98 protein-coding genes, 4 tRNA genes and 1 pseudogene (1 of these 103 running past the window's edge) are annotated in these 115,343 nt (G+C 61.3%); 40 read left to right on the top strand and 63 right to left on the bottom strand.

Annotation, left to right across the window (positions count from 1 at the left end):
* On the bottom strand, positions 1 to 420 hold the 5' portion of the coding sequence (locus CAG47_RS16490; protein ID WP_085725918.1) for an AMP-binding protein. 1,278 nt of this gene lie to the left of the window's left edge; only the first 420 of its 1,698 coding nucleotides appear in the window; its start codon is at positions 418 to 420; its stop codon lies beyond the left edge, outside the window.
* A 311-nt stretch (positions 421 to 731) separates the two neighbouring features.
* On the opposite strand from CAG47_RS16490, the gene CAG47_RS16485 reads away from it, so the two are divergent.
* The 4 genes from CAG47_RS16485 to CAG47_RS16470 all read left to right on the top strand — a co-directional run bounded on the left by CAG47_RS16485 (position 732) and on the right by CAG47_RS16470 (position 6,505).
* Positions 732 to 1,895 carry an isovaleryl-CoA dehydrogenase gene (locus tag CAG47_RS16485; protein WP_085725917.1) on the top strand — a complete coding sequence of 388 codons (1,164 nt, stop codon included), beginning with the start codon at positions 732 to 734 and terminating at the stop codon, positions 1,893 to 1,895.
* 97 nt (positions 1,896 to 1,992) lie between these two features.
* Positions 1,993 to 3,597 (top strand): carboxyl transferase domain-containing protein, encoded by a 1,605-nt coding sequence (locus tag CAG47_RS16480; protein ID WP_085725916.1) that lies wholly within the window; start codon positions 1,993 to 1,995, stop codon positions 3,595 to 3,597.
* A gap of 140 nt (positions 3,598 to 3,737) precedes the next feature.
* A complete protein-coding gene (locus CAG47_RS16475) occupies positions 3,738 to 4,550 on the top strand; it encodes a gamma-carboxygeranoyl-CoA hydratase (RefSeq protein ID WP_085725915.1) in 813 nt (270 codons plus the stop codon).
* The gene (locus tag CAG47_RS16470; RefSeq protein ID WP_085725914.1) at positions 4,550 to 6,505 is read left to right on the top strand and encodes an acetyl/propionyl/methylcrotonyl-CoA carboxylase subunit alpha; all 1,956 of its coding nucleotides are present in this window, start codon (positions 4,550 to 4,552) and stop codon (positions 6,503 to 6,505) included. The genes CAG47_RS16475 and CAG47_RS16470 overlap by 1 nt, the downstream gene beginning before the upstream one ends.
* Before the next feature lie 39 nt (positions 6,506 to 6,544).
* Here CAG47_RS16470 and CAG47_RS16465 read toward each other — a convergent pair whose 3' ends face one another.
* On the bottom strand, positions 6,545 to 7,192 hold the full coding sequence (locus tag CAG47_RS16465) for a LexA family transcriptional regulator (RefSeq protein WP_085725913.1): 648 nt from the start codon (positions 7,190 to 7,192) through the stop codon (positions 6,545 to 6,547).
* 129 nt (positions 7,193 to 7,321) lie between these two features.
* Here CAG47_RS16465 and CAG47_RS16460 point away from each other — a divergent pair, with 129 nt between their 5' ends.
* Positions 7,322 to 7,663, top strand: coding sequence for a DUF6124 family protein (locus CAG47_RS16460; protein ID WP_085725912.1), 342 nt, complete (start codon positions 7,322 to 7,324; stop codon positions 7,661 to 7,663).
* Between the two features lie 147 nt (positions 7,664 to 7,810).
* Here the strand turns inward: CAG47_RS16460 and CAG47_RS28750 are convergent, their stop codons facing one another.
* Entirely contained in the window at positions 7,811 to 8,050 is a 240-nt protein-coding gene (locus CAG47_RS28750; RefSeq protein WP_177409008.1) for a hypothetical protein, read from the bottom strand.
* Between the two features lie 98 nt (positions 8,051 to 8,148).
* Between CAG47_RS28750 and CAG47_RS16455 the strand changes: the two genes are divergently transcribed.
* Positions 8,149 to 9,300 (top strand): M14-type cytosolic carboxypeptidase, encoded by a 1,152-nt coding sequence (locus CAG47_RS16455; protein ID WP_085725911.1) that lies wholly within the window; start codon positions 8,149 to 8,151, stop codon positions 9,298 to 9,300.
* Positions 9,301 to 9,359: 59 nt separating this feature from the next.
* Here the strand turns inward: CAG47_RS16455 and CAG47_RS16450 are convergent, their stop codons facing one another.
* Complete coding sequence (locus tag CAG47_RS16450; protein ID WP_085725910.1) at positions 9,360 to 9,905, bottom strand: cytochrome b; 546 nt, start codon at positions 9,903 to 9,905, stop codon at positions 9,360 to 9,362.
* Positions 9,902 to 10,987 (bottom strand): catalase family peroxidase, encoded by a 1,086-nt coding sequence (locus tag CAG47_RS16445; RefSeq protein ID WP_085725909.1) that lies wholly within the window; start codon positions 10,985 to 10,987, stop codon positions 9,902 to 9,904. Before CAG47_RS16445 ends, CAG47_RS16450 begins: the two co-directional genes overlap by 4 nt.
* A gap of 158 nt (positions 10,988 to 11,145) precedes the next feature.
* On the opposite strand from CAG47_RS16445, the gene CAG47_RS16440 reads away from it, so the two are divergent.
* The 4 genes from CAG47_RS16440 (at position 11,146) to CAG47_RS16425 (ending at position 15,159) form a co-directional block, all read left to right on the top strand.
* Entirely contained in the window at positions 11,146 to 11,652 is a 507-nt protein-coding gene (locus CAG47_RS16440; protein WP_085726010.1) for a sigma-70 family RNA polymerase sigma factor, read from the top strand.
* On the top strand, positions 11,649 to 12,401 hold the full coding sequence (locus tag CAG47_RS16435) for an anti-sigma factor (protein ID WP_085725908.1): 753 nt from the start codon (positions 11,649 to 11,651) through the stop codon (positions 12,399 to 12,401). Before CAG47_RS16440 ends, CAG47_RS16435 begins: the two co-directional genes overlap by 4 nt.
* A 232-nt stretch (positions 12,402 to 12,633) precedes the next feature.
* Positions 12,634 to 13,758: a cell division protein ZapE gene (gene zapE / locus CAG47_RS16430; protein WP_085725907.1), complete on the top strand. Its 1,125-nt coding sequence runs from the start codon at positions 12,634 to 12,636 to the stop codon at positions 13,756 to 13,758.
* Between the two features lie 81 nt (positions 13,759 to 13,839).
* Positions 13,840 to 15,159: a leucine-rich repeat-containing protein kinase family protein gene (locus CAG47_RS16425; protein WP_085725906.1), complete on the top strand. Its 1,320-nt coding sequence runs from the start codon at positions 13,840 to 13,842 to the stop codon at positions 15,157 to 15,159.
* 126 nt (positions 15,160 to 15,285) lie between these two features.
* Here the strand turns inward: CAG47_RS16425 and CAG47_RS16420 are convergent, their stop codons facing one another.
* The gene (locus CAG47_RS16420) at positions 15,286 to 15,990 is read right to left on the bottom strand and encodes a YebC/PmpR family DNA-binding transcriptional regulator (protein WP_085725905.1); all 705 of its coding nucleotides are present in this window, start codon (positions 15,988 to 15,990) and stop codon (positions 15,286 to 15,288) included.
* Positions 15,991 to 16,215: 225 nt separating this feature from the next.
* Between CAG47_RS16420 and CAG47_RS16415 the strand changes: the two genes are divergently transcribed.
* Positions 16,216 to 17,643, top strand: a complete 1,428-nt coding sequence (locus CAG47_RS16415; RefSeq protein WP_085725904.1) for a type VI secretion system Vgr family protein — start codon at positions 16,216 to 16,218, stop codon at positions 17,641 to 17,643.
* A gap of 68 nt (positions 17,644 to 17,711) precedes the next feature.
* Here the strand turns inward: CAG47_RS16415 and CAG47_RS16410 are convergent, their stop codons facing one another.
* The gene (locus CAG47_RS16410) at positions 17,712 to 19,037 is read right to left on the bottom strand and encodes an MFS transporter (RefSeq protein WP_085725903.1); all 1,326 of its coding nucleotides are present in this window, start codon (positions 19,035 to 19,037) and stop codon (positions 17,712 to 17,714) included.
* Between the two features lie 267 nt (positions 19,038 to 19,304).
* Between CAG47_RS16410 and CAG47_RS16405 the strand changes: the two genes are divergently transcribed.
* Entirely contained in the window at positions 19,305 to 20,177 is an 873-nt protein-coding gene (locus tag CAG47_RS16405; RefSeq protein ID WP_085725902.1) for a LysR family transcriptional regulator, read from the top strand.
* A gap of 210 nt (positions 20,178 to 20,387) precedes the next feature.
* On the opposite strand, the gene CAG47_RS16400 is transcribed toward CAG47_RS16405, so the two are convergent.
* A complete protein-coding gene (locus CAG47_RS16400) occupies positions 20,388 to 21,251 on the bottom strand; it encodes a LysR substrate-binding domain-containing protein (protein ID WP_085725901.1) in 864 nt (287 codons plus the stop codon).
* Positions 21,252 to 21,360: 109 nt separating this feature from the next.
* Between CAG47_RS16400 and CAG47_RS16395 the strand changes: the two genes are divergently transcribed.
* The 3 genes from CAG47_RS16395 (at position 21,361) to CAG47_RS16385 (ending at position 24,261) form a co-directional block, all read left to right on the top strand.
* The gene (locus tag CAG47_RS16395) at positions 21,361 to 22,470 is read left to right on the top strand and encodes a 2-aminoethylphosphonate--pyruvate transaminase (RefSeq protein WP_085725900.1); all 1,110 of its coding nucleotides are present in this window, start codon (positions 21,361 to 21,363) and stop codon (positions 22,468 to 22,470) included.
* Between the two features lie 156 nt (positions 22,471 to 22,626).
* On the top strand, positions 22,627 to 23,454 hold the full coding sequence (gene phnX, locus CAG47_RS16390) for a phosphonoacetaldehyde hydrolase (protein ID WP_085725899.1): 828 nt from the start codon (positions 22,627 to 22,629) through the stop codon (positions 23,452 to 23,454).
* A 246-nt stretch (positions 23,455 to 23,700) separates the two neighbouring features.
* Positions 23,701 to 24,261 (top strand): cytochrome b, encoded by a 561-nt coding sequence (locus tag CAG47_RS16385; protein WP_085725898.1) that lies wholly within the window; start codon positions 23,701 to 23,703, stop codon positions 24,259 to 24,261.
* A gap of 122 nt (positions 24,262 to 24,383) precedes the next feature.
* Here CAG47_RS16385 and CAG47_RS16380 read toward each other — a convergent pair whose 3' ends face one another.
* From CAG47_RS16380 to CAG47_RS16365, 4 genes are all read right to left on the bottom strand, one after another.
* A complete protein-coding gene (locus CAG47_RS16380) occupies positions 24,384 to 25,310 on the bottom strand; it encodes a 1-aminocyclopropane-1-carboxylate deaminase/D-cysteine desulfhydrase (RefSeq protein ID WP_085725897.1) in 927 nt (308 codons plus the stop codon).
* Between the two features lie 54 nt (positions 25,311 to 25,364).
* Positions 25,365 to 27,404 (bottom strand): NADPH-dependent 2,4-dienoyl-CoA reductase, encoded by a 2,040-nt coding sequence (locus CAG47_RS16375; RefSeq protein ID WP_085725896.1) that lies wholly within the window; start codon positions 27,402 to 27,404, stop codon positions 25,365 to 25,367.
* 203 nt (positions 27,405 to 27,607) lie between these two features.
* On the bottom strand, positions 27,608 to 28,183 hold the full coding sequence (locus tag CAG47_RS16370) for a hypothetical protein (RefSeq protein WP_085726009.1): 576 nt from the start codon (positions 28,181 to 28,183) through the stop codon (positions 27,608 to 27,610).
* A gap of 200 nt (positions 28,184 to 28,383) precedes the next feature.
* Positions 28,384 to 39,633 (bottom strand): peroxidase family protein, encoded by an 11,250-nt coding sequence (locus tag CAG47_RS16365; protein ID WP_085725895.1) that lies wholly within the window; start codon positions 39,631 to 39,633, stop codon positions 28,384 to 28,386.
* A gap of 672 nt (positions 39,634 to 40,305) precedes the next feature.
* On the opposite strand from CAG47_RS16365, the gene CAG47_RS16355 reads away from it, so the two are divergent.
* The 5 genes from CAG47_RS16355 to CAG47_RS16335 all read left to right on the top strand — a co-directional run bounded on the left by CAG47_RS16355 (position 40,306) and on the right by CAG47_RS16335 (position 47,021).
* Positions 40,306 to 42,042 (top strand): type I secretion system permease/ATPase, encoded by a 1,737-nt coding sequence (locus CAG47_RS16355; RefSeq protein ID WP_085725893.1) that lies wholly within the window; start codon positions 40,306 to 40,308, stop codon positions 42,040 to 42,042.
* Between the two features lie 6 nt (positions 42,043 to 42,048).
* Entirely contained in the window at positions 42,049 to 43,389 is a 1,341-nt protein-coding gene (locus CAG47_RS16350; protein ID WP_085725892.1) for an HlyD family type I secretion periplasmic adaptor subunit, read from the top strand.
* A 1-nt stretch (position 43,390) separates the two neighbouring features.
* A complete protein-coding gene (locus CAG47_RS16345; RefSeq protein ID WP_085725891.1) occupies positions 43,391 to 44,719 on the top strand; it encodes a TolC family outer membrane protein in 1,329 nt (442 codons plus the stop codon).
* A gap of 118 nt (positions 44,720 to 44,837) precedes the next feature.
* Complete coding sequence (locus CAG47_RS16340) at positions 44,838 to 45,968, top strand: nitrilase-related carbon-nitrogen hydrolase (protein WP_085725890.1); 1,131 nt, start codon at positions 44,838 to 44,840, stop codon at positions 45,966 to 45,968.
* Positions 45,969 to 45,971: 3 nt separating this feature from the next.
* Positions 45,972 to 47,021: an AraC family transcriptional regulator gene (locus CAG47_RS16335; RefSeq protein WP_085725889.1), complete on the top strand. Its 1,050-nt coding sequence runs from the start codon at positions 45,972 to 45,974 to the stop codon at positions 47,019 to 47,021.
* 22 nt (positions 47,022 to 47,043) lie between these two features.
* Here the strand turns inward: CAG47_RS16335 and CAG47_RS28120 are convergent, their stop codons facing one another.
* From CAG47_RS28120 to CAG47_RS16280, 12 genes are all read right to left on the bottom strand, one after another.
* On the bottom strand, positions 47,044 to 47,331 hold the full coding sequence (locus tag CAG47_RS28120; RefSeq protein ID WP_143515868.1) for a hypothetical protein: 288 nt from the start codon (positions 47,329 to 47,331) through the stop codon (positions 47,044 to 47,046).
* Between the two features lie 54 nt (positions 47,332 to 47,385).
* Positions 47,386 to 48,231: a DUF2242 domain-containing protein gene (locus CAG47_RS16330; RefSeq protein ID WP_085725888.1), complete on the bottom strand. Its 846-nt coding sequence runs from the start codon at positions 48,229 to 48,231 to the stop codon at positions 47,386 to 47,388.
* A gap of 205 nt (positions 48,232 to 48,436) precedes the next feature.
* On the bottom strand, positions 48,437 to 50,308 hold the full coding sequence (locus CAG47_RS16325) for a SurA N-terminal domain-containing protein (RefSeq protein WP_085725887.1): 1,872 nt from the start codon (positions 50,306 to 50,308) through the stop codon (positions 48,437 to 48,439).
* Positions 50,309 to 50,541: 233 nt separating this feature from the next.
* Positions 50,542 to 50,814, bottom strand: a complete 273-nt coding sequence (locus tag CAG47_RS16320; RefSeq protein ID WP_002552737.1) for an HU family DNA-binding protein — start codon at positions 50,812 to 50,814, stop codon at positions 50,542 to 50,544.
* A gap of 148 nt (positions 50,815 to 50,962) precedes the next feature.
* Positions 50,963 to 53,359 carry an endopeptidase La gene (gene lon, locus CAG47_RS16315; protein WP_085725886.1) on the bottom strand — a complete coding sequence of 799 codons (2,397 nt, stop codon included), beginning with the start codon at positions 53,357 to 53,359 and terminating at the stop codon, positions 50,963 to 50,965.
* A gap of 161 nt (positions 53,360 to 53,520) precedes the next feature.
* Positions 53,521 to 54,804, bottom strand: a complete 1,284-nt coding sequence (clpX, locus tag CAG47_RS16310) for an ATP-dependent Clp protease ATP-binding subunit ClpX (protein WP_085725885.1) — start codon at positions 54,802 to 54,804, stop codon at positions 53,521 to 53,523.
* Positions 54,805 to 54,916: 112 nt separating this feature from the next.
* On the bottom strand, positions 54,917 to 55,552 hold the full coding sequence (clpP, locus tag CAG47_RS16305; protein WP_085725884.1) for an ATP-dependent Clp endopeptidase proteolytic subunit ClpP: 636 nt from the start codon (positions 55,550 to 55,552) through the stop codon (positions 54,917 to 54,919).
* 93 nt (positions 55,553 to 55,645) lie between these two features.
* Positions 55,646 to 56,956, bottom strand: a complete 1,311-nt coding sequence (gene tig, locus CAG47_RS16300) for a trigger factor (RefSeq protein WP_085725883.1) — start codon at positions 56,954 to 56,956, stop codon at positions 55,646 to 55,648.
* Positions 56,957 to 57,341: 385 nt separating this feature from the next.
* Positions 57,342 to 57,417: transfer RNA gene (locus CAG47_RS16295), tRNA-His, on the bottom strand.
* Between the two features lie 77 nt (positions 57,418 to 57,494).
* A tRNA-Leu gene (locus tag CAG47_RS16290) sits at positions 57,495 to 57,579 on the bottom strand.
* A gap of 57 nt (positions 57,580 to 57,636) precedes the next feature.
* Positions 57,637 to 57,712 (bottom strand) — tRNA-His (locus CAG47_RS16285).
* 32 nt (positions 57,713 to 57,744) lie between these two features.
* Positions 57,745 to 57,821 (bottom strand) — tRNA-Arg (locus CAG47_RS16280).
* Positions 57,822 to 58,095: 274 nt separating this feature from the next.
* On the opposite strand from CAG47_RS16280, the gene folD reads away from it, so the two are divergent.
* Positions 58,096 to 58,950: a bifunctional methylenetetrahydrofolate dehydrogenase/methenyltetrahydrofolate cyclohydrolase FolD gene (gene folD, locus CAG47_RS16275; protein WP_085725882.1), complete on the top strand. Its 855-nt coding sequence runs from the start codon at positions 58,096 to 58,098 to the stop codon at positions 58,948 to 58,950.
* A 237-nt stretch (positions 58,951 to 59,187) separates the two neighbouring features.
* Positions 59,188 to 60,126 carry a D-alanyl-D-alanine endopeptidase gene (gene pbpG, locus CAG47_RS16270; protein WP_085725881.1) on the top strand — a complete coding sequence of 313 codons (939 nt, stop codon included), beginning with the start codon at positions 59,188 to 59,190 and terminating at the stop codon, positions 60,124 to 60,126.
* Positions 60,127 to 60,178: 52 nt separating this feature from the next.
* Here pbpG and CAG47_RS16265 read toward each other — a convergent pair whose 3' ends face one another.
* The 3 genes from CAG47_RS16265 to CAG47_RS16255 all read right to left on the bottom strand — a co-directional run bounded on the left by CAG47_RS16265 (position 60,179) and on the right by CAG47_RS16255 (position 61,448).
* On the bottom strand, positions 60,179 to 60,394 hold the full coding sequence (locus tag CAG47_RS16265; protein ID WP_085725880.1) for a hypothetical protein: 216 nt from the start codon (positions 60,392 to 60,394) through the stop codon (positions 60,179 to 60,181).
* A gap of 17 nt (positions 60,395 to 60,411) precedes the next feature.
* Positions 60,412 to 60,618, bottom strand: coding sequence for a DUF6021 family protein (locus tag CAG47_RS16260; protein WP_085725879.1), 207 nt, complete (start codon positions 60,616 to 60,618; stop codon positions 60,412 to 60,414).
* Positions 60,619 to 60,713: 95 nt separating this feature from the next.
* The gene (locus tag CAG47_RS16255; RefSeq protein ID WP_085725878.1) at positions 60,714 to 61,448 is read right to left on the bottom strand and encodes a peptidase C39 family protein; all 735 of its coding nucleotides are present in this window, start codon (positions 61,446 to 61,448) and stop codon (positions 60,714 to 60,716) included.
* 179 nt (positions 61,449 to 61,627) lie between these two features.
* Here CAG47_RS16255 and CAG47_RS28745 point away from each other — a divergent pair, with 179 nt between their 5' ends.
* Positions 61,628 to 61,795 (top strand): hypothetical protein, encoded by a 168-nt coding sequence (locus tag CAG47_RS28745; RefSeq protein WP_177409011.1) that lies wholly within the window; start codon positions 61,628 to 61,630, stop codon positions 61,793 to 61,795.
* An 81-nt stretch (positions 61,796 to 61,876) separates the two neighbouring features.
* Here the strand turns inward: CAG47_RS28745 and CAG47_RS16250 are convergent, their stop codons facing one another.
* Both CAG47_RS16250 and CAG47_RS16245 read right to left on the bottom strand, forming a co-directional pair.
* Complete coding sequence (locus tag CAG47_RS16250) at positions 61,877 to 62,626, bottom strand: TerC family protein (RefSeq protein ID WP_085725877.1); 750 nt, start codon at positions 62,624 to 62,626, stop codon at positions 61,877 to 61,879.
* Positions 62,627 to 62,655: 29 nt separating this feature from the next.
* Positions 62,656 to 62,898 (bottom strand): hypothetical protein, encoded by a 243-nt coding sequence (locus CAG47_RS16245; protein ID WP_085725876.1) that lies wholly within the window; start codon positions 62,896 to 62,898, stop codon positions 62,656 to 62,658.
* 135 nt (positions 62,899 to 63,033) lie between these two features.
* Here CAG47_RS16245 and nhaR point away from each other — a divergent pair, with 135 nt between their 5' ends.
* Positions 63,034 to 63,933 carry a transcriptional activator NhaR gene (gene nhaR / locus CAG47_RS16240; RefSeq protein WP_085725875.1) on the top strand — a complete coding sequence of 300 codons (900 nt, stop codon included), beginning with the start codon at positions 63,034 to 63,036 and terminating at the stop codon, positions 63,931 to 63,933.
* A 4-nt stretch (positions 63,934 to 63,937) separates the two neighbouring features.
* Here the strand turns inward: nhaR and CAG47_RS16235 are convergent, their stop codons facing one another.
* On the bottom strand, positions 63,938 to 65,092 hold the full coding sequence (locus CAG47_RS16235) for an MFS transporter (protein WP_085725874.1): 1,155 nt from the start codon (positions 65,090 to 65,092) through the stop codon (positions 63,938 to 63,940).
* Positions 65,093 to 65,438: 346 nt separating this feature from the next.
* Here CAG47_RS16235 and sstT point away from each other — a divergent pair, with 346 nt between their 5' ends.
* On the top strand, positions 65,439 to 66,671 hold the full coding sequence (sstT, locus tag CAG47_RS16230) for a serine/threonine transporter SstT (protein WP_085725873.1): 1,233 nt from the start codon (positions 65,439 to 65,441) through the stop codon (positions 66,669 to 66,671).
* A 206-nt stretch (positions 66,672 to 66,877) separates the two neighbouring features.
* Here the strand turns inward: sstT and CAG47_RS16225 are convergent, their stop codons facing one another.
* From CAG47_RS16225 to CAG47_RS16160, 14 genes are all read right to left on the bottom strand, one after another.
* Positions 66,878 to 67,387, bottom strand: coding sequence for a DUF1993 family protein (locus CAG47_RS16225; RefSeq protein ID WP_085725872.1), 510 nt, complete (start codon positions 67,385 to 67,387; stop codon positions 66,878 to 66,880).
* A gap of 192 nt (positions 67,388 to 67,579) precedes the next feature.
* Positions 67,580 to 68,455, bottom strand: coding sequence for an SDR family oxidoreductase (locus CAG47_RS16220; protein WP_085725871.1), 876 nt, complete (start codon positions 68,453 to 68,455; stop codon positions 67,580 to 67,582).
* A 160-nt stretch (positions 68,456 to 68,615) separates the two neighbouring features.
* Positions 68,616 to 69,764, bottom strand: coding sequence for an acetyl-CoA C-acetyltransferase (locus tag CAG47_RS16215; protein WP_085725870.1), 1,149 nt, complete (start codon positions 69,762 to 69,764; stop codon positions 68,616 to 68,618).
* Between the two features lie 158 nt (positions 69,765 to 69,922).
* On the bottom strand, positions 69,923 to 70,978 hold the full coding sequence (locus CAG47_RS16210) for an acyl-CoA dehydrogenase family protein (RefSeq protein WP_085725869.1): 1,056 nt from the start codon (positions 70,976 to 70,978) through the stop codon (positions 69,923 to 69,925).
* A gap of 10 nt (positions 70,979 to 70,988) precedes the next feature.
* On the bottom strand, positions 70,989 to 72,155 hold the full coding sequence (locus CAG47_RS16205; RefSeq protein ID WP_085725868.1) for an acyl-CoA dehydrogenase family protein: 1,167 nt from the start codon (positions 72,153 to 72,155) through the stop codon (positions 70,989 to 70,991).
* A gap of 10 nt (positions 72,156 to 72,165) precedes the next feature.
* A complete protein-coding gene (locus CAG47_RS16200; RefSeq protein WP_085725867.1) occupies positions 72,166 to 72,921 on the bottom strand; it encodes an enoyl-CoA hydratase family protein in 756 nt (251 codons plus the stop codon).
* A gap of 12 nt (positions 72,922 to 72,933) precedes the next feature.
* The gene (locus CAG47_RS16195; protein WP_085725866.1) at positions 72,934 to 74,001 is read right to left on the bottom strand and encodes a nitronate monooxygenase family protein; all 1,068 of its coding nucleotides are present in this window, start codon (positions 73,999 to 74,001) and stop codon (positions 72,934 to 72,936) included.
* A 2-nt stretch (positions 74,002 to 74,003) separates the two neighbouring features.
* Positions 74,004 to 74,876, bottom strand: coding sequence for an enoyl-CoA hydratase (locus CAG47_RS16190; RefSeq protein WP_085725865.1), 873 nt, complete (start codon positions 74,874 to 74,876; stop codon positions 74,004 to 74,006).
* A 23-nt stretch (positions 74,877 to 74,899) separates the two neighbouring features.
* A complete protein-coding gene (locus CAG47_RS16185; protein ID WP_085725864.1) occupies positions 74,900 to 75,688 on the bottom strand; it encodes a CoA-transferase subunit beta in 789 nt (262 codons plus the stop codon).
* Positions 75,689 to 75,699: 11 nt separating this feature from the next.
* The gene (locus tag CAG47_RS16180; RefSeq protein ID WP_085725863.1) at positions 75,700 to 76,581 is read right to left on the bottom strand and encodes a CoA transferase subunit A; all 882 of its coding nucleotides are present in this window, start codon (positions 76,579 to 76,581) and stop codon (positions 75,700 to 75,702) included.
* An 11-nt stretch (positions 76,582 to 76,592) separates the two neighbouring features.
* Positions 76,593 to 77,489: a VOC family protein gene (locus CAG47_RS16175; protein WP_085725862.1), complete on the bottom strand. Its 897-nt coding sequence runs from the start codon at positions 77,487 to 77,489 to the stop codon at positions 76,593 to 76,595.
* A 284-nt stretch (positions 77,490 to 77,773) separates the two neighbouring features.
* Positions 77,774 to 78,133 (bottom strand): DUF6124 family protein, encoded by a 360-nt coding sequence (locus CAG47_RS16170; protein WP_085725861.1) that lies wholly within the window; start codon positions 78,131 to 78,133, stop codon positions 77,774 to 77,776.
* A 696-nt stretch (positions 78,134 to 78,829) separates the two neighbouring features.
* Entirely contained in the window at positions 78,830 to 79,951 is a 1,122-nt protein-coding gene (locus CAG47_RS16165) for an LLM class flavin-dependent oxidoreductase (protein WP_085725860.1), read from the bottom strand.
* A gap of 124 nt (positions 79,952 to 80,075) precedes the next feature.
* Positions 80,076 to 81,260: a flavin-dependent monooxygenase gene (locus CAG47_RS16160; RefSeq protein ID WP_085725859.1), complete on the bottom strand. Its 1,185-nt coding sequence runs from the start codon at positions 81,258 to 81,260 to the stop codon at positions 80,076 to 80,078.
* Positions 81,261 to 81,630: 370 nt separating this feature from the next.
* On the opposite strand from CAG47_RS16160, the gene CAG47_RS16155 reads away from it, so the two are divergent.
* The 6 genes from CAG47_RS16155 (at position 81,631) to CAG47_RS16130 (ending at position 88,275) form a co-directional block, all read left to right on the top strand.
* Positions 81,631 to 82,146, top strand: coding sequence for a flavin reductase family protein (locus CAG47_RS16155; RefSeq protein ID WP_085725858.1), 516 nt, complete (start codon positions 81,631 to 81,633; stop codon positions 82,144 to 82,146).
* Between the two features lie 7 nt (positions 82,147 to 82,153).
* A complete protein-coding gene (locus CAG47_RS16150) occupies positions 82,154 to 83,833 on the top strand; it encodes an FAD-binding protein (protein ID WP_085725857.1) in 1,680 nt (559 codons plus the stop codon).
* Entirely contained in the window at positions 83,821 to 84,576 is a 756-nt protein-coding gene (locus CAG47_RS16145; protein WP_085725856.1) for a glucose 1-dehydrogenase, read from the top strand. Before CAG47_RS16150 ends, CAG47_RS16145 begins: the two co-directional genes overlap by 13 nt.
* A 13-nt stretch (positions 84,577 to 84,589) precedes the next feature.
* Positions 84,590 to 85,672 carry a ferredoxin--NADP reductase gene (locus CAG47_RS16140; protein WP_085725855.1) on the top strand — a complete coding sequence of 361 codons (1,083 nt, stop codon included), beginning with the start codon at positions 84,590 to 84,592 and terminating at the stop codon, positions 85,670 to 85,672.
* Positions 85,673 to 85,875: 203 nt separating this feature from the next.
* Entirely contained in the window at positions 85,876 to 86,622 is a 747-nt protein-coding gene (locus tag CAG47_RS16135; protein WP_085725854.1) for an SDR family NAD(P)-dependent oxidoreductase, read from the top strand.
* 72 nt (positions 86,623 to 86,694) lie between these two features.
* The gene (locus CAG47_RS16130) at positions 86,695 to 88,275 is read left to right on the top strand and encodes a FadD3 family acyl-CoA ligase (protein ID WP_085725853.1); all 1,581 of its coding nucleotides are present in this window, start codon (positions 86,695 to 86,697) and stop codon (positions 88,273 to 88,275) included.
* Between the two features lie 161 nt (positions 88,276 to 88,436).
* On the opposite strand, the gene CAG47_RS16125 is transcribed toward CAG47_RS16130, so the two are convergent.
* Both CAG47_RS16125 and CAG47_RS16120 read right to left on the bottom strand, forming a co-directional pair.
* Entirely contained in the window at positions 88,437 to 89,315 is an 879-nt protein-coding gene (locus CAG47_RS16125) for an SDR family NAD(P)-dependent oxidoreductase (RefSeq protein WP_085725852.1), read from the bottom strand.
* Entirely contained in the window at positions 89,312 to 91,054 is a 1,743-nt protein-coding gene (locus CAG47_RS16120) for an FAD-binding protein (protein WP_085725851.1), read from the bottom strand. Before CAG47_RS16120 ends, CAG47_RS16125 begins: the two co-directional genes overlap by 4 nt.
* A gap of 264 nt (positions 91,055 to 91,318) precedes the next feature.
* On the opposite strand from CAG47_RS16120, the gene CAG47_RS16115 reads away from it, so the two are divergent.
* The 3 genes from CAG47_RS16115 (at position 91,319) to surE (ending at position 95,354) form a co-directional block, all read left to right on the top strand.
* Positions 91,319 to 92,896 (top strand): DUF1302 domain-containing protein, encoded by a 1,578-nt coding sequence (locus CAG47_RS16115; protein ID WP_085725850.1) that lies wholly within the window; start codon positions 91,319 to 91,321, stop codon positions 92,894 to 92,896.
* Positions 92,897 to 92,919: 23 nt separating this feature from the next.
* Positions 92,920 to 94,299, top strand: a complete 1,380-nt coding sequence (locus CAG47_RS16110) for a DUF1329 domain-containing protein (protein ID WP_085725849.1) — start codon at positions 92,920 to 92,922, stop codon at positions 94,297 to 94,299.
* A 77-nt stretch (positions 94,300 to 94,376) separates the two neighbouring features.
* On the top strand, positions 94,377 to 95,354 hold the full coding sequence (gene surE, locus CAG47_RS16105; protein ID WP_085725848.1) for a 5'/3'-nucleotidase SurE: 978 nt from the start codon (positions 94,377 to 94,379) through the stop codon (positions 95,352 to 95,354).
* A gap of 411 nt (positions 95,355 to 95,765) precedes the next feature.
* Here the strand turns inward: surE and CAG47_RS16100 are convergent, their stop codons facing one another.
* Genes CAG47_RS16100 through CAG47_RS16090 form a run of 3 tightly spaced genes read right to left on the bottom strand, consistent with a single transcriptional unit; the run spans position 95,766 to position 98,618 of the window.
* A complete protein-coding gene (locus tag CAG47_RS16100) occupies positions 95,766 to 96,869 on the bottom strand; it encodes a 3,4-dihydroxy-2-butanone-4-phosphate synthase (RefSeq protein ID WP_085725847.1) in 1,104 nt (367 codons plus the stop codon).
* Positions 96,866 to 97,792: an alpha/beta hydrolase gene (locus CAG47_RS16095; protein WP_085725846.1), complete on the bottom strand. Its 927-nt coding sequence runs from the start codon at positions 97,790 to 97,792 to the stop codon at positions 96,866 to 96,868. Before CAG47_RS16095 ends, CAG47_RS16100 begins: the two co-directional genes overlap by 4 nt.
* On the bottom strand, positions 97,779 to 98,618 hold the full coding sequence (locus tag CAG47_RS16090) for an SDR family NAD(P)-dependent oxidoreductase (RefSeq protein WP_085725845.1): 840 nt from the start codon (positions 98,616 to 98,618) through the stop codon (positions 97,779 to 97,781). The genes CAG47_RS16095 and CAG47_RS16090 overlap by 14 nt, the downstream gene beginning before the upstream one ends.
* A gap of 146 nt (positions 98,619 to 98,764) precedes the next feature.
* Between CAG47_RS16090 and CAG47_RS16085 the strand changes: the two genes are divergently transcribed.
* The 4 genes from CAG47_RS16085 to CAG47_RS28740 all read left to right on the top strand — a co-directional run bounded on the left by CAG47_RS16085 (position 98,765) and on the right by CAG47_RS28740 (position 102,180).
* On the top strand, positions 98,765 to 99,808 hold the full coding sequence (locus CAG47_RS16085; protein ID WP_085725844.1) for a Rieske 2Fe-2S domain-containing protein: 1,044 nt from the start codon (positions 98,765 to 98,767) through the stop codon (positions 99,806 to 99,808).
* Positions 99,809 to 99,944: 136 nt separating this feature from the next.
* Positions 99,945 to 101,075 (top strand): helix-turn-helix transcriptional regulator, encoded by a 1,131-nt coding sequence (locus CAG47_RS16080; RefSeq protein ID WP_085725843.1) that lies wholly within the window; start codon positions 99,945 to 99,947, stop codon positions 101,073 to 101,075.
* A gap of 87 nt (positions 101,076 to 101,162) precedes the next feature.
* On the top strand, positions 101,163 to 101,711 hold the full coding sequence (gene nudE / locus CAG47_RS16075; RefSeq protein ID WP_085725842.1) for an ADP compounds hydrolase NudE: 549 nt from the start codon (positions 101,163 to 101,165) through the stop codon (positions 101,709 to 101,711).
* A gap of 301 nt (positions 101,712 to 102,012) precedes the next feature.
* Entirely contained in the window at positions 102,013 to 102,180 is a 168-nt protein-coding gene (locus CAG47_RS28740) for a hypothetical protein (protein ID WP_177409010.1), read from the top strand.
* Positions 102,181 to 102,242: 62 nt separating this feature from the next.
* Here the strand turns inward: CAG47_RS28740 and dmpG are convergent, their stop codons facing one another.
* The 4 genes from dmpG to CAG47_RS16050 are packed head-to-tail and all read right to left on the bottom strand — an operon-like array spanning position 102,243 to position 105,833.
* Complete coding sequence (dmpG, locus tag CAG47_RS16065) at positions 102,243 to 103,277, bottom strand: 4-hydroxy-2-oxovalerate aldolase (RefSeq protein WP_085725840.1); 1,035 nt, start codon at positions 103,275 to 103,277, stop codon at positions 102,243 to 102,245.
* A gap of 13 nt (positions 103,278 to 103,290) precedes the next feature.
* The gene (locus tag CAG47_RS16060; RefSeq protein ID WP_085725839.1) at positions 103,291 to 104,199 is read right to left on the bottom strand and encodes an acetaldehyde dehydrogenase (acetylating); all 909 of its coding nucleotides are present in this window, start codon (positions 104,197 to 104,199) and stop codon (positions 103,291 to 103,293) included.
* 18 nt (positions 104,200 to 104,217) lie between these two features.
* Positions 104,218 to 105,009, bottom strand: coding sequence for a fumarylacetoacetate hydrolase family protein (locus CAG47_RS16055; protein ID WP_085725838.1), 792 nt, complete (start codon positions 105,007 to 105,009; stop codon positions 104,218 to 104,220).
* Positions 105,006 to 105,833, bottom strand: coding sequence for an alpha/beta fold hydrolase (locus CAG47_RS16050; protein ID WP_085725837.1), 828 nt, complete (start codon positions 105,831 to 105,833; stop codon positions 105,006 to 105,008). Before CAG47_RS16050 ends, CAG47_RS16055 begins: the two co-directional genes overlap by 4 nt.
* A gap of 289 nt (positions 105,834 to 106,122) precedes the next feature.
* Between CAG47_RS16050 and CAG47_RS16045 the strand changes: the two genes are divergently transcribed.
* Both CAG47_RS16045 and CAG47_RS16040 read left to right on the top strand, forming a co-directional pair.
* Positions 106,123 to 106,899, top strand: coding sequence for an SDR family oxidoreductase (locus CAG47_RS16045; RefSeq protein WP_085725836.1), 777 nt, complete (start codon positions 106,123 to 106,125; stop codon positions 106,897 to 106,899).
* A 13-nt stretch (positions 106,900 to 106,912) separates the two neighbouring features.
* Positions 106,913 to 107,407 carry an SRPBCC family protein gene (locus tag CAG47_RS16040; RefSeq protein ID WP_085725835.1) on the top strand — a complete coding sequence of 165 codons (495 nt, stop codon included), beginning with the start codon at positions 106,913 to 106,915 and terminating at the stop codon, positions 107,405 to 107,407.
* Positions 107,408 to 107,732: 325 nt separating this feature from the next.
* Here the strand turns inward: CAG47_RS16040 and CAG47_RS16035 are convergent, their stop codons facing one another.
* The 10 genes and pseudogenes from CAG47_RS16035 to CAG47_RS28095 all read right to left on the bottom strand — a co-directional run.
* Entirely contained in the window at positions 107,733 to 108,167 is a 435-nt protein-coding gene (locus tag CAG47_RS16035; RefSeq protein WP_085725834.1) for a nuclear transport factor 2 family protein, read from the bottom strand.
* Entirely contained in the window at positions 108,164 to 108,553 is a 390-nt protein-coding gene (locus CAG47_RS16030) for a steroid Delta-isomerase (protein ID WP_085725833.1), read from the bottom strand. Before CAG47_RS16030 ends, CAG47_RS16035 begins: the two co-directional genes overlap by 4 nt.
* Entirely contained in the window at positions 108,554 to 109,756 is a 1,203-nt protein-coding gene (locus tag CAG47_RS16025) for an acetyl-CoA C-acyltransferase (RefSeq protein WP_085725832.1), read from the bottom strand.
* A 31-nt stretch (positions 109,757 to 109,787) separates the two neighbouring features.
* Entirely contained in the window at positions 109,788 to 110,246 is a 459-nt protein-coding gene (locus CAG47_RS16020; RefSeq protein ID WP_085725831.1) for a MaoC family dehydratase, read from the bottom strand.
* A gap of 2 nt (positions 110,247 to 110,248) precedes the next feature.
* Complete coding sequence (locus CAG47_RS16015; RefSeq protein ID WP_085725830.1) at positions 110,249 to 111,031, bottom strand: SDR family oxidoreductase; 783 nt, start codon at positions 111,029 to 111,031, stop codon at positions 110,249 to 110,251.
* A 13-nt stretch (positions 111,032 to 111,044) separates the two neighbouring features.
* The gene (locus CAG47_RS16010) at positions 111,045 to 112,238 is read right to left on the bottom strand and encodes an acyl-CoA dehydrogenase family protein (RefSeq protein WP_085725829.1); all 1,194 of its coding nucleotides are present in this window, start codon (positions 112,236 to 112,238) and stop codon (positions 111,045 to 111,047) included.
* Positions 112,235 to 113,407 (bottom strand): acyl-CoA dehydrogenase family protein, encoded by a 1,173-nt coding sequence (locus CAG47_RS16005; protein ID WP_085726008.1) that lies wholly within the window; start codon positions 113,405 to 113,407, stop codon positions 112,235 to 112,237. Before CAG47_RS16005 ends, CAG47_RS16010 begins: the two co-directional genes overlap by 4 nt.
* Positions 113,408 to 113,544: 137 nt before the next feature.
* Complete coding sequence (locus CAG47_RS16000; protein WP_085725828.1) at positions 113,545 to 114,954, bottom strand: glycosyltransferase family 39 protein; 1,410 nt, start codon at positions 114,952 to 114,954, stop codon at positions 113,545 to 113,547.
* A 3-nt stretch (positions 114,955 to 114,957) separates the two neighbouring features.
* Positions 114,958 to 115,236 (bottom strand): lipid-A-disaccharide synthase N-terminal domain-containing protein, encoded by a 279-nt coding sequence (locus tag CAG47_RS15995; protein WP_085725827.1) that lies wholly within the window; start codon positions 115,234 to 115,236, stop codon positions 114,958 to 114,960.
* Positions 115,233 to 115,343: pseudogene (locus CAG47_RS28095) on the bottom strand (dolichol-phosphate mannosyltransferase); the annotation flags it as partial. The pseudogene CAG47_RS28095 and the gene CAG47_RS15995, both read right to left, overlap by 4 nt.

Genomic DNA, 115,343 nt, shown 5'->3' with positions numbered 1-115,343 from the left:
GGCGTGATAGTTGGAGGTCTTGAAGGCCCCGGCGCAGACCAGCCACTGGCAACCGGATTGCTTCAGGACGTACTCGAGCTCGGAACTGCGATAGGCCGGATTGATGTTGACCAGGATCACACCGATTTTCGCCGTGGCGATCTGAGTGATGCACCACTGCGCGCAGTTCGGTGCCCAGATGCCAAGGCGGTCTCCTGCTTGCAGCCCCAGCGCCAGCAGTGCCCTGGCGTGCAGGTCCGCAGCCTGCGCCAATTGCCGCCATGTGTAGCGCAGCTGCTGATGGCGTACTACCAGAGCCTCCCCGTCCGGGTACTGCGCGGCGGTGTTATCGAACGCCTGGCCGATGGTCATCGCCAGCAAGGCTTTGTCCTGGGAACCACGGGTGTAACTGCGTTGCGGGCTTGCACTGGGTTGATCCATGACGACCCCTATTGTCTTTATTGAATGGGCTACCGGCGGTTACCTGGACCTGTAGGAGCGAGCATGCTCGCGATGTAGGTCAACGATGACGCATACATGCCAGAAAAAATGCGTCGTTTTGAAGTTCATCGCGAGCATGCTCGCTCCTACAGGGTGGGTCCGCTGTTCTATCTTGAACTGGCTCTACTCTCGCTCAAGTTGACGTTAACGTAAAGGGCGATTGACAGCCATTCGTCACAGGCTTACGTTAACGTAAAGGTGAGAACCCATCGACAGTCTCGCCAACCGACAAAAAAGCCAAAAGGTGACCCATGAGCTACCCATCCCTGAATTTTGCCCTCGGTGAAACCATCGACATGCTGCGCGATCAGGTTCAGTCCTTCGTCGCCAGGGAGATCGCCCCGCGCGCCGCACAGATCGACACCGACAACCTGTTCCCCGCCGACCTGTGGCGCAAATTCGGCGACATGGGCCTGCTGGGCATCACCGTACCGGAAGAGTACGGCGGCGCTGGCCTGGGTTACCTGGCTCACGTCGTCGCAATGGAAGAAATCAGCCGTGGCTCGGCCTCGGTGGCCCTGTCCTACGGTGCGCACTCCAACCTGTGCGTCAACCAGATAAACCGCAACGGCAACCACGAGCAAAAATCCAGATACCTGCCGAAACTGATCAGCGGCGAGCACATCGGCGCCCTGGCCATGAGCGAACCGAACGCCGGTTCCGACGTGGTCTCGATGAAACTGCGCGCCGACAAACGCGGCGACAAGTACGTGCTCAACGGCAGCAAGACCTGGATCACCAACGGTCCGGACGCCAACACCTACGTGATCTACGCCAAGACCGATCTGGAAAAGGGTCCCCACGGCATCACCGCCTTCATCGTCGAGCGCGACTGGAAAGGCTTCAGCCGCAGCAACAAGTTCGACAAGCTCGGCATGCGCGGCTCGAACACCTGCGAGCTGTTTTTCGATGACGTCGAAGTGCCGGAAGAAAACATCCTCGGCGTACTCAATGGCGGCGTGAAAGTGCTGATGAGCGGCCTCGACTACGAGCGCGTCGTGCTCTCCGGTGGCCCGACCGGGATCATGCAGGCGTGCATGGACCTGATCGTGCCGTATATCCACGACCGCAAGCAGTTCGGCCAGAGCATCGGCGAATTCCAGCTGATCCAGGGCAAGGTCGCCGACATGTACACCCAGCTCAATGCCAGCCGTGCCTACCTGTATGCAGTGGCCCAGGCCTGCGAGCGTGGCGAAACCACGCGCAAGGACGCCGCTGGCGTGATCCTCTACAGCGCCGAACGCGCCACGCAAATGGCCCTCGACGCCATCCAGATTCTGGGTGGCAACGGCTACATCAACGAATTCCCTGCCGGTCGTCTGCTGCGTGACGCCAAGCTGTACGAAATCGGTGCCGGCACCAGTGAGATCCGTCGCATGCTGATTGGTCGCGAACTGTTTAACGAGACGAAATGAATTTCGTCAGCTGCAAGCGGCAAGCTTCAAGCGACAAGCAGAAGCGATCCCCTTGCAGCTTGAAGCTTGCCGCTTAAAGCTGCTTACGGAGTAAGCCATGATTCTGCACACCCAGCTCAACCCCCGCTCAGCGGAGTTCGCCGCCAACAGCGCGGCGATGCTCAAACAGGTCGACGCCCTGCATACCCTGCTCGCCCAAGTGGCGCAGGGTGGCGGCCCGAAGGCCCAGGAACGCCACACTTCGCGGGGCAAGCTGCTGCCTCGCGAGCGTATCAACCGCTTGCTCGATCCGGGTTCGCCGTTTCTGGAGATCAGCCAACTGGCGGCTTACGAGGTGTACGGTGAAGACGTCCCCGCCGCAGGCGTGATTGCCGGGATCGGCCGGGTCGAAGGCGTCGAATGCATGATCGTCGCCAACGACGCCACGGTCAAAGGTGGCTCGTATTACCCACTGACCGTGAAAAAACACCTGCGCGCCCAGACCATCGCCCAGCAGAACCGCCTGCCGTGCATCTATCTGGTGGACTCTGGCGGTGCCAACCTGCCACGTCAGGATGAAGTGTTTCCGGACCGTGAGCACTTCGGGCGGATCTTCTTCAACCAGGCCAACATGAGCGCCATGGGCATCCCGCAGATTGCCGTGGTCATGGGTTCCTGCACCGCTGGCGGCGCGTATGTACCGGCGATGGCCGACGAAGCGATCATGGTCCGCGAACAAGCGACCATCTTTCTCGCCGGCCCGCCGCTGGTGAAAGCCGCGACCGGTGAAGTGGTCAGTGCCGAAGACCTTGGCGGGGCCGATGTGCACTGCAAGATTTCCGGGGTGGCCGACCATTATGCCGAAAGCGATGAGCACGCACTGGCGCTGGCGCGGCGTAGCGTCGCCAACCTCAACTGGCACAAGCAGGGTGAGGTCCGGCAACGCACGCCGATCGCCCCGCTCTACAGCAGCGAAGAGTTGTACGGCGTGGTGCCGGCCGACGCCAAGCAGCCGTTCGACGTGCGCGAAGTGATTGCGCGCCTGGTGGACGGTTCGGTGTTCGACGAGTTCAAGGCGTTGTTCGGGACCACACTGGTCTGCGGTTTCGCCTACCTGCACGGTTACCCGATCGCAATCCTCGCCAACAACGGCATCCTCTTCGCCGAAGCGGCACAGAAAGGCGCGCACTTTATCGAGCTGGCGTGCCAGCGCGGCATCCCGCTGTTGTTCCTGCAAAACATCACCGGCTTCATGGTTGGCCAGAAGTACGAAGCCGGCGGCATCGCCAAGCACGGCGCAAAACTGGTGACCGCTGTAGCTTGCGCCAAGGTGCCGAAGTTCACCGTGATCATCGGTGGCAGTTTCGGTGCCGGTAACTACGGCATGTGTGGCCGCGCCTACGATCCGCGCTTTTTGTGGATGTGGCCGAACGCGCGCATCGGCGTGATGGGTGCCGAACAGGCGGCCGGTGTGCTGGTGCAGGTCAAGCGCGAACAGGCCGAGCGCAGTGGCCATGGTTTCAGCGCCGAACAGGAAGCCGAAATCAAGCAACCGATCCTCGACCAGTACGAAGAACAGGGTCACCCCTACTATTCCAGCGCGCGCCTGTGGGACGACGGTGTCATCGACCCGGCCCAGACCCGCGATGTACTGGCCCTGGCCTTGTCCGCGTCGCTGAACGCGCCAATCGAACCGAGCCGCTTCGGCGTGTTCCGGATGTGATCCTGCCCCTGTAGGAGCGGGTGCCCGCTTGCGGCACGCTCGCGATGGACTCAAGAACACCTCGGGGCCTCAGGTTTACAGCGTAATCGTTAACGACCATCGCGAGCATGCTCGCTCCTACAGTAAAAAGAGTGGAACTCATGAGCGACTTCAACACCCTCGAACTGCTGAGCGATCCAAGGGGTTTTGCGACTCTCTGGCTCAGCCGTGAAGAAAAGAACAACGCCTTCAATGCCGAAATGATCCGCGAGCTGATCCTTGCCCTCGACAAAGTCGCGAGCGATGCCAGCCTGCGGTTTCTGATCGTGCGTGGTCGCGGCAAACATTTCAGCGCCGGTGCCGATCTGGCATGGATGCAGCAATCGGCCGAACTCGATTACGCCACCAACCTCGATGACGCCCGGGAACTGGCGGAGTTGATGTACAACCTGGCCAAGCTGAAAGTCCCGACCCTGGCCGTGGTGCAAGGTGCAGCCTTTGGCGGTGCGCTGGGCCTGATCAGTTGCTGCGACATGGCCATTGGTGCCGATGACGCGCAATTCTGCCTTTCGGAAGTCCGCATCGGCCTGGCACCGGCGGTGATCAGCCCGTTCGTGGTGCAAGCCATTGGCGAGCGCGCCACCCGGCGTTATGCCTTGACCGCCGAGCGCTTCGGCGGCCAACGGGCACGGGAAATCGGTTTGTTGTCGGAGAGCTATCCGCTGGCGGAACTGGAACAGAAAGTCGAGCAGTGGATCGACAACCTGTTGCTCAACAGTCCAGCCGCGATGCGCGCCAGCAAGGATCTGCTGCGCGAAGTCGGCGATGGATCGCTGACCCCGGCACTGCGTCGCTACACCGAAAACGCCATCGCCCGCATCCGCGTCAGCCCGGAAGGCCAGGAAGGCTTGCGCGCATTCCTGCAAAAACGCCCGCCAAGCTGGCACGCACAAACCACCAAGGAGCCCCGTTGATGAGCGCACCTGTCCTCACCACCCTGCTGGTGGCCAACCGTGGCGAAATCGCTTGCCGGGTCATGCGTACCGCCAAGGCGCTGGGCCTGACTACCGTGGCCGTGCACAGCGCCACCGACCGTGACGCCCGGCACAGCCGCGAAGCCGATGTTCGCGTTGACCTGGGCGGCAGCAAAGCCGCCGACAGCTACCTGCAGATCGACAAACTGATCGCCGCCGCCAAGGCCAGCGGCGCCCAGGCGATTCATCCCGGCTATGGCTTCCTGTCGGAGAACGCCGGGTTCGCCCGCGCCATCGAAGCCGCTGGCCTGATTTTCCTTGGCCCGCCCGCCTCGGCCATCGACGCCATGGGCAGCAAGTCCGCCGCCAAAGCCTTGATGGAAACCGCCGGCGTGCCGTTGGTACCGGGTTATCACGGCGAAGCCCAGGACCTGGAAACCTTCCGCGCCGCCTGCGAACGCATCGGCTATCCGGTGCTGCTCAAGGCCACCGCCGGTGGTGGCGGCAAAGGCATGAAGGTGGTCGAAGACGTCAGCCAACTGGCCGAAGCCCTGGCCTCGGCACAGCGTGAGGCGCAGTCGTCGTTCGGCGACTCGCGGATGCTGGTGGAGAAATACCTGCTCAAGCCACGTCACGTGGAAATCCAGGTGTTCGCCGACCAACACGGCAACTGCCTGTACCTCAATGAGCGTGACTGCTCGATTCAGCGGCGACACCAGAAAGTCGTCGAAGAAGCCCCGGCGCCAGGCCTGAGCCCGGAACTGCGACGCGCCATGGGTGAAGCCGCCGTGCGTTCGGCACAAGCCATCGGCTATGTCGGTGCCGGCACCGTGGAGTTTTTGCTGGATGCGCGGGGCGAGTTCTTCTTCATGGAGATGAACACCCGCCTGCAAGTGGAGCACCCAGTCACCGAAGCCATCACCGGACTCGACCTGGTGGCCTGGCAGATTCGCGTGGCACGCGGCGAAGCATTGCCAATGACCCAGGATCAGGTACCGCTGGCAGGGCACGCGATCGAAGTGCGGTTGTATGCCGAAGACCCGGGCAATGATTTCCTGCCGGCGACCGGTCGCCTGGAGCTGTATCGCGAATCCGCCCAGGGACCGGGGCGTCGAGTGGACAGCGGCGTTGAAGAAGGCGATGAGATTTCGCCCTTCTACGACCCGATGCTCGGCAAGCTGATTGCCTGGGGCGAAGATCGTGAACAGGCACGCTTGCGCCTGCTGAGCATGCTGGACGAGTTCGCCATCAGCGGGCTGAAGACCAACATCAATTTCCTGCGGCGCATTATCGGTCATCCGGCGTTCGCCGCCGCCGAACTCGATACCGGCTTCATTCCACGCTATCAGGAACAGTTGCTGCCAGCGCCAGCGGAACTCAGCGAGGATTTCTGGCAAGCCGCCGCCCAGGCCTTTGCCCAGAGCCAGCCCCATGCAACCCGCACCGATGACCCGAGTTCGCCGTGGGCCGCACCCAACGGGCTGCGTGCCGGCTTGCCGAGAGAAATTACCCTTCACCTGAGCTGTGAAGGTCAGGACCGTGCGCTGACGCTGGGCGACATCGATGCCCACAGCGCACGCCTCAGGGGCGAGCAACTGCTGACCGAGCACGAAGGCGTGCGCCGTCAGCACCGGGCCATACGCCGTGGCGAATATCTGTACCTGCAGTGGAATGGCGAATTGCATCGCATCGAGTCTTACGACCCGATCAGCGCCGTCGAGGCCAGCCACAGCCATCAGGGCGGGCTCACCGCACCGATGAACGGCAGTATCGTCCGCGTCTTGGTGGAGGCCGGGCAATCGGTCGAAGCCGGGACGCAACTGGTGGTACTGGAAGCGATGAAGATGGAGCACAGCATTCGCGCACCCCATGCCGGCGTGATCAAGGCGCTGTACTGCCAGGAAGGCGAGATGGTCAGCGAAGGCAGTGCGCTGGTCGAACTGGAAGAAGCGTGAAATGAAGATCGGTCCTGCGCACTGCGTGGACCGATCCGATCAGAACCTGGCTGTTGCCTGAACCACTACGCCGATGATTCGACATTCGTCGGTGTACAAGGCTTTCGGATACGTCGGATTGAGCGGGACCAGGTAACGCTGCCCGCCCTCTTCGATCAACTTGCGAAAAGTCGCTTCGGCGCTGTCCGGCCACTGGGCAATGACCAGTTTGCCGGGCACCGCCTCCACCTCAGGGTCCACCAGGATCAGCATGCCTTGCGCAATGCTGATGCCGCTGGGTGCGGTCATCGCATCGCCCGTCACTCTCAACCAGAATGCCTGCCCCCGGGCGTGGTAATCGGATACCTCATAGAGCGCTTCTGCGTACATCGCGACCTCACCGTCGCGCAGCTCGGCAGGTTGGCGCCAGTCACTGATCGGGTAGCGAAAGTACGGGTTGTACTTCTGTGCCAGGGGCATTTCATCGTCCGTTGACGCCTGCGGTTCCCGGATCACCAGCGCCACTTCGAGAAACTCGAGACCCAGCGCCCGCAACACACGGTTCATGTCTTCGACGCCGGGTTCACGACGTTTGTTGAGCCAATGGCCAATGCCGCCCTGGGACATCCCGAGGCGCTCGGCGAGTATCTCTTGAGTGATTTTGAGTTCACTCATCTTGGCCTTGACCAATTCAATCCATTTATCCATGTGCGGCACGATACGTGGGCGACTCCTACCATCAAAACACAAATTGTAGTATTTAAACTATCGTCATAAATACATAACGTATTAATATCAATTCAAGGATCTGAATCCAACACGGAGCTTGCCATCGCCATGAACACACCCGCCAATGACCTGCCGGACCCGCAAATCGATACTACCCTCACCTCTTCCCTGGACTCTGCGGCGGCACAACGCGCGCTGGACTACTACTTGAAACCTGCTGTTTCGGAAGAGGTGGCCGAGTCGCGTTTTTTTGATGTGAACCGAAATATCAGCGGCGAAGAGGCGCTGGTCCATGCCCTGGACCTGTTGCGCTGTGCTGCTGCCACCGCGCACGAGTCAGCCAATCACCTGCACGGCGCAGACCGAGACCTGGCGTTTTCGACGGTGCACATGATCGACATGGCGAAGGCGATGGTCGATCGATCGCTGGAAAAGTATGAAAACCGTTAAGGAGAGAAGGTGAATCAAGAGGACAGGAAAGAATTTTCCTATCGCACAGGTGAAAACGTTTGACTTGCAAACGAGAATGATTATTATTGCACCAACTGATCGCGAGATCAGTCGATGGACCAGGCGACCTTAGGTCGGTCTCCTGGACTATCTCCTCATCAGGCTAATCACGGTTTTTGACCCGGCTTTTTGCCGGGTCTTTTTTTTGCCAGTTTTTCTGGCTTTTGGCTTCAGGCTAATGAAGTCTTCAGGTGTCGCAAATTCGATGGCGCGGATGATATCAAAAGAATATCGAATGGCAAGAAAAGCCCGGCACCATTGGTTCAAACCAGCGACAAATAGCACTTGAGAATCAATCGCACAGCCTCTAAGCTGCGACGGCGTCAAGGAAGACGCCCCCACCTCTGCACCCCGCAATTTCCCTCGGTTTCACCCTTCCCTGCGTGTAAAGTAGCGGCCATAAAAATCATGTTCAGGAACCGATTATGACCGTGACCAAATCCTCTTTCGATATCAGTGCCAATTTCGACAGCGGCAACATCCAAGTCATCGACATCAGCGATCCGCTCAAACCGCTTCTGGCCATCCGCCCGGATACCAAAAGCAACCATTTCCAGTGGTTCCACTTCAAGGCCAGCGGCCTGCATGTCGGCCAGGAACACTGGTTTCGCCTGAACAATGCCAGCCAATCTTCCTATAACAAAGCATGGACCGGTTATCAGGCGGTGGCGTCCTACGATCACGTCAACTGGTTCCGCGTTCCGACCATTTTCGAAGGCGACTGCCTGCGCTTCAGTCTCGAGGCCGAGCAGACCCACGCCTGGTTCGCCTACTTCGAACCCTACAGCCGCGGCCGCCACGACTGGCTGATCGAGCAGGCACTGAACAAGGCCGGCACCGAACTGCTGGCCACCGGCAAGAGCGTCGAAGGCCGCGACATCCAGTTGTTGCGCAAAGGCACCGGGGCCGAAGGCCGGCGCAAGGTGTGGATGATTGCCCAGCAACATCCGGGCGAGCACATGGCCGAGTGGTTCATGGAAGGCGTGATCGAGCGTCTGGAAAAACACGACGACCCGGTGTTGAACAAATTGCTGGCCAGCGCCGACCTGTACCTGGTGCCGAACATGAACCCGGACGGTGCCTTCCACGGCCACCTGCGCACCAACGCCATGGGCCAAGACCTCAATCGCGCCTGGCAGAGCGCCAGCCAGGAAATCAGCCCGGAAGTCCTGTTCGTTCAGCAGCAGATGGAAAAGTACGGCGTCGATATGTTCCTCGACGCCCATGGTGACGAGGAAATCCCCCACGTATTCACCGCCGGGTGCGAGGGCAACCCTGGTTACACACCGCGAATTGCCAAGCTCGAGGAGCACTTCCGTACTCATCTGAAGCACACCACCAAGGACTTTCAGACCAAGCACGGCTACACCCGCGACGAACCGGGCAAGGCCAACATGACACTGGCCTGCAACAGCGTCGGGCAGAAGTACGACTGCCTGTCACTGACCCTGGAAATGCCATTCAAGGATCACGACGACCACCCGAACGCGGAAACCGGATGGTCGGGCAAGCGCTCCAAACAGTTGGGCAAGGATGTGTTGACCACGCTTGCCGATATGGTCGATACCTTGCGTTGATTCGCTCACCAACTGCCTGTCAGTGGTGAGGGAGCTTGCTCTCTCACCAATGACAGTCTTCACCCTCGATCCTTACCCCGCAACATGCTATCGAGCACCCCATCACGCCGCACCCAACCGTGAAACAACGCTGCCGCAAAGTGCAGCAATACGGTCAGAAACAACAGATACGCCAGATACCCATGAGCCTTGCGCAAAAACGCAAAGACCTGCGCGTTCGCCGGCACAATCGACGGCAGCTGCAGCGAAGTGCCGAGCATTACCGGTTCGCCCGACGCCGAAATCATTGCCCAGCCCAAGAGCGGCAAGACCAGCATCAAGGCGTACAGCAACACATGCGAGGCCTTGGCTGCCAGAGCCTGCCAACCGGGCACGTCCGCTGGCAGCGGTGGCTGCGTGGTGGAAAAGCGCACCACCAGACGCACGATCACCAGCAACAAAATCGCGATACCCAGGGGTTTATGCAGGTGAATCAGCCATTCATGACGCTCGGACACAGAGGCAACCATGCCAGCCCCGATAAACAGCATGGCAATGATCATCAACGCCATCAGCCAGTGCAGCAGGCGCGCCAGTGGGGCGAAGTGGTTCGGTTGGGTGCTCATTGCTGTGCCTCCTGTTTGGCGGCGGGCAACTGACTGACTTCGCTGGTGCGACGCAGGTAGGAATTGGCGTAACCGGCTGAACGAGCGGCGAGCAACGGGTCGTCGGAACCTTCGATTCCAGCAGGCAACACCAGCGGATCGTAATTGATGTCACGGCATTCGCCGTTGAGCTGCGGCTGAGTCTTTTCAAGCACCAGCGTGCCAGCGTTCAACACCTTGCGCCCTTCGGGCCAGGCCTTGCTGGCGTCGTTGACCGGATCACCGGGGTCGGCCAGGGTGATGTTCAACTGCCAACGCAAGGGGCCTGCAGCGATTCGCTGAACCAGATCTTTCTCCAGAAAATCACTGCCTTGCGGTGTCGTGGCCCCCGGTGCGTCCTGGGCCAATGGCACCATGTTCCAGCGCACGGCCTGGCGTTGGCCTGTCGCGTTGACCAGGTAGAACGCATTGACGCTGTTGTAGTTTTCAGTCACGTAACTGGCCGACGGCTTGGCGGTTTTGATCCAGGCCAGGAAGGGTGCGGATTCGGGATGTGAACCAAAGAACGCCGGCACGGCCTTGGGGTCCGGTTTGCCGGTGGCCGGGTCTGGCGACTGGGCTTTTTGCAATTGATAGAACGCCTCGGGCGTGCCCACCGGGAACACCGGCATGCTGTTCATCCCGGTGCGCCATTGCTGTCCGTTAGCCTGGGTGAAGCGCAACGCCATGCTACGAATCGGCACGGCACCGTCCAGCGCGTAAGGATTGCCGGCCGCCAGGGCAAAACGGCCAACCACCGGCGTCCGCGCGTCGTTGAACACCTGAGCGATGGAATAGCTGCGCGCCTCGCCGCTGCTCTCGAAATGCCCGATCACGCACACACCTTTGGAGTGATTGCGACGGAACCCCGGGTGCACGCCATTGTTGGTTTCCAGCACATTGATCAGTTTCTTCGGGGTCAGGCGCTGTGGGTCGAGAGTGCCGTTGACGTAGGCAAACGCCCCGGCCACTGCGCCAACGACCACGGCAATGCCAGCCAGACGCAACGTCAGGCTGGCTGCGCTCAGGGGCGGCCGGGTTGGCGGTGATGATCGATCTACCATGAAAGACTCCAGGGCCATCGGCCACAAGTGAGAAGAATCAAGCAGACGAACCGCACGCAGGTTTATTCCCACACGCAGTTTTTATTTTTTCTGACGTGGAATAACCTCGAGTGCCGGGCGTCTTCCTAGTCCAAAGCGTAGTGAACAGTCAGAATCTGATGAACGATATCGACGAACAACTGAGAGAAATCATTCCTCGATTGCGGCGCTTTGCCGTGTCGTTGACGCGCAACACCAGCAGCGCTGACGACCTGGTACAAGCCTGCCTGGAGCGCGCGCTGTCGAATTGGGGCAGCAAACGCGCCGAGGGCGACTTGCGCGCCTGGCTGTTCTCGATTCTGTATCGACAGTTTCTCGATGCGCACCGCAGTTCCCGGCGCTATGCGCGCATGCTCGACTTTTTCACCGGCCGTGACGATGCCCAGCCCTCGGTGGAGCGCACGGTCATCGCCCAATCGACCCTCAACGCCTTCGACCGTTTGCCCACCGAACAACGCGCGCTGCTGCTCTGGGTGTCTGTCGAAGGCTTGAGCTACAAAGAGGTCGCCGAGATTCTCGAGGTTCCCACCGGCACCGTAATGTCCCGCCTGTCCCGGGCTCGCCAGGCCCTGCGCCAACTCAGCGATGGCGAAATCAACCGCCCTTCCCTGCGGAGACTCAAATGATCAGCATGCCCCCCAGCGAGCGTGACCTGCACGCCTACGTCGACCACCAATTGAGCGACGCCGACCGACGGCTGGTCGAGACTTTTCTGGCCAACAATCCCGAAATTTCCGCACAAGTGCGTGCCTGGCAATTGGACGCCCAGCAACTGCGCGCCGCCCTCGGTGGCGCCTTGCAGCAGCCAGCCAACCCGGACCTTGATCCGGCCGTGATACGCCAGCGCCTCAAACACCAGTCCCGTCGACACCTGGCCAGTGCCGCGGTGTTGCTGATTGCCGTCAGCGTCGGCGGCTTCAGCGGTTGGCAAGCGCGGGAGATGACACTCGCACCTCCCCAGCTTCCGATGACCGACGCACTGCAGGCCTATCGCCTGATTGCCCAGCAAGGCATCCTGCCGGCCGATTTCAAAGTCGGTGAGGACGGTGATATGCAAGGCTGGCTCGACCGTTATTTCACTCAGGCCAATCGCCTGCCCGACCTTTCGGATGCCGGCTTCAAACCGGTCAGCGGGCGTCTGCTGAGCACCGAGCAAGGTCCTGCGGCGATGGTGGTTTACCAGAATCAGGGTGGGCAGAAAGTCAGTTTCTACGTGCGCCCGCCAGGGCCGAAAAACTTCCTGCTACCCCGTGGCAGCCGTAGCGATGGCGGGTTGCAGGCCGAATACTGGTCGGGTGGCGGTTACAACTACGCGATGGTCAGCCCGACGGATACGCCGGCGGCGCGGATGCTCGGCAAAACCGTAAAGTTTTGATCCCCCTTGCTCGCGATTGCGGCCTGTCAGGCAACATCTCAGTGACTGTCAGGCCGTCATCGTCGGATCGCCGCCCGGAACAAGCTCGCTCCCACAGGATTTGCGATGTTCCTTTGGAACCCGGTGACGGTGACCCGGAATATGCCGACACCGCTGGAAGCAAAATACCTGCTCTGGTTACACTATCGCGCCGCGGGTTGGGGAGCCTGCCCGTACCAGAGGTGATATTTCAGTGGCCGTTCGACCGCCCAACCGTTCGCGAATCCAATCGCGCTGGCAAACGTTGCGTCGTCTTCTCGGCAAGGCACCGGCTGCTGTGAGCTGCATGGCAGGCCAAGTCATCCACGATTACTTTCGCCACCAGGCCCAATCCCGGGGTTATACCCTGAGTCACAGCCAACAGCGCGTGATCGACTGCATGGCACGGCAAGCCTGCAAGCTCATGGGTAATCCGCCGAATCCGCTGCCCGGCCTTTATTTGCATGGTGCCGTAGGGCGCGGCAAAAGCTGGCTGCTCGACGGGTTTTTCCGGGCCATTCCCCTCGCGGAAAAACACCGCCTGCACTTCCATGAGTTTTTCGCCCAACTGCATCAGGGCATGTTCAATCACCGCGAAGAGGCCGATGCCCTGGCGGTCACCCTCGATGAATTGCTCAGCGATTGCCGGGTGCTGTGTTTCGATGAGTTCCATGTGCACGACATCGGCGATGCGATGCTCATCACCCGGCTGTTCAAGGCGTTGTTCCAGCGCGGCATCCTGGTATTGGTGACCTCCAATTACCCGCCCGAAGGCCTGCTGCCCAACCCGCTGTACCACGCCCGCTTCAAACCGGTGATCGATTTGATCAATTCGCGCATGCAGGTCATGGAAGTCGGCGGGCCGCACGACTATCGAAGCCAGATCCGCAGCCACGCGCAACAGTTGTTCACCCAGGGCCATTACGTATGGCCGGCCAGTGTGGCGCAGCGTCAGTCTTTGAACCTACCGGGGCGCGATGCCCCAGCCGTTTCATTGCCCGTCGGCACCCGGCATTTCCGGGCGCGCCTGTGCGAAGAGCGCCGCATTGGTTTTACCTTCGCCGACCTGTGCGACCAACCCACGGCCGTGATGGACTATCTGGAGCTGTGCCGCCGCTTTGATCGCTGGATCATCGATGACCTGCCGCGGCTTGGCGAGTGCTCGATCGCCGCCCAACAGCGCTTCATCAACCTCATCGACGTGCTGTACGACCAGGACAAACACCTGACGCTGCTCGGCCAGCACGCTCTGCGCGAAAGCCTGGACGGCAATGCCATCGATCTGGCACGCACCCGCAGTCGATTGGGGCAACTGGTCGAAGTCAGCGAACCGGCCTGACAGTCGCCACATTTTTCCCGCTATCATGTCGCGCATTTGCGGGGCCACGCGCCTGTTCCTTGATCAATAGCGGATCTGTTCATGCATACCCTTGCTCAATTGCGTGCCGGCGAGTTGTCAGGCATCACACGGCTGGACCTGGTCGACGGCCTTACCGATTTCCCCCGAGAGATTTTCGATCTGGCGGACTCGCTGGAAGTGCTCAACCTCAGCGGCAATGCCTTGAGCGCCCTGCCCGAGGACTTGCATCGCCTGACTCGTTTGCGTGTACTGTTCTGTTCCGATAACCGCTTCACCGAGTTGCCGGCCTGCCTGGGCCAATGCGCCGCACTGACGATGATCGGCTTCAAGGCCAACCGCATCGCCCACGTGCCCGCCGCGGCGCTACCACCGCTGCTGCGCTGGCTGATCCTGACCGACAACAACATCGAAGTCTTGCCGGACGAACTGGGAGAGCGCCCGTTCCTGCAAAAGCTCATGCTCGCCGGCAACCGCTTGCAAACGCTGCCGGAGTCGTTGCGCCAGTGCCATCGGCTGGAGCTGATCCGCATCGCCGCCAACCAATTGACCGATCTGCCACAATGGCTGCTTGAACTGCCGAGCCTGACCTGGTTGGCGTACGCCGGTAACCCGCTGGAATCCGAAGCCGATGCCACGGCCCTGGACGCCACACCGCGCATTGACTGGTCAGCACTGCGCCTGGAGAAAAAACTCGGCGAAGGTGCGTCCGGGGTGATACATCAGGCCGTCTGGCAAGCGGTCGATAAGCCAGCCATGACCGTTGCGGTGAAGCTCTACAAGGGCGAAATGACCAGCGACGGTTCGCCACTGCACGAGATGAACGCCTGCATCACCGCCGGGCTGCACCCGAACCTGATCCGCGTCGAAGGGCGGATTGTCGATCACCCGCAACAAACGGCCGGGCTGGTGATGCAACTGATAGCACCGAGCTACCGCAACCTCGCCGCGCTGCCCAGCCTGGCGTCATGCAGCCGCGACATTTACCCCGACGACTTGCGCTTCAATGCAGCGGTGGCGCTACGCATTGCCGCGGGCATCGCCTCGGTGGCCGAGCATCTGCACGGCCATGGCATCACCCACGGCGACCTCTATGGACACAATATTCTGTGGAATGAACAGGGTGATTGCTTGCTGGGGGACTTTGGCGCGGCGTCGTTCCACGCCTTGTCCGACAGCCAGGAAAGCCGTGCCTTGCAGCGGATCGAGGTACGAGCATTCGGGGTGTTGCTGGGGGAATTGCTGGCGCGAATCGACTCAGGGTTGAGCGATGAGCTGCGTGGGGTGCTGGAGGATCTGGAGCAGCGTTGCTGTCAGCCGCAGGTGCTGGAGCGGCCTGGGTTTGGCGAGATCGTTCAGGAGTTGGCTGACCTCAAGAGCTAAATACAGAACCTGTGGCGAGGGGGCTTGCCCCCGTTGGACGGCGAAGCCGTCCGAAAAGCGACGGCTGCTTCGCAACCGAACGGGGGCAAGCCCCCCTCGCCACAAGTCAGCTCAAAGCCAGTACGATCAACCCGCCAAGCCGACAAACATTTCCTGCACGTCATCGTGGTTATCGAGGCCTTCGAGGAACGCTTCGACTTCCGCCATCTGTTCGTCACTCAGACCGCTGACCGGGTTCTTCGGCTGGTAGCCCAGCTTGGCCGACAGCACGGTGAAGCCTTGTTCGGGCAGGGCCTTCTGTACGGCGTCGAGGTCGGTCGGATCGGTCAGGAACAGGGTTGCGCCCTCTTCACCCGGCTCGAAATCCTGTGCACCGGCTTCGATGGCGGCCATTTCCGGATCGGCGTCCGGGGTGTCCGGCGACGCTTCGATCATGCCGACATGGTTGAAGTCCCAGGCCACGGAACCGGAAGCGCCCAGTTGGCCCTTGCGGAACGCCACGCGGATCTCGGCGACGGTGCGGTTGATGTTGTCCGTCACGCATTCAACGATCAACGGCACCTGATGCGGTGCGAAGCCTTCATAGGTCACGCGATGGTATTGCACGGTCTCGCCCAGCAGACCCGCACCCTTCTTGATGGCGCGATCCAGTGTTTCCTTGGGCATCGAAGCTTTCTTGGCCTGCTCGACCACCAGGCGCAAATGCGCGTTGGTGGCAACATCAGCGCCGTTGCGCGCAGCGATGGTGATTTCCTTCACCAGTTTGCCGAAGATCTTGCCCTTGGCATTGGCTGCCGCTTCTTTGTGTTTAACCTTCCACTGTGCGCCCATTTCTCACTCTCTTGTCTGTGGCATCTGTGGCGCCGAGACATCTATTGGCCGACGCATTGCGCAAGTTTATACGGCCTAAAGTTGGCAATCGACCAAAAATTCCCGACTTGCATCGACATCTTCACCAGCGGTTGTAGGGCGATTCGGAAATGTCGCTTTAGCATGCCCGCAATGCACTGGGGTTTCGTACGCTTTGCACCCTATTCCACGGCAGAAACGTGTTCGATGCACAACGATAAGGAAAGTCCCGCTACCCTGACGCTTCTCGATGACGACCTGAGTTTCCAGGTGGTCCGGTTCAGCGGTCATGAAGCACTCAACCAGCCCTATCGATTCGACATAGAGGTCATCGGGCTGGCGCCGGCCCTCAATCTCGAACGACTGCTGCACCAACCGGCGTTCCTCGAAATTGGCCATGACCAGGGCATTCATGGCGTGCTGGACAGCGCCGGCTGTGAACATCGAAGCGCGCACAGGGTGGCTTACAAACTGGGGCTGGTGCCCCGTCTCCAGGCGCTGGAACAGCAACGACGCCGACGAGTGCTCCAGCGTGCCAGCGTGCCCATGATCCTGCGCCAATTGTTCGAGGAACATCGATTGCCCGTCAGCAGCTATCGCATTGAATTGACAACCGGGCACTACCCCCTGCGACCTTTTTGCATTCAGTACGATGAAACCGACCTGGCGTTGCTGCAACGGCTGTGCGAGGAAGAAGGCATCCACTACCACTTCGAGCACCAACGTGACGGCCACGTGCTGGTGCTGGCCGATGACAGCCTGAGTTTTCCCCAGGAACCACTGCTCATGTCGACGAGCAGCGGCGCCCTCGGCGAACACCAGGAGCCAGTCATCAGCGAGCTGTTCCAGCGCCATGACCCTTCGCTCCCCACCGTGCGCCCAGGCGCGAGGAATCCTGGTGCAGCGGGCATCGGCGACGACGACGGCGCAGCCAATCACTCGTTCACCATGGCGAGACAGGCTCCCGCTCGGGAACAGCAGCATCGCGACCAACTCGGCCGGCGACAATTGGAACGCCTGCGTTGTCGGCACCTGCAAATCCACGGTCAAAGCAATCACGGCGCCCTACGATGCGGGCGGATCGTGCAGGTGGCTGAACATCCGCTGGCGAATTTCAATGATCAATGGCTGGTTACCGAAATTCGCCATCAGGGCCATCACCCATCCATTCTGCTCGATGACACACCTGACATGCCCCCCGGTTACCACAATGAATTCAGCGCCATCCCTTGGTCGACGGTGTTCAGGCCAGCGCTGAAACAACCCAGGCCGAGTATCCCCGGGTATCAGCCCGGCCGAGTGTGCGGACCGGCAGGGCAACCGGCGAAGGTGGACGAGGATGGCAGGGTTCAGGTGAACCTCTGGCCCGCCACACCTTCGGCCGCAGAGGGATCCGACAGCCTGTGGCTACCGCTGGCGCTGACCACCGCCGAGGACTGGATAGACCCGTCCCGCTTGCCCGTGGCCGGCAGTGAGGTACTGGTGATTTTCCTCGACAGTGACCCGGATCGTCCGGTGCTTTGTACGACTCTGGCCCCCCGGCCAAAACCCCATCGCCCTCACCCGCGAGAGCCCCAGGGCAATACCCGCCTGCTGTTCGACTGGCTGCTCACCCGCTCGGAACTTGCGCCCTGACGCTCAGCCGTAGTCAGCGGGTGGCGTTGCCCAGGGTTGCAGCCGCTGCAGGCAACGCGGGACAGGATTCAGCTGCGCAGGGGTTTGATGTTCAGCGCCCGATTCGGCACGAAGGGGTAGCGGGTTTTCAGGCCACCGGGACGGCTGTTCCAATGCGGGATCAGCACCAGCGCCGAAAACATGGCACAACCGGCGAAGACAATGAACACGGAGACGGTGTCGAAATAACCCGGTAGCAGGCCGCCGAGAATCGCTCCGACCGAGCCGCAGCCGTTGACGAAACCGGCAGCCGTGGCGCCGGCCCTGGCGGTGCCGAAGTCGATGGCCGCTGCGCCGCTGATCATCGAGTCCGGTCCATAGAGGGTCAGGCCCATGACAAACAGCAGCGCTACCACCAGCAGCACGCTACCGGTATGCAGGGCGCCCATGAAAAACGCCAGGGATACCGTTAGCGCCACCAGGCTGATCACACAAGCCGGCATGCGCCGGGCGCCGAACAGTTTGTCCGAGGCCAGGCCAATCAGGATCGGCCCGAGCAATCCGGCCAGTTCAAACGCGGTCGGTATGATCGCCGCACCGACCTTGCCCACCGAAGGCATCTGTTCGAAGACGATCACCGGTCCCCACAGCAGAATCGCGTAGCGCGCCGGCTTGAGCATGAAGTACGCCAGTCCCAACACCAGCACGGTGCGGTTGCGCAGAATGTCCTTCAACGGCTGCCACATGCCGATTTTGCTTTGTGCGTCAGCGTGTTCGCCGGTCGGCCCAGGTTCCGGCTCCACCGCCGGCAAACCGACGTCCTCCGGTTTGTTGCGTTGGAAAATAAAAAACAGCACGGCGACCAGCCCAACCACCGCCGCACTGGAAAAGAACGCCGCATGCCAGCTGCCGATGAGCGTGTACGCCCACCAACCGGCAAACGGCGACGCTACCAGACCACCGAAGGCGTAGCAGGAACTCCACAGGCCCAATACCCGCCCGCGCTGCCCTGAGGGAAAGAAACTGCCGAGGTTCTTGCACAGTCCCGACCAACCGGTGGACTGCGCCAGGCCTTGTATCAGCATGCAGGCAGCGAAAATCGGTAACGTTGCAAAGCTGCCCATCACCAGCGCCGCGCCAGCGGAAATCAGCAACCCGCCCAGCACGACAACGCGCGGGCCGAAGCGGTCGGCGACGATGCCCCAGGTGAATTGGCCGACGGCGTAGGCCGTCAGGTAGATGGCGTCGAGGTTGGCCATGGCCATTTTGTCGAGCATGAAGGTCGGGTCTTCGCCAATGCCGAGTTTGGCGACCGAGAACGCTTTGCGGGTGGAGTAGAACGCGGCGTAGGCGAGCCAGGTGATCGCGAAGATCTGCACGCGCCAACGCTTGAGGGTGCCGATGTGCCTGTTCATTGCGGTTCTGACCTCAGGGTGTGAGTGTGCCGGCAGAATTGGAAGAAAACGCCTGTGTTTTTATTGTTGAGCACTGTGAAATCACATTGTCCCTGAGGTGATTCCGGTCAGATGAGACCTGTCGTTGCACGCACAGGCTCATGGCACCCGCTGCTGTTCGACTGATCAGTCACCGAGGCTGAGGTGGATGAAAACAATTACTGATCGATAAGTGAAATCGATTTATCGTATTTCCAAAATAAGCCCAGATTGTTACTGGAGATCCCCATGTCGGTTTCCCACGCCCAGCTCAAAGCCTTCCACGCTGTCGCTGTGCATGGAAGTTTTACCAAAGCCTCCGAGCGACTTTTTCTGACGCAACCGGCGATTTCCGACCAGGTGCGCAAACTCGAAGAGCGCTATGGCGTTCTGCTGTTTCACCGCAACAAACGCTCGGTGCGCCTGACCGATCTGGGCGAACGTCTGCTGAGCGTCACCCAGCGGCTATTTGTGATTGAGGCAGAAGCCCAGGAGCTGCTACAGGACTCCCAGGCCTTGCAGACCGGCAGCCTGATTCTGGCGGTGGATGCGCCGGTGCACGTGCTGCCGCAGATTGCCCGCTTCTGTGAACGCTATCCTGGCATCAGTGTGAAGATCGAAACCGGCAACACCGACGAGTCGCTGTTTCGACTGTTCAACTATCAGGCCGACCTGGCGCTGCTGGGCCGTGACGTCAGCGATGAACGCCTGATCTCCCTGCCCCTGCGCAACGACCCGATGGTCGCATTCGTGTCGCGCAATCACCCGTGGGCCGACCGCGAATCCATCACCCTCGCGGACCTCGACGACACGCCACTGGTGTTGCGGGAAATCGGTTCGGTGACAAGGCAGACCCTGGAAGAGGAAATGACCGGTGCCGGGTTTCGCATCCGCCCGGCGATTCAGGTTGAAGGTCGCGAGGCAGCGCGTGAGGCCGTGGTGGTGGGGATTGGTGTGGGTGTGGTCTCGGCAGCCGAGTTTGGTGCGGACTCCCGGGTTTGCGCACTGCCGATTACCGATTGCAAACGCAGGCTGACTGAAACCCTGGTGTGCTTGCGCGAACAGAGTTCGCGGCGGCTGGTGGCGACTTTTCTGGAGATGGTGCGCGAGAGTCTTGTTTAAGCAGGTCTGACGCCTTCGCGAGCAGGCTCGCTCCTACGGTGGATCTGTGCCCTGTAGGAGCGAGCCTGCTCGCGATGATCGTTAACGATGACACTGGCTGCCTGACGCCCCGCGGTGCCTGTGCCACCATCGCGAGCGTGCCGCAAGCGGGCACCCGCTCCTACAGTAAATTTGCGTCGTGCACAAAACAGGCGATGCAGGCGACCCGGTCTACCTGACAGGTGCCAGCCCTAAAAACGCCTGAATCAAGCGTAAATCCCGTCTCCGCTCCACGCACCCGATCATGTGCCGGTTCACCAACCCTTCGCCAATGATCGGCACCGCCACCACCCGCGGGTCGTGGCTGACCTCCACCGAAGACACTACCCCTACTCCCAGTTCGGCGGCCACCGCTTCGGTCACCGCTTCGCGACTGTCCAGTTCCAGCAACACCCGTGGATTGACCCTGGCCTGGGCGCAAGCCTCATCGAAGGTGCGCCGGGTAATCGAACTCGGTTCGCGCAGCACCATGATCACCTGATCCAGCGCCTTGAGCTGCACGCCTTTGGTCTCCCGCACCCAAGGATGGCCTTCGGGTACCAGAGCGCATATCCGCGACTCGTTCAGCGCCTGCAGATGCAAGCCCTTGCGTGGCTCGACCTCGGTCAGCACCGCCACATCGGCATGTTCGGACAATAGCGCCGCCAGGGTTTCCTGGGCGTTGCCCAGGCGCAGGTTCACCGTGATCCCGGGATAGCGCGCACGCAGCCTGGCAAGCATCGGCATGACCATGTGCGGACCGTCCGCCGCCACCTCCAGACGCCCGGTCAGCAATTGCCGGTTGGCCTCAAGCATCACCTGCGCCTCCTCGGCCAGGCCGAACATCGCCCGGGTGATGGCCGCCAGTTTGGTGCCCTCCTCCGTCAACTCCACCCGTCGGGCGGTGCGGCGCAGCAAGGTGATCTGGTAGTGCTCCTCCAGGGCCTTGATGTGCCCGGTAACCGCCGGCTGGCTGATGAACAGCCGCGCCGCCGCCCGGGTAAAACTGCCCTCCCGGGCCACGGCATCGAAGGCGCGCAGCTGAAACAGGTTCATGAATAACTCTCACTGATGGTTGGCATAACAACAAACAATTTGATTGATAACACGGCAAATTGCAATTTAAGCCCCGTAGCTTCATCCCATCGATTGCGAGGACACGAGAATGAGTACTGCCGAGCCTATCCTGCTCACCCCCGGCCCATTGACCACTTCGGCCCGCACCCGCCAGGCGATGATGGTCGACTGGGGGTCATGGGATGACCGTTTCAATCAACTGACCGCCAGCCTCTGCGAGCAACTGCTGACGATCATCAACGGCGCCGCCACCCACCACTGCGTACCCCTGCAGGGCAGCGGCACCTTCGCGGTCGAGGCCGCGATCGGCACGCTGGTACCTCGCGCTGGCAAGGTTCTGGTGCTGATCAACGGTGCCTATGGCAAGCGACTGGCGAAAATCTGCGAAGTGCTCGGCCGCTCCTTCAGCACTTTCGAAACCGCCGAAGACGAGCCGACCACCGCCGCCGACGTCGACCGCCTGCTGCGCGCCGACACCGGCATCACCCACGTCGCCCTGATCCATTGTGAAACCAGCACCGGCATCCTCAATCCACTGCCAGAGATTGCCCATGTCGTTGCGCAACACGGCAAGCGGTTGATCATCGACGCCATGAGCTCCTTCGGGGCCCTGCCAGTGGACGCACAACAAGTGCCGTTCGACGCCCTGATCGCTGCATCGGGCAAATGCCTGGAAGGTGTGCCGGGCATGGGCTTTGTCTTCGCCCGCAAAGAATCGCTGGCCAGCGCCGCCGGTAATTCCCACTCGCTGGCCATGGACCTGCAGGACCAGCACGCCTACATGACCAAGACCGGCCAGTGGCGCTTCACCCCGCCGACCCATGTGGTCGCCGCGTTGCACGAGGCCCTGCTGCAATACAACGAAGAAGGTGGCTTGCCGGCGCGGCACGAACGCTACGCCGCCAACTGCCAGGCATTGATGGAAGAGATGGGCAAGCTGGGGCTGCGCAGCTTCCTGCCAGCGGCCATTCAGGCGCCGATCATCGCCACCTTTCACGCCCCGAAAGATCCGCGCTACCAGTTCAAGGAGTTCTACGAGCGGGTCAAGGCCAAGGGCTACATCCTCTACCCCGGCAAACTGACCCAGGTCGAAACCTTCCGTGTCGGCTGCATCGGTCACGTGCGACCGGCCGAAATGCGCGAGGCCGTGGCGGCCATTGGCGAAGTGTTGCGCGAGATGGAAGTGCTGGAAATCTAAACCACACCCCATTCCCCCTGTAGGAGCGAGCCTGCTCGCGATGAGGCCAAGTCAGTCGACACACATGCCGAATGAAAGACCGCTATCGCGAGCAGGCTCGCTCCTACAGAAAAGCTGAATTTCCGAACAGATCGATATCACAGGAACCCAAACGCCATGAACTACTCCAACCCAACCAGACTGCAAGCCGCCATCCTCGACTGGGCTGGCACCGTGGTCGACTTCGGCTCCTTTGCCCCGACGCAGATTTTCGTCGAGGCCTTCGCCGAGTTCGACGTACAGGTGTCCATCGAAGAAGCCCGTGGCCCGATGGGCATGGGCAAGTGGGACCACATTCGCACCCTGTGCGATCTGCCGGAAGTTGCCGAGCGTTATCGCAAAGTGTTCGGCCGCACGCCGACCGACGATGACGTGACCGCCATCTACCAGCGCTTCATGCCGCTGCAGATCGAAAAAATCGCCGAACACTCCGCGCTGATTCCGGGGGCACTGGAGACCATCGCCCACTTGCGCCGGCAAGACATCAAGATCGGCTCCTGCTCCGGTTACCCGAAACAGGTCATGGACAAGGTGGTCGAACTGGCCGCCACCAACGGTTACGTGGCCGATCACGTGGTCGCCACTGACGAAGTGCCGAATGGTCGTCCATGGCCTGCCCAGGCACTGGCCAACGTCATCGCGTTGGGCATCGACGATGTCGCCGCCTGCGTGAAGATCGACGATACCGTACCGGGCATTCTCGAAGGTCGCCGCGCCGGCATGTGGACCGTTGCGCTGATCTGCTCGGGCAACGCCCTGGGCCTGGACTACGAGGGTTATCGTGCTCTGGACAGCGTACAACTGGACAGCGAGCGCAAGCGCATCCACGCAATGTTCAAAGATTCGCGCCCGCACTACATGATCGACACCATCACCGATCTGCCGGAAGTGATCGCCGACATCAACAAGCGCCTGACCAACGGCGAAATGCCGCAATCGAGCTGAAAACGCAACGCCCCCCTGTAGGAGCGAGCATGCTCGCGATGGTCGCCAACGATAACGCGGGGAATCTGATGCCCCACAGTGCCTGAGCCTCCATCGCGAGCATGCCGCAAGCGGGCACCCGCTCCTACAGGGCTCAATGCATCCGCGACCAATCACCACAAGCAAACCCGGCGAAACAGGATTACAGTTAACGCACACCGTCGACCAAGAGCGGTGGCTTTAAACCGGATCTCTGAGGAACACCGAATGCCGTGGAAGAACTCTGCCTCGCGCTATAGCACCGTATCGATAGCGCTGCATTGGTTGATGCTGGTCCTGCTGGCACTGGTTTACGCCTGTATCGAGTTTCGCGGGATGTTTCCCAAGGGCAGTGGCGGGCGCACGCTGATCGTCGAATCCCACTTCATGCTCGGCCTGACCGTGTTCGTTCTGGTCTGGCTGCGCTTGTTCGCACGCAGTCTCGGCCCGGCGCCTGAGGTCTATCCGGCCTCTCCGCGATGGCAAACGTCGCTGGCCAGGCTGATGCACTGGGCGCTGTACATTTTCATGATCGCAACACCCATTCTCGGGTGGCTGGTCACCAGCGCCAAAGGCAATCAGGTGATGTTCTACGGTTTCGACCTGCCGATGCCAATAGCGGAAAACAAGGAGCTGGGCAAACAACTCCAGGGTTGGCACGAGCTCGGCGGCACTATCGGCTATTGGCTGATCGGCCTGCATGCCGCGGCCGCGCTGTATCACCATTACGTGGTAGGCGATAACACCTTGCTGCGAATGACGCCCAAGCGGGTAAACCGCGACACTTGAGGCCAATGAATTCCGATGTGGGAGCGGGCTTGCTCGCGAAGGCAGTGTGTCAGGCAATACAAAATCGACTGATAGTCCGCCTTCGCGAGCAAGCCCGCTCCCACACTGGATCGCAGCACCGCTCAGTTTTCTGAACTCAATCCCCGCCGCCCCTGCAAGCCGCCGGTGTGAACGAAGATCAGCCGTGTGCCACGGGCGAACTTTCCCGCTTCGACTTGTTGCCTGAGGGCCATGAGTGCCTTGCCGGTGTACAGCGGCTCCAGGGAAATGCCGCTGGCCTGCTCGGTCTGTTCGATGAAATCGAGCAACAGCGGATCGACCTTGGCGAAGCCGCCGCGACAAGCCTCGAGCAGCTCATACGCCGCATCGAACACAGCCGCCTCCTGCACGATTCTCTCGACCTGCTGCGCTACCCCATGATCGCCGGGCACCGCCAGGGCACCGTACACCGGATGCTCCCCCGCCTCGGCCAATACCAGGCCGGCCAGGGTCGTGCCGGTTCCGCAGGCCAGCCACCAGCCGTCGTAGTCGTTCCAGCCCAAGCCCTCCAGTTGCGCGCAAACGCTGGCCCGCAGTTGCATGCAACCCAGAGCGCCAAGCAAACCACCTCCCCCTTCAGGCACCGGATACAACGTCGGATATCGGGTTTGCCAGGGTTGCCAGAAATCCGCTTCATGCCGCGTTCGATAGCCTGCGTAACCCAGCCAGTGCAACTGCATGCCGTACGCCTGCAAGTCGTTGACCGTCGGGGTTTGCTGAGGGTGCCCGCGCAACAGGCCGACAGTGGAAAAACCTAAACGCTTGCCCGCCGCCGCCAACGCGTGGAGGTGATTGGAGTGCGCTCCACCCAGGCTGATGATGCCTTCGGCACCAACGCGGTCGGCGCTCTTCAGGTGTTCGATGAGCTTGAACCATTTGTTGCCACTGATCAGCGGGTCGATCTGGTCCAGGCGCAGGATCGCGACTTCGATGCCGGCGGTGGAGAGCCAGTCGAGGTGAAGATGTTCGAGCGAAGCCTGGGGCAGCCAGGTTTTAGGCGGGAGGAGCATCAATGCCGGCTCTGTATGAAGAGCCGGCATCTTAACAGCTGACAGACCTGCCTGTTAAAGCTCTGCCGCCAACCGCGATCCCTGATTGATCGCCCGCTTGGCATCCAGCTCAGCCGCGACATCCGCGCCACCGATCAGGTGTACGCTCTGCCCCGCCGCCACCAGGCCGTCATGCAACTCACGCAGCGGATCCTGCCCGGCGCAAATCACGATGTTGTCCACAGGCAGCACCTGCGGTTCGCCGGTTTCGCCGATGCGGATGTGCAGGCCTTCGTCATCGATCTTCAGGTACTCAACGCTGTTGAGCATCTGTACCTGCTTGTTCTTCAGGCCAGTGCGATGAATCCAGCCGGTGGTCTTGCCCAGGCCGTCGCCGACCTTGGACTTCTTGCGTTGCAGCAGGAACACCTCGCGAGCCGGCGCGTGGGGCGTGGCCTTGATACCGGCGACACCACCGCGTGCTTCAAGGTGGCTATCGATGCCCCATTCTTTCCAGAACGCAGCACGATCCTGACTGGTCGCGACACCTTCATGCACAAGGAACTCGGAGACGTCGAAACCGATACCACCGGCACCGATCACCGCGACACGCTGGCCGACCGGCTTGCGCTCCAGGAGCACATCCAGGTAGCTCAGCACCTTGGCGTGCTCCACCCCCGCAATGGCCGGCACGCGCGGCGCAATGCCGGTGGCCAGAATGATCTCGTCGTAGCCGCCCTCGACCAAGGCGGCCACATCGACGCGGGTGTTCAGGCACACCTCGACATGGGTGGTCTGCAGCTTGCGGCTGAAGTAGCGAATGGTTTCGTAGAACTCTTCCTTGCCCGGCACCCGCTTGGCGATGTTGAACTGACCGCCGATTTCGCTGGCCGAATCGAACAGCGTCACCTGATGACCACGCTCGGCGGCCACGGTCGCGGCGGACAAACCGGCAGGCCCGGCACCGACCACGGCGATTTTCTTCAACTGCTGCACGGGCAGGTAATTGAGTTCGGTTTCATGGCAGGCACGCGGGTTGACCAGGCAACTGGTCAGCTTGCCGCCAAAGGTGTGATCGAGGCAGGCCTGGTTGCAACCGATGCAGGTGTTGATTTCATCGGCGCGTCCAGCAGCAGCCTTGTTGACGAAATCCGGGTCGGCGAGGAACGGCCGCGCCATGGACACCATGTCGGCATCGCCCTCGGCGAGAATCTGCTCGGCCACTTCCGGCGTGTTGATACGGTTGGTGGTGATCAGCGGAATATTGACCGAACCACGCAGTTTGGCCGTGACCTTGCTGAACGCCGCACGCGGTACTTTGGTGGCGATGGTCGGAATCCGCGCTTCGTGCCAGCCGATACCGGTGTTGATGAGGGTCGCACCGGCTTGCTCGATGGCCTTGGCCAGTTGAACGATTTCGTCCCAGGTGCTGCCGCCTTCGACCAGGTCGAGCATCGACAGGCGGAAAATGATGATGAAGTTCGGACCAACCGCCTCACGTACGCGACGGACGATTTCCACCGGCAGGCGCATGCGGTTTTCATAGCTGCCACCCCAGCGATCGGTCCGGTGGTTGGTGTGGGCGGCGAGGAACTGGTTAATGAAATAGCCTTCGGAGCCCATGATTTCCACGCCGTCGTACTCGGCGGTTTGTGCCAGGACCGAGCAGGTGACGAAATCGCTGATCTGCTTTTCGATGCCTTCCTCGTCCAGTTCCTTGGGCTTGAACGGGTTGATCGGCGCCTGAATCGCACTTGGCGCGACCTGTTTCGGGCTGTAGGCATAACGACCGGCGTGGAGGATCTGCATGCAGATCTTGCCGCCTGCATCGTGCACGGCACGGGTGACGATGCGGTGTTTCAGCGCCTCTTCTTCAGTGGTCAGCTTGGCCGCGCCGGAATACACGCCACCTTCGTCGTTCGGACCGATACCGCCAGTGACCATCAGGCCGACACCGCCACGGGCACGCTCGGCGAAGTAGGCGGCCATGCGCTCGAACCCACCCGGTTTCTCTTCAAGGCCAGTGTGCATCGACCCCATCAGGGTGCGATTGCGCAGCGTGGTGAAACCCAGGTCCAGCGGAGCCAACAGGTGCGGGTATTGAGCGGCGGTCATCGGTAACTCCACATCGAGCGATCACGGAAAGTGCGGGAGCTCTACGGCCCCCATCAGTCATGTTCGACAGACTAAGAGTCGCGCTGCTGCCGCTCAATGACTGAAAATGACAACTTAATGATCGAAATGAGCAGTCACACCGTCAGCGAATGGACGTTCTGGTCGCTAATGCGATACGGCATATCCGCTATCTGTGGAAATATTCAAAACCCGAAGTAAACAAACGCCGTCACTGCAGCTATACCCCATGCGGCCAACGCCAGGACCGTTGAATTTTGCGGTAACCGGGATTCGTTGAATCGCTGCATGCCTGGCTTCGAAAATCCGCTCTGAGCACAATAGCAATGCTTGATGACCTGGTAGGTGTATCTGAGGCCGACCAACAGAAACAAGGTGATCAGGCCCAGGGCAAATCCACGCCTTATAGCCGGTTGACCCAATGCTGCGAGGTGGTCCAGCTCGCAAGCGACACTATTGAGTTGCGCAACGCTAATTCGTTGATAGTCCGTTGAAGTGCGCTTTTGGTCGATCTGGATCGCCGCCAGTTGCTCCAGATCCAACACCTGATACTTCCAGAGCGTTGACGATCCTTTTCGGCAGAAGGTAAATGCAGAAGGACTTGAGACCGAGACAATGAGCGCGTCGTTGATATCCAGTTTTTTCAGCGTTTCCATGGCCGACCTGGTGAAGTCCAGATCGAAGACCGAAGTAACCCCGGTGGCAGAAACCGCGAGCGAAACCAATAGGCCGCTCAAGACGCAGAACGCTGAAGTGTTCAAGACCGGGTTTCCTTTTTCCATTGCTTTTTGATTTCGCAGCTCGGTTCCAGCCTGCTTTTTTGAGCGTCATTACACTGCTGGCGCTCCGATACCCAACGGCATCGACGAACAGAAATCCCCCCTCGGGAAAAAGAAAGGGAGGGCATCCATTGCCCTCCCTTCCGTGGTCTGCGCTCCTTGCGACAGTGCCTGTCAGAACATCATGAAGCCAGGATGAAGTCTGTGGCCGACACGGTGTTCGGGTCGCCAACACCTACCAGGGTGATTGAGCCAGCGCCGAAGTTGAGCAACGTATCCGCACCGAGATCGACCATATTGACACTGCTGTTGAACGTCGCTGCCGTGATGTTGAGCCCGACGATATTGAGCAGATCCTGACCTCCCGCCGCATCGGTATCGAAGCCGAGGATCCGGTCGTTACCGAAGCCCGCCGCGAACACGAAGATATCGTCGCCACTGGCGGCATTCATCGTGTCGTTGCCGGCACCGCCAGCAACACTGTCGTTGCCGGCACCGCCATCGAGGAGGTCGTTGCCGGCGCCGCCGAGCAATGTGTCGTTGCCGCCCGCGCCGTTGAGGGTGTCGTTACCCACCCCACCGGTCATGACGTTGTTCGACGCGTTGCCGGTACCGACGAAGTTGCCGACCCCGGTGAAGAGCAGATGCTCGGCATCGGCACCCAGCGTGTAGCTGGTCAGCGACGTCTGTATCGAGTCCTCACCGTTACCCGCCAACTCGATGACCCCGTCCGCGGCAGAATCGACGCGGTAGGTGTCATTGCCGACTCCGCCTTCCATCCGGTCAGCGCCCGCATCGCCATTGAGGACGTCGTTGCCGACGCCACCGAGCAATGTGTCGTTGCCGCCACCACCGTTGAGGGTGTCATTACCCGCCCCGGCGGTGATGATGTTGTTCAACGCGTTGCCGGTACCGGTGAAGTTGCCGACTCCGTTGAAGAGCATGTGCTCGACATTGGCACCCAGCGTGTAGCTGTTGAGCGTCGTTTGTACGGAATCGGTACCTTCACCCGCCGTCTCGACCACCAGGTCCCCGGCCGAATCGACGCGGAAGGTATCGTTGCCGACTGCGCCGACCATCCGGTCATTGCCCGTACCGCCAGTGATGACATCGTTGCCGGCTCCACCGAGCAAGGTGTCGTTACCACCATCGCCGTTGATAGTGTCATTACCCACCCCGCCGGTGATGACGTTGTTCAACGCGTTGCCGTTGCCGGTGAAGTTGCCGGTGCCGGTGTAGAGCAGGTTCTCGACATTGGCGCCCAATGTGTAGCTGGTGAGCGTCGTCTGCACGGAATCGGAACCCTCACCCGCCGCCTCGGTCACCAGGTCCCCGGCTGAATCGACGCGGAAGGTATCGTTGCCGGCTCCGCCGACCATTGCATCATTACCCGCACCGCCGGTGAGGACGTCGTTGCCGGCACCCCCCATCAAGGTGTCGTTGCCGTCGCCGCCGTTGAGGGTGTCATTACCCGTCCCGCCGGTGATTACGTTGTTCAGCGCATTGCCGTTGCCGGTGAAGTTGGCGACTCCGAGGTAGAGCAGATGCTCCATGTTGGCGCCCAGCGTGAAGCTGTTGAGCGTGGTCTGTACGGAGTCGGCCCCCTCACCCGCCAACTCGATCAGCACGTCCCCGGCATTTTCGACGCGGTAGGTGTCGTTGCCGGCTCCACCCAGCATCTGGTCATTACCCGCACCGCCATTGAGGAAGTCGTTGCCATCCTCGCCATTGAGGAAGTCGTCGCCGTTCCCACCGCTGAGATTGTCGTCGCCGACGCCGCCAAACAACTGGTCGACACCATTGAGGCCAATGAGCGTATCGTTCCCGCCCAGGCCAAACAGCACATCACTACCTGCGCCACCGACAAGGGTGTTCGCCAGGGCGTCGCCCGTTTGCACCGCACCCTGCAGCAGGACCAGCGCCGTCGCCGCAGAGGTCACCGACTCCAGTGTGCCGAAGCCATCGGTGTAGCGCGCGATCACCCGGATTTGCTGGTTGACCTGCGCCGCCCCAGGGGTGAAGTTCACGTTGGTCGCACCGGCGATATTGGTGAAGGTAGTCCCGGTACCTTGCTGCCATTGATAGCTGAATGTGCCCACCCCGTCCGGATCGACAATCCCGGCCGTCAGCGCGGTCAGGGCCAGCCCTTGAGTCGGTGTCGTATTGTTGATCAGCAACGCACCTGTCGGTGCATCGTTGACATTGGCCACCGGAGCCGTGGCGTCAGACGCGATGCTTTCGGCCACGCCGAAGTTATCCACGAAACTGACTACCACGCGCACCTGATCGCCGACCTGAGCCTGGCCAAGCGTGAACGTGCTGCCGGTGGCTCCGGGGATGTCAACGAAAGTGACCCCGTTGGTCTCCTGCCACTGGAAGGTGAACTGCGGATTGGTCAGGCCATCGACATCGATGATGGTCGACGGGTCGGCGGTCAACACCTGGTTCTGCGCCACAAGCCCGAGGATCGTCGGCCCTGCGGTCGGCAGGTTGTTCGCCGACGAGTCGACGATCTCCAGCGTACCATTGCCATCCTGGTACACCGCCCGAACACGAATGTTCGAACCGGCGACATCATCCGCCACCCGGTAGGTGGCGCCCGTCGCCCGCGATACCTCGCCGGCGGCGATAAAGGTGATGTCTTCATAGATGCCCGAACCGGCAACGGTTTCGACCTGCCAGTAGTAAGACACCGCACCGGTAATTGCGCCGGTCGGATTGGTCGCACTCACGCTGTCCAGGTCGTGGACCGACTGGCTGCTGACGCGCAGCAGTTGGCCGGCGACAGGCGCTGGCTCACGCGCACCGGTGGTAGCGTCGAGGATCGCCAGACGCCCCACAGGTCCGTTGTTGACTGCGGTACCGACGAGTGTCGGTTGCGCCTGGTCGGAGAACTGCAGGCGCTCGATGCCCGTCAGGCGATCGGCGCCGTCACGGCCCGCCACCAGGTCGGTCACGATGACGGCATCGCCATCGCGGGTAATTGCGTACTCCGAGAAATTGCCGGAATACACCGCGGTGTCGAAGCTGTCAGCGCCGGTCAGAATCTCCCGCACGACGACCAGTTGGCCTGGGTTGTAGGTACCGTTGAGCATCAACGGTACCAACGGTTCCATGCTGTTGAACGTGGCGATTTCCGCACCAGTGCCATCAGCGTTTGCCCGTACGCTGATGCGTACGTTCAGCCACTTGTCGCCATCGATGATGTCGTCGCCACCGCGGCCTTCGATGAGGTCGCCGCCGCTGCCGCCGAGGATGATGTTGCCGCCAGCATAGAACGTCGATCCGACTGGCAGCAGGCCCGCCAGACCGTCGATCAGGTTGATGTTGGTCAGCACACTGCCGGTTGCACCTGCGGTAGGCAGCGACGTCGCATCTTCGTTGTCACCGCGCAGGAAGTCACCGTGTGTCGAACCCGACAGGCCTTCCATGATGTCGAAGCGCACCAGCGCCGAGGCACCGGAACCTGGCATCGGTGGCACATCGAAGAAGCGATCGCTGTAATCGATGCTCACGCCCTGGGCGAGGTCCTTGAAGGTCGCCCAGTCATAGCCGGAGCCGCCGATATAGCGGTCACCCATGCCGAGACTGCCGACCATGATGTCGTCACCGCCTTCGCCGTTGAACTTATCGTTCTCGTTGCCGCCGACGAATACATCGTTGCCGATGACCGGGTCGTTGCCGAGCGGATCGAAGTTGTCGCCAGGTGCACCGTCCGAGGTGCCCTTCTCGATCCAGTCGTCGCCTTCGTTACCCATGTCCTGTTCGTTGGCCTTGCTGCCCAGGATGAAGTCGTTGCCCTGGCCACCAATGGCTTCGGAGGCGTCCTCACCGGTCACGATGAAGTCGCTGCCGAACCCGCCAATGATCAGGTTGACACCGTTGCCTCCGTGCAGCACGTCGTTGCCGTCGCCACCCTGGATGTTATCGTCGCCACCGGTGTCGGTGATGATGTCGTTGCCATCGCCGCCACGCAGTTGGTCGTTGCCGTCCCCGCCGTCGATGCGGTCGTTGCCGGCATCACCCCAGACAGTGTCATCGCCTTCGCTGGAAATGAGGATGTCGTCGTTGTCGGTACCACCCAATACGATGTGCTCGGCACCGGTGTAGCGGATGAAGTTGGTGTCCGGGCCCACGGTCAGCGGGTTGTCGCGGAACACCACCTGCTCGCCGTCCGGGCCGAGCGGATCGGCAGCGAGCAGGCCTTCGTTGAATTGCTTGCCCGGGTCGACTTCCAGGTAGAAACCTGGGTCGGAGAACACCAGGCCCGGCAAGTGCGTGGCCGAGGTGTTGGCCATGATCAGCTTGGCGAACGAGTTGCTTTCCAGTTCGGCATTCATCGACAGGCCAGAGGTACGCTCCAGGTAGTAGAAGCGATCGCCGTCCTGCAGTTTTTCCAGCTGGTTCTCGAACACGAAGTTGAAGGTTGTGCCGAGCATGCCGCCGAACGGAGTTTTCTGTTCAGCCAGGCCGCCAATCCACATATCGATGGCATCGACGCCCGTGACCGTGACATTTCTCAGGTCATCGGCAGTGCCCGCGATCCCATCCCTGCCAGGCAGCGTCACGTTGGCAAAGGCACCGGTGCTGTTGAGGAAGTCCAGGCGGTCAGCCGGCGCCCCTACACCACCAAAGACCAGCGCCAGCGCTGCAGCACGTTTGCCCTCCAGCGTGGTCGCCGCCGTGATGGTGTCATGCGTACCATAGGCCGCGATGAAGTTGATCAACGACTCCGGATGCTTGAGGTGCTGCACCAGGTCGACCCAGCTGTTGTACGGCTTGAGTTGGGTGTCACCGGTTTGGCTGTAGATGTCGCGGCGGAACGCGTTGAGTGAAGGAATCCCCGCGTCGCGGCCACGGGCGATGTTGATCGCCGGCAGATCGAGCGGCAGGCCGAGCAGGTTATTGCGCAGCGCCTCGGTGACGAACTCGTCGATTTCGTTACCGGTTTGCCGGGTCACCCCGCGCACGATCGCACTGGTCGCATCCTCTGGCGACACGCCACTGGCGGCGTACGCCAACGGGTTGAGGAACGCCGCGATCAAGCCCAGTTGCTGATCGGGATTGGCGCTGGCCGGATCACCTATCACGTTGAAGTCGATATCGTAGCGATCGACAGTCTCGGTCAGCATCGAGTGGCCAAACCGGTACACGGTGTGGGCGAACTCGGCGACGATCGACGGATCGAGGTCGACGTCATAGACCTGGGTCGGAGCGAAGAACAGGTCGACGTTAGGCTGGATGGTCCGCGCAAACTCCTCGAACACCAGGTGCTGATACTGCATCTCGGTGCCGAACTTGGCAGCCTGGAACAAGCGCTCGCCATTCCACTGCAATGCATCGAACTCAGCCTGGGTGGTTGGCAACGCAGCCACCGGAGCGAGCAGCCACTCGTTGAGGAAGGCCACGTCTCCCGAATCGAGCACGGTGTCCTTGGTCTGCTGGACCAGGCGGTTGTGCTCGGAGTGGAAGATCGCATGCACTGCGGTCAGGCCGATGTTTTCGTTGACCCGACCGTCGCCGGCGATGTAGTGAGCATCGAGCAGTTCGTTGTCATAGGTCAGGTTGTTGCCGGCCCCGTCAACGGGCTGCGCATTGCCGACATCGGTGTCGGCATCCGCCTGTAGAACCCCACCTGCAGAAACCGGCACGGCGTTGTGGGCGATGTCGTTGAGGAAGGCATGGCCGGTGCGTACCGCGTTCACGAGGCTGACCGGATTGGCCGGATCGCCTTCGACAAGCGTAGTGACGTCATCGGCGGTGCCGGCAATGCCATCCGCCCCGTTGTTGACCCGAATGACAACCTGCGGGAAGCCGTTCGCCCCCTTGATGAAGTTGCCATAGGCGTCAGTCGCCAGCAGTGGGCCGCTATCGATATCGGCGTCAGTCAGATTGATGCCAAGAATGTCACGGGCCTGGGCCTTGACCACCTTCCAGGTTGCCATGCCACCGATTTCAACGTCGTCAGCGGTGCCAAACGTACCATCCGCCCCCAGGTCACGGTTAGTGATCAACCTGCCGGTGGCGACCGGTTCGCCCGCTGCGTTGAGCTCATAACCGCGCAGGAACACCTGATGCGACGGGTGCGAGCTGTAGGTCTGGTTCTGGTCCACGAACGGCGTGGTGGTGTTGGTATGCTCATGGATGTCGTCGGCCGTGCCAAGAACGCCATCCGGCCCTGGCTGGTTGGTTGCCCGGGTCAGGACCATGAAGTTCGTCGGACTGCCTGGGACAAAGAGCGGATCATCCGGCTGCAGCGGAATGAAGACGGTGCCCGAACCACCTTTGGTCACCAGGTCCAGGCCATGATCGAAGAACTGCCCGAAGAAGGTCATCCAGGCGTTGAACGGCGCGGACAATCCCGCGTCCGCCGCGGTGTTCTCGATCAGGAACACATCGTGGTCGTCGAGCGTACCGAACTGTCCATCCAGCCCGGGGCTCTTGACGATCTGTACGCCATCCTTGAGCACGTCGTCATTAAGCGGACCCACCACGCCGAAGTCGAGATGCCCGTTCAAGCCCGGGTCGAAAGCCGTGGCATAGGCCGCCGCATTGTTCGCCGTCTGGTCGACGATCAGGTTACTGATGGTGCGCGGCTGCGAGTCAATCACCAGACCGCTGGTCTGCGTGTACGACGTCCCGCCTTCCGCCGGATTGAAGACCGGATCGCTCAAGCGCGGAAAGACGTTGTCGGCGGCACCAAACTCGGTGTGATTGTTGCCGTTGAGGTTCAACAGGTTGTTGTTCGACCCGTCGACCGCACGCAGGCCCAAAGGCGAGCGAATATTCGGGATCAGCGAGAGGATGTCCTGACCAGACGCTTCAGCCTCGGCAATCTTGATCTGGTCAAGAATGAAGTTGAGGTCGGAGCGCACCATGTGCAGGCCCGCGCCACCCGAGGTGGCATCGACTACCGGGATCGGCGCCGTCGGTACCACCGGTGCGCCGGGAGCCACCAAGCCAGTCGGCTCCGAAAACACGATTTCAGTGGTGCCATGAGCATCCTGGTAGATCGCCTTGACCCGCAAATTCAGCCCGGCAAGGTCGGGAGATACCTTGAACGTGGTGCCGTCGGCACTCTGGAACGCCAGGTCGCCAGCCGGCAACAGGATGATGTCCTCGAAAACACCGCTGCCCGCAACTGCCTCGAACTGCCAGTAGTAGGACACGGAGCTATTGACCAGGCCCAGCGGATTTCCCGCCGCGATGTTGTCGGCATCGCGCAGCGCCGCCGCACTGACAGTCAGCGTGTCGCCCACCGTAATCACACCGCCAACCCCACCGGTGACCGTCGGACTGCCGGTCGGTTGGGCATTGAGCCCGTCCACCAGCACCATCTGCTGATCGGCAAATTGCAGGCGTTCGACATGCAGCAGGGTATCGGTGCCATCGCGACCCGCGACACTGTCGGTCACTGTATAGATATCGTCCGCCAGATCGGCGGTGCCGCGGTCGTCGACAGTCACCGTGTAGTCGAGTGCGACTCCGGAGTAAATGGCGGTGTCGAAAGCCGCCCCACCCGTCGAGACGCCGGGCATGATTTCCCGCACGGCCTTGAGCTGGCCAGGGTTGATGGTGCCGTCCAGCATGAACGGGATCATATCGGCCATGCTGTCGAAGCTAGCGATTTCAGGACCGAGATGGTTGACGTCGGCAGGGTCATATACGGCAATCCTGACGTTGATCCATTTGTCGCCATCGATCAGGTCATCGCCGCCGCGGCCCTCGACCAGGTCACTGCCATCGCCGCCGAGGATGATGTTGCCGGTGGCAAATCCGGTGACCGGCAGGCCGGCATCGGCCAGGAACTGATCCAGGCCGCGGATCAACGCGACATTGGTCAGCGCACTGCCCGTGGCGCCACCGTGGTTGACGATAGTGACTGCATCGACATCATCGCCTTTGAGCACATCGCCGAAACTCGAGCCGGACAAACCCTCGACCTCGGCAAAACGGTCGAGAATCGAGGCTGGCGAGGCGCCGACCGGATTGAACACCCCGGCGTTCTGGTTTGGTGTGTTGCCGTGAGGCTGAGCCAGTGCGGCCAGTCTCAGGTCAGCGGTCACGCCAACCTTGTCGTTCTTGTAGGTGATCCAGTCGAAGCCGGACATGCCGTCCATCTTGTCCTGGGCATCGCTGCCGACAAAGATGTCGTCGCCACCCTCGCCGATCATTTCGTCGAAGCCGCCACCCCCCACAAAGATGTCGTTGCCAATCACATCGTCATTGAGCAGCGGCGAGAAGTTATCGCCAGGCGCACCGTCCTGGGTGCCCTTCTCGATCCAGTCATCACCTTCGTTGCCGGTAGGTGGCAAGTTGGTCTTGGCACCCAGGATGAAGTCGTCACCCTGGCCGCCGAAGGTGGTACTGATGTCTTCGGTGGTGATGATGAAGTCCTGGCCGTCGCCACCCAGGATCAGGTTGCCTGCGGCAAGCATGCTGCCGGCGATGATCACATCGTTACCGGCATTGCCTTCCATACGGTTGTCGCCGAACGCGTCGCTGATGATGTCATCGCCATCGCCACCGAGTATCGCATCGTTCCCCGCACCGCCTTCGAGGCGGTCGTTGCCGGCGTCGCCGTAAAGGGTGTCATCGCCTTCACCGGAAATGATGATGTCATTGCCGGCGGTGCCGCCCATGACGATATGGTCTTCACCGGTGTACTGCAGATAATTGGTATCGGGACCTACGGTCTCGGGGTTGTCGCGAATCACCAGCGGCACGACTTCCACGCCGTTGATCATGATGCCGCCCGTCGGATCGGCCCTGCCATCCACGCCCTCTCCGGTGAACTGGCTGGCCTGATTCACTTCGAGGGTGAACGTAGGTGTCAGGAACACGGTGTTCGACAGGTGGGTGACATCGGTGTTGAGCATGATCAACTTGGCAAAGGAGTTGTTCTCAAGCTCAGTGCCGAAGTTCAGGCCCGCGGTACGCGACAGATAGTAGAAGCGGTCGCCGTTCTGCAACGCCTCCATCTGGGTTTCAAACACGAAGTTGAACGTCGAGCCGAGCATGCCGCCGAACGGCATTTTCTCTTCGGCGAGGCCACCGACCCAGAAATCAACGTCGTCGAGGCCCGTGATCGTCACACCCGTTATGTCGTCTGCGGTACCCAGTACTCCATCCTGGCCGGCCTGGGTCACGTTGGCCCAGGCACCGGTGCTGTTGAGGAAGTCCAGGCGGTCGGCAGGCGAACCTGCACCACCGAACACCAGCGCCAGGGCTGCTGCGCGTTTCTCTGCCAGCGTGGTCGCCGACGTGATCGAGCCATGGGTGCCATAGGCCGCAATGAAGTTGACCAGCGACTCGGGGTGCTTGAGGTGGTCCACCAGGTCAGCCCAACTGATGTACGGCTTCAGTTGGCTGTCGCCGGTCGCGGCGTACATCTCACGACGGGCTTCATTCAATGTAGGAATGCCAGTGTCGCGACCACGCGCCATGTTCAGGGCTGGCAAATCGAGTGGCAGACCGAGCAGGTTGTTGCGCAAGGCTTCAGTGACGAACTCGTCGATCTCGTTGCCGACCTGGCGGGTCACACCGCGAACGATCGCCCCTGCCGCCTGGTCAGCGGTCAGGCCGCTGCCGGCGAAGGCCAGCGGGTTGAGGAAAGCCGCGATCAGCCCCAGTTGCGAGTCCGGGTTGGTCGGATCGGTGAGCAGCGGATTGAAGTCGGGATCGAAGCGATCGACGGTCTCGGTCAACATCGAGTGACCGAAGCGGTACACCACGTGGGCGAACTCGGCGAGGATCGCCGGGTTGATCGAGGTGTCATAGCCGTTGGGCGCAAGGAACTCATCGACCTGCGGTTGAATGGTCCGCGCGAACTCTTCGAACACCAGGTGCTGGTACTGCATCTCGGTGCCGAACTTGGCGGCCTGGAACAGGCGTTCGCCGTCCCACACCAACGCTGCAATCTCAGCGGCTGTAGTCGGTATCGCGGTCACGTCGTCAACCAGCCACTCATTGAGGAAGGCCAGGTCGCCGGAGGCAAGGATGGTGTCCTTGGACTGCTGGACAAGACGGTTGTGCTCGGAGTGGAACACATGGTGCACGGTGGTCAGGCCGATGTTTTCGTTGACCCGGCCGTCACCGGCGATGTAGTGGGCGTCGAGCAGTTCGTTGTCATAGGTCAGGTTGTTGCCGGCCCCGTCAACGGGCTGAGCATTGCCGACAGTGGTGTCGGCATCCGCTTGCAAAACCCCGCCAACGACGACCGGCGCGGCATTGTGGGCGATGTCATCGAGGAAGCCATGTCCGGTGCTCACGGCATTGGCCAGACTGATAGGATTTGCCCGGTTGCCTTCAACCAGTTGAGTGACGTCATCGGCCGTGCCGGCGATGCCGTCGGCACCATTACTGATGCGAATCACTACCTGCGGCATGCCGTTAGGCCCGCGAATGAAGTTGCCGTACGCATCGGTTGCCAGCAACGGCACGTTGTGCACATCGGCGTCGGTCAGATTGATGCCAAGAATGTCACGGGCCTGCGCCTTGACCACTGCCCAGGTCGCCATGCCGCCATTTTCGCCTGTGCCATCATCGGCGGTGCCGAACCGGCCATCGGCGCCAAGATCGCGATTGGTAATCAGGCGCCCTGTGGCAACGGGGTCGCCTGCCGCGTTGATGACGTACTCGCGCAGGAACACCTGATGCGAAGGGTGCGAGCTGTAGGTCTGGCTTTGGTCGACGAACGGCGAGGTGGTGTTGGTCTGGCCATCATCGGCCGTGCCGACTACTCCGTCCGCCCCAGCGGTACGCACTGCACGCGGCAGCACCATGAAATTGGTCGGGCTGCCCGGTACGAACAACGGATCGTCCGGTTGCAGCGGAATGAACACGGTATCGGTAGCGCTCTTGGTGACAAGGTCAAGACCATGGTCGAAGAACTGCCCGAAGAACGTCATCCACGAGTTGAAGCTGGCGGTCAGGCCAACGTCCGGCGACACGTTGGGAAAGAGGAACACATCCTTGTCATCGGCAGTGCCGAACACCCCATCCAGACCGGGGCTGGCGACGATCTGTACGCCATCCTTGAGGACGTCGTCATTACCGGCACCCACCACACCGAAGTTGAGCACCCCGTCCAGTCCGGGGTCAAAGGCCGCTGCATAGGCCGCCGGATTGTTGGCGGTCTGGTCGACTACCAGGTTACTGATAATCCGTGGTTGCGGGTCGATCACCGGCCCTGTCCCGACATAATCGGGCAGGAACGAGGGTTGAAGCAGGCGCGGGAAAGTATTGTCCGCGGCGCCAAATTCGCTCTGGCCGGTCACCAGGTTATTGAGGCTGCCATCGACGGTACGCAGACCGAATGGCACCTGAGTGTTGGGTAGCAAATCATTGAGGCTGGCGCCGTCGGCTTGCGCTTCGGCGATAAAGATTTGTTTGAGGATGAACTCCAGGTCCGCTTTGTTGAAATTGGCCATTTTGAATTGCCCTCGATCTATCTGGGTAAAGGCGCGGGACGAGAAGGTCCTTCCGCGCCAAGTCATGTGCTGGCTTGTGCAGATTGTTGGTTTTGTTTTTCAGCGAGAGCTGGCGTTACCCGGAACTCGGGATACGCGCCTGGAATTCGCGTAATGAAAGGCTCGCCGCGTGATCAGGCAGAGCGGATGCGTGCCCTGGGCGGGCCATGGAAACAGGAGGTAAAGGCAAACTTGCTGGTAAGCCCCTTCACTCTGCAAAACAACGAAATGATCAACATGTTCTGCTCCTTCCGGGTGAATCACCGCGCCTTGCGCTGCCAAAGCGATGGCAAGCTTCAGGCGGGCAGGCCCCCCCGATAACTAAGACTAAAGTTCCATAGCAAAACTTTGTCAATATTACGTCGCTAAAACAGACGACTGGTGTTTTAGGCTTCCAACTAGCTGTTTTTAAAAGACATATAGGAAGTTGAGTGCAGGTATAGAGCGAAATGTTATTTCGGACTGTTTCGCAGCCACCTACGCTCCTGCATAAGGAGCAGCGCAGAGATTTCGGAAGACTCGCCATCCACAGAGCGACCCAGCCTGCGCGTGCATAAGTGGTTTAAGGAACTACATTTACTGTTAGCTGTTGCGCCACAAGGGCGACCGGCTTTTCGCAGTGGGAGGACCACCATGCCCAAACAGTCGAGCATCCGTTCCGAACTGGCCGACGCCCTTTTTCGCATGCGCCGCAGTTTTTATTCGCTGGCAGCGTTCAGCGGCGTCATAAACGTCATGATGTTGACGCCAGCTATTTATATGCTGCAGGTCTATGACCGAGCCCTGGTCAGTCGCAACGTCACGACGCTGACGATGTTGACTGTGCTGATAGTGGGGCTGTTCTTGCTGATGTCCACGCTGGAGATGATCCGCACGCGGGTTCTGATCCGGGTCGGCAACTGCCTCGACATGGAACTCAACCGACGCATTTTCAACGCAGCATTCGAGCGCAACCTGAGCCGCGCCGGTGGTAACCCGGCCCAGGCCCTGCAAGACCTCGCCCAGGTTCGCCAGTTCGTCACCGGCAACTCGCTGTTCGCTTTCTTCGACGCGCCGTGGACACCGATCTACCTGCTGGTCGCCTACCTGATCCACCCACTGCTCGGTCTGCTCACGCTGGTCGGCTCGCTGATCCTGATGGGCCTGGCTTATCTCACTGAAAAGGCGACACAGAAACCGCTGGCCGAAGCCAATCAGGCCGCGATGTCCTCCGCCCAATACGCCAACAACAACCTGCGCAATGCCGAGGTCATCGAGGCCATGGGCATGCTGCCGTCGATCAGCAAACGCTGGTACATGAGCCATTTGCGCATTCTGGAAATGCAGACCCTGGCCTCCGACCGCGCCGCCTTGATCAGCAGCACCGGGCGCTTCGTGCGTATCACCTTGCAGTCACTGATCCTCGGCGCCGGCGCGCTGCTGGCGATCGAAGGCAAGATCACCCCGGGGATGATGATCGCCTGCTCGATCCTCACCGGCCGCGCACTGGGCCCGGTGGAACAGGTCATCGCGTCGTGGAAGCAACTGCTCGGCTGCCGTTCGGCCTGGGGCCGGCTGAACGAGATGCTGCATGATTTCCCACGCCGGCCACCGAGCATGTCGCTGCAGCGGCCGCAGGGCATGCTGGCAGTGGAGAATGTGTATGCCGGCGCCCCAGGTACCAACAACACGATTCTGCGCGGAGTTGGCTTCAGCCTTGTCCCCGGCGAGAGCCTTGGCATTATCGGCCCATCCGCCTCGGGCAAATCCACCCTCGCCCGCCTGCTGGTTGGCGTCTGGCCGACGCAGGCCGGCAAGGTACGCCTGGATGGCGCGGACATATTCACCTGGAACAAAGGCGAACTTGGCCCCTGGATTGGCTACCTGCCACAGGACGTGGAGCTGTTCGAGGGCAACATTGCCGACAACATTGCGCGCTTTGGCGAAGTGGACAGCGAAGCGGTCATCCGCGCCGCCAGGATCACTGGCGTGCACGAGATGATCCTGCGTTTTCCCCAGGGTTATGACACCCGCCTGGGCACCGACGGCAGCCCGCTTTCCGGTGGCCAGAAGCAACGCATCGCCTTGGCTCGCGCGTTGTATGGCGAACCCAACCTGATCGTGCTGGATGAACCGAACGCCAACCTCGACGACGTCGGCGAAAAGGCCCTGGTCGATGCACTGGCCGAACTCAAGGCCCGTGGCGCCACCGTCATCCTGATTTCCCACCGTCCCAACGTCCTCTGCGCCGTCGATAAGGTGCTGATGCTGCGTGACGGCGGCGTGCAGATGCTCGGCACGCGCGATGAAGTATTCGCAGCGCTGCGCAAGGCCAGTGTGATACCTGCAGGCGCTTCGACTCCGCTGGCCTCCGTCAAAGCACGGGAGTGATCGATCATGCAAATGAGCCAACGCACCGATATGATTCAAGCCGACCCCAAGAACGTGGTGGATCTGGACGTCGCCAAACCCGCGCGCTGGGGCGTGTGGCTGGTGATCGCCGGCTTCGGCGGCTTCCTCCTGTGGTCCTGGCTGGCGCCGCTGGATGCCGGCGTGGTAGCGACAGGCACGGTCAAGGTCACCAGCAATCGCAAGGCCGTACAGCATCTGAGCGGCGGTACGGTTGAGGCCATTCTCGTTCGCGAAGGCGATATCGTGAAAAAAGGCCAGGAGGTGGTCCGCCTCGACTCATTGCGCGCTGCTTCCGAACAAGGCGCGGTCAGCGCCCAGTACATCGTCAGCAAGACCGTGGAAAACCGCCTGGAAGCGGAACGTGACGGCCGCGATGTGGTGAAGTTCGATCCCGAATTGCTCGAGCGCTTCAAGGGGGATCACCGCCTGGAGGCCGCCATGGACCTGCAACAGCGCCTGCTGGACACCCGGCGCGCCGGGCTCGCTGGCGAAATCAGCATCCTGCAGGAGAACCTCGCGGCGTCGGCAGTGCAGCTCAAGGGCCTGCAGCAGGTCTATGGTGCCCGCGCCTCGCAAATCAACTTCCTCAACCAGGAGCTGCAAGGCACCCGCGTTTTGACAGCCGAAGGCTATGTGCCGCGCAACCGTCTGCTTGAACTGGAACGCAGCAATGCCGACCTCTCCGCCGGCCAGGCCGAGAACCTCAACAACATCGCGCGCATACGCAGCCAGACCACCGAAATCAAACTGCGCATCCTGCAACGCCAGCACGATTACCTCAAGGAAGTCGAATCGCAGCTGACTGAAACCGCCAAGGAAAACACCACACTGGCCGACCGCTTGCGCGCACTCGACTATGAAGTGACCCACACGGTGATTCGCTCGCCGATCGACGGCATGGTCCAGGGCCTGAGCATTGCCACCGTCGGTGGGATCATTCAGCCCGGCTTCAAGATCATGGAAATCGTTCCGCTCAATGAACCACTGCAGGTCGACGCGATGATTCCCGTGCAGGCCATCGACAAGATGGTCCCCGGCCTGCCCGTGGACATTTCTTTCCCGGCTTTCAACCATGCCAAGACACCAAACATCCCCGGCCGCGTGCTGACCATCTCCGCCGACCGCCTGATGGACGAGGAAAACAAGCAGCCGTTCTATCTGGCCCAGGTGGAAGTCACGCCCGACGGCATGAGCCTGCTTGGCAAAAATCACATTCGCCCCGGCATGCCCGCCAGCGTCACCATCAAGACCGGCGAACGCAACATGATGAGCTATCTTCTTAAACCAATGCTCGAACGTGTGGACAGCTCATTCAAGGAACAATGAAATGGAACGTCGTTGCTTGCTCTTCTGCCTGCTGGGGTTGGCCCTGCCGGCCGACGCCATGGACCTCAAGCAAGCCTGGGACCTGTTGCAGTTCCAGGGCCCAATCTACCAGGCCTCCGTGCATGAAAAAGAGGCCGGCGAGGAAAACCGCGCCATTGGCAAGGCTGGCCTGCTACCGCAGATCAATGCCTCTGGCTACCACAACAAGGTCAATGGATCCCAAAGCCAGAGCGGCATCGACAGAGATCTCCATTACGACTCCAAGGGCGCCAACGTGCGCCTGCGCCAGCCGCTGTTCAACAAACAGAAAATGTCCGAATATCGGCAGGGTCAGCAGCGTGCCGACTACAGCGAAGCTGTATTCGATGCCAAGACCCAGGACGCCGCGGTGCGCCTGTCCGAGAGCTATTTCGATGTGCTCCTGGCCAGCGAAACCATCGTCCTGGCCAAGTCCAAGCTGAACGCCTTCGAAGAACAACTCGCCTCGGCGAAACGGCGCATGGAACTGGGGGCCGGCACCGTCACCGACATCGACGAGTCGGCCGCTCGCCGCGACCTCGCCGACGCCGAGCTGATCGAAGCGCAAGACAACCTGATCAACGCACGCCGCAAGCTCGAGGAATTCATCGGTGAAACCCCCGAGTCGCTGACCACCTTGCGCCCGAGCTTCGATACACCACCGCTGCTGCCGAGCAACCTGCAGGACTGGTTGGTCAAAGCCCAGGCCGATAGCCCGCTGATCCATGCGCGCCGTTATAACAGCGACCTCGCAGCAGAAGAAGTGAAGCGAGCCAGTGCCGGCCACTGGCCAACACTGGATTTCATTGCCGGCTACACCGCGGGTGAGAGCCAATCACTCTCCGAGTTGAATCAACGCAACCACTACGGCTCGATCGGGCTGGAAGTCAATATCCCGATATACAGCGGTGGTGGCGTCAGCGCGTTGACACGCCAGGCCAGTGCCAATAGCGACAAGGCCATGGACGAGCTCGACGCCGCGCGACAGGAAGTCATTACCGAAACCACCCGTGAGTATCAAGGCATCCTGAGCGGCGCCAAACGCATTCGCGCGCTGGAGACGGCTGTAGTGTCCAACGAACGCTCACTGGCATCGGCACGCAAGGGCTTCAAAGAGGGCGGTACCAGCACCAACTCGGACGTCCTCAATGCCGAAGAACTGCTCTTCGTTGCGCGCCACGATCTGTTCGAAGCAAAGGTACGCTATTTGATGTCGCGTCTGCGACTCGCCTCTTCGGTGGGCAGTCTGGGCGATGACGATATCAACCAGATCAACGACTACCTTGGCCCGGAACTGCTGGTCACCAAATAACGTTCATCTGCTACCCGGTCGAGCCAAACGCTGCCCACCGGGTCACTGATTCCTTTTATGCTCGATCCGGTTCCAAATGAACAGCCACGCCCGGTTCCAGGCTGTAAACTGTTTCCCCATGCGCAAACTTTTGTACCTGACCTTCTCCATGGCCTTGCTCGCCGCCCTCACGACCTACGCAATGTGGGCCGCGGACCGGCCAGCGGGTCATTACCTTTCGGACCTGCGGATCAACCTGGCTGTCGACCAGGGTACGCCAGCCGATCGTGGCAATCTGCTCGGCATCCAGCCCGAACTGTTTCCTACCGATTATCAAAGTCCCGAGCGTTTACACCGCAAGCTCGCGGCCTATCTGCAAGCAGCCCGGGACCAGGGGTTGTTGAACGGCAAGACCGTCGTCGTGTTGCCGGAGCATATCGGTACCTGGTTGATGGTCAGCGGCGAAAAGGATGAGTTGTATCAGGCCAGCACCCTCAAGGAGGCCATGAACTGGCTGGCGGTGAGCAATCCCCTGAAGTTCGCCAAGGCGTTGATCAGCGCCGAAGGTGGCAACCGCCTGGACGATGCTCATCTGCGCATGAAAGCCAAGGCGATGGCCAGAGACTACCAGGCATTGTTCGGTGGGCTGGCCAGGGAATTCCACGTGACGCTGGTCGCCGGCTCCATCGTGCTGCCCGAACCGAGCATCATCGACGGCACGTTGAAAATCGGCCGAGGCGCGTTGTACAACAGCAGTGTAGTGTTCAACAACGATGGCCAGCCGATCGGCCAGCCCCAGCGCCAGATGCACCCGTTCTTCGCAGAACAGAACGGGATCAAGGCAAACGGCGATCATTCGCTCAACGCCGTCGAGACTCCCGCAGGAAGATTGGGCGTATTGATCGGCCACGACAGTTGGTACCCGGAAAACTACCTCAAGCTCAACGACCAGAGCGTACAACTGGTTGCGGTACCGGCCTTTGTTGCCGGCCGTGGCACCTGGGATCAGCCGTGGCGTGGCTACAGGGGTTCAGCAGAGCCAGCCTCGGTCAACTTGAAGCCCGGAGAAGTCAGTGAAGGCCAGGCCTGGCAGCGCCTGACCCTTACGACCCGAATACCGGCCAGTCTGGCTGTCGCTGGCGTGAGTGTGTTCCTGCGGGGTCAGTTCTGGGATCAGGGCAGCGCCGGGAACAGCTTCCTCAGCCGCAATGGCCAGCACTTTGCCGACAGCAGCGCCCAGGGTGCGCGATTGCTGAACCTCTGGTTGTAAGCCATGAAACCGCAACCAATGCGCCTCGGCGATCTGTCGGTGGGTTTTGTACATAGCCTGGCGGATGCCGTGCGCAGTCATGGCGTCGATCCGCAGCCACTGCTCGATCAATACGGCCTCGATACCGCGCGCCTGAGCGAAGCGGGTGCCCGCCTGTCGATACCGCGCTACATGCGCCTGGGCCACAGCGCCATTCAACTGACCGACAACCCGGCCCTCGGCTTGCGCATGGGTCAGCTCAGTCGCCTGAGCCAGGCGGGCCTGGCCGGGGTCACCGCAGCCCAGGCACCGACTGTGCGTGAAGCCGCGCGTTGCCTGATCCGCTTCGAAGCCTTGTATGGTTCAAATTATCGGGGTCAATCCAGCTTTCACGAAGACCCTCAGGGCGCCTGGCTGCGCTTCTATTCGATCAGCCCCTATAACGCCTACAACCGCTTCGTGGTCGACTCGATCCTCGCCGGCTGGTTGCAGCAATTATCCAGTGTCAGCCCTGCCCCGCTGCGCGCCGAACGCATCGAGATCGAATTCGAGGAACCCGGTTACCGTGCAGCCTATGACGTTTTGGGTGACTGTCCGATTCAGTTTGGCAGCGAGCGCAATCAACTGCGCTTGAGCCTGGCAAGCCTCGCCCAACGCAACCCCGAACACTGCCCGAGCACCTGGCGCCATCTGCTGCAATTGTGTGAACAGGAACTGGAGCAATTGACACGCACCCGCAGCCTGCGTGAACGCATCATCGCGCTGCTGGGACCGTTGCTCAATGGCGGCCGGGAACCCGACCTGCAGGAGGTGGCGGCACGCTTGAAGCTGCCCACCTGGACCTTGCGCCGCAAGCTCGTCGAGGAAGGCACACAATTTCGTGCGATTCTCAACGACACCCGCCGCGACCTGGCGATGACTTACATACGCGACACAGAACTGGCGTTCGGAGAGATCGCCTACCTGTTGGGCTTTGCCTCAGCCGAAGCGTTTCAACGCGCATTCAAACGCTGGAACGGGCAGACACCTGGCGAATTTCGCCGCAGCCATAGAAAAACAGCCCAAAGCCTCTAGCTGCAAGCGACAAGTTGAAGCCTTAAAGCTCGGTCGCGTCTTCTGCTGGCTCCAGCGGATCCAGTTCAAACGCCTGATATTCGAGCAGCTCTTCTTGATAATCGTCCATTCTTGAATCCCCCAAACCCGTATTGAAAAAGCGTCTGAACAAATGACCCATTCCCTGAGCATAAAGTGCCCGCGTGAAAGAAACATGACGCGGATAACACACCCCGTTGCTACTGAATAAAACGTAGCAGTTGGTCAGGAATTTATCATTGGTTTTTTCGCGGGAAATCGCAGTACAGCGGACTTGCTTGATGCGGATCAATCTTCGGAGTGGCCTCAGGCTCGGGTCATCCGACCCGCGCCTGAGGTGTCACCCTCACTGGCCAGAGACAGGCATCGCTGGAATGGGTTCACTTGGCGGTGGCAAGTCAGTCGGATTCGACGGCGGCGTGATGATTTCCGGGGACAGTACGGGCGCCACACTCTCGACCGGTGTGATCGGAGCCGCTTCAGGGGGCGGGGCAACCGGCTCGGAGACGACAGGCATCGCTTCGGCGGGTGCAGGCGTTGACACTGCTGGTTCGATAGCGGGTGCCGCCGCCGGGGCCGGAGCCTGTGGTGCCGGAGCTGCCTGGGCTTCAGGCATGCCCAGGTCGGTTTTCGGCTTTTCGGTAATGTGCGCAGCCTTTTTCGCTTCAGGTGGCAGGAACAGTTCGACCAGAGCAAAGAAACGCTCGTAGAACTTGGCAGACGATACGGTTTCGCTGGCGACCTTGACCATCGAGTCATCTGAAGAACCGATCGGCATCGACACCGAGCCCAACACACCCACACCAAGACTGGCGGAGTTGTTGGTTTTCTTCAGTGCATAACGATCCTGCAGGGCGTTGGCAAACACCGTCGCGTGATGCCCTTCGCTGCCGTCATCGGCACAGACCACACTGAAGCTGATCTCCATGTGGTTCTCGCCGGTCTGCTGGAAGCTCTTGTGACCGCTGACCAGCTTCGAATCGTTGCTGGTGATGATGTAACCCTGGCTGAGCAAGGCGCGACGGGCGGCCTCACAGCTCTGGGTATCGGTGACCGGATAGTTGCGGGAAAAGGTTCCGGAATCGTCGAAATTCTCATGCTCGTAGATGGCGGTCTTGTTCGATGAACAACCGGCCGCAGTGGCAAGCACGGCAGTCAGCCCGACAACCCGCATGGGAAATGAATTAAACATTGAACATCCTGAGGAAAACGGTTCGGGGCATATTGTGCAACAGATCGATGCTTAGCGGAGCATCGATCGTGTCTTAAAACAGTTACAGGCTGATTGACCCCGGTTTTGCGCAAAAGTCACCGCAGCAAGTGACGTACGGCGCACAACAAAAAAACCCCGGCTTTCCGGCCGGGGTTTTCTGTGTAGCGCCAAACCTGTTCAGGCATCAGTATTTCTTGATGTCTGCCTGGCTTTCCAGTTGCTTGCGATACGCCGCAAAGTCTTGCTGACCGATGCGCGAAGCGAGGTAGCGACGGTACTGTGCCTTCTCTTCTTCGGTCGGCGCCGCTGCTTCGTTCACGCCATTGAGGCGCAGGATCATCAGACTGCCATCCGCCAGCGTCACGCTGGTGAAGGTCGGCTTGTCCCTGGTCGCCGGCTTCGCCATGCGGAACAGCGCTTGCAGCACCGCAGGGTCGACCCCTTCCTGAGCGCGAGTCGCCGCTTCGGTGACTTTCCAGGCCTGACCATCGACGGCCTGATCCAGCGGAGTCTTGCCATCGCGCAGGCTGGCAATCAGGGCTTCAGCCTTGGTCTTGGCATCAGCACTGGCGTGTTCCTTGGCCAATTGCCCGCGGATGGCGGCATCAACGCTTTCCAGTGGCAGTTGCGAAGGCTTGAGGTGCTCCTTGGCACGCAATACGACCACGGTTTCCGGATCCAACTCGATGGCGGTGCTGTTCGCACCCTCATCCAGGACTTCCGGGCTGAACGCTGCCGCGATCACCGCACGGTTGGCCGCAATACCTTCCCCACCTTCACGACCGAACGGCTTGGTGGTATGAACGGTCAGTTTCAGGTCCTGTGCAGGCTGTGCCAGATCGGACGCTTCGAACGAGGCGTCTTCCAGTTGCTTGCTCGCCTCGACAAAGCGCTGTTCGACCTGCTGGGTTTTCAGGGCGCGGGTCAGCTTGTCTTTCAGGCTGGCGAAGGTTGGCACTTCAGGCGCTTCCACGCCCAACAGCTTGATCAGGTGAAAACCGAAATCGGTGCGAACCGGTCCCGAAACCTGGTCCTGGGTCAACGAATAAAGGGCTTTTTCGAACGCCGGGTCGTAGACGCCAGGACCGGCATAACCCAGGTCACCGCCGTTGTTCGCCGAGCCCGGATCCTGGGAGAACTCCTTGGCAAGCGCCTCGAACTTCTCGCCCTTGGCCAGACGAGCCTGGATCTCTTCGATCTTCGCCTTGGCTTGCGCCTCGGTGGTCTTGTCGTTCACTTCAATCAGAATGTGCGCAGCCCGACGCTGCTCGGACAGGTTCGCGATTTCTTTCTGATAGGCTGCCTGCAGGTCTGCGTCGCTGACGCTGACCTGGTCGAAGAAGGACGCCTTCTTCAGCTCGAGGTAATCGATGACCACCTGATCCGGTGTCATGAATTCCTTGGCGTGCTCGTCGTAATAGGCTTTGACTTCATCGTCGGTCAGCTTCACAGCCGCCGAATCGGCCTTGATGTTCAGGGAGGCGAAATCGCGGGTCTGTTTTTCCAGACGGGCAAACGCCAGTACCTGTGCATCGGTGACGAAACCGCTACCTGCCAGGCCGGCACGCAGTTGGCCGATCAGCATTTCCTGAGCCAGCATCTGGCGGAATTGCATGCGGCTATAGCCGAGTTGGCGAATCACCTGGTCGAAACGCTCGGAACTGAACTTGCCGTCAACCTGAAACTCTGGTGTTTGCAGGATGACCTGATCAAGCGCCGCTTCGGAAAAAGCGAATTTCGATTTTTCTGCGCCTTGCAGCAGCAGCTTGCGATCGATCAGGCCCTTGAGAGCCGATTCGCGCAACATTTTTTCATCGAGCAAGGAAGCATCGAAATCCTTGCCCAGCTGTTGCATCAGCTGGCGGCGTTGCATATCGACCGCCTGGCTCAGCTCGTTCTGGCTGATCTCTTCGCCATTGACCTTGGCCGCATCATTACTGTGCGACGTGGCCTTGAAAATGGCGTCGAAACCGGTCAAAGCCATCAGAACAACGATGACCCCGATAATAGTCTTGGCAATCCAGCCTTGTGAATTGTCCCTGATATTCTGCAGCATGCGTCCCCCAGAAACGGTTGAACTTCAAAATTGGGCAACCGTGGAGCGTGGGTAGAATCCGGATAGAAGAAAGGCGCATCCGAGGATGCGCCTTCTCGTAACTGGCGGAGCGGATCGAGGGCTCGAACTGGCGACCCTCGGTGTCTTGAACCGGCGACCTGCAGTCAGGACTGCCGCTCCGCTGCCAAGTCAGGCATGACCCCGACCCGGATGGGTAAAAACCTGAATCGAACTTAGTTGACAGCTTCTTTCAGTGCTTTACCGGCTTTGAAACCTGGTTTTTTGGCTGCTGCGATTTCCAGCGTCTTACCGGTCTGTGGGTTACGACCAATGCGAGCTGGACGATCAGTTACGGAGAAAGTACCGAAACCAACCAGAACAACAGAGTCGCCAGCCTTGAGAGCGCCAGTGACGGATTCGATTACAGCGTCCAGCGCACGGCCAGCAGCAGCTTTCGGGATATCAGCGGATGCAGCGATAGCATCAATCAGTTCCGACTTGTTCACTCTAAGTCCCCTTATATCTATTTGAGTATGATTCTAAGTTTTTTGGTGAAAGCAAAAACGAGTGCTGAATGGCCTACAGACACTTAAGTGCCGCTTTATAACAAGGGCTCTAAAAAGCTGTCAAGAAAGCCCCCCAGGCAAATACGTACTAATGCGTGCTAATTCTTTCCTTAGAATCCGCGTCGCGTTTCTCATCCTTCGCGACTATCTCCGGAGCCACGTCCGGCAAGGGCTCCGGCGCGTATTGCAACGCAATTTGCAGGACCTCGTCAATCCATTTAACCGGTTTAATCTGTAGATCCTGCTTGATATTGTCCGGAATCTCTTTGAGATCGCGCACATTCTCTTCAGGAATGATCACCGTCTTGATTCCCCCGCGATGTGCCGCGAGCAGTTTTTCTTTCAAACCGCCAATCGCCAGCACCTGACCACGCAAAGTGATTTCGCCGGTCATGGCCACATCCGCGCGCACCGGAATGCTCGTCAATGCCGAAACCAGGGCCGTGCACATGCCCACACCGGCGCTGGGACCGTCTTTCGGGGTTGCCCCTTCCGGCATATGGATGTGCGTATCGCGCTTCTCATGGAAGTCCAGGGGAATGCCCAGGCTTTTCGCCCGGCTGCGAACCACGGTCAAGGCAGCGGTGATCGACTCGACCATCACGTCACCCAGGGAACCTGTCTTGATCAACTGACCCTTGCCCGGCACCACAGCGGCTTCAATGGTCAGCAGCTCGCCACCCACCTGAGTCCACGCCAGCCCGGTCACCTGACCGATCTGATCCTGCTGCTCGGCCAGGCCATAGCGGAATTTGCGCACGCCCAGGAAGTGCTCCAGCATGTCTGCGGTGACCTTCACCGAGAAGCGTTTTTCCAGCGCATGCTCCTTGACGGCCTTGCGGCAAACCTTGGCAATCTGCCGCTCCAGGCCACGCACACCCGCTTCACGGGTGTAGTAGCGGATGATGTCGCGGATCGCCTCGGCATCAAATTCCAGCTCACCCTTCTTCAGACCGTTGGCCGCGATCTGCTTCGGTGAAAGGTATTTGACGGCAATATTGATCTTTTCGTCTTCGGTGTAGCCCGGCAGACGAATCACTTCCATCCGATCCAGCAACGCCGGCGGGATGTTCATCGAGTTCGAGGTGCACAGGAACATCACATCGGACAGGTCGTAATCGACCTCCAGATAGTGATCGTTGAAGTTGTGATTCTGCTCGGGATCGAGCACTTCCAGCAACGCCGATGCGGGATCGCCACGCATGTCGCTGCCCATTTTGTCGATTTCATCGAGCAGGAACAGTGGGTTGCGGACACCCACTTTCGTCATTTTTTGAATCAATCTTCCTGGCATCGAACCGATGTAGGTACGGCGATGACCACGAATTTCCGCTTCATCACGCACGCCACCGAGGGCCATGCGCACGAACTTGCGGTTGGTGGCGTGAGCAATCGACTCCGCCAGGGACGTTTTACCCACCCCGGGAGGACCGACCAGGCACAACACCGGACCACGAATTTTCTTCACGCGCTTTTGCACGGCGAGGTATTCGAGGATGCGCTCTTTGACCTCTTCCAGGCCGTAGTGGTCGGCATCGAGAATGTCTTCTGCCCGCGCCAGATCCAGACGCACCTTGCTCTGGGCCTTCCACGGCACCTGAACGAGCCAGTCGATGTACGAACGCACCACGGTCGCTTCCGCGGACATCGGCGACATCTGCTTGAGCTTGTTCAGTTCGGCCGTAGCCTTGGCCAGCGCGTCTTTTGGCAGACCAGCGGCATCGATACGCTTTTTCAGGTCTTCGACTTCGTTGTGACCTTCGTCGCTGTCGCCGAGCTCTTTCTGAATGGCCTTCATCTGCTCATTCAGGTAGTACTCGCGCTGACTGCGCTCCATTTGCTTTTTGACACGGCCGCGAATGCGCTTTTCAACTTGCAGCAGATCGATCTCGGCATCCAGCAACGCCAGGACGTGCTCGACCCGGGCCGACAAATCGATGATTTCAAGGATTTCCTGCTTCTGTTCGATCTTCAGGGCCATGTGCGCAGCCATGGTGTCCACCAGGCGGCCTGGCTCGTCGATGCTGTTGAGCGACGACAGGACCTCAGCCGGGACTTTCTTGCCCAACTGCACGTATTGTTCGAACTGAGACAGCAGACTGCGAACGAAGACTTCCGACTCGCGCTCCGGCGCGTCGACTTCGTCGATCAGGGAGACTTCGGCACGGCAGTGGCCGTCCACTTCGCTGAAGCGCTCCACGGCGCCCCGCTGCTCGCCTTCGACCAGAACCTTGACCGTTCCGTCAGGCAGCTTGAGCAATTGCAGAACGGTGGCAATTGTGCCAACACGATACAGGGCGTCTTCACCAGGATCGTCGTCAGCCGGGTTTCGCTGGGCCAGCAGCAAAATCTGCTTGTCGCCCGTCATCGCAGCCTCGAGGGCTTCGATGGATTTCTCGCGCCCCACGAACAGCGGGATAACCATGTGCGGATACACAACAACATCACGCAATGGCAGGAGAGGCAATTCGATGGTTGTCTTCATGATTTCGCCTCTACGGCGGCCGCAAGGCCGTAATCAGATGGAAGTAAGCTTGAAACCAAGATGGGGGCTGCCTTCAAAAAAAACAAGCGCAAAGACAGTGTTAAAACGCACTAAAAGAAAAGGGGCCCGAAGGCCCCTTCTTTGTTCAAGCTGCGTGACGCTTATGCATCTGGCGCGGCCTTGGCGGTCGGCTCACTGTTTTCGTAGATATACAGTGGCTTGGACTTGCCTTCTATCACGCTTTCATCGATCACTACCTTGCTCACCTCCGATTGCGAAGGGATTTCATACATAGTGTCGAGCAACACACCTTCGAGAATCGAACGCAGGCCACGGGCACCGGTTTTACGCTCCAGGGCACGCTTGGCGACCGCCTTCAGCGCATCGGAACGGAATTCCAGATCAACGCCTTCCATCTCGAACAGCTTGGCATACTGCTTGGTCAGAGCATTTTTCGGCTCGGTGAGGATCTGCATCAACGCAGCCTCGTCAAGCTCGTCCAGCGTCGCGAGTACCGGCAGACGACCGACAAACTCCGGGATCAGACCGAACTTGACCAGATCGTCAGGCTCGACTTCACGCAGGGATTCACCGACTTTCTTGCCTTCTTCCTTGCTGCGCACTTCCGCGTTGAAGCCGATGCCGCCCTTGGTGGAACGGTTTTGAATAACCTTTTCCAGACCAGAGAACGCACCACCGCAGATGAACAGGATGTTACGGGTGTCGACCTGCAGGAACTCCTGCTGCGGATGCTTGCGACCACCTTGGGGCGGAACGGAAGCGACCGTGCCTTCGATCAACTTGAGCAAGGCCTGCTGCACGCCTTCACCGGAAACGTCCCGGGTAATCGACGGGTTGTCGGACTTGCGCGAAATCTTGTCGATTTCATCGATATAGACAATGCCCATCTGGGCTTTTTCTACGTCGTAATCGCATTTCTGCAGCAGCTTCTGAATGATGTTCTCGACATCTTCACCCACGTAACCCGCCTCGGTGAGGGTGGTCGCGTCAGCGATGGTGAACGGAACGTTCAGCAAGCGGGCCAGTGTTTCGGCAAGCAGGGTCTTACCCGAGCCTGTCGGGCCGATCAGCAAAATGTTGCTCTTGCCGAGTTCGACGTCGTCATTCTTTTTGTCACGCTGATTAAGGCGCTTGTAGTGGTTGTACACCGCTACGGCCAGAACCTTTTTCGCACGCTCCTGACCAATCACATACTGATCAAGGATGCCGCTGATTTCTTTAGGCGAAGGCAATTTATGCGCGCTGCTTTCGGCCTGTGCTTCCTGCACCTCCTCGCGGATGATGTCATTGCACAGGTCGACGCACTCGTCGCAGATAAAGACCGAGGGGCCGGCAATCAATTTGCGTACTTCATGCTGGCTTTTGCCACAGAAGGAGCAATAGAGCAGCTTGCCGTTGTCCTCGCCGTTGCGGGTGTCAGTCATTCGTTCGATCCAAATCCGATAGGCTTGCAACACAAGATGAAGGCTATTGCGGGCTTTTTCAAGCCCGCTGGTGATCGGACCCGCCGACCAACCCTATTTTGAGCTGCTTATTTTAAACAGGGCGCTGGCTGATCACTTCGTCGATCAACCCGTATTCACGTGCGGCGTCCGCACTCATGAAATTGTCACGGTTGGTGTCGCGCTCGATTTCTTCAAGAGTGCGCCCGCTGTGCTTGGCCATCAGCGTGTTGAGACGCTCACGGATGAAAAGGATTTCCTTGGCATGGATTTCGATATCCGATGCCTGACCCTGGAAACCGCCCAGTGGCTGGTGAATCATCACACGCGAGTTCGGCAGGCAGTAACGCTTGCCCTGGGCACCAGCTGTCAGCAGGAACGCGCCCATGCTGCACGCCTGACCGATACAAGTGGTCGACACGTTGGGCTTGATGAACTGCATGGTGTCGTAGATCGACATGCCCGCTGTCACCGAACCGCCAGGGGAGTTGATATAGAGATGGATGTCCTTGTCCGGGTTTTCCGCTTCAAGGAACAGCAGTTGCGCACAGATCAGGTTGGCCATGTAGTCCTCTACCGGACCCACCAGAAAGATCACTCGCTCCTTGAGCAGGCGCGAGTAGATGTCGTAGGCGCGCTCGCCACGAGCGGACTGCTCGACAACCATCGGGACCAGACCGCCTGCGGCCTGGATATCAGAGTTCTGCTGAATATAGGAATTACGGAACATGCTCTGCAGTCACTCCCAAATAGTTATGTCTTGAATACGCATAAGCCAGCACGAAGGCTGGCTTATGGTGTTTGCTTCTTACCGCAAAGGTGATCAGTCGGCTTTTGGTGCTTCTACCGGCTTGACCGCTTCTTCGTAAGAGACCGATTTGTCGGTCACGCTAGCTTTCTGCAGAACAGTATCCACAACTTGCTCTTCCAGCACAACCGAACGAACTTCGTTCAGTTGCTGGTCGTTTTTGTAGTACCAGGACACAACTTGCTCAGGCTCCTGGTAGGCGGAAGCCATTTCCTGAATCATCTCGCGAACGCGGGCTTCGTCAGGCTTCAGGTCGAATTGCTTGACCACTTCAGCCACGATCAGACCCAGTACTACGCGACGCTTGGCTTGCTCTTCGAACAGCTCGGCCGGCAGTTGGTCAGGCTTGATGTTGCCGCCGAACTGCTGAACAGCCTGCACGCGCAGACGGTCAACTTCGTTGGACAGCAGAGCCTTTGGCACTTCGATCGGGTTGGTGGCCAGCAGACCGTCCATTACCTGATTCTTGACCTTGGATTTGATCGCCTGACGCAGCTCGCGCTCCATGTTCTTGCGAACTTCGGCGCGGAAGCCTTCCAGACCGGTTTCCTTGATACCGAACTGAGCGAAGAATTCTTCGGTCAGTTCTGGCAGCTTCGGCTCGGAAACAGTGTTGACAGTCACGGTGAACTCGGCGGTTTTACCAGCCAGGTCCAGGTTCTGGTAGTCCTCTGGGAAAGTCAGGTTCAGAACGCGCTCTTCGCCGGCCTTGGCGCCAACCAGACCATCTTCGAAACCCGGGATCATGCGGCCGGAACCCAGAACCAGCTGAGTACCCTTGGCGGAACCACCTGCGAACACTTCACCGTCGACCTTGCCGACGAAATCGATGTTCAACTGATCTTCGTTCTGGGCAGCGCGTTCGGCCACTTCGAAACGGGTGTTCTGCTTGCGCAGGATTTCCAGCATCTTGTCCAAATCGGCATCAGCCACGTCAGCGCTCAGGCGCTCGACGGTGATACCTTCGAAACCGGCAACGGTGAACTCAGGGAACACTTCGAACACGGCTACGTATTCCAGGTCCTTGCCCGCTTCCAGGGATTTAGGCTCGATCGACGGCGAACCAGCCGGGTTCAGCTTCTGCTCAACCACAGCTTCATAGAAGGAAGACTGGATCACATCGCCTACAGCTTCCTGGCGAGCGTCAGCACCGAAACGGCGCTTGATTTCGCTCATTGGCACTTTGCCTGGACGGAAGCCAGCAATCTTGGCCTTTTGGGCAGTCTGCTGCAGACGCTTGTTGACCTGGCTCTCGATGCGCTCAGCCGGCACGGTGACGCTCATGCGGCGCTCAAGAGCAGTAGTATTTTCAACAGAAACTTGCATGGATATTCCTCGTTGCACAGACGTTAGCCGGCCGTTTCCGACCCCAGAATCAAGGGCATGCATTCTAGTGGGTCAAACTCAAGAAGTCACCCTACTGAAAACGGGTAAAAAAGCAGCAGGCAATTTAAAGGTGCGAATGCACGAATGCACTTCGCCCCGATGGCAAATACAACCAATCACGCCAGGGCTCTGCGCCAACCCTTCCTATATAGAAGCGGTCGCCAATCATCTCCCTGACAGCCGATCTCGCAAGCAAGGTCGGCGGACAGGACCGCATCATCGAGAAACATAAATACGACGAAACGCCCCACCCCTGCGACCCGGAACCTGCGGCCGCTGAAACAAAAAAGGCGCCAGACTTTTCAATCTGGCGCCTTTCGAAATATGGGGTGGACGATGGGGATCGAACCCACGACAACGGGAGTCACAATCCCGTGCTCTACCAACTGAGCTACGCCCACCATATTGCCTGTTAAAGAAGCCAAACAACTTCTTCATTAAGCTCCACCCAGACAAACAACCCGAGCGAAGCTTTATTTGGTGCGGATGAAGAGACTCGAACTCTTACGCCTCGCGGCGCTGGAACCTAAATCCAGTGTGTCTACCAATTCCACCACATCCGCGGATGAAGCTTTTTAAAGCAAAGGCGCCAGACTGTTAATCTGGCGCCTTTCGAAATATGGGGTGGACGATGGGGATCGAACCCACGACAACGGGAGTCACAATCCCGTGCTCTACCAACTGAGCTACGCCCACCATATAACGCTACTTGTGCCAATGCTGCCTAATGGCGCACCCGGCAGGACTCGAACCTGCGACCATCCGCTTAGAAGGCGGATGCTCTATCCAGCTGAGCTACGGGCGCCTTGTTAGCTGTACCCTTGGAGGACTACAAACTAAGTGCTTTCCAGTCTTGCAGAACCGTGATTCCACTCGACCTTCCCAACCAGTGCTAGGCTGTGCCCGACAAGTGCGACGAATAGTATAGAGCCCCCTGAAGGTCGTCAAATCATTTTTAAAAAAAATTCATTTAATTAAAGGAGTTAGGGGAATTTGCAGACCAAGCGCCTTTGCCCTCACCGCATGACATGCGAGAATGCGCTCTCTTTTTTTCCCCTCTCGATGGTTAATCACGCGCAATGACTGCACAACTAATCGACGGCAAATCGATCGCCGCCAGCCTGCGCCAGCAGATCGCCCAACGTGTCACCGAGCGTCGCGAGCAAGGCCTGCGCACGCCCGGCCTTGCGGTGATCCTGGTCGGCAGCGATCCTGCCTCTCAGGTTTATGTCTCGCACAAGCGTAAAGACTGTGAAGAGGTCGGCTTTCTATCCCAAGCTTACGACCTGCCTTCCGAAACCACTCAAGAAGCGCTGACCGAACTGATCGATCGCCTGAACGACGACCCTGCGATCGACGGTGTTCTGCTTCAGCTTCCGCTACCTGAACACCTGGACGCTTCCAAACTGCTGGAGCGCATTCGCCCGGATAAAGACGTCGACGGTTTCCATCCTTATAACGTCGGTCGCCTGGCCCAGCGCATTCCTCTGCTGCGCCCATGCACCCCCAAAGGCATCATGACCCTGCTGGAAAGCACCGGGGCCGATCTCTACGGGATGAATGCCGTGGTTGTCGGAGCATCCAATATCGTTGGCCGCCCGATGGCCATGGAATTGCTGCTGGCCGGTTGCACCGTGACCGTCACCCACCGTTTTACCAAGGACCTGGCCGGCCATGTCGGCCGTGCGGACCTGGTCGTCGTCGCCGCCGGCAAGCCAGGCCTGGTCAAGGGCGAATGGATCAAGGAAGGCGCGATCGTGATCGATGTCGGCATCAACCGTCAGGAAGACGGCAAGCTGGTCGGTGACGTGATCTACGAAACCGCCCTGCCCCGCGCCGGCTGGATTACCCCGGTACCGGGCGGCGTAGGTCCGATGACGCGTGCCTGCCTGCTGGAGAACACCCTGTACGCCGCTGAAGCCCTGCACAGCTGAATTTCAACGCGAACGTTGTCAGCGCAACGAGGAACCCCGCCATGGCGGGGTTTTTCATGCCCGAAAGAAACACCGACCGCCCGCCGGAAAATGACTTTTCTTTCATGTTTCTCAGGACTTTCACCTGTTACTTGAACAACCATCGACAGTTATTCAGCCATACTCCAGAATGTCGCGCTTTTCAGGAAACAGCCCGTTACAAAACGGCTTATCAACACCCTTTATGAGTCTGCCAGCGTGAAAATCCGTCTTTCCATCCTGAGTCTGTTTTTTGCAATTACCGGGACTTTCATCACGCCCCTCGCCAACGCTGGCGATACCACCGCTGCGCCGCGTGATACGAAGACACTCAAGCTCGCCTCCGGCAGCAGTTTGCTGCTGGACATGCAGACCAACAAAGTCATCTATGCCAGCAATCCTGACGTAGTGGTGCCGATCGCTTCCGTCAGCAAGTTGATGACTGGCCTGGTCGTGGTTGAATCTCGCCAGAACATGGACGAATACATCGACGTCAACATCAACGACACACCGGAAATGAAAGGCGTGTTCTCCCGGGTCAAGCTGCGCAGCGAACTGACGCGCCGGGAAATGCTGCTGATTGCCCTGATGTCCTCGGAAAACCGCGCCGCCGCGACTCTGGCGCACCACTATCCAGGCGGTTACGCCGCGTTCATTGCCGCAATGAACGCCAAGGCCCGGGCGCTGGGCATGACCAACACGCATTTCGTCGAGCCGACCGGTCTCTCCCCGCGCAACGTGTCGACCGCTCGTGACCTCAGCAAGCTGTTGATCGCCGCGCACAAGTACCCACTGCTGACCGAATTGAGTACGACCAAGGAAAAAACCGTTACGTTTCGCAAACCCAACTACAGCCTGGGTTTCCGCAACACCGACCATTTGGTCCGCAAGCCGGACTGGGACATCCAGCTGACAAAAACCGGTTTCACCAACGAAGCCGGTCACTGCCTGGTACTGGTGACCCGGATGGCCAACCGCCCGGTGGCCCTGGTGGTCCTTGACGCCTATGGCAAGTACACCCACTTTGCCGATGCCACGCGCATGCGCAACTGGGTCGAAACCGGGCACAGCGCTGACGTGCCTTCGGTGGCCCTGCAGTACAAATCGGATAAAAACCTCAAGCAACGCCAAAGCGGCGTGGTTGAAGCCTCGAAGTAACCAAACGCAATCAAAAGGCCCCGATCGTCCGGGGCTTTTTTTCGCCCGAGATTCAATCGTTCGGCAGCGGCATCTGGTCGTCGTCCGGTATCCCGTCACCGGCACTCGGATCTTTCCAACCCTTCGGCCGCTCAGTGGGCACTACCGTTGGCCGCGCCAGAGGATCCCGCAACGGGCTGTCCGGATCCATCACCGGATCGGTGCCTTGCTCGGGGGTTGTGGGGACAGTTTCCGGACGTTTGTCGTCGAAACTCGAATCAGTGGACATACACACCTCCTTTGAGCCTAGGGTTTCAGATCACCGAGTGGATCGTAGGGCTTGGCCGGAGTCTTGGGGTTGTCACCCGGCTTCACGTCTCTTGGTGCCTTGGCGGGCCCGATCGGGTCGACCTGTGGATCGCAAAGGTCTGGAGAATCCGGATCGAAACCCAGTTCATTGCCGGATGAATGCTCAGACGAGTGCGGACCGACGGGCGTAGTGGAATGAGCCATGGGCACCTCCTGATCTCGGCCCGGAACAATGACCCGGGCCCTTGGATATCAGAGGCTGTCGGCGAGCGATGGTGCCCGCCGGGTGACCAACGGGCTTAGTGTGCGGCCAAGGCCTTTTTAGCCTTCGCGGCCGCTTGTTCCTGGCCGGCCTGGGCCAGATCGTTGGCGGCCTTGAGCCAACGCTGCTGATCGACATTGGCCGGGATCTGCGTCGGACTCTGGATCAGCACGGCCCAACCGCCGGCGTCCCTGAACGCGGACTCGAAGGAGCCGAAGCTCATCAGTTCGCGGTGATTCATCCCGGCACGCAACAGGACTGTCTGCTTCTGGCGGTTGTAGCCGGAGAGAATGGCGTAACGCGGTTCGGCCCACATGGCCGAGCCTTCGGTGAAGCGCACCATCACCGGATAACCGGCGGCGACTTGCGTCAACAAGGCCGCAAGGTCGTTGTCGAGGGGATAAACGACCATTCCGTACTCGCGGGCCAGGTTCTGCATGCTCTGCTGCAATTGAGCCTCGCCCCCCGGCAGATGCAAGGGCTTGTCGAGCAGACCCGGGGTGATCACGACGCCCTGCTGGGACAGCATGCTGGCCAGCACCTGGGGCCCGCTTTGATAGGCATTGCCCCGGTAGAATCGGCCGCTGAGTTCGACGCGCTCCGGCAAACGCTTGATCTCGGGGGCAACGCTCCCGGCACAGCCCGCCAGGCTTGTCACGCAACCGGCGATCAGCATGGTCGACAAAAATCGAGAAAATACCCGCACCATCATCGCTCTCTTGTTCAGGTTCAAATGCCAGGCAATCCCATTCCCGGCTTGGTCGTCGATCATAGGGCGCCGCGCCGCTTCGGTATAGCTTAAAACGGCAGTCGAGCACATTCGATAGAGCAAACTGGTTAGTGACTGCCGACTTTCGGTCAATAGCCTGAAATGCACCAACGGCTAGACTGTTCCCTAAAGAGACGACAGCGAAGCGTGTGTGCTCGCAGCAGGGCAAAGAGGAGGCACAGATGAGCCTGACCCTGATCATTGCAATGTTGATAGGCGGATGGCTGGCTGTAGCCGCTGCCATGCTGTGGGGCGTACTGCGCATTACTCGCCGTCACCATCACCCTGTTCAGCCGGCACCTGCACCGCAGGCGGACGAGTCGCCCAGCCAACACGTCAACGCCCACTGACGAAGACTTTCAGCCGATATCCACAAAAAAACGGCCGCCTGCACTCCGGGAGTTCAGGCGGCCGTTTCGTTACAGCGGCGCTTAAGCTTCAGTCGCTAGCCGCTTCTGCCTGGCCCGGCGGGACATCATGTTCAACACCTCGATCGAAGCCGAGAATGCCATGGCCGCATAGACGTAGCCTTTCGGTACGTGGGCGCCGAAGCCTTCGGCGATCAGCGTCATGCCGATCATGATCAGGAAGCCCAGGGCCAGCATCACCACCGTCGGGTTGTCGTTGATGAACTTGGCCAGCGGATCGGCAGCCAGCAACATCACCAGTACCGACACCACCACCGCAATGACCATGATCGGCAAATGCTCGGTCATGCCGACAGCGGTAATGATGCTGTCGATGGAGAACACCATGTCCAGCATCAGGATCTGACCGATCGCAGCGGCAAAGCCCAGGGTCACGGTCGAGGTCGCCGTCTTCGGATCCTCCGGTGCCGGGTCCATGCTGTGATGGATCTCCGTGGTCGCCTTCCACAACAGGAACAGACCACCGGCAATCAGGATCATGTCTTTCCAGGAAAACGCGTGGCCGAGAATCTCGATCACCGGGGCCGTCAACTGCACGATGAACGCGATGGTGCTCAGCAGGCCCAGACGCAGGATCAACGCCATGCCGATACCGATGCGCCGTGCCCTCTGTCGATTGTGCAAGGGCAGCTTGTTGGTCAGGATCGAGATGAAGATCAGGTTATCGATGCCGAGCACGATTTCCATCACGACCAGGGTAGCCAGGGCGACCCAGGCGGTGGGGCTGGCGGCAAGTTGTAAAAGGTAGTCCATGGGTCAGTCCTGACTCGTTGTAATGCGGTTTAGATTTCCTGGGAGGAAGATTCGGACTTTTCCGCATCTTTTTCCGATGATTCTTTTTTGCTGTTCAACCCGCTGGTGGCATCGCTGAGGGCCTGTTGGGCGGCCTTGTGCGTATCGTCAATCGCCTGTTTGGCACTTTCGGCAGCCTTGCCCATCAACTGCTGCGCGCTTTTCTCGGCCTGGTCGCAACCGGCCAGTACCAGTAAAGACGTGAACAGCAGTGCCGTGGTTTTCAGCTTCATGATGCAATCCTCGATAGAACGAACGGGACCTGAACGATGGCCCGTTGATAGCGATGCATTCTAGGGAAGTGAATAGTTCAGGAAAATTCGTATTTTCAGCGGCTATACTTCGGTTTTTACGAACTATGGATCGCCATGCTCAACTATCGGCAATTGCATTACTTCTGGGTGGTGGCCAAGACCGGCAGCATCGTGCGCGCCTGCGAACAGCTCAATCTCACGCCGCAAACCATCAGCGGGCAGATTTCATTACTGGAACAGACCTTTGGAATCGAGTTGTTTCGGCGCGTCGGACGGCAACTCGAACTGACCGAGGCCGGGCGCCAGGCGCTGCCCTACGCCGAGCAAATGTTTCAGTTGGGGGGCGAACTGGAACTCATGCTGCGGGCACAACCCAATGAACAGCAGATCCTGTTTCGCGTAGGGGTGGCCGACGTGGTGCCCAAATCCATCGTCTATCGCCTGATTGCACCGACCATGGAGCTGAGCGAACCGCTGCGCATCACGTGCCGGGAAGACAAACTTGAACGTTTGTTGGCCGATCTGGCGATCCAGCGCCTGGACCTGGTGATATCCGACAGCCCGATGCCGTCGCACCTGGACATCAAGGGCTACAGCCAGAAACTCGGAGAGTGCGGGATCAGCTTTTTCGCCACCCCTGAGCTCGCGGCACGTTATGGACATGACTTCCCACGCAATCTGCACGGTGCGCCACTGCTGATTCCCGGTCCGGAAACCGTGGTGCGCAGTCGCTTGCAACGCTGGTTTGTCGAACAGCAGGTCCAGCCGCAGATCGTCGGCGAATTCGATGACAGCGCCCTGATGCAGGCCTTCGGCCAGTCCGGCAGCGGGATATTCATCGGCCCGAGCGTGATTGCCGATGAAGTGCAACGCCAATATGGCGTGGAAGTGATCGGCCAGACCGACACCGTGAGCGAGTCGTTCTATGCCATTTCAGTAGAGCGCAAGGTCAGGCACCCCGGCATTGTCGCCATTACCGAAGGTGCCCGACGCGAGCTGTTTACCGCGTTCTAGCGCCTCAGGCGCAGACCTCCCGAGGCTTGAAGGTCATCAGCGCGATCGCCAGCAGGATCGAGGCGAGGATAAACGCCGCCGCGGCGAAGCCAAGGCCTTGCAGGCCGACGCTGTCGATCACCCGCCCCCCGATCACCGCGCCCAGGCCGATACCGAGGTTGGCCCCGGCGATGTTCAGCGACGCGGCGAACGCTGGCGCTTCGGGCGCGGCTTTCATCAGGCGCACATGGCTGACCAGGAACAACGCCGCCTGAGTCACGCCCCAGATGCCCATCGCCGCCGCCAGGCCGACCGGCGAATGAATGTTCGGCACCAGCGCCACCAGGCCGGCAATCATGAACGCGCAGAACATCATCGATGCCATCAGTGGATGACGATCCACTGCCCGGCCGCCCAGGGAGTTGCCGATCAGCCCGACCGCGCCGAAGCCCATCAGGCACCAGCCGACCACAGTGCCGTTGAAACCGGCCAGGCGTTCGAGAATGTCGGCCAGGTAGGTGTAAGCCGTGAACATGCCGCTGAACACAATCACCGACAGCAACACATGCCCCAGCATCAGCGGGCTGCGCAGAATCCTGAACTGCGACAGGAAGCTCGCCTGGTGCTGGTGCAGATGGGTTTTCGGCAGGTAGATAAACAGCAGCAACGCCTTGGCAAAGGCGATGAATGCCAGAATCGCAAAGGCACTGCGCCAGCCGAACGCATCGGAAATCAGCGTGCCCACCGGAATCCCGAACACCGTGGCACAGACAATGCCGAAGCCGATCTTGGCGATGGCGCGCCCGGCGTAATCCGGCCCGACGATGTCCACCGCCGTCTCGCTGGCCAGCGCCCAGAACACCGGCAGCCCCAGCGCCGGGATCAACCGGGCAAACGCCATCACCCAGATGTTCGGCGCCAACGCCGCCAGCGTGTTGGCCAGGCCAAACATGATCAGCACCGAGATGAACAGCTTGCGCCGTTCGAAGCGGGCGAAGTACGCCGTCAGGAACGGCCCGAACGCGGCCACGGTGAAGGCGAACAAGGTCACCAGCAAACCGGCCTGCGGGATGCTGACGGCCAGGTCCCGGGCGATGGCCGGCAGCAGGCCGACGATGATGAATTCCGTGGTCAGCACCGTGAAACCGGCGGCAGACAACAGAAGAATGGGCAACAACATGCATGACTCCAGAAAAAACGACGACACCAGCGATAGCCCGAAGGCCCACTGGCAGACATGAAAATGAGGATGGCGAATCTTAACAGAGTGTTTTCGGATGCGGTTGCATGAACCTGCAATTCGCGTTGAATGCCAGGGTGGCAGTTCGTCACAGGTCTGAAGGATCCGGCCTGCGCTGTGATAAAGTCCGCGCCCCTTGTGGCGAGGGAACTTGCTCCCTCGCCACAGGAATCAGCGCTGGCATTAGCCACGTGTTGCTCTCTCGGTTTCCTGCCTGCGGCCTGCCCTGTTTGTCGCCGCCAGCCTGCGAAACCATGCACTTATAAAAAATCCGAGATGCCGTTTTATGACTGCTTCATCCCCTTCCCTGTTGCAACGCCTGAAACGCTTGAGCCTGGTCACCCAGATCGTGATCGGCCTGATCGCCGGTATTGCCCTGGCCCTGTTCGCCCCTGACGTGGCGAAGTCCACGGCGTTCATCGGCAAAGTGTTTGTCTCCGCGCTGAAAGCGGTCGCGCCGATTCTGGTGTTCGTGCTGGTCATGGCCTCCATCGCCAACCACAAGCACGGGCAGGAAACCCATATCCGGCCGATTCTGTTTTTGTATCTGCTGGGCACTTTCGCCGCCGCCGTGGTCGCGGTGATTGCCAGCATGATGTTCCCGTCGAGCCTGGTGCTTTCGACCCAGGACGTCGCGGTCACGGCACCCGGCGGGATTGGCGAAGTGTTGCAAAGCCTGTTGCTGAGCGTGGTCGATAATCCGGTCAGCGCCCTGATGAACGCCAACTTCATCGGCATTCTGGCCTGGGCCATCGGCATGGGTATCGCCATCCGCCATGCCGGTGACACCACCCGTGAAGTGCTCGGTGACTTGTCCAATGGCGTGACGGTGATCGTGCGCCTGGTGATCTGCTTCGCCCCGCTGGGCATCTTCGGCCTGGTGGCTTCGACCCTGGCCACTTCCGGCTTCGGTGCCCTGCTCGGCTACGCGCACCTGCTGGTCGTGCTGCTCGGCTGCATGCTGTTCGTCGCGCTGGTGATGAACCCGCTCATCGTGTTCTGGAAACTGCGCCGCAACCCGTACCCGCTGGTGCTGACCTGCCTGCGCGAGAGCGGCATCACCGCGTTCTTCACCCGCAGTTCGGCGGCGAACATTCCAGTCAACCTGGAACTGAGCAAACGCCTGGGCCTGCACGAAGACACCTACTCGGTATCGATCCCGCTGGGTGCAACCATCAACATGGCCGGTGCGGCGATCACCATCACCGTGCTGACCCTGGCAGCCGTGCATACCCTCGGCATCGCCGTGGACATTCCCACCGCGATCCTGCTGAGCGTCGTCGCGGCGATCTGCGCCTGCGGTGCTTCGGGTGTGGCCGGTGGTTCGCTGTTGCTGATTCCACTGGCGTGCAGCCTGTTCGGCATCCCGAGCGAAATCGCCATGCAGGTGGTGGCGGTCGGTTTCATCATCGGTGTGTTGCAGGATTCGGCCGAGACTGCGTTGAACTCGTCTACCGATGTGCTGTTCACCGCGGCGGCTTGCCTGGGTGAAGAGGCAAAGGCAGAACGCCTGGCCTGATAAAAATCCCTGTAGGAGCGAGCAAGCTCCGGGCGGCGTTCCGACGATGGTCGTCAACGATGACGCGGGCAGCCTGATACCCCGAGGTGCCTGGTCCACCATCGCGAGCTTGCCGCAAGCGGGCACCCGCTCCTACAGGAGGCGTGGTGCAGTTGAAAAAGCCCCCGCTGCCTGAGGCGACGGGGGCTTTTTTGTACCTGGACGGTTTAGAACGCGCCCATGTAATCACGCTTGCCCACTTCCACGCCGTTGTGGCGCAGCAGAGCGTAAGTGGTGGTGACGTGGAAGAAGAACTGCGGCAGGCCGTAGGTCAGCAGGTACGACTGGCCGCTGAAGCGCTTCTCTTTGGGCGTACCCGGACGGGTGACGATCTCGATGCCTTCCTTGCCGTTGATCTGCTCGGGCTTGAACTCACCGATATAAGCCAGAACCTTGGCGATCAGTGCTTGCAGCTCGGCGAAGGTGGTTTCAGTGTCGTCGTACTTCGGCAGTTCGACTTCGGCCAGACGCGAAGAAATGCCTTTGGCGAAATCAACGGCGATCTGCACCTGACGTACCAGCGGGAACATATCCGGGAACAGACGCGCTTGCAGGAACGCGTTCGGGTCGATGTTTTTCTCGGTGGCGTGGGCTTCGGCCTTTTTCAGCACACCGCTGAGGGCGTTGAGCATTTGCTGGAGAACTGGGATGGAAGCGTCGTACAGGGAAATGGTCATGGCAGGTCTCGTCAGGAGGGAGAATGGACACCTGTAGGAGCGAGCATGCTCGCGATGGAGGACTGAACACCGCGGGGTGTCAGGCAGCCAGCGTTATCGTTGACGACCCTCGCGAGCTTGCTCGCTCCTACAGGGTGATCGGTATCAGGGGCCGATTATAGCCGCGCACCGACCATCCGAGACCGTTCTTTTTCAGCTGCCGTAAACCTTCGCCGCGGGAACGGCCTCGGCCATCAACTGTGCAATCGCCTCACCCATCTCGCCCACCGCCCAGCGGCCCTGGCGATCCAGTTGCGGACCACGGCGCCAGCCGTCGGCGATCGACAAATTGCCGCCCTCGACTTCAAACATCTGCCCGGTCACCTCGGCGGAAGCCTCGGAACCCAGCCACACCACCAGCGGCGCGACGTTTTCCGGGGCGAAGTAATCGAAGCCCTCTTCTGGCTTTTTCATGGTTTCGGCGAACACTTGCTCGGTCATCCCGGTCCGTGCGGCCGGCGCCAGGGCGTTGGCGGTGATCCCGTAGCGGCGCAGTTCAGCGGCCTGCACCAGCGTCAGCGAAGCGATGCCGCCCTTGGCCGCGGCGTAGTTGGACTGGCCAATGGAGCCCTGCAAACCGGCGCCGGAACTGGTGTTGATGATCCGCGCAGCGACCCTGGCGCCCCCCTTGACCTGCTCGCGCCAGTACTTCACGGCGTGGCTGGAAATACAGAAGTGCCCTTTGAGGTGCACAGCCACCACGGCGTCCCAGTCGCCTTCGCTGAGGCTGGCGAACATGCGGTCGCGGCAGATGCCGGCGTTGTTGACCACCACGTTGAGGTCGCCGAAGGTTTCGATGGCCTGGCGCACGATCAACCCCGCCGAATCATAGCGGGTGATGTCGTCGCTGTTGGCCACGGCGCTGCCGCCCTGCCCGAGGATTTCGCCGACCACGGCCAATGCCGCTTCGCGGTTGATGTCGTTGACCACCACCTTCGCGCCTTCAGCGGCGAAGGCCAGTGCGTAGGCGCGGCCCAGGCCACCGCCGGCACCGGTGATGATCACGACGCGGTTTTCACAGATCTTCATGTTCTACATCCTTAAAATTCATCACAAGTCGACACAATCCCCTGTAGGAGCGAGCATGCTCGCGATGGTTGCCCAGACAACGCGGGCATCCAGAGACACCGCGTATTCGTTAACGACCATCGCGAGCGTGCTCGCTCCTACAGGTTCAGTGCGCGTGGAGTCACAAACGCTCGATGATCGTCACGTTGGCCTGACCACCGCCTTCGCACATGGTCTGCAGGCCGAAGCGACCGCCGCTGCGTTCCAGCTCATGCAGCAGGCTGCACATCAAACGGGTGCCGGTGGCGCCCAGCGGATGGCCGAGGGCGATCGCGCCGCCATTGACGTTGGTCTGGTCATGGGGGTAGCCCGTCTCTTTCAGCCAGGCCATGGCCACCGAAGCGAAGGCCTCGTTGATCTCTACGCGGTCGATGTCTTCGAGCTTCATGCCGGCGCGCTTGAGCGCGTAGGCGGTGGCCGGGATCGGTGCGGTAAGCATCCAGACCGGGTCTTCGGCGCGCACGCTCAGGTGGTGGATGCGTGCCCGTGGCGTCAGGCCGTAACGCTTGAGCGCCGCTTCCGAGACGATCAGCATCGCGCTGGCCGCGTCGCAGGTCTGGCTCGACACCGCGGCGGTCACCCGGTCGCAGCCGAACAGGAATTCCAGCTCGGCCATTTTCTCCAGGCTGGTCTGACGCGGCGTTTCGTCTTGCAACACACCGGCCAAGGGCACGATCTCGCGGTTGAAGCGACCCTGCGCGATCGCCTGCAAGGCACGTCGATGGGACTCCAGCGAATAGGCTTCGAGCTGCGCCCGGGACAGGTCCCACTTTTGCGCGATCATCTGCGCCGAGCGGAACTGGGTCGGTGGTTGCGCGCCATAGCGCCGTACCCAACCTTCGGAACCGCTGAACGGATCGGTGAAGCCCAACGGCTCGGCAGCGATCATCGCCGAGGAGATCGGGATCTGGGTCATGGTCTGCACGCCACCGGCAACCACCACATCCTGGGTGCCGCTCATCACCGCCTGGGCGGCGAAGTGCACCGCTTGCTGGGACGAACCGCACTGGCGATCAATGGTGGTGCCCGGCACCGATTGCGAAAGGCCGGCCGCCAGCCAGCTGGTGCGCGCAATGTCACCGGCCAGCGGGCCGATGGTGTCGACGCAACCGAAGATCACATCGTCGTAATCCTCGTCGGGAATGTCATTGCGCTCGACCAGTGCCCGCAATACGTGGGCGCCCAGGTCGGCGGCGTGAATCTGGCTCAGACCGCCCTTGCGCCGCCCGGTGGGCGTGCGCAGGGCGTCGACGATATAGGCTTCAGGCATGGTCTACCTCGGTGGAAAAATTGAAATCAGGCATTGAGAGCGCGGAAAACCTGTAGGAGCGAGCATGCTCGCGATGGCGTCAGCACATTCAACATCTTTGTCGACTGAACTATCGCTATCGCGAGCCTGCTCGCTCCTACAGGGATAGAGTCGCCCGGTTAGAACGTACTGCCGGCACCCAGCGCGAAGTCGCCATCGAACAGCGCCGCGCGAATCCGCCCTTTGTGATGACCGCGATCACCCCAGACCTTGTCCAGCGCCCAGGCGCGTTTCATGAACAGATGCAAATCGACTTCCCAGGTGTAACCCATGGCGCCGTGGGCCTGGATGGTGTTCTTCGCCGCGAGCATCGCCGCTTCCGCCGTTGCCAGCTTGGCGTGGGACACCAGCACGTCCTGCCCCGCCTGCTGCCCGGCCACCGCATGAGCGGCCCGGTAGAGCGGGCCTTTGGCGAACTCGATCTGCACCGCGACATTGGCCATCAAATGCTTGACCGCCTGGAACGAACCGACCGGCTTGCCGAACTGCTTGCGCTCGAAGGTGTAGTCCACCGCCAGGTCGACCATGCGTTTGGCCAGCCCCAACAGTTGCGCGGCACTGGCGAGGGCGCCACGGTTGCAGGCGGCCGCCCACAAGCGCCGGCCTTGTTCGCCGCTGGCGACACAGGTGGCGGATGCCGGCGTCCACTCGACCTGGAACAGCTGGCGGCTCGGATCGACCGACTCATTGCGGGTCAGGCGCACGGCATCACGCTCCAGTGCGTGCACTTCATCGCCATGGGCCAGCAACAGCAGATCGGCAACATGGGCATCGCTGACCAGCGGGTTGCCCGGCTCGGCAACCGCAAGCCGCGCGCTGCCTTCGGCGACCCGCGACAACCAGTATTGCTTGAGCGCTGCGTGTCGCTCATCGAGGGCGGCGAGCAACGGCACGCCGACCAGCATGGTGTCCACCAGCGGTTCGGGCAGTCCGGCGTAACCGCATTCCTGAGCGATCAGCACGAAGTCCAGCTCGTTCATGCCCATGCCGTCCTGAGCCTCGGGCACCGTCAGCGCGGTCAGGCCCAGTTCCACCAATTGCGCCCAGAGTCGTTCACTGCGCCCGCTATCGCTCTGCCACAGTTCGCGAATGCGTTCCGGGGTGACTTCGTTGATCAGGAAGCTGCGGACGTTGTCCTGGAACAGCAGTTGGTCGCGGCTGAAACTAAAGTCCATGGTCTATTCCTCAGGCTCGCGGCATGCCGAGCATGCGTTCGGCAATGATGTTGCGCTGGATCTCGTTGGTGCCGGCGTAGATCGGCCCGGCCTGGGCAAACAGGAAACCTTCCAGCCAATGGCCGACGTCACCGGCGGCGGGGGCATCGGGCAGCAGTTCGCCACGCAATCCGAGAATGCTCATGGCGGTGTCGTGCATGCGCTGATCGAGTTCGGACCAGAAGATCTTGTTGGTCGACGACTCCGGCCCGATCTTGCCGCCCTGCACCAGTTGCGAGGCGGTCATGTAGGTGCTCAGGGTGTAGGCCTCGGCATCGAGCCAGGCACGCATCACGGCCTCGCCTATGGCCGGGTCGCGGTCGGCCTGCTCGCGGTTGGCCAGGTACAGCTGCACCAGGCGCCTGGCGGTTTCCTGGAAGCGCGCTGGCGAACGCAGCAACAAGCCGCGCTCGAATCCGGCGGTGGACATCGCCACATGCCAGCCCATGCCTTCGCCACCCAGGGCGTTTTCCACCGGCACCTTGACGTCGTCGAAGAAGATCTCGGCGAAGCCCGGCAAGCCGTTGAGCTGTGGAATCGGACGCACGGTGATCCCCGGCGTGTCCAGCGGCAGCAGGATGAAGGTCAGGCCGTGATGACGCTGGGACTGCGAGTCGGTACGGAAAATACCGAACGCCCAGTCGGCCCACACCGCGCGGGTCGACCAGGTCTTCTGGCCGTTGATCACATAGTGGTCGCCCACCCGTTCAGCCCTGGAGCGGATCGCCGCCATGTCGGAACCGGCACCCGGCTCGGACCAGGCCTGGGCCCAGATGTCCTCTCCGGTGGCCATGCGCGGCAGAAACCGTGCCTTTTGTTCTGCGCTGCCGTACTCCATCAGGGTCGGACCGAGCAGGAAAATGCCGTTCTGGTTGACCCGGGCAGGTGCGCCGCAACGGTAGTATTCCTCTTCGAAAATCAGCCACTCGATCAGGTCGCAGCCGCGTCCGCCAAGTTCGGTCGGCCAGGTGACCATGCCCCAACGGCCTTCATTGAGTTTGGCTTCCCAGACGCGGTGCTGGGCAAAGCCTTGTTCGGTGTCGAACGATTGCAGCGGTTCACTGGGTACATTGGCCGCCAGCCAGGTCCGCGCCTCGGCACGAAAGGCCTGCTGGGCCGGGGTATAGGTCAGGTCCATGGATATGCCTTCAGCCGTTGAATCGGGCATCGCGTTTCTCGACGAACGAGTCGCGTGCTTCCTGAGAGTCCAGTGAGCGGTAGGCTTCGAGGGTGAAGCCCTGCTCCCAGCGGTATTTGTCTTCCAGATTGCCGTCTTCGATGCCGGTCAACGCTTCCTTGGCCAGGCCGATCATGCCCGGGCTCTTGGCAGCGATGGTGCGAGCGATCTGCAACGCGGCGTCGCGCAAGTCTTCGCGCTTGACCACGCGCTCCACGGCGCCCAGGCGGTACGCTTCGGCGGCATCGATGGCCTCGCCGGTGAAGTACATGTGGCGGACTTTCTGTACCGGGAACAGGCGCTGCAAGTGCGCACCGCCACCCATGGCGCCGCGATCCACTTCCGGCACGCCGAAGGTGGCGCACTCGGACGCGACAATGATGTCGGCGGCGCCGCAGATGCCGATGCCGCCACCCAGCACGAAGCCGTGCACGGCCACGATCACCGGTTTCGGATTGCGGTGGATCGCCTTGAAACTGTCGTAGTTGCCCTTGTTCACCGCGACGATCAGGTTGCCGTCGGCGGCCAGTTCCTTGATGTCGACCCCGGCGCAGAAGCCGCGACCTTCGGCCCGGATCACGATCACCCGCACATCACTGTTGCGGCCAAGGCTCTCGATCACGCTGGCGATATCGGCCCAGCCCTGGCAATTGAAGGCGTTGACCGGCGGTCGGTTGAAGACCAGTTCGGCAATGCCGTTATCGATGCTGACGCTAAATGGTTTCATGTCTTTTTTCCTTCACGACACACGGCGGCACAGCTCGCCCAGGCGCGCTTCGGCGTCGCGGACGATCTGTTCAATCAATTGGGCGCAGCTGGGCAAGCTGTCGATGGATGCGGCGATCTGCCCGGCGGGCAACACGCCCGCGGCCGGTTGCCCGTCGACCATGGCTTTCTGGATCACCATCGGCGCGTTGGCGGCCATGATGCTTTGCGCGGCGGTCAGTTCACCGCTGCCACGCATCTTCAGCGCGCTGCTCAGCAGTTGCGTCAGGCTCATGCCGGTGTGGCGGCGGTAAGCCAGGCCACTTTGCAACGCCAACAACAGGCGCTTGAGGCCGCCACTGCTCTCCAGCCGGTTGAGCAACTCGTTGCGGATCATCCGTTGCGGCATGCCGTCGATGGCACGGCTGATGATGATCGCCGCCGGATCCTTGACCGCCAGGTAGCGCGCCAGGGTCGCCTGGGGCACCGGGCTGTCGGCGCACATCAGGAAGCGCGTGCCCATGGCGATGCCTTCGGCGCCGTAGGCCAGGGCCGAGACCAGCCCCTTGCCATCCTTGAAACCACCGGCCGCCACCACGGGTACCGACACCGCGTTGACCACCTGATCAAGCAGCATCGAGGTGGGTACGGAGCCGGTGTGCCCACCGCCCTCGCCGCCTTGTACGGTCACCGCATCGGCGCCCATTTCCACGGCCTTCTGCGCATGCTTGAGCGCACCGACCGTGGGAATGCACACCACGCCGGCGTCCTTCAGGCGACTGATCATCTGTTTGCCCGGCGAACGGCTGTAGCTGACTGCCCGGACTTTGTGGCGCAACACCAGTTCGACAATCTCGCCGGCATTGGCCTGGTACATGTGGAAATTCACCCCGAACGGCTGATCGGTCAGGCGCCGGGTTTCGATAATCGCCGCTTCCATCCGCTGTGGCTCGATGGTCGCCCCGGCGAGAAAACCGAAGCCACCGGCATTGCCTGTGGCCGCCACCAGCTTCGGGTCGGCGACCCAGCCCATGGCGGTCTGGATGATCGGATAACGGCACCCGAGCAGCTGTGTCAAACGGGTATTCAACGAGATCGCCATGCTCACGCCCCGCCCGCTTTACGTTGCGAACTGGCCATGGCCTTGGCGTCGTAACCGCCGAGACGGTCACCGGACACCAGTTCATTGTGGGCATGGGCGAAGTGATGCAGGCCGAACACCATGTCCATGGTCGCGCGCTTGCCCATCAGGTCTTCGGCGTTGTTCACCGCTTGCTTGCTCAATTGCAGGCCCAGGCGCGGCATTTGTGCGATGCGCCCGGCGATGTCGAGGGTCTGTTGCTCCAGCTCGTCGCGAGGAACCACCCGGTTGAGCATGCCCATCTGATAGGCGCGCGGTGCCGGCATGCGCTCGCCGAGGAAGAGGAATTCCTTGGCGATGCGCGGGTTCAACTCATGCACGTGAGCGAAGTACTCGACCCCGGGGATACCCATGCGCACCACCGGATCGGCGAAGTAGGCATCCTCGCTGGCGACGATCAGATCGCACACCCAGGCCAGCATCAAGCCACCGGCGATGCACGCGCCCTGGACCATGGCGATGGTCGGCTTGGGCATCTCGCGCCAGCGCCTACACATGCCCAGATAGACTTCCTGCTCGCGGGCGTAGAGAAACTCGCCGCCCGGTTTGTTCACATGGTCATACCACAGGCTGGCGCGATCGAAGCTCTTGTCGACGTCGCGGCCCGGAGTGCCGATGTCGTGCCCGGCGGAGAAATGCTTGCCGGCGCCACGCAGCACGATGACCTTCACTTCATCGTCATCGCAGGCCCGGCGAAACGCCGCATCCAGCGCATAGGTCATCTGCGAGTTCTGCGCGTTGTGGAACTCGGGGCGATTCATGGTGACCAGGGCCACCGCGCCTTGCACTTCGTAAAGCACCACGTCGGCCAGGTCTTTATCGTTGTTTTCAGCCATCACTTTTCTCCGCAACGCGTTGCTCAGCGTTGGCCTGGCGGGTTGTCTTTGAGTTGCAGGGCGCGCAGGTTGTGCGGGTCCAGACGCTGGATCAGCTGCAACTGCTCGGCCGTCGGTGCAGCCGTGGTCGGGCAGTCGTCCGGCACGTGCAGCTCGAAACCGGTGTTGTCCTGGACCTGCGCCGCCGTCACGCCGGGGTGCAGCGAACGGATGCGCATCTGCCGCTGCGGGCCCTGGAAATCCAGGACGCAGAGGTCGGTGATGATCAGGCGGATATCGATATCGTCCAGCGACCAGCCCCGCGCCAGGCGGGCCGGGTTGTAGCCGACCGAGGCGACCATATCGACCTCGCCTTCGACGAACACCCGGCGGTTGTGGCTCGGCACGCAAAACGAGTTGGCGTGGCTGATCGAGTTGCCGGGAAAACCGCGCACACCCAGCATCTGCGCCTTGGGTTTGGCGTAGTCGCCGATGCAGGAAATGTTCGCCTGGCCGAAGCGGTCGATCTGGGTCGGGCCGACCAGTGCGTGGCGCTTGCCGCCCCAGACGTTGTCGAAAATCCGCGAGAAACCCATCCAGCTGTCGCGCTTGGGCTCATAGCCCTTGCGTGCGCCCAGGGGCACCGGTTCGGCGACCATATAGGCCTCGGAATCGGTCATCAGCAGTTGCGGGTTGCTGGTCAACATGGCCAGCGAAGCAGCCAGGCGCGGAATCACGCCGATGCCGGTGGCCAACACTTCGCCGTCTTCGCGCCAGGCTTCGGAGGCCGCGCAAATCATCAACTCAGCGAGGCTGAAATCAGTAGTGCTCATCGAAAGGCTCCTTAGAAAATCGGCAACGGCAGTTCACGGATCGCAGCCAGGCCGCCGACCTTTTCCAGATACTGTTCGTGGGTGCAGTCGACGTAGTCGCGGACATAGCCCTGCCAGCCGTCGGCCACCTGGACCGTGGCGTTGTAGGCCTTGAAGTGCGCAACATCGAAACCGTACAGCGGCGCGCAGGACGACGGGTGCGCCCCGCCCGGCACGTGGGCCACGGCGGTGGTCAGGTTGCGTTCCCAGAACACCTGGTGGGCGTGGGCGGCGTCCTGATGGAAATACTCGCTGTCGACCAGTTCATCGCAGGTCACGTAGCTGTGGGTCGCGGCCCGCACGAACAGGTCGTCCATGTAGTGATCCGGGCCGCTGATCTGGCACACGCCGCGTTTGTCGGCGCGGTCGACATGCACCAGTGCCGCGTCGAGCTTGAGCGCCGGCATGGCAACCCAATCCTTGCCATCGGCATAGGGCGAGGCGATCAACTTGATCTGGCGGTTGTGGCGCAGCACATCAGTACCCAGGCCCACCGCAGTTGGAATGAACGGTACGTTCATCGCCGCCGCCCGCAGACCGAGCAGCAACATGCCTTCGTCGATCTCCATCACCTCCAGCGCCGCTTCCTGGCGCGCCTTGCGGAAGTACGGCTCCAGCGGAATGAAATCCAGGGACACGAAGGCGAACACCAGTTTCTTGATCTTGCCGGCAGCGCAGAGCATGCCGACATCGGCGCCGCCGTAGGCGACTACCGTCAGGTCCTTGAGGTCCGAGCGCAGAATCTCGCGCACCAGCGCCATCGGCTTGCGGCGCGGCCCCCAGCCACCGATACCGATGGTCATGCCGTCACGCAGTTGGCCGACAATCTCGGCGGTGGTCATTTGCTTGTCCATCGTCTTGTTCCTCATTGGCGACCGACACTGAAGTCGTGGCCCCAGTGGCTGACCACGGTGCTTTCGAACGGCGTGTGGCGGTCCCAGTCGACCACCAGGCCATCGCAGCCGTACTCCAGGTCAAACCCGGACGGGGTCTTGATATAGAAAGAAATCATCTGGTCGTTGGTGTGCTGGCCAAGGGTGGCCGACAGCTTCACGCCATTGGCGTGGACGCGGTCCAGGGCGCGGCCGACTTCGTCCAGCGCGTTGACCTCGACCATCATGTGCACGCAACCGTGGGGCATCGGGCACTCGAAAATCGCCAGCGAGTGGTGGCGGCCGTTGTTGCAGTGCAGGAAGTGAATACGTTTTTGCGGCTCGGCCGGGTCCGGGGTGAAGCGGACTTTCATCAGGTCCGACAGGCCGAACCCCATCACCTGTTCGTAGAAATCGCGGCAGCGTTCGAAGGCCGGGGCTGGCAGCACCACGTGGCCCATGCCGAGGTCGTTGGTGACGAAACCTTTGACGCCCACCGGCGAAACGAAGCGGGCGAAGTCCTGCAACGGGCCCCAGAAGATTTCGTGGCGATTGCCATCCGGGTCGCTGAAGTGCACCAACTCCTGGACCTTGCGCAACTCGGCCTCGGCCACGCTGCCACGGGTCACCTGCACATCGGCCTGTTGCAACTCGCTGACCGCCTGTTCCAGCGCCGCTTTGCCAGCGACTTCCCAGCCGCAGGCACCGAAACCGTTGTCGGCGTTCTTCTGCACCAGGATGCGGTAGTGGCGCTCGTCCATCTTCAGGTACAGGTGCTCGTCGTCATCGCTGCCGATGACCATCATGCCCAGCACCTGGCTTGCGTAATGGCGCCATTGCGCCAGGTCGCTGGATAACAGGGTGACGTAACCCAGACCGCGGATATCCATGGATGCACTCCTCGTTTTTCTCAGGCGGTGCCGCCCTTCGGCGACTGCCGGGGGAGACTTTATGTAGGGCCTATTCAAACGGGTTCGGCGAGGGGCAACATCGTCCAATGGGACTAGCGGATTTGATGGGGTACGCACATCAAAAACTGTAGGAGCGAGTGCCCGCTTGCGGCATGCTCCGGGCGGCGTTCCGACGATGAAGGCGCACCAGCCAACATCAATGGTCCTGACAGACCGCTATCGCGAGCATGCTCGCTCCTACAGGGGTTGGTGGTGTTGCGGATTTATGCAGGTGGGTCGATTTGATCCAGCACACGGTTCGCCGTGATCTCGGCCAGCATGACGCTGTTGGAAATGCCCAACAGGGCATGGCGGTCACCGCCCTCCAGGTGATCAACCAGTTGATGCACCATCACGTCCACCGAGGCCAGGGTCTCGACCAGATAGACCACCAGGGTTTCGGTCGTGGCCTCGGGATCGACGCTGAACAGCGTGCTGATCGTTCGAGGGGTGGCTTTGATGTCGGCGGTCGAGGGGAAGGGGTAAGCGAGGGCACGCTCGGCGGCCTCGTTGAGTTTTTTTGAATCGGGTTCGTATGGGGATGCTGGATCGGAGTCCGGTGGATTGGGTGAAGGTTTGACCATGATTGCATGCTCCAAGATGTGGAGCCGTCACCGACTTGCGACTAAACAAGAAGGCGGCAGCTGTACGCAGGTTAGTCGACCGGTGGAGCGCGAAACCGGCGCGCCCGAAGGCGCCCTGCGCACAGCTACCATGAAGTGCAGGACATGAAATGGCCTGACTGTATGGGATGAAAATGCGCTTCGCGTCACAACGGGCGACTAAACCCGATCACTGATGAGCAGTGACGCGAATCAAGTTACCGAGGGGGTCCAAGGCGCACAAGCCGGCGGATTCTGGCGTACCTGTAGGCAACGACGCAAGGCGTTGTAGCTTTCATCAAGTAACGCTTACAGCCGTTAAACAGGCGCGAACTTGCGCAATAACCTGTAGGAGCGAGCATGCTCGCGATGAACGCCCAGACAACACGGGCATCCAGACGCCCCGCGTCATCGTTAACGACCATCGCGAGCATGCTCGCTCCTACAGAGGTATGTGGTGGTCAGGATTGGGGCGGGCATAAAAAAACGGGCCTTGGGGACCCGTTGGAAAGTTGGCCCGACGTCTGTGCCGGACCTGAAAAGCGATCAAACTGTGGGAGCGAGCCTGCTCGCGAAGGCGGTGTATCAGGCAACACAGATGTTGAATGTGCCGGCCTCTTCGCGAGCAACCTCGCTCCCACGGGGGTGATGCGGTGTTCACGCCTTTGGCGTCAACTTTCAACCCTTGCGGAAGTGCGGAATCACCTTCTCGCCAATGTTCTTCAAGGTCTCCAGCTGCGCCCACTGCGGCACGGTGCCCATCTGGCAGATGAACAGGATTTCATCGGCGCCGGCATCGATCAGGCGCTGCACGTAGCCGATGCAATCCTCGACGGTGCCGTAGGCGTGGTTCGGGTTCATCATGGCCATGGTCGGGTCGGAGAAGTCGACGCTGACTTCTTCGGACGCGAAGCGCGACTTGATCACGCTCTGGCCGTTGCCATCGACGAAGGTGTCGTCCTTCCACTTCTCCGGATCCGGACGCTCGCCGCCGCCGTACCAGTAGCCCAGGGATTCCATGAAGTAACGCTGGCCACGGATACCGATGCGGCGCGCTTCTGCGTTGTCGTCCAGCACGATGGCCGGGCACAGTGCGGCGATGTGACGGTTAGGGCGGAAACCGACCTGCTTTTTCTCATCGCGATTGTCGAACGCCTGGTGGTACACCTCGACCTTCTTGGCGATTTCTTCCGGGCCACCGAAGCCCAGCACCAGAGCACCCATGCCGCGACCGCCGGCATTTTTCAGCGACTCGGTGTTGGTGCACGCCAGGTACATCGGCGGGTGCGGGTCCTGGTAAGGCTTTGGATGGATCGGGCGCTTGGGGATCTGCACGAAGTCGCCGTTGTGCTCGATTTCGTCCTGCACGAACATCTTCGGGATCAGGTACATCATCTCGTCGATCTGCGGCTGCAAGGTCGCCAGGTCGTAGCCGAAAGTACCGGCTTCCTGCTGGGTGCCGCCCTTGCCCACGCCAAAGTGCACACGGCCCTTGGACAACAGGTCGAGGGTGGCGACGCGCTCGGCGACCTTGACCGGGTGGTTCATCGCCGGAGGCAGGCAGACCACGCCGTGGCCGATGCCGATGCGCTCGGTTTTACCGGCCACGAAAGCCAGCATGGTTTCCGGCGCGGACATGTGCGAGTAGTTGCTCAGCGCGGTGTGTTCCACGCACCAGAAAGTGTCGAAGCCGAGCTTGTCGGCGAGCACGGCCTGTTCGACGGTGTCCTGGAAAATCTTGCGGTCGCCTTCGCGGCTGGAATCCACCGTCTGGGCTTCGTAAATCAGGGAGAATTTCATGGTTGATCCTTGTGCTTATTTGGATGCGCAGTCGGCGCCGTAGACCTTCGCCTTACCCTCAATGCTCGTGCATCGACGGGGCGCTCGAATCACGCAAACGGACTAGCTGATTCAGGCGAAATCGTCAGAGGAAGAAATCGCTGCTGTCCTGCCCCATGCTCACGCCGCCGAGGTTCCAGGCGTACTTGGCCGGGCTGTTGGCGACGTGGGCGCGACCGGTGTGGATGTCGCGGAATGCACGGTTGATCGGATGGCTGCGGAAGATCGTCGAGGCGCCGCTGTTGAACATCAGCTCACCCGCGGCCCTGGCGCACTTGTCAGCCACCAGCGCCGAGTCGTAACGCATCTTCACCCGCTCGGGCATGCTCAACGGCTCGCCTTTTTGCGCGCGCTCCAACATCAGGGCGAAGTTGCGATGCAGCACGGTCTTGCACTCATCGACGCAAACCATGGCATTGGCCAGTGCCGATTGCGCAGCCGGGTCCTGGACCATCTTGCGACCGTCATTGACCCCGACCCGGGCACGGTTGTGCTCGACAAACTGATCCACCGCGCCTTGCAGGGCACCGATGGCGGACGACGAAACGGCACGCACGAAAATCTGCCCGAACGGCAAACGGAACAACGGTGCGGTGTTCACCGCGTTGCCCGGACTGTTCTGCATGAAACCGTCGAGCGCGCGATGGGTGCGGTACTCGGGAACGAAGGCGTTTTCCACCAGAATGTCGTGGGAGCCGGTGGCTTCCAGGCCCATGACGTTCCAGTTGTCGAGAATCCGGTAGTCGCTGCGCGGCACCAGGAACGTCCGATAATCCGGCGCCCCACCCGCCTCTGCAGGCGGCACCAGCGCACCGAGGAACGCCCAGTCGCAATGCTTGCTGCCGGAGGAAAAGCCCCAGCGCCCGCTCAACTTGAAACCACCGTCGACCCGCTCGACCTTGCCCACCGGCATATAGGAAGAGGAGATCAACACGCTGGAGTCGCTGCCCCAGACATCCTGGGCCGCGCGGTCATCGAACAGCGCCAATTGCCAATTGTGGATCGCCACCACCCCCAACACCCAGGCCGAGGACATGCAGCCCTCGGCCAGGGTCATCTGTACGTCGAAGAAATCCCTGGGCTCCAGCTCATAGCCTTCCCAACGGGACGGTTGCAGGATGCGAAAGAACCCGGCGTCGTGGAAATCCTTCAGGGTTTCTTCAGGCAACTGGCCGGCCTGCGCGGCGTTCAGGGCACGCTCACGCAGGATCGGCACCAACTCACGGGCACGTTGGCTCAGACGCTGGCGAATCAGGTCTTGATTGAGCATTTTTATTGTTCTCCTTTGTTCACCCCATCCGCCGGGGCGCGCGTGCAGCAGGGCGGGTGTAGCGCCCCTACACTGGCATTCAAACAATGCGCAAAGCGGCGGGCATCCCTCAAACGGACCATGTGGGGTTGGGGAACAGGGGTGTATCTGAAAGGGATGTGTTGTAGGAGCGAGCATGCTCGCGAAGAACGCCAGGACAACGCGGGCATTCAGGCAGTACGCGTTTTCGTTGACGTCCATCGCGAGCATGCTCGCTCCTACAGAAAAGGCCGCCAAGGCCGCCAAGCCTAGTCCCCTCGGACGATGCCCCGGACCAGAGCCAGCGCAAGAATCCATCGCACTCCCCCAACCAACAAAAAGGCCCAGTGCGATGAACGACGCCAACCTCAAAGCCGACATGCTCCAGGCCATGCGCCGCCTGGCCAAGTCCGTCACCATTATCAGCACCAGCAACGGCTCCGAACGCTTCGCCATGGCCGCCACGGCCGTCGACTCCCTGAGCACCGAGCCGCCGTCGCTGCTGATCTGCGTCAACAAGACCGCCTCGCCCCACGCAGCCCTGGCGACCGGCGCCGACTTCTGCGTGAACATCCTGGGCGTTGAACAACAAGACCTCGCAAACCTGTGCAGCGGTGCAATCAAGGGTGAAGCACGCTTCGACCGCGGCAACTGGCAGACCAGCCCCGGCGGCATCCCTTACCTGGGCGACGCACAATCGGCGATCCTCTGCCGCCAGGACGGCCACTTCAGCTACGGCACCCACACCGTGTTCATCGGTCGCATCCTGCAGATCCACACCACTGAAGCCATCACCCCGCTGGTGTACCTCGACGGCAGCTACACCACCACCGCCAAACCAGCACCCTCCTTAGCGGCCGCAGGCTGAACTGAACATGGACAGCCTGAACCGGTTGACGGCGTTGCGAGTGAACAGCGCCGACCAGTTGCCCTGGGATGACCGCTGCGATTTGCTGATCGTCGGGTTTGGCGGGGCCGGCGCCTGTGCCGCCATCGAAGCCAGCACTCGCGGCCTGTCAGTGCTCGCCCTGGATCGCTTCGAAGGCGGCGGCGCCACGGCGCTCAGCGGTGGCGTGGTCTATGCCGGCGGCGGTACGCCGTATCAGCGTCAGGCGGGTCATGAAGACACCAGCGATGCCATGTTCAATTATCTGCGTCAGGAAGTCGGCGAGGCCGTCAGCCACGAGACATTGCGGGCGTTCTGCGAAGGCAGCCGAGAACAACTGGCCTGGCTGGAGCGACAGGGCGCCGCCTTCGAAGCCAGCGTGCCGCCGCATAAAACCTCGTACCCGAGTGACCAGTACTACCTCTATTACTCCGGCAACGAAGCCGTACCGGCCTATGCCACCCACGCCAAACCGGCACCTCGCGGCCATCGCACCAAAGGCCCGGGCATGTCCGGCGCGAGCCTGTTCGCCCCGCTCAAGGCCAGTGCCCTGCGTCACGGTGCTCGTCTGCGTAGCCAGTGCGAAGTGCGGCGGCTGGTGCTCGACCTCGACGACAGGGTCATCGGCGTCGAAGCCTGGCAACTGCCCCCCGGTAGCCGCGCCGCCAGACAACATGCGCGCCTGTCACGCTGGGCCGCCGCCATTCATATGTACGCACCGGCGTTGGCCGACCGCTTGCGTGTCCGTCAGCGGCGCATCGAACAGACCGGCGCCATTCGGCAATTGATTCGCGCCGAACAGGCGGTGCTGTTGAGCAGCGGCGGATTTATCTTCAATCGCGATCTGGTGCGCCAGCACGCGCCGCAGTACCTGGCCGGCCTGCCACTGGGTGCCACCGGATGCAACGGCAGCGGCATCGCCCTGGGCCAGAGTGCCGGCGGCAGCGTGGCACGGATGGACAAGGTCAGCGCCTGGCGCTTCATCAACCCGCCTTTGGCCTGGGCGCGCGGGTTGATCGTCAATGCCCGTGGTCAACGTTACGCCAACGAAGAGGTCTACGGCGCGACCCTCGGCCACGCCATGGTCGAAGAGCAGGACGGTCGCGCCATCCTGATACTCAATCGCGCGCTGGTAGGCGAAGCGTTGCGTCAGGTCGGTCCGGGCAAGGTGTGGAATTTCCAGCGCCTGCCGGTGCTGCTCAACCTGGTGTTCAACGCTAAACGAAGCACCAGCCTGGCCGGGTTGGCCAAGCGCTGCAATCTGCCGCCGGAACTGCTGCGCCAGAGTGTCGAACGCTATAGCCGCGCGGCACGAGGCGAGGTTGCCGACGAGTTCGGCAAGTCTGCGGCGATGCTGACCGATCTCGATCAGGGACCGTGGTACGCCCTCGACCTGTCCTTCACCAGCCGCCTGTTTCCCTGCCCGGTCATCACCTTGGGCGGGCTGAAGGTCTGCGAGGCCAGTGGCCGGGTGCTGGACCACGCCGGCCAGCCAATAAACGGTCTCTACAGCGCCGGCCGCAATGCGGTCGGGGTCGCTTCCAACCTGTATGTCTCCGGCCTGTCCCTGGCCGATTGCATTTATTCCGGCCGCCGGGCTGCTGCCCACGTGGCTGACCAATTCGCACTTCAAACCGCACGATCAGGAGAACAACAATGCAACGTGTAGAAGGCAAAGTTTGCATCATCACCGGCGCCGCCAGCGGCATCGGTCGCGAAGACGCCCTGCTGCTGGCCCGCGAAGGCGCCAAGGTGGTATTGACCGACCTCAATGAGGAAGCCGGTCGCCAGGCCGCTGCGGAAATCGGTGCCAACGCGCTGTTCATCCGCCACGACATCGCCAGCGAAAGCGACTGGCAACACGTGATCAAAACCACTGTCGAACACTTCGGCCGCCTCGATGTACTGGTCAACAACGCCGCGATCCTGGCCCTGGGCAGCATCGAAGACACCACGTTGGAGCTGTGGCAGAAGGTGCAGAAGATCAACGGCGAAGGCTATTTCCTGGGCTGCAAGTACGCGATCCAGGCCATGAAGGAAACGGGTGGCGGCTCGATCATCAACATGTCGTCGGTCGCTGCGTTGGGCGCCATGCCGATGTTCTGCGCTTACTCGGCGTCCAAAGGCGCGGTGGCGGCGATGACCCGTTCCATCGCCTTGCACTGCAAGCAGCAGGGCTACCGCATCCGCTGCAACAGCGTGCACCCCGATGGCGTGAATACACCGATGACCCAGGCCCTGGCCGGTGGTCAGCCAATTCCGCAGGAAGCCCTCGATCAGGATCCGATGAACCGTATGGCCGCACCCCGGGACATTGCCAACGTGGTGCTGTTCCTGGCCACCGACGAGTCGCGATTCGTCAACGGCGCCGAGATCCGCGTCGACAACGCCCAACTGATCAGCGGGCTCTGAGGTCGAGGTGAATATGGGCACGCAACAACAGAACCTGACCCCCGCTGAATCGACGACGGGAAGTGTCTCATTGCAAGTGTGCGCGGTGATCGACGAGACCGCTGACGCGCGCTCGCTGGTGCTGGACGTACCGCCAAACCTGCGTGAGCGCTTTCGCTACAAACCGGGCCAGTTCCTGAGTTTTCGCGTGCCCTTCGCCGGCAAACTGTTGACCCGCTGCTATTCCATGGCCAGCTCGCCCCTCGCGGATGCGCTGCCCAAGGTCACGGTAAAACGGGTCGACGGTGGCCGGGTGTCGAACTGGATGAACGAAGTCCGGGTCGGCGACTGGCTGGAGGTTCTGCCACCGGCCGGGCTTTTCTGCCTGGACCCGCAGGCGGACACCGAAAGGCCCCTGGTCTTGTTCGGTGGCGGCTCGGGCATCACCCCGGTGTTCTCCATTCTCAAGTCGGTGCTGCACAGCAGCCGGCGGCCGATCAAATTGATCTACGCCAACCGCGATGAAGCGTCGGTGATTTTCAAGGACGAGCTGTGTCGGTTGATCAAGGCGCATCCTGATCAACTGCACGCGGTGCACGTCCTCGATTCGGTGCAGGGGTTCCTGACGGACCATCAGGTCCGTCATCTGCTGCGCGGATCGGCCGGCGGCGACTACTTCATCTGTGGACCCGGCCCGTTCATGGACACTGTGGAGCGTACGCTGTTGGCGCTGGGTGAAGCGGCCGAGCGGATTCATGTCGAACGTTTCGTCTCACCGCCTGACCCCGACGAACTGTTGGCCGAGGAGGCCCTCGCCCGCGAGGCAGCGATGGGGTCGCAGTGCGAAGCGCTGATCGTCGAACTCGACGGCCAGCAACACGAAATCGCCTGCCAGCCGGGTGACACCCTGCTGCAAAGTTGCAAGGCTGCCGGCCTGGACGTGCCGTCATCCTGTGAAGAAGGTTTCTGCGGGGCCTGCATGTGCGTGGTCAAGGAAGGCGAGGTCCAGTTGGCGCGCAACGACGTGTTGACGCCAAAGGAACTGGCCGACGGCTGGACACTGGCCTGCCAGAGCCGCCCGACCGGGGCCCGTGTGCGCCTGAAATTCCCCGACTGAAGATACGCATTCCCCTGTAGGAGCGAGCATGCTCGCGATGGTCGTCAACGATAACGCGGGGCGCCTGGATGCCCGTGTCGTCCGGGCGTCCATCGCGAGCATGCTCGCTCCTACAGCACTAGTCTCAATGGACGATCATGTCTGCCCGGTCTGCGGTTAGACTCGGCCACAGCATTAGCCCACAACAATAAAGAGGTGCAGTTATGGCTCGTTTGCAGAATAAGGTCGCGGTAGTCACTGGCGGCGCTTCGGGGATCGGTCTGGCCTGCGCGCGCCGTTTCGCGGCCGAAGGCGCGCAAGTGGTCGCACTGGACATCGGCAGCGCACCTGCGGACTTCCCCGGCCTGTTCATGACCCTCGACGTGCGTGACGAAGCGCAGGTACAGCAGGTCATGCAGGAAGTCATCAGCCGCTTCGGTCGCATCGATGTGCTGGTCAACGCCGCCGGCGTCGCCGATCAGGGCAGCGTGACCCAGACCACCACCGCCAATTGGCAACGGGTGATGGACATCAACCTGACCGGCAGCATGCTCACCAGCAAATACGCGCTGGCATCGATGGTCGAGCAGCGCAGTGGTTCGATCATCAACGTCGGTTCGATCTTCGGCCTGCAAGGCTGCGATGGCAACGTCGCCTACAACGTGTCCAAGGGTGGCATCAACCAGCTGACCCGCTCGATGGCCATCGACTTCGGCTACGCCAACGTTCGCGTCAACGGCCTGTGCCCGGGCCTGATCGAAACGCCGATGACCAGCATGGTCCGTGACAACGACGCGTTCCACGCGTTTTTCGCCTCGCAGCACATGCTCAACCGTTCCGGGCAACCAGACGAAGTAGCCAACGTCGCGCTGTTCCTGGCCTCGGACGAAGCGTCCTTTGTCAGCGGCCAGATGATCGCCGTGGACGGTGGTTTCTCCGCCGGCCGTCGTTTCGCCCCGCCCGCCCAGTAATTCTCGATCCGGCCGGGCGCCCTGCCCGGCCTACTCCCTTTTTCGTACTTGTCTTCTAACCGGGGAGGCCCCATGCCGCCTGTCGCCACCGCATCGACCATTGCTCAACTGTTCGCCAACGCCGCCCAGGCCTACGGCGACCGCCCGGCCATCGAGGACGCGGGCCACACCATCAGCTACCGACAACTGGACCAATTGCGCCGCCAGGCTGCCCGCGCACTCCTGGCCCTCGACGTACAGGTCGGCGACCGCGTGGCGATCTGGGCGCCGAACGTGTGGGAATGGATCGTCGCCGCCGGCGCCCTGCAAAGTGTCGGCGCGGCCCTGGTGCCGCTCAACACCCGGATGAAGGGCGCAGAGGCCGGCTACATCCTGCGCGAGAGCGGCACCTGCGTGCTGTTTGCCATCGGCGAATTCCTCGGCGCGGACTACCCCGCCATGTTGACCTCGGAAGACCTGCCTGAGCTGCGCCACATTGTCAGTGTGCGCGGCGCCAATGCGGGCACCCTGGCGTGGGAGCGGTTCATGGATCTGGCGGCCGACGTGCCGCACCTGGCCTTGCGCACCCGAGAGCAAAGCGTTGGCCCGCAGGCCTTGTCCGACGTGCTGTTTACCTCCGGCACCACTGGCAAACCCAAAGGCGTGATGACCAGCCACGGCCAGAACCTGCGCATCGTGCGCGACTGGAGCGATATCGTCGGTCTGCGCGAGAGCGATCGCTACCTGATCGTCAATCCGTTCTTCCATTCCTTCGGCTACAAGGCCGGCTGGCTTGCGGCGCTGATGCGTGGCTGCACCATCCTGCCGCAGCAGGTGTTCGACGTGCAGGCCGTGCTCGAATGCGTGCAGCGCGAACGCATCACCGTATTGCCCGGGCCACCGACGTTGTATCAGTCGTTGCTGGCCCATCCACAACGCAACGAATTCGACCTGAGCGCCTTGCGCGTGGCGGTGACCGGGGCGGCGGCGATTCCGGTGGAGATGATCCACCGCATGCGCGACGAACTGGGCTTCGCCACCATCGTCACAGCGTATGGCCTGACGGAAGTCTGCGGTTTCGCCACGATCTGCCGCTCCGGCGACTCGGCGGAACTGGTTGCCAATACCAGCGGCCGGGCGATGCCGGGGGTGGAAGTGCGTTGTGTCGGCAACAGCGGTCGCAGCCAATCGGCCAACATCCCCGGTGAGGTGCAGATTCGCGGCTACAACCTGATGCAGGGTTATCTCAACGACCCCGAAGCCAGCCAGGAAATACTCGACGCCGACGGCTGGCTGCACACCGGCGACATCGGCATGCTCGATGAACAGGGTTACCTGCGCATCACCGACCGCCTCAAGGACATGTTCATCACCGGCGGCTTCAATGTGTACCCGGCGGAGATCGAACAGTACCTGCTGACCTATCCGGGTGTGGCCCAGGCAGCAGTGATCGGTATTCCCGATGAGCGTCTTGGCGAGGTAGCGATGGCGTTTCTACTGCCTGCCCCCGGGATGGAAATCGAAAAGGCCCGATTCCTCGCCTGGTGCCGTGAACAGATGGCCAACTACAAGGTGCCGCGCCGCGTGCAGGTGCTGCAGAAGATGCCGATCAACGCGGCGGGCAAAGTGACCAAGAATGTATTGCGCGAGTGGGCGCTGCAGCCCGCAGATTAAACACAACCCCCTGTAGGAGCGAGCATGCTCGCGATTGCGGTAGAACATTCAACATCACTGTTGTCTGATCTGGCCCAATCGCGAGCATGCTCGCTCCTACAGGGGTCGGGGTGTACTCGGATTTCCCGCCCGACACAGTTTTTTGTGTATGCCCGGACGAATCAGACCACCCGCGCCGGATGCTGTTGGCGCGGGTCGCCGAGCATGGCGCGGTGGGACGGTGGCTGGCGGCCTTCGGCTTCGCTGATGCCGTAGCCAGGGGCGATTTCGGCGGTGATCAGGGTCTGCCCGGACAACGCCATCAACTGCGGATCATTGAGCAATGCGTGAATCACCCGCCCGTTGAATTGCGGGGTTTCGGCGTGAGCCAGGAACGCCTGGTACTGCTCGCCATGTTGCTCGCCGGCAATCTTCGTGCGTTCGGTCAGCTGCGGGCCGAGCCACAGCGACAACGCCGCCACGCCCTGCCCTTCGAAATCGATCGCCATGTCGGCCGCCAGCTTGTCGACCCCGGCCTTTTGCGCACCGTACGCCGGGCCGTGCATGTAACAGCCGGCACCGAACGACGAAGTGAAGCAAATCAGGCCTTGAGCACTTTTCAGCAACAGCGGCGCTGCGTAGTAACTGGCGATGTAGGCCGAGCGCAGACCGACGTCAAGAATGCGCACCAGTTCCAGCGGCTTGGCCCAGAACGGTCCCGGCTCGATCAATTGGTCATGGATGAACGCAGCGTTGTTCACCAGCAGATCCAGATACCCGCATTCCTCTTCGACCTGCGCAAACAGTGCCTGGACTTGCGCGTCATCGGCGTGATCACAGACCACCGCGATACCGCGCCCTCCGGCGGCGGTGATCGCGGCAGCGGTGTCCTGCAACGAACCGTTCAAGGCATGGCCGTACAGGTTCGACCCGCCCTGGGCCGGGGCACGACCGGTGACATACACCGTCATGCCCGCCGCCCCAAGGGCCAGGGCAATGCCCCGGCCCACTCCGCGACTGGCGCCAGTGACGACAGCGACTTGTTGACGTGGCTGATTCATTCAACACTCCCGAACAAGGTTTTCGCCGAAGCGGTTTCGCTCTGGCGCTTGATGTGATTGGCGGCCAGGTAGCCGAAGGTCATGGCCGGACCAATGGTCGAACCGGCACCCGGATAGGTGCGGCCCATCATCGAGGCGGCGCTGTTGCCGATGGCATACAGGCCGTTGATCGGTTGCCCGTCCTCGTGCAGTACGCGGGCGTGCACGTCGGTCAGCAGACCACCCTTGGTACCGATGTCCCCGGCGTCGATACGCACCGCGTAGAACGGTCCTTTGCGCAACGGCGCCAGGCAAGGATTGGGCTGCACGTTCGGGTCGCCGTAGTAGCGGTCGAACAACGAGTCGCCCTTGTGGAAATCCTCGTCGACGCCCTGCTCGGCCATGCCGTTGAAGCGTTGCACGGTGCGGACCAGCCCGGCGCCGTCGACGCCGATCTTCGTCGCCAGTTCTTCCAGGCTCGACGCCTTGTGGAAGTAGTCGCGAAGATGCTCGGGCAATTGCCAATCGCGCTGGGCATATCCCGGCAGCAAGGCACCGCACGGGTATTTGCGGCGGAACTCGGCGTCGAACACCATCCAGCACGGCACGCTCGCGGCGCCTTCGCGGTTGTTGGCGTACATCGCGTAAACGATGTCGGTATAGGGTGCGGCCTCATTGACGAAACGCTCGCCCGCGGCGTTGACCATCACGCAGCCCGGCAGGGTGCGTTCGACAAACAACGCACGTTGCTTTTCTTCGCCCTTGACGCAAGTGGTCGGCGCCCACCAGCTGTGTTCCATCAACGCGGTCCGCGCGCCGATGGCCTGGCCGGCGCGAATGCCGTCGCCGGTATTGTTCGGCGGCGTGGCGCTCCAGGTCGCCTGGGACGGTTGCGGCAGGTACTGCTCGCGCATCGCCTGGTTACGCTCGAAACCACCGGCGGCGATGATCACGCCATGGCGCGCCTTGACGTTGAGCACCTGGCCGTTGCGATTGACCCGTGCCCCGCCGACCCGGTCGCCGACCAGCACCAGCTCTTCGAACGCACAGTTGAGCCACAGCGACTTGCCGCGATCCTGCAACGAACAGCGCAAGGCACCGATCAAGGCATTGCCCAGGGTCAGGAAACGGTCTCGACGGGACAGACGCCGGCCCTCGCGATCACGCCAGTAGCGCCACATCACCCGCAGGGTCAGGCGCAACCAGCCGGGACCACGACACAACAGCACCTGCGCCTCTTTCATGGTCATCGCCATGCGCCCCATCATCAGGGTGCCCGGGGACGGAGGGCGCATGCGCAAAAATTCTTCGCCCAGTTCGGCGGCATCGAAGGGTTGCGGATCCATCGAGCGATAGCCCGGTTTGCCGCCTTCGACTTCCGGGTAGTAATCGGCATAGCGAGGCTGGGCCTCGAAGCGCACCCGGGTGTGTTTCTCCAGATATTCGACCATCTCCCGACCGTGCTCGACGTAGGCTTCGATACGCCCATCGTCGATTTCGCCATGGGTCACCGCACGGATGTAGGCAATCGCTTCGGCCGCCGAATCACTGCCACCCAGCGCCTTGATCCGGTGGTTGTCGGGAATCCAGATGCCGCCGCCGGACACCGCCGAAGTGCCGCCATATTCGCCGCTTTTCTCGATCAGCAGCGCGTTCAGCCCCAGGTCATGGGCACGCAGCGCAGCGGTCATGCCCCCGGCTCCCGAGCCAATCACCAACACATCACAGCACTCGTCCCATTTGATCCCGGCAGCGTTCATGCGATCACCCTTGTTCAGCGCCCATCAGGCAGAAACCGCCACCGCCGGATCTTCGCCCGGTGCAGTCGGTCTCGGGATTGTTCGCCGCGCGCGCCGGGTGTTCATCGTCCGATAAGACTAAGGCCGGGACTGCGTCCTCCCGTACAAATCGCTTAGTCCGCTTGGACGATGTTGCGCGCAAGTCGTGACTCCATAGTCGCCCACAGCACCAACAATCCCCTGAAATGCAGGTCAGGCAGGTCTGACCTGGGCCATGAGGACGACATGATAAAAACAATAATCGCCCCACCAACACAGCACACTCGCGTACAGCTTGTTCTATTGATGCTGGCTGGCGGACTAAGCGCTCAAGTCAACGCCATGAGCTTCCAGCCAAGCGAAGACTTGAGCATCGACTGGGACACCACACTGACCTACAGCCTCGCCTGGCGGACCGAGTCTCGCGATCACAAGTTGACCGCCAATGCCAACGCCAACGACGGCGACAACGCATTCGACAAAGGCAGCCTGATCAACAACCGCAGCGGCTTTCTCACCGAAGCCAACATCAAGTGGCAAGACGACTACGGCGTGTTCGTCCGGGCGACCGGCTTCTACGACAACGTTTACGATCAGGACAACGACAACACCACCGGCACCTCGAACTGCTTCGCCGGTGGCCATTGCAGCCAGCCTGACCGTTTTCCCCAGGACACCATCGACCAGCATCGCAATGAATTGCGCATGCTCGATTACTACGCCTATGGCACCTGGGACGTGAGCGGCCACGCCCTTAACGCGCGCCTGGGTAACCAGGTGGTGAGCTGGGGTGAGAGCCTGTTCTATCCGGGTATTTCCGCGGCCCAGAGCCCGGTGGACGCGACCAAGGCGACCACCCCGGGCGTCGAGGTCAAGGAAATCCTGCTGCCGGTCGGCCAACTGTTCACCCAGTTCGCCCTGACCGAAAGCCTGGGTGTCCAGGCCTACTACCAATACAAGTGGGAAAAGACCGAGCTGTTCGGCGTGGGTAGCTACTTCTCCACCACCGACTTCATCGATGAGGGCGGCTTCAACGACGCCTCCGGTTTCGTCACCCGCCTCAAGGATGACAAGCCGAGCGACAGCGGCCAGTACGGTCTGGCCTTTACCTACGCCGCCGAGTCGTTGAACAACACCGAGTTCGGTATCTACTACTCGCGTTACCACGACAAGACTCCGTCGCTGGACTTCGCCTCGACCCTGGGCCGTTACCAAGTGCGCTACTTCGACAACATCGACCTGTTCGGCGCGAGTTTCGCCACCGTGCTGGGCGACGTCAGCTGGGCCGGTGAAGTCAGCTACCGCGACGGTACGCCCGTGATGGTCGACAACGGTTTCTCCAGCCCCGTGCGTGGCAAGACCGTGCAGGCGCAAACGTCGATGATCTACGTGCTCGGCCCGACCTCCTTCGCCGACAACACCACCCTGACCGGCGAACTGGTCTACAACACCGTGGTCAGCAACGACAAGTCGCAGCCGGTCACCCTGGCGCCAGGCTTCGCGCTGCCGGGCACCGACAGCCTGGTCTACGACCGCGATGCCTGGGGCTACACGGTGCAGGCGAACTTTGACTACAACGACGTGTTCAGCGGTTGGGACATGTCGGTGCCTGTCACCTTCAGCGCCGCCGCCAACGGCGACAGCTCAATGGTCGGCTCGATCAACGCCGGCCAGAACGATAACCGCGCCAGCATCGGCAGCTCGTGGCGCTACCTGGGCAACTTCACCGTCGAGGCCCGCTACAACGCCTACCTCGGCAACGCCAACAACAGCCCGTTGGCCGACCGCGACAACGTCGCGCTCAACTTCAAGTACCGGTTCTGATTCCCCGATCGGAGGAGCACAGCATGTCCAGATTCACCCAAACATTATTGAGCACCGCACTGACCGTCGGCCTGCTCGGCAGTGGCCTGGCCTACGCCAAGGTCAGCCCCGAAGAAGCCGCCCGCCTGGGCCAGGACCTGACCCCGATGGGTGCCGAGAAAGCCGGCAACGCCGACGGCAGCATCCCGGCCTGGAGCGGCAAATGGCTTGGCCTGCCGCCGGGCCTCAAGTTCGACGGCCCCGGCACGCCATACCCGGACCCGTATGCGGCGGAAAAACCGCTGTTCGTGATCGACGCCAGGAACATGGACAAGTACGCCGACAACCTCACCGATGGCCAGAAGGCGTTGCTCAAACGCTACCCTGACACCTTCAAGATCCCGGTGTACCCAAGCCACCGTGATTTCCGCGTCGATCCGAAACTGGTAGAGGCGGTCAAGCAAAACGCCGTCAACGCTGAGCTGGTCAACGATAACAACGACACGAAAAATGCCTGGGCCGGTTCACCGTTCCCTATTCCCAAGAATGGCAGTGAGTTGATGTTCAACCACACCCTCGCCGGCCGTGCCGCCGCCGAAGAGGCCAACTACCGACAGGCCGTGGTGTACTCCAACAAGGAGCGAGTGATCGAAGAGGTCAACTACAAGATCTTCTCGATCTGGTCCAGCCCGGACAAAACCCTGGAGACATCCAACGGCATCCTCACCAACTTCCTGCTCACCACGCTGGAACCGGTGCGCAAGAAAGGCGAGATCATCGTCGGCCACGAGTTCATCAACCCGACCGCCTCGCCGCGCCAGGCCTGGCAGTACAGCCCGGGTCAGCGCCGGGTGCGTCGTGCGCCCACCGTGGGCTACGACTCGCCGACCGGTGCCGGTGGTTTTCGCGTGTACGACGAAGACCGTTTGTTCAACGGTGCACCGGACCGCTACAACTGGACCATCGTCGGCAAAAAGGAAATCTACATTCCTTATCACAACTACAAGATCGATGACCCGAGCGTGAGCACCGATCAGATCCTGGACACCATCGGCCACGTCGATCCGCAGTACATGCGCTATGAAAAACACCGCGTCTGGGTGCTGCAAGCCAACCTCAAGGAGGGTGCCCGCCACGTGTACGCCAAGCGTGTGATGTACCTGGACGAGGACACCTGGGCCGCGACCCTGGCCGACAACTACGACAGCCGTGGCCAGTTGTGGCGCACCAACATGCAGACGTCGATCTACGCCTACGAGATGCAGCGCTACCACGCTCGCCTCGGGATCTATCACGACCTGATCGCCGGTTCCTATCTGGTTGACCGGATGCTGATCGATCAGAAACCGGCCAAGCTCAACGCCACCGCCTTCACCGAAGACGAATTCACCCCAGGCAACCTGCGCAAACTCGGCACCCGCTAAAACCCTGACGCCCCGACCGATTCATTCGGTCGGGGCGTTATGCTTTGCACATCCGCTCCACCCACGGAAAACCGCTCATGAACAAACTCCTCACCGGCGTCATCGCCTTGGCCAGCGTTGGTCTGTCGATGCAAGCCAATGCGTTGAACATCCTGCTGACCAATGACGATGGCTGCCGCGCGCCCGGCATCGATGCGATGTACCGCGCCCTGACGGCCGCCGGGCACAAGGTCACGCTGGTCGGGCCGTTGAACGACAGCAGCGGCATCGGCGCCGCCAGCGTGGTCGTACCAGGCCAGGCCCTGGCGGTGACCGAACTGGCGCCGGGCCGGTTTTGCGTCGGCCCGCCGCAAGGCTACACACCGCCTGCAGGCAAGACCTCTGCAATCGGTACGCCTGTGGATGCGGTCAACGTCGGCCTCGATGTGATCCTCAAGGATTCACCGCCCGACCTGGTGGTGTCCGGCAGCAATTTTGGTGAAAACGTCGGCCCGTTGACGCAGATGTCCGGCACCCTCAACGCCGCCGTTCGCGCGATGTTCAAGGGGATACCCGCGGTGGCGGTGTCCACGGGTATCGATATGGACCTGATCATCCGTGACCAACAGGCAGGCTATCGCAAGACCCTCGACGCGATGGACGACACGGCGCGCTTTGCCGTGAAGGTCATCGAACAGGCGAGCCTGGCCGGTACCGAAGCCAAACAGGTTTGCGCGAAAAACAAACAGCATTGTGATTTGAACGTGCTTGGCCTGCCGGGTGTCAGCGGCCTGAACCTCAACTACCCGCCCCTGCCGCCCAGCGAAGTCAAAGGCGTGAGCTTCGCCCCGATCGGCAATTGGGACCGGGTGAACTTCACCTCGCAGCGCGGTGCCGACGGCGTGGTCCATGTCAACCTGGCCCCACCGTCGACACCGACCGAAGCCCAGCAAAAGGCCGATGCCTATCAACTCTGGCAGGGCCACGCGGTGATCACCGTGATCGACGGCAACATGACCGCGCCAGAGGCCGTGCAGGATCAGGCGAAGAAGATGTTGCGAGGGATCAAGCCTTAAACCAATACAGCTCCCCCGCAGGTGCACACAAAATCACTGTGGGAGCGAGCCTGCTCGCGAAAAGGCCGGCACATGCACCATCGATGTTGCCTGACACGCCGCCATCGCGAGCATGCTCGCTCCTACAGGGTCAACGAGTGCATGCAACATCTGCGGGCATACAAAAATCACTGTAGGAGCGAGCAGGCTCGCGATGAGGCTGGCACATTCAACATCGATATTGGCTGACACTCCGCCATCGCGAGCATGCTCGCTCCTACAGGGTCAACGAGTGCATGCAACATCCGCGGTTATCCAAAAATCACTGTAGGAGCGAGCATGCTCGCGATGAGGCCGGCACATGCAACATCGATGTTGACTGACACTCCGCCATCGCGAGCTTGCTCGCTCCTACAGGGTTATGTGTTGGTTTCAGACTGTTGGCTGGAACGGCACGAACTCGGTCACTTCCAGATCAAACCCGGACACGGCGGTGTACGGCACTGGCGAACTCATCAGACGTATTTTGCGCACGTTCTGGTCCCGCAGGATCTGCGCGCCAATGCCCAGGGTCCGTTGCGGAAACTGTGGCGGCCGGTGTTTGCCTCCACTGCGCTGACGCAATTGTTCGAGCACGCCCTCGGCGGATTCCTTTTGCGCCAGCAGCACCAACACGCCGCTACCGGCCGCTGCGATAGAGGCCAGCGAACGATCCAGGGTCCACTGTTCGCTTTCACAACCCAGCACATCACGCAACGTCTCGATGCCTTGCACCCGCACCAGCACTGGCTGGCTGCTGTCGATCCTGCCCTTGACCAGCGCCAGGTGCAGCGAGCCCTGGTAGGTGTCCTGATAGGTCGTCACCTGGAACTCACCGTGGCGGGTGCGCAACGGATATTCGCCACCGCGTTCGATCGTGCCTTCGTGAAGGATGCGGTAGTGAATCAGGTCGGCAATGGTGCCGATCCGCAAGCCGTGACGCTGGGCGAACTCATGCAACTCGGCGCCACGAGCCAGCTCACCGTCTTCGTTGAGAATGCCCACCAGGGCTGCCGCCGGTTGCAGTCCCGCCAGCCGCGTCAGATCGCAAGCCGCCTCGACATGCCCGGCGCGCTGCATCACGCCCCCGGGCAAGGCCTGCACCGGAAAGATATGCCCCGGTTGCACCAGGTCCGCCGGGCCGCTGGCCGGATCGACCGCCACCTGGATCGACCGCGCCCGATCCGCTGCCGAGATGCCGGTGGACACCCCGGTGGCGGCTTCGATCGAGCGGGTAAATCCCACGCCATGTTGCGCCCGGGAGTTGGGCACCATCAGGTCCAGGCCCAGCGCGCGGCAGCGCTGCTCGGTCAGGGCCAGGCAAATCAGCCCCCGTGCCTGCACCGCCATGAAGGTGACGGCCTCGGCCCCGGCCTGTTCGGCGGCCATCAGCAACGAGCCTTCGCCATTGTGTTCGTCGTCGGTGATCACCACCATCCGGCCGGCGCCGATGGCCTCGATCAGTTGCGGCACCGTGTTGAACGCCAGGCCGCTCATTTGAGTGCCCCGCGCAGATCGGCGCACGCTTCTGTCAGCGCCCAGGCCGCAGCCTCCACAAACGGCGCCATGCTGATAAAGCCGTGGATCATGCCTTCGTAACGCTGTACGCGTACCTGCACGCCTGCTTCGCGCAGGCACTCGGCCAATGCCTCGCCTTCGTCCCGCAGCGGATCGAAGCCGGCGGTGAACAACGTGGTCGGCGGCAAGCCTGCCAGGCTCTCGGCTCGCAATGGCGAGGCCAACGGATCATCCGCCTGGCCATCCTCTTGCAGGTATTGCTGCCAGAACCAGCGCATCGCCTTGGCGGATAGCAGATAGCTCTCGGCGAACTCCTCGAAGGACTGACTGTCGCATCCCGCATCGGTGACCGGGTAGAACAGGCATTGATAGCGGATCTTCGGTCCCTTGCGTTGCGCCGCCAATTGACTGACCGCCAGCGCCAGATTGCCACCGGCACTGTCGCCGGCCACGGCCAGTCGGCCACCATCTAAGCCAAGCTCGGCCGCATGCGCCACCAGCCAGCAGGTCGCCGCATAACAATCGAGCGGTGCGACCGGAAACTTGTGTTCAGGCGCCAATCGGTAGGCGACCGACACCACCACGGCCTCCGTTTGCCGGGCCAGCGAACGGCAGAGATTGTCGTGAGTATCGAGATTGCCCATGACGAATCCACCGCCATGGAAAAACACCAGCAACGGCAGGTTGGGCTGTTCCGATGGCCGGTACAGCCGCGCGTCCAGTTCACCGTCCGCGCCGGCCACCCGCAAGTCGCGAACCTCGCTCATTGGATCGCCGGGAATGGCCGGCAGCATATTGTCGGAGAACTGCCGGTACTGAGCGGCATCGACCTGGCTGTAATCGGGCTCCGGAATGTCGCGAAACTGCTGGAGAACCCCAGCGATCTGCTTATCGAGCGGCATGGGCATCGTCCTCTACGTCGGCCATTTGAAACTGCGGATTGGTCTCGCCCAGGATGCTTTGTACACGGCGCTCCAGGGCCGGTTTGAAACCCTTGTGGGGCAGGATCCAGAAACGTTTTTGCGCAACCGCGTCGAACACCTGCGCGGCCAGTTCCGCTGGGGTCATCCCCTGGCGAATGGTGCTGTCGAGCAGTTGACTGAAGTCGGTTCCGGCGCTGTCCACCACTTGGTTCGACGCCATGATTTCACTGGCCACCGGCCCCGGGCACAGCACTGAAACCGACACTGGCGCACCGAGCATGGCGAGTTCGTAATGCAAGGTTTCCGAGAGCGCGACCACGGCCTGCTTGGTCACGTTGTACGGCGCCATCAACGGGCTGCTGACCAAACCGGCAAGGGACGCCGTGTTGATCACATGGGCTGTCCGCCCCTGACTGAGCAACAGTGGCACGAAGCTGCGAATGCCGTTGATCACGCCGTTGAGGTTGACGTCCAGCATGCGCTGCCATTGCGCCTCGGTGATTTCCCAGCTGAAACCGGTCTGCATCACGCCAGCGTTGTTGAACAGCAGGTCGACCCCGCCAAAGTGCTCGACAGCCTGGTCACGCAAGCGCTCGACCTGCGCCGCATCACCGACATCGGTGACGCAGGCAATCGCCTGCACACCGCTGTCCTGCAATTGGTCGCAGAGGGCTTGCAGGCCCGCTGCATCCCGATCCGCCAGCACCAGGCGCATGCCCAGTGTCGCCGCGTGTTCGGCCAGACCTCGGCCAATACCGCTGGCGGCCCCGGTAATCACCGCTACCGGCCCTTGTTCATTACTCATCGCCTACTCCTGCCATGGGTCCAATGGCGCCAGTAGAGCGGGCCTGTCTAAAGCAGCCATCGTCCATTCAGACGATGCCCGCTTTTACAGGGGCGGCAGAATCCGTTACATGCGCCAACCCCGTGATCCCTTGGGAGAATAATAAGATGAGTACCCTGCACCGCATCGAAGCCAAACTGCTGGAAGAGCGCTATGCCCGTGGCTGGCACTGCCTGGGCCTGGCCGCGCAATACCGCGACGGCAAGGCCCATCGCCTGGACGTATTCGGCACCCGTCTGGTGGCGTTCCAGGGTGAAGACGGCGAACTGCACATCCTCGATGGCTACTGCCCGCACATGGGCGCCGACCTGAGCACCGGTTGCGTCGAAGGCAACTCTATCCGCTGCCCGTTCCACGCCTGGCGCTGGGGCGCCGATGGCGTGTGCGATGACATCCCTTATGCCAAGCGCATCCCGCCCCGGGCCAAAATCAAAAGCTGGCCGATCATGGAGGAGAACCAGCTGCTGTTCGTCTGGAACGACCCTGAAGGCAACCCGCCGCTGCCGGAACAGCGCATCCCGCGCATCGACGCCTGCTTCAGTGACGAGTGGGCGGCCTGGGAAGTTGCCGAATTGCAGATCGATACCAACTGCCGTGAGCTGATCGACAACGTCGCCGACATGGCGCACTTCGATACCGTGCATGGCGCGCCGATCGATGAGTTCAGCAACGTTTTCGAAGGCCATCTGGCCACGCAAGTCATGCGCGCTCGCAGCGAACGCCTGTCGGGTGACAGCGTGCTGACCACGGTCGCCACCTACTACGGCCCGGCCTACCAGATCACCGAAATGACCGGTGCCATGAACGGCCAGCCGATCCATTCGATCCTGCTCAACTGCCACGTGCCGATCGATCTGGACAGCTTCACCCTGCGCTACGGCGTGCTGGTGAAGAAGATCCCGGGGCTCAGCGAAGAGCAGAACCGGGAAATGGCCAAGGCCTACGTGGCGCAGGCTCAGGCAGCCTTCTACGAAGACGTGGCCATCTGGCACAGCAAGACCCGCGTCGACAACCCGCTGCTGTGTGACGGCGACGGTCCGGTCTACCAGTTGCGCCGCTGGTACGAGCAGTTCTACACCGACGTCGAAGCGCTGTCGGCGGACGTAAAGGACCACAAGAAGTTTGTCGTGCGCGCCGGCGAACCGGTCTGACGCCAGCGGCTTTTCGCCCGCCAGGGGCCTGAACGGCAGCCGCCCGTCAGGCCCTGAGCCCGAGCGTTGCAAGGAGTCGATACCGACGCTTATTCTCGGCCACCGCCAATGCTAAAAATAACAACGGTTTTCCCCTATGCAGCAGAGCCTCACCCTCGATACGTTCAGTGATTTGATCGGCAACCTCTATCAGGGTCCGCTGGAAAACATTCCCTGGGCCACCTTTCTCAATCAGCTCAACGTGTATCTGAACAGCAAGTACGTGACCTTCATCCTGCGTCCGCCCAGCGCCAACGTGGACGGCTTGATGGTCAACACCACCGGCACCTCGACCGAGGCGACCGCGTCGTACAACAAGCATTTTTTCAGCCTGGATCCATTCGTCGACCTGCCCAACCGCCAGGTCGTGACCCTCGCCGAGTTCGTCTCCAACGACGACTGGCAGAACTCCGAGTTCTACAAGAACTTCCTTGAACCGGTGGACGTGTTCCACATCCTCGGTGCCGACATCAACACGGTCGACGGCGCCCAGTGCCGCATTCGCATCAGTCGCGGACGTGACGACAAGCCTTTCGGCGATGACGAAAAGGCCATGCTCACGCATTTCATTCCGCACCTGGAACGCTCGATCAAGATCCACATGCAGCTCAACCGCATCGAAGCCGAACGCAACCTGTACGCTGGCGCCGTGAACCAGATGGCGGTCGGCACGATCATCCTCGACGAATCCGGCAAGGTGCTGCAGACCAACCAGGTCGCCGACCGGCTGATCCAGGAAAAGGACGGCATCAAACTGGTCAACGATGGCCTGCAGGTCGGTACGGCGCGTGATACCCAGGAGTTCCGTCGACTGGTCAAGCAGTCGCTGCTGTCGCAAAAGAGCAGCAACCCGTCGGTGGTCGAAGCCCTTCGTGTGCAGCGGCCGTCCGGCAAAGCGGACCTGGGGATCATCGTGCGCTCGGTGCCATTGACCGATTGGAGCGAAGGCAAGCAGTGCCCCACCGTGGTGATTTTCATCAGCGACCCGGAACAGCAGTCCAGCGCGCCCCAGGAGATCGTTCGCGCACTGTTCGACTTCACCCCGGCGGAAACCCAGCTGGCGATGTTGCTGGCCAACGGCCTGACCCTCGACGAAGCGTCGGAAGAACTGGGCATCAGCCGCAACACCTCGCGGGCGCACCTGCGCTCGACCTTCTCCAAGACCGGCGTGACCCGCCAGACCATGCTGGTGCGCCTTATCCTGCGCAGCGTGGCGACCCTCGGCTAGCCGTCGTTGCCGCCCTCGTCCACTCGGACGATGGCGGCCCCCGTTGTACAGCGCACAGTGTCCTTATCCCAAACAGGGGACTGCCCCATGCGCAATTGCCCAACCATCCTCAAGACTGAACTGCTGGCGCAAAGCGGCCACTTTCAGATCGAAGCCCTGCACCTGCAATTCAGCAACGGCCAGCAGCGGGTCTATGAACGCCTGCGCGGCACCGGTTATCGCTCGGTGATGCTGGTGGCGATGCCCGACCCACAGCACGTGCTGCTGGTGCGCGAATACGCGGTCGGTGTGGAAAAAAACATCCTCGGCCTGCCCAAGGGCGGCGCCGAGCCCGATGAAGACTACTTGCAGGCGGCGCAGCGCGAACTGAGCGAAGAAGTCGGCATGCGTGCCGAACGCCTCACCGAGCTGGGCGAACTGACCCTGGCGCCGGGGCACCTGTGCCACCGCTACCGGGTGGTACTGGCCGAACAACTGAGCCCCTGCCAACTGGAAGGTGACGAACCCGAACCCCTGGAAATCCTGCGTGTCCCCCTGACACAAATCCCCGAACTGGTGGCCCGTGGCGAACTGCATGAAGCCCGGGCGATTGCCGCCCTGTTCATGGCCATGGGCGCCCTCGCCCGGCGTGACTGACACCTTCAAAACCTGTGGTGCCTGACACACCGCCATCGCGAACAGGTTCGCTCCTACAGGGGATCACCGCCAGGCATAGATCCTGGCAACGCCCAACAAACCTGTAGGAGCGAGCACGCTCGCGATGAGGCCGGCACAGCCCAACATCTGCTTCGCCTGACACACCGCCATCGCGAGCAGGCTCGCTCCCACAGGGGGTTGCGGAGTGCCCAAGTCGACAACTAGTCCATTCGGACGAAGCCACTCCCGCGCCGCCGCCATAACCTGTTTCTACAACAATAAAACCGCTTCGAGACCCATCATGCGCAAATCCACTTGTGCTCTGTTCATCATCCTCTGTGCTGGTGCTTCCACCAGTCTTTGCCAACTGTTCAAGAATGAAGCCTATCGACCGAGCACGGCCTGGTTCAGCTGTTCGAGCGCGGCCATCAACTGTTACCCGCCAGTGGTGCGCAATCTGCTGCCTTGAACAGGGTTCCACCGGCAAAAAAAACCACCGAATCATCGGTGGTTTTTTCGTTGCCGCAATAATCAGGTCGGCAGCACGCCCCGCGCCCGCGACAGCGTCAGCGCCAGGTCTTCAATCATGTCTTCCTGACCGCCCACGGTTCCGCGCCGCCCCAACTCCACCAGCAGCTCACGCGCCGCGATGCCGTACTTCTGCTCTGCCCGCTTGGCGAACAGCAGGAACGAGCTGTAGACCCCGGCATACCCCAGCGTCAGGGCATCGCGGTCGAGGCGGATTGGCTGGTCCATCATCGGCACCACCAGGTCTTCGGCGACGTCCATGATCTTGTACAGGTCGACGCCACTGTTGACGCCCATGCGCTCCAGCACCGCGACGAACACTTCCAGCGGCGTGTTGCCCGCTCCCGCGCCAAGGCCTGCAACCGAGCCGTCGATCCGCGCAGCACCGGCCTCGATGGCGGCCAGGGAGTTGGCGATGGCCATGCCCATGTTGTGATGGCCGTGGAAGCCCACTTCAGTCCCGGCATTCAAGCCAGCGCGCAGGGCTCCGATCTTTTGCGTCACTTCATCGGGCAGCATGTAGCCGGCCGAGTCGGTGCAGTAGATGCAGTTGGCGCCGTAGCTTTCCATCAGGCGCGCCTGCTCCAGCAGTTTCTCCGGGCTGACCATGTGCGCCATCATCAGGAAGCCGACGGTGTCCAGGCCCATCTTCGCCGACATGCCGATATGCTGCCCGGACACGTCCGCCTCGGTGCAGTGAGTGGCCACGCGAATGGTCGACACGCCGTGCTCATGGGCCATTTTCAGGTGATCGAGGGTGCCGATACCCGGCAACAACAGGGCCGAGACCTTGGCCTGTTTCATTTTCGGGATCACCGCGGCGAAGTATTCCTCGTCGCTGTGGGCCGGGAAACCGTAGTTCAGCGACGCCCCGCCGAGGCCATCGCCGTGGGTGATTTCGATCAGCGGCACGCCGGCCGTATCGAGGCCGGTGGCCACCGAGACCATTTGTTCGATACTGATCTGGTGCTGTTTGGCGTGCATGCCGTCGCGCAGGCTCATGTCGTGCAGACGGACGCTCTTACCTTGCAAATTCATCGGGATTCTCCACTCAACGGACGGGCAGTTGCAGGGTGCCCTTGTGGGCTTCTTCGGCGAACATCTCGGCCGTGCGCAAGCCGGCGGCGGTCATGATGTCGAGGTTGCCGGCGGACTTGGGCAGGAAATCGCCGAGGCCTTCGACCTCGATGAAGATCGACACCTTGCGCCCGTCGAACACCGGCCCGTTGATCAGCTTGTAGCCGGGCACATAGCGCTGCACTTCGCGGACCATCTCCAGCACCGAGGTACGGATCGCGTCCTGGTTCGGCTCGTCATCGGTCAGGCAATGAATGGTGTCGCGCATCATCAGCGGCGGCTCGGCCGGATTGATCACAATGATCGCCTTGCCGCGCCGGGCGCCGCCGATCTTCTCCACCGCACCGGCGGTGGTGCGGGTGAACTCGTCGATGTTCTGCCGCGTGCCCGGACCGACCGAACCGGAGGACACCGTGGCGACGATTTCGCCGTAGCTCACCGCTTGCACCCGCGATACCGCCGCCACCATCGGGATGGTCGCCTGGCCACCGCAGGTGACCATGTTGACGTTCATCGCCAGGCTCGACGCATGCTCCTTGAGATTGACCGGCGGCACGCAATACGGGCCGATGGCCGCTGGCGTGAGGTCGATCATGATCACCCCGAGTTCGTTGAGCTTGCGGCTGTTTTGCGCGTGCACGTAGGCCGAGGTGGCATCGAAGGCGATGCGAATGTCATCGTCGAGCACGTGCGGCAACAAACCATCGACGCCACCGGCGGTGGTTTTGATGCCCATTTCGCGGGCACGCTTCAGGCCTTCGGATTCGGGGTCGACACCCACCATCCACACCGGCTCGATCCACTCCGATCGGCACATCTTCATCAGCAGGTCGGTGCCGATGTTGCCCGGGCCGATAATGGCCGCTCTGAGTTTTTTGCTCATGGGGTCAAACTCCAAAAGTCAGGCGCAGAAAGACACCCGGGCACTGCCCAGGCCATCGATAGTCAACGAAAAATGGTCGCCGGCGCGGGCCGGTTCCAGCGGTACCAGGGAGCCGGACAGGATGATTTCCCCGGCCTTGAACGGAATGCCGAAGGCGCCCAGGGTGTTGGCCAGCCAGGCCACCGCCGTCAACGGGTTGCCCTGCACGGCCGAACCCAGGCCCTCACTCAGCGGCTCTGCGTTCTTGAACACGCGCATGCGCAGGTTGGGCAAGTCCAGCTCACGGGGATCGACCTTGCTGTCGCCCAACACGAATACACCGCAGGAGGCGTTGTCGGCCACGGTGTCCTGGATGCGGATGCGCCAATCGTGAATCCGCGAGTCGACGATTTCGAAGCACGGCATCACGTATTCGGTGGCGTCCAGCACATCGGCTTCGGTGATGCCGGGGCCGACCAGATCATGTTTGAGCTTGAAGGCGATCTCGCCCTCGGCGCGGGGCTGGATCAGTTTGTTCGCGGACAGGGAAATCCGCGCGCCGTCTTCGAACGACATTTGCTGCGTGATGAAGCCGAAATCCGGCTGATGCACGTTGAGCATCTGCTGCACCGCCGCCGAGGTCACGCCGATTTTCTTGCCGACGATCCGGTCACCGGCCGCCACCCGACGCTCAATGGCGTACAGGGAAATGTGATAGGCGTCTTCGATGCTGATCGACGGCCAGCGCTCGGTCAGCGGCGCCAGGGTGGAGCCGCTGAGCAGCGCCTGATAAAGCTCCTCGCCGAACTCACGGCGCAATTGCACGCTCATCCGCGGGCCTCCTGAAGAAACGCCAGGCACTGGCGATTGAAAAAGTCACGGTGCTCGACCTGGACCCAATGCCCGCACTCGCTGAGCATCACGAAGCGGATACCGGAGCAGTTCTCGAGCATGGTCTGGGCACCGGAGGACGGGCAGAACTTGTCGTTCATGCCCCAGAAACCGAGGATCGGGCACTGCAACTCACCCAGGCGCGCAGTCATGTTCGGCACCTGCATGGTCGACAGCACGCACACCGGTTGCTGTTGCACCACCGCTACGCGCTCGTTGACCGTTTCGTCGCTGATCAGGGTTTCGTCGAACAGTTGCAGGGCCAGCAGGCGACGCATGCCTGCGGCGTCGTTCAGTTCACCTTTGGCGAAGGCCGCGCCCATTTTCTGGATGCCTTCCATCTGCAGGTAATACTGTTCTTTCTCCATCAGGCCACCGGGCGCCATCAGCACCAGGCGACTGACACGCTGCGGTTGGTCGAGGGCCAGTTTGATCGCGATCGCGCCGCCCAGGGAGTTGCCGACCAGTACGCAACGCTGGATATCCAGGGCGTCGAGCAGGCCGCTCAGCGCGGCGACGAAGAAGTCCAGGGTGTAGAGGGTCTCGGGTTTGTCCGAAGCGCCGTAGCCCGGCAAGTCGGGAACGATGACCCGGTAACCGGCCTCGGCGAACACCGGGTAGTTCTGCTTGAAGTTGCTGTGGCCGCTGGCGCCCGGCCCGCTGCCATGGATGAAAATCACCGGCTCGCCGTTGCCGACGTCACGATAGTGCAGCTGCAAACCATCCGGCAGCGTAACGAAGTGCCCTTGCGCTGAAGCGCCCATAAGGTGTCCTCCCGGCCTGTTGTTGTCGCCGGATTATTCCGAGCACCCGGGCAACCAACATCGTCCGACAGGACTACCCCCCTGTACTGTAGGAGCGAGCATGCTCGCGATGGTCGTCAACGATAACGCTGGATGCCTGATACTCCGCGGTGTCCTCAGGTCCATCGCGAGCATGCCGCAAGCGGGCACCCGCTCCTACAGATAGTCTCTAGTCTCATTGGACGTTGGCCTGCCAGGACGGTCGACCTAGCATCGATGACATTTCCCGAGCGACAGATAGAGAATCCCCATGCTTGATCCGATGGACTTTCGCGGCAAAGTGGTACTGGTCACCGGTGGTGGCAAAGGTGTGGGTCGCGGCATCAGCCAGCGCTTTCTCGAGTGCGGCGCCGAGGTGGTGATCTGCGGTCGAGAAGCGCCGCAATCCTTGCCTGCCAGCGGTGGGCGCGAGGCACTGTTCGTGCCCTGCGACCTGCGTGATGTCGAACAATCGGCAGGCCTGATCGCCCGGATCGCCGAGCGCTTCGGTCGCCTCGATGTGCTGGTCAACAACGCCGGTGGCTCGCCGAATGCCGATGCCGCCACGGCCTCTCCGCGTTTCAGCGAAGCGATCATCCGTCTCAATCTGATCGCGCCACTGAACCTGTGCCAGCAGGCCAACCAGGTGATGCAGGCCCAGGCCGATGGCGGTGCGATCATCAACATCTGCAGCGTCAGCGCCACCCGCCCTTCCCCCGGCACCGCCGCTTATGGCGCAGCCAAGGCCGGGCTGTTGAACCTGACCACTTCGCTGGCGGTGGAGTGGGCGCCGAAGGTGCGGGTCAACGCCGTGACCGCCGGGCTGATTCTCACCGAGCAGGCGGCCATGCATTATGGTGACGACGCGGGCATTGCCCGGGTGGCGGCGACCGTTCCGCTGCAACGCCTGGCGACCCCCGAAGATATCGGCGATACCTGCCTGTACCTGGCCTCGACGCTGGCTCGTTACGTCAGCGGCGCGGATATCGCAGTGCATGGCGCGGGTGAACGCCCGGCGTTTCTCGACGCGGCCCAATCCCATTCATAAGAGGACTTTCGACATGCCCGTAGCCAGCCACAGCGTTGTACTGAACCTCACGCAACCAGCAGCCTGGGCCAAACTGCGCGACCTGAGCCTCGCCCCGCACTATGTACCGGGCCTGACCGGCTACCAGTTTCATCCCGGTGCAACGGAGGGTGTCGGCGCCAGTCGCCGGGTGTTGCGCAAGGGCGGACAGTATCTGGATGAAAGCGTGGTGCAGTGGCAGGAAGGTACGGGGTTCGTGCTGCGGTTGCACAAGGGCGGCAATGACTCGCCCTTTCCGTTTCGCCAGGCGAGTTTCAGTTATGCCTTGCAAGCCGAAGGCAACTCGACCCGCATCACCCTGCAAATGAGTTACAGCCTGCGCGGTGGCAGGCTGTTTGAAAAGTTACTGGCCAAGGCCTTCGACAAGGTCGTGCAACAGATCGCCGAGAACCTCAAGGCCTATTACGAAACCGGCCGTACGCAGAATCCGGACAGAGCTGCCGGCACATCCAATATCAATGTTGCCTGACATGCCGCCATCGCGGGCAGGCCCGCTCCCACAGGGGATCGGGGGTGTTTGCAAATGCCGGGGTCACCACAAAAAACTGTGGGAGCAGGCTTGCCAGCGATGAGGCCGGCACATTCAACATTGATGTTGCCTGACACACCGCCTTCGCGGGCAAGCCCGCTCCCACAGGGGATGGGGATGTTTGCAAATGCCGGGGTCACCACAAAAACTGTGGGAGCTGGCTTGCCAGCGATGAGGCCGGCACATCAAACAACAATGTTGACCGATACACCGCCTTCGCGAGCAGGCTCGCTCCCACAGGTGCTACCTCTGGAGCGAGCGGTCTTCAGGAACGCGCCACTTCCGAGTGCGCGCGAAAGCAGGTGCTGACAATCTTCCATTGCCCGGCGATACGCTGGTAACGGTCCTGATAGAACCCGCCCAACTGCCGCGTCGCCCCGCTCTCGCCATCCAGGTTGAAATACCACAGGGCCCAACGGCCCTGGGCCTGATCCTCGTTCAGCACTTCGATTTCCGGGTTGGCGCCGTGATGCAGGTCGATCACCCGCTCGTGGCAGGCCAGTTCGCGGTACAGCGCGACAAAACTGTCGCGCTCACGAAAAGTCCCCAACGGACCGTAATCGATCAGCACTTCACCGTCGGCAAAGCAGTCGGCAATCACCTCGACCTGCTTGAGATCGCAGGCGTTGAGGTAGCGATGCTTGAGCTGGCGGATATCCTCCAGCGCTTCCAGGCGGACGATCCGCTGTTCCAGAGTCATGCCGCACCTCGCGCGATCACATTGACCTCACTCCAGAAGGCTTTCATCGAGCGGATCCGGCCGTCGGCATTGAACTCCATCACGTCGATCACATGCAGCGAGCACGGTTGCCCGCCCCACCCCATGTCGACCCGAAACGGCATCGCGCCGCACCCGTTGAGCGTCGCGCGCACCGGCCCGGTCAGGGTCGCGCAGACGTTCATCGCCCCCAACCCTTCACGGTAAAAGCGCGCAATGGCGTCGATGCCCTGCAATGGCGCGTGGCCGACCGGGTCTTCAACGGTGGCGTCGTCAGCGTAGAGCGCGAGGATGCCGTCGATATCGCCGGCGTCCACCAGTTCCACATAACGCGCCATGGTCGCCTGGATCTGCTGTGCGCTGATCATTCAGACCACCTCGAACAGCGCGGCAGCGCCCATGCCACCACCGATGCACATGCTCACCACCACGTATCGCAAGCCGCGACGCTGGCCTTCGATCAGCGCATGGCCGACCATGCGCGCCCCGGACATGCCGAACGGATGGCCGATGGAAATCGCCCCGCCGTTGACGTTCAGGCGTTCGGCCGCAATACCCAGGGTGTCGCGGCAGTACAGCACCTGGCAGGCGAAGGCTTCGTTCAACTCCCAGAGGCCGATGTGATCCATGGTCAGGCCGTGGCGCTTGAGCAACTTGGGGATCGCGTAGATCGGACCGATGCCCATCTCGTCGGAGTTGCAGCCGGCGACCGCCATGCCGCGATAGATCCCCAGGGGTTCCAGGCCACGTTTCTCGGCCATTTTCGCGCTCATCAATACCGAGGCCGACGCACCGTCGGACAACTGCGAGGCATTGCCGGCAGTGATGAAACGCCCCTTTTCGCTCCACTGACCGCCTGGCCATACCGGCTCCAGCGCCTTCAGGCTCTGGAGCGTGGTGTCGATGCGGTTGCACTCGTCGCGCAACAAGGTGACGGACTCATGGCGGGATTCGCCCGTGGCCTTGTCGACAATCAACTGGCGGCTGGTCAGCGGCGCCAGTTCGCGGTCGAAACGCCCGGCGGCCTGGGCCTGTGCGGTACGCAGCTGGCTCTGGTAGCTGTATTCGTCCTGCTCGTCGCGGGAGATGCCGTAGCGCGCGGAGACGATCTCGGCGGTTTCGATCATCGGAATGTACGCCTGCGGATCCAGCTCGATCACCGAACCAGACTGGTTGCGATACAGGTTCTTGTGCTTGTTCTGCACCAGGGAAATCGACTCCAGGCCGCCGGCCACGGCGATGTCGATTTCATCGCACATGATGCCTTTGGCGGCCATGGCGATGCTCATCAGGCCCGATGAGCACTGTCGCTCGACGGCCATCCCGGCGACCGATGCCGGCAAGCCGCCGGCAATCGCACACAGGCGCCCCAGGTTATAGGACTGGGTGCCCTGCTGTGCGGCGGCCCCCATGATCACGTCGTCCACTTCACCCGGCTCGATGCCGGCGCGACGCACGGCTTCGCGCACCACGTGTCCGCCCAGTTGCGGGGCTTCGGTGTCGTTGAAGGCACCGCGAAAGGCCTTGCCGATCGGAGTACGGGCGGTCGAAACGATGACGGCTTCTTTCATGTTCAGTTCCTCGAGAATTCTGCTGACAGGCTTAGGCGGGGTAGTAACGACTGATGGTGTCGACCACGCAGCCGGGGCGCTCTTCGCCATCGATTTCGACGCTGACGCGGATGGTCGCCTGAACGCCGCCCTTCACTTCCTCGACAGCGATCAATTGCGCGCTGCCACGAACCCGCGAGCCGACGCGCACCACCGAGGGAAAGCGCACCCGCTCGCAACCGTAATTGACGCCCATGGCCAGGCCACGGACCTCGACGATCTGCGGCAGGAACAGATTGACCAGCGCCAGGCTCAGGTAACCATGGGCAATGCAGGCGCCAAACGGGCCGCTGGCAGCCTTGAGCGGATCGACGTGAATCCACTGGTGATCGCCCGTGGCATCGGCGAAGCGGTCAATGCGGTCCTGTTCCAGCAACAGCCAGTCGCTGGCGCCGAGTGATTCGCCCACGGCGTCGAACAAGGCCATCGGCGTGTCGAAAATACGTGCCATGCTCACGCCCTCTGGCTGGATACCGACAACACTTCGCCGGTCATGTAGGAGCTGTAGTCGCTGGCCAGGAACATCATCACGTTGGCCACTTCCCAGACTTCGGCGGCGCGGCCGAAGGCTTCGTTGGCGGCCAGTTGATCGAGCACCGCCTGGGGCGCGGACTTGCGCAGGAAATCGTGCAGGGCAATGCTCGGGCTGACCGCGTTGATGCGGATGCCATGGTCGGCGGCCTCGACCGCCGCGCAGCGGGTCAACGCCATGACCCCGGCCTTGGCGGCGGCGTAGTGCGCCTGTTCTTTCTGCGCACGCCAGCCCAGCACCGAGGCGTTGTTGACGATGACGCCGGCACGCCGCTCCATCATTTTCGGCAGCATGGCGCGGGTCATGCGCATGGTGCCGGTGAGGGTCACGTCGATGACCCGATGCCACTCTTCGTCGGCCATCTCCACCAGCAAGCGCGAGCCACCGAGGCCGGCGTTATTGATCAACACATCGACACCTTGCAGGTCGCGCTCGGCGCTGGCGATCAGTTGCTGTACCTGGGCTTCGTCGGTGACGTTGCAGACCTGGCCGAACACCTGTTGCAGCCCGGTGGTTTCGCGGATCTTCAGCACCGCCTCGGCCAGGCGGCCCTCATGGATGTCGCTGATCATCAGCGCGCGGCAACCTTCCTCGGCAGCCCGCACGGCTGCGGAGAAACCGATCCCGGCACCCGCCGCCGCGGTGATCAGCACCGACTTGCCACGCAGCAGGCCGCGACCTTCAACATATTGAGGTACAGACATGAACTCTCTCCTTTCAGGCGCGCGGACGCGGCTCTTTGGGCATGCCAAGGGCACGCTCGGCAATGATGTTGCGCTGGATTTCGTTACTGCCGCCGTACAGGGTGTCGGCGCGGCTGAACAGGTACAGCGACTGCAAACGGGTCAGTTGGTAAGGCGCGGCTTCGAGCAATTCCGCCTCGGCGCCGAGGACGTCCATCGCCAGCTTGCCGAGGCTGGCGTGCCAGGTGGACCAGAACAATTTGTAGATGGTCGCCTCCTTGCGCAGCGAACCGTCCTGGCTGCCCGAGAGCATGCGCAGCGAGTTGTAGCGCATGATCCGCAGCCCGCTCCAGGCTTCGGCCAGGCGCTGACGCAGGATCGGGTCACGGTCGGCGCCATTGGACTTGGCGATGGCGATGATTTCGTTGAGCTCGTTCTGAAACTGCATCTGCTGGCCGAGCGTCGACACGCCTCGCTCGAACCCCAGCAGCGCCATGGCGATCTTCCAGCCGTCGCCCGGCGCGCCGATGATGTTGGCGGCGTCGGTGCGGGCATCGTCGAAGAACACTTCGTTGAATTCCGAGGTGCCGGTCAGTTGTTCGATGGGCCGTACGGTAATTTCCGCCTGGGCCATCGGCACCAGCAGGAACGACAGGCCGCGATGGCCGACGCTGCCCGGTTCGGTACGGGCGATGACAAAGCACCAATCCGATTCATGGGCCAGGGAGGTCCAGACCTTTTGCCCGTTGATCAGCCATTGGCCGCTCGCCTCGTCAAGCGTTGCGCGGGTCTTGACGTTGGCCAGGTCGGAACCGGCGCCCGGCTCTGAATAGCCCTGACACCAGAACGCCGTACCGCTGACGATCCCCGGCAAAAAGCGCTGTTGCTGTTCGAGCGTGCCGAACGCGGCAATGGTCGGCCCCGCCAGCCCTTCGCCGATATGGCCCATACGCCCGGGACCGCCGGCGCGGGCATATTCCTCGTGGAAAATCACCTGCTGGGTAATCGAAAGCCCACGCCCACCATGCTCCGGCGCCCAGCCGACGCAGGTCCAGCCACCCTCGGCGAGTTTGCGTTCCCAGGCTTTGCGCTCCTCGGGAAACATGTGCTCGTCGCCCGGACCGCCGCGAAAACGCAGGGCTTCGAACTCACCGCAAAGGTTGGCGCTCATCCAGTCGGCGACTTCCCGGCGGAAGCGCTCGTCCTGCTCACTGAAACTGATTTTCATGGCTGCTCTCCAAGAATCACCGCGGCAATCCGCTCGCGATGCCAGGCCGGTAGCCCGAGGAAGCTTTCGCTGGCGCGAGCGCGCTTGAAGTAGAGGTGCGGGTCGTATTCCCAGGTGAAACCGACGCCGCCATGCAATTGGATCGATTCGGATGCGCAAGAGAAGTAGGTTTCGGAGCACTGCGCCTTGGCCAGCGCCGCCGCCAGCGGCAATTGGGCCGCGACCTGCGGATCCCCCTGGGGATCGAGGACTTCCTGGGCCACGCACGCGGCGTAATAACTGGCCGAACGCGCGCATTCGACTTGCAGCATCATGTCGGCTGCACGGTGTTTGAGGGCCTGGAAGCTGGCAATCGGACGACCGAACTGTTGGCGTTCCTGCATGTAGGCCACGCTGAGGTCGAGTACCTGTTGCGCACCGCCGGTCTGCTCGGCGGCCAGGCCGATGCAGGCCAGTTGCAGGACTCGCTCAAGGTGCATCCAGCCGTTGCCGAACTCTCCCAGCAGGCAGTCGGCTTCAAGGTACAGGCCCTTGAGCTGGATCCGCGCCTGGCGCCGGGTCTGGTCCATGGTCGGCAGCATTTGCCGTTCGATGCCGGCCCGCTCGGCGCTCACGGCAAACAGGCTGATGCCCTGTTCGCCAGTGGTTGCGGGTTGTCGTGCGGCAATGATCAACAGGTCGGCACCCTGCCCGTCGAGCACATGCTTGAGGGTGCCGTCGAGGACAAAGCCTTCGCCCTCGGCCACCACCGTTGCCTGGACGTCGTCGGCGGACCAGCCATTGACACTGCTGAACGCCAGGGTCGCGGTGACACTGCCGTCGGCGATCGACGGCAACCAACGCTGCTTCTGTTCATCATTGGCAGCCAGCAACAGCGCAGGCGTGGCCATGCAGGCGGTGGCGAAGAACGGCGAGCACAGCAAACGCCGGCCCATCTGCTCCAGCAGGATCGTCAGCTCGACGAAGCCGAGGCCCAGGCCTCCATAGGTTTCGGGGATATGAATGGCTGGCCAGCACATTTCCTGGCACAGACGCTGCCAGAGGGCTTCGTCAAAACCCCGCTCACTGACCATTGCCGCGCGCACGGCGGCGGAATCCGAGACATCGGCGAGGAAACCCTCGGCCGATTCGCGGATCATTTCCTGTTCGTCGCTGAATGCAAACTCCATCGCGGCGCCTTCTGCTCGTTTGGCGGGGCGCGCGTGGCGCAGCACCCCTTCGAGCATGAAGTTTGGCGCCGCCCGGACGCGGCAGAATCGTTAGCCCTGCCTAGTCCGAACGGGTGATGCGGGGGCGTGAAGGCCGATCAGCGGCAGTCGCCCCCCATGCGCACCAGCAGCGCTGAACGGTGTGGTTTCAGGTACGGATTGATTTCACCAACTTTGCACGAAGCCAGGTTCTGCAGTTCCGGTGCGAGGGGTTCCTGTACGAACAACAGGCCTGCCGGGCGCGATTCGGCCTGCAACTGGGCCACCGTCAGCGGCGCCACCGGCCGCCCCATGTAGTAGACCAGACGGATATCCGGCTCACCGAGGGTGTAAGCCTTCTGACCCGGCTGCCCGTCGGCCAGCGCGGCCACTTGCTCAAGACCACCGAACCGGTGCGACAACACCCGTGCTTCGACGAACATGTAGAACACCACGAACCCGGCCAGCATCACGTAGGGCACCACCGCCAGGACCGTGCGCCAGCGCCCCTTGAGATCATCGAGCAGTGCCGACCAGTGCATCGCCAGCAGCAACGCCATGGACGGATAAACCGGCAACAGGTACTTGCCATGCTTTTCGGTGAACAGGGAAAACACCAGCAGCGGCAACAGCGTGCAGCACAGCAACATGGCGGCCTCGCGGCGCGCGCGGATCATTGCCCAGAACTTGCGCGGCTGTACGAACACGATGAGCCAGAACGGGAAGAAATCACCGGCCAGGTACAACAGGTAGGCATACCAGGCCTCGGCGCCCTGCCCGTCGATCTTCCTCACGATGTCTTCGCTGATGATCGAAGCCCAGATGCCCCAGCCCTGATTCACAGACACCGCCAGGTACCAGGAACTGCCCAGCACCAGAGCAATCAGCCAGCCCCAACCGTCGCACAGATAAGCCTTGGCCCGGGCATCCCGGTAGATCAAGGCATAGGCCAGGATCGGCGCTGTCACCCACAATAGGCAAACGGGGCCTTTGGTCAGCAGCGCGCAGCCCAGCAGCACATAGCTCAGTCGGCTCCAGAAGACCCGGCCCTGCAGGAAGATGAACTGCCAGGCAGCCAACAGTGCGCCGAAGCACAGCAGGGTCAACAGCATCTCGATTTCCGAGCGTCGTGCGAACAGGCTGAATGCACCGTTCGCGGCCAGGAACACCACGGCGAACAGACCGACCTGCCGCCCCGCCTGCCGGACGCCGTAGCGATAGGTGCCGATGCAGCACAGGGCGGCGGCCAACGCCGAAGGCAGGCGCACGCTCCACTCGGACACGCTGCCCAGCACCGCTGTCGAAACCAGGCCCGCCCAATAGAAAAACGGCGGCTTGGACAAGTACAAGTCGCCGTTCATGTAGGGCAACAGCCAGCTACCGGCCTCGCGCATTTCGCGCACGGTCACGGCGCGCCGGGCCTCGTTGACACTGAGGAACGGCACGCTGCCCAGCCCCCAGAAAAACAGCAACGCAATCGCGATAACCACCAGCAACGTAATATTTCGGGTCGATAACGATCCGCGCATGACCTACTCCTTCAGGCTTTTACTTTTAGCGATCAACTGCAGGTTGCGAAAATAGACAAGGGTGCCAAAGGCCTGCCCGGCGATGAACACCGGGTCCTGGCGGTAAATGGCGTAGGCCAGCAGCAAGGTGCTGCCGACGATGCTCAGGTACCAGAAGCTGGTCGGGATCACGCTGCGCTTCTTGTATTCGCTGTACAGCCACTGCAGGACAAACCGCCCGGTAAAGGCGATCTGGCCGATAAAACCGACGATCAGCCACAAGGCTTCGCGGGAGAGATTCATCCTTCAATCTCCTGGGCAATGGTGTTCAGCCGCGTGCGCTTGATCAGCCACCAGACCCCGAACAGATCGAGGATGCCCACCAGCGCGCGGTCGAGGTTGCCGTATTT

The sequence above is a fragment of the Pseudomonas sp. R37(2017) genome (genome assembly GCF_002113375.1).
Lineage (GTDB): Bacteria > Pseudomonadota > Gammaproteobacteria > Pseudomonadales > Pseudomonadaceae > Aquipseudomonas.
This window is presented reverse-complemented; position numbering and strand designations above follow the sequence as displayed.

Bases quoted from the DNA above. Each gene is read 5' to 3' on its own strand.
- CAG47_RS16485 (WP_085725917.1), top strand. From the start codon at position 732: ATGAGCTACCCATCCCTGAATTTTGCCCTCGGTGAAACCATCGACATG.
- CAG47_RS16480 (WP_085725916.1), top strand. From the start codon at position 1,993: ATGATTCTGCACACCCAGCTCAACCCCCGCTCAGCGGAGTTCGCCGCC.
- CAG47_RS16475 (WP_085725915.1), top strand. From the start codon at position 3,738: ATGAGCGACTTCAACACCCTCGAACTGCTGAGCGATCCAAGGGGTTTT.
- CAG47_RS16470 (WP_085725914.1), top strand. From the start codon at position 4,550: ATGAGCGCACCTGTCCTCACCACCCTGCTGGTGGCCAACCGTGGCGAA.
- CAG47_RS16465 (WP_085725913.1), bottom strand. From the start codon at position 7,192: ATGGATAAATGGATTGAATTGGTCAAGGCCAAGATGAGTGAACTCAAA.
- CAG47_RS16460 (WP_085725912.1), top strand. From the start codon at position 7,322: ATGAACACACCCGCCAATGACCTGCCGGACCCGCAAATCGATACTACC.
- CAG47_RS16455 (WP_085725911.1), top strand. From the start codon at position 8,149: ATGACCGTGACCAAATCCTCTTTCGATATCAGTGCCAATTTCGACAGC.
- CAG47_RS16450 (WP_085725910.1), bottom strand. From the start codon at position 9,905: ATGAGCACCCAACCGAACCACTTCGCCCCACTGGCGCGCCTGCTGCAC.
- CAG47_RS16445 (WP_085725909.1), bottom strand. From the start codon at position 10,987: ATGGTAGATCGATCATCACCGCCAACCCGGCCGCCCCTGAGCGCAGCC.
- CAG47_RS16440 (WP_085726010.1), top strand. From the start codon at position 11,146: ATGAACGATATCGACGAACAACTGAGAGAAATCATTCCTCGATTGCGG.
- CAG47_RS16435 (WP_085725908.1), top strand. From the start codon at position 11,649: ATGATCAGCATGCCCCCCAGCGAGCGTGACCTGCACGCCTACGTCGAC.
- CAG47_RS16425 (WP_085725906.1), top strand. From the start codon at position 13,840: ATGCATACCCTTGCTCAATTGCGTGCCGGCGAGTTGTCAGGCATCACA.
- CAG47_RS16420 (WP_085725905.1), bottom strand. From the start codon at position 15,990: ATGGGCGCACAGTGGAAGGTTAAACACAAAGAAGCGGCAGCCAATGCC.
- CAG47_RS16415 (WP_085725904.1), top strand. From the start codon at position 16,216: ATGCACAACGATAAGGAAAGTCCCGCTACCCTGACGCTTCTCGATGAC.
- CAG47_RS16410 (WP_085725903.1), bottom strand. From the start codon at position 19,037: ATGAACAGGCACATCGGCACCCTCAAGCGTTGGCGCGTGCAGATCTTC.
- CAG47_RS16405 (WP_085725902.1), top strand. From the start codon at position 19,305: ATGTCGGTTTCCCACGCCCAGCTCAAAGCCTTCCACGCTGTCGCTGTG.
- CAG47_RS16400 (WP_085725901.1), bottom strand. From the start codon at position 21,251: ATGAACCTGTTTCAGCTGCGCGCCTTCGATGCCGTGGCCCGGGAGGGC.
- CAG47_RS16395 (WP_085725900.1), top strand. From the start codon at position 21,361: ATGAGTACTGCCGAGCCTATCCTGCTCACCCCCGGCCCATTGACCACT.
- phnX (WP_085725899.1), top strand. From the start codon at position 22,627: ATGAACTACTCCAACCCAACCAGACTGCAAGCCGCCATCCTCGACTGG.
- CAG47_RS16385 (WP_085725898.1), top strand. From the start codon at position 23,701: ATGCCGTGGAAGAACTCTGCCTCGCGCTATAGCACCGTATCGATAGCG.
- CAG47_RS16380 (WP_085725897.1), bottom strand. From the start codon at position 25,310: ATGCTCCTCCCGCCTAAAACCTGGCTGCCCCAGGCTTCGCTCGAACAT.
- CAG47_RS16375 (WP_085725896.1), bottom strand. From the start codon at position 27,404: ATGACCGCCGCTCAATACCCGCACCTGTTGGCTCCGCTGGACCTGGGT.
- CAG47_RS16365 (WP_085725895.1), bottom strand. From the start codon at position 39,633: ATGGCCAATTTCAACAAAGCGGACCTGGAGTTCATCCTCAAACAAATC.
- CAG47_RS16355 (WP_085725893.1), top strand. From the start codon at position 40,306: ATGCCCAAACAGTCGAGCATCCGTTCCGAACTGGCCGACGCCCTTTTT.
- CAG47_RS16350 (WP_085725892.1), top strand. From the start codon at position 42,049: ATGCAAATGAGCCAACGCACCGATATGATTCAAGCCGACCCCAAGAAC.
- CAG47_RS16345 (WP_085725891.1), top strand. From the start codon at position 43,391: ATGGAACGTCGTTGCTTGCTCTTCTGCCTGCTGGGGTTGGCCCTGCCG.
- CAG47_RS16340 (WP_085725890.1), top strand. From the start codon at position 44,838: ATGCGCAAACTTTTGTACCTGACCTTCTCCATGGCCTTGCTCGCCGCC.
- CAG47_RS16335 (WP_085725889.1), top strand. From the start codon at position 45,972: ATGAAACCGCAACCAATGCGCCTCGGCGATCTGTCGGTGGGTTTTGTA.
- CAG47_RS16330 (WP_085725888.1), bottom strand. From the start codon at position 48,231: ATGTTTAATTCATTTCCCATGCGGGTTGTCGGGCTGACTGCCGTGCTT.
- CAG47_RS16325 (WP_085725887.1), bottom strand. From the start codon at position 50,308: ATGCTGCAGAATATCAGGGACAATTCACAAGGCTGGATTGCCAAGACT.
- lon (WP_085725886.1), bottom strand. From the start codon at position 53,359: ATGAAGACAACCATCGAATTGCCTCTCCTGCCATTGCGTGATGTTGTT.
- clpX (WP_085725885.1), bottom strand. From the start codon at position 54,804: ATGACTGACACCCGCAACGGCGAGGACAACGGCAAGCTGCTCTATTGC.
- clpP (WP_085725884.1), bottom strand. From the start codon at position 55,552: ATGTTCCGTAATTCCTATATTCAGCAGAACTCTGATATCCAGGCCGCA.
- tig (WP_085725883.1), bottom strand. From the start codon at position 56,956: ATGCAAGTTTCTGTTGAAAATACTACTGCTCTTGAGCGCCGCATGAGC.
- folD (WP_085725882.1), top strand. From the start codon at position 58,096: ATGACTGCACAACTAATCGACGGCAAATCGATCGCCGCCAGCCTGCGC.
- CAG47_RS16265 (WP_085725880.1), bottom strand. From the start codon at position 60,394: ATGTCCACTGATTCGAGTTTCGACGACAAACGTCCGGAAACTGTCCCC.
- CAG47_RS16260 (WP_085725879.1), bottom strand. From the start codon at position 60,618: ATGGCTCATTCCACTACGCCCGTCGGTCCGCACTCGTCTGAGCATTCA.
- CAG47_RS16255 (WP_085725878.1), bottom strand. From the start codon at position 61,448: ATGATCGACGACCAAGCCGGGAATGGGATTGCCTGGCATTTGAACCTG.
- CAG47_RS28745 (WP_177409011.1), top strand. From the start codon at position 61,628: ATGAGCCTGACCCTGATCATTGCAATGTTGATAGGCGGATGGCTGGCT.
- CAG47_RS16250 (WP_085725877.1), bottom strand. From the start codon at position 62,626: ATGGACTACCTTTTACAACTTGCCGCCAGCCCCACCGCCTGGGTCGCC.
- CAG47_RS16245 (WP_085725876.1), bottom strand. From the start codon at position 62,898: ATGAAGCTGAAAACCACGGCACTGCTGTTCACGTCTTTACTGGTACTG.
- nhaR (WP_085725875.1), top strand. From the start codon at position 63,034: ATGCTCAACTATCGGCAATTGCATTACTTCTGGGTGGTGGCCAAGACC.
- CAG47_RS16235 (WP_085725874.1), bottom strand. From the start codon at position 65,092: ATGTTGTTGCCCATTCTTCTGTTGTCTGCCGCCGGTTTCACGGTGCTG.
- sstT (WP_085725873.1), top strand. From the start codon at position 65,439: ATGACTGCTTCATCCCCTTCCCTGTTGCAACGCCTGAAACGCTTGAGC.
- CAG47_RS16225 (WP_085725872.1), bottom strand. From the start codon at position 67,387: ATGACCATTTCCCTGTACGACGCTTCCATCCCAGTTCTCCAGCAAATG.
- CAG47_RS16220 (WP_085725871.1), bottom strand. From the start codon at position 68,455: ATGAAGATCTGTGAAAACCGCGTCGTGATCATCACCGGTGCCGGCGGT.
- CAG47_RS16215 (WP_085725870.1), bottom strand. From the start codon at position 69,764: ATGCCTGAAGCCTATATCGTCGACGCCCTGCGCACGCCCACCGGGCGG.
- CAG47_RS16210 (WP_085725869.1), bottom strand. From the start codon at position 70,978: ATGGACTTTAGTTTCAGCCGCGACCAACTGCTGTTCCAGGACAACGTC.
- CAG47_RS16205 (WP_085725868.1), bottom strand. From the start codon at position 72,155: ATGGACCTGACCTATACCCCGGCCCAGCAGGCCTTTCGTGCCGAGGCG.
- CAG47_RS16200 (WP_085725867.1), bottom strand. From the start codon at position 72,921: ATGAAACCATTTAGCGTCAGCATCGATAACGGCATTGCCGAACTGGTC.
- CAG47_RS16195 (WP_085725866.1), bottom strand. From the start codon at position 74,001: ATGGCGATCTCGTTGAATACCCGTTTGACACAGCTGCTCGGGTGCCGT.
- CAG47_RS16190 (WP_085725865.1), bottom strand. From the start codon at position 74,876: ATGGCTGAAAACAACGATAAAGACCTGGCCGACGTGGTGCTTTACGAA.
- CAG47_RS16185 (WP_085725864.1), bottom strand. From the start codon at position 75,688: ATGAGCACTACTGATTTCAGCCTCGCTGAGTTGATGATTTGCGCGGCC.
- CAG47_RS16180 (WP_085725863.1), bottom strand. From the start codon at position 76,581: ATGGACAAGCAAATGACCACCGCCGAGATTGTCGGCCAACTGCGTGAC.
- CAG47_RS16175 (WP_085725862.1), bottom strand. From the start codon at position 77,489: ATGGATATCCGCGGTCTGGGTTACGTCACCCTGTTATCCAGCGACCTG.
- CAG47_RS16170 (WP_085725861.1), bottom strand. From the start codon at position 78,133: ATGGTCAAACCTTCACCCAATCCACCGGACTCCGATCCAGCATCCCCA.
- CAG47_RS16165 (WP_085725860.1), bottom strand. From the start codon at position 79,951: ATGAAATTCTCCCTGATTTACGAAGCCCAGACGGTGGATTCCAGCCGC.
- CAG47_RS16160 (WP_085725859.1), bottom strand. From the start codon at position 81,260: ATGCTCAATCAAGACCTGATTCGCCAGCGTCTGAGCCAACGTGCCCGT.
- CAG47_RS16155 (WP_085725858.1), top strand. From the start codon at position 81,631: ATGAACGACGCCAACCTCAAAGCCGACATGCTCCAGGCCATGCGCCGC.
- CAG47_RS16150 (WP_085725857.1), top strand. From the start codon at position 82,154: ATGGACAGCCTGAACCGGTTGACGGCGTTGCGAGTGAACAGCGCCGAC.
- CAG47_RS16145 (WP_085725856.1), top strand. From the start codon at position 83,821: ATGCAACGTGTAGAAGGCAAAGTTTGCATCATCACCGGCGCCGCCAGC.
- CAG47_RS16140 (WP_085725855.1), top strand. From the start codon at position 84,590: ATGGGCACGCAACAACAGAACCTGACCCCCGCTGAATCGACGACGGGA.
- CAG47_RS16135 (WP_085725854.1), top strand. From the start codon at position 85,876: ATGGCTCGTTTGCAGAATAAGGTCGCGGTAGTCACTGGCGGCGCTTCG.
- CAG47_RS16130 (WP_085725853.1), top strand. From the start codon at position 86,695: ATGCCGCCTGTCGCCACCGCATCGACCATTGCTCAACTGTTCGCCAAC.
- CAG47_RS16125 (WP_085725852.1), bottom strand. From the start codon at position 89,315: ATGAATCAGCCACGTCAACAAGTCGCTGTCGTCACTGGCGCCAGTCGC.
- CAG47_RS16120 (WP_085725851.1), bottom strand. From the start codon at position 91,054: ATGAACGCTGCCGGGATCAAATGGGACGAGTGCTGTGATGTGTTGGTG.
- CAG47_RS16115 (WP_085725850.1), top strand. From the start codon at position 91,319: ATGATAAAAACAATAATCGCCCCACCAACACAGCACACTCGCGTACAG.
- CAG47_RS16110 (WP_085725849.1), top strand. From the start codon at position 92,920: ATGTCCAGATTCACCCAAACATTATTGAGCACCGCACTGACCGTCGGC.
- surE (WP_085725848.1), top strand. From the start codon at position 94,377: ATGAACAAACTCCTCACCGGCGTCATCGCCTTGGCCAGCGTTGGTCTG.
- CAG47_RS16100 (WP_085725847.1), bottom strand. From the start codon at position 96,869: ATGAGCGGCCTGGCGTTCAACACGGTGCCGCAACTGATCGAGGCCATC.
- CAG47_RS16095 (WP_085725846.1), bottom strand. From the start codon at position 97,792: ATGCCGCTCGATAAGCAGATCGCTGGGGTTCTCCAGCAGTTTCGCGAC.
- CAG47_RS16090 (WP_085725845.1), bottom strand. From the start codon at position 98,618: ATGAGTAATGAACAAGGGCCGGTAGCGGTGATTACCGGGGCCGCCAGC.
- CAG47_RS16085 (WP_085725844.1), top strand. From the start codon at position 98,765: ATGAGTACCCTGCACCGCATCGAAGCCAAACTGCTGGAAGAGCGCTAT.
- CAG47_RS16080 (WP_085725843.1), top strand. From the start codon at position 99,945: ATGCAGCAGAGCCTCACCCTCGATACGTTCAGTGATTTGATCGGCAAC.
- nudE (WP_085725842.1), top strand. From the start codon at position 101,163: ATGCGCAATTGCCCAACCATCCTCAAGACTGAACTGCTGGCGCAAAGC.
- CAG47_RS28740 (WP_177409010.1), top strand. From the start codon at position 102,013: ATGCGCAAATCCACTTGTGCTCTGTTCATCATCCTCTGTGCTGGTGCT.
- dmpG (WP_085725840.1), bottom strand. From the start codon at position 103,277: ATGAATTTGCAAGGTAAGAGCGTCCGTCTGCACGACATGAGCCTGCGC.
- CAG47_RS16060 (WP_085725839.1), bottom strand. From the start codon at position 104,199: ATGAGCAAAAAACTCAGAGCGGCCATTATCGGCCCGGGCAACATCGGC.
- CAG47_RS16055 (WP_085725838.1), bottom strand. From the start codon at position 105,009: ATGAGCGTGCAATTGCGCCGTGAGTTCGGCGAGGAGCTTTATCAGGCG.
- CAG47_RS16050 (WP_085725837.1), bottom strand. From the start codon at position 105,833: ATGGGCGCTTCAGCGCAAGGGCACTTCGTTACGCTGCCGGATGGTTTG.
- CAG47_RS16045 (WP_085725836.1), top strand. From the start codon at position 106,123: ATGCTTGATCCGATGGACTTTCGCGGCAAAGTGGTACTGGTCACCGGT.
- CAG47_RS16040 (WP_085725835.1), top strand. From the start codon at position 106,913: ATGCCCGTAGCCAGCCACAGCGTTGTACTGAACCTCACGCAACCAGCA.
- CAG47_RS16035 (WP_085725834.1), bottom strand. From the start codon at position 108,167: ATGACTCTGGAACAGCGGATCGTCCGCCTGGAAGCGCTGGAGGATATC.
- CAG47_RS16030 (WP_085725833.1), bottom strand. From the start codon at position 108,553: ATGATCAGCGCACAGCAGATCCAGGCGACCATGGCGCGTTATGTGGAA.
- CAG47_RS16025 (WP_085725832.1), bottom strand. From the start codon at position 109,756: ATGAAAGAAGCCGTCATCGTTTCGACCGCCCGTACTCCGATCGGCAAG.
- CAG47_RS16020 (WP_085725831.1), bottom strand. From the start codon at position 110,246: ATGGCACGTATTTTCGACACGCCGATGGCCTTGTTCGACGCCGTGGGC.
- CAG47_RS16015 (WP_085725830.1), bottom strand. From the start codon at position 111,031: ATGTCTGTACCTCAATATGTTGAAGGTCGCGGCCTGCTGCGTGGCAAG.
- CAG47_RS16010 (WP_085725829.1), bottom strand. From the start codon at position 112,238: ATGAAAATCAGTTTCAGTGAGCAGGACGAGCGCTTCCGCCGGGAAGTC.
- CAG47_RS16005 (WP_085726008.1), bottom strand. From the start codon at position 113,407: ATGGAGTTTGCATTCAGCGACGAACAGGAAATGATCCGCGAATCGGCC.
- CAG47_RS16000 (WP_085725828.1), bottom strand. From the start codon at position 114,954: ATGCGCGGATCGTTATCGACCCGAAATATTACGTTGCTGGTGGTTATC.
- CAG47_RS15995 (WP_085725827.1), bottom strand. From the start codon at position 115,236: ATGAATCTCTCCCGCGAAGCCTTGTGGCTGATCGTCGGTTTTATCGGC.